Origin of the sequence: Streptomyces sp. P9-2, assembly GCF_051903975.1 — a bacterium.
GTDB lineage: Bacteria > Actinomycetota > Actinomycetes > Streptomycetales > Streptomycetaceae > Streptomyces > Streptomyces cellulosae.
In genome coordinates this window covers 2,717,351-2,832,693 of sequence record NZ_CP192633.1, presented here as the reverse complement: position 1 = coordinate 2,832,693, position 115,343 = coordinate 2,717,351, and the positions used below count along the sequence as shown (strand labels likewise).

Genomic DNA, 115,343 nt, shown 5'->3' with positions numbered 1-115,343 from the left:
CCGAGTGGCTGGAGCGCTACGGCACCGACGACACCGTGCTGGTGTTCCTCGGCGACCACCAGCCGATCGCCCGGGTCACCGGGCACACCAAGAACCGGGACGTGCCGGTGACGGTCGTCGCCAAGGACCCTGACGTGCTGAAGAAGATCGACAACTGGCGGTGGACGCCCGGCCTGAGGCCCGCCGACGACGCGCCCGTGTGGAAGATGGACACCTTCCGCGACCGCTTCCTGACCGCCTACGGGTCCGTGCCCCGGCCCACCGAGCGCTGATCAGCCGCCGGAGGTGTCCAGCTCGGCGTCCTCGCCGACGCCCGCGCAGTCGTAGGGATCCTTCAGCCAGCCGTCCGGCAGCACCACACGGTTGTTGCCGGACGTACGGCCGCGGGGGCCGTCGGCGCCGGACGGCCAGGGCTGGTCCAGGTCCAGCTCGTCCAGCCCGGTCCGCAGTTCCTCGAGCGTGGAGGTGACGGCGAGCCGCCGGCGCATCTCGGAGCCGACCGCGAAGCCCTTCAGGTACCAGGCGACGTGCTTGCGGAAGTCGATGACACCGCGCGACTCGTCGCCGATCCACTCACCGAGCAGCGTGGCGTGCCGCACCATCGCGTCGGCCACCTCGCGCAAGGTGGGCCGGACGTAGTCGTCGGGGCGGCCCTCGAAGGCGGCGACCAGGTCGGCGAAGAGCCACGGCCGGCCGAGGCAGCCGCGGCCCACGACCACGCCGTCGCAGCCGGTCTCGCGGACCATGCGCAGGGCGTCGCCGGCGGACCAGATGTCGCCGTTGCCGAGCACCGGGATCTCGGGGACATGTTCCTTGAGGCGGGCGATCGCCTCCCAGTCGGCGGTGCCTCCGTAGTGCTGGGCGGCGGTGCGGCCGTGCAGCGCGATCGCGGTGACGCCCTCCTCGACGGCGATGCGGCCGGCGTCGAGGTAGGTGATGTGGTCGTCGTCGATGCCCTTGCGCATCTTCATCGTGACCGGCAGGTCTCCGGCGCCGGCGACGGCCTCACGGAGGATGGCGCGCAGCAGGTTCCGCTTGAAGGGGAGCGCGGAGCCGCCGCCCTTGCGGGTCACCTTGGGCACCGGGCAGCCGAAGTTGAGGTCGATGTGGTCGGCGAGGTCCTCCTCCGCGATCATGCGGACGGCCTTGCCGACGGTCGCCGGGTCGACGCCGTAGAGCTGGATGGAGCGCGGCTGCTCGGAGGCGTCGAACCGGATGAGCTGCATGGTCTTCTCGTTGCGCTCGACCAGCGCCCGGGTGGTGATCATCTCGCTGACGAACAGGCCCTTGCCGCCGCTGAACTCCCGGCACAGGGTGCGGAAGGGCGCGTTGGTGATCCCGGCCATGGGGGCGAGCACGACGGGCGGTTGCACGGCGTGCGGGCCGATGGACAGGGTCGTGTTCACGGTCGGCGAAGCAGTGGGCATTCCCCCATTGTCCAGCATCCGGCGGGGCGCCGGCACAGTGACCGTGTAGCGGTCATTAGTTAGACGCACTATCGACATCGGCGTACGATGTCGCTCATGCCCGAGCTCAGCCATGGCCGCCGCATGCTGGTGCTCGCGATCTGCTGCATGAGTCTGCTGATCGTGAGCCTGGACAACACGGTCCTGAACGTCGCCCTGCCGTCCCTCCAGCGGGAGCTGGACGCGAGCACCTCGGGACTGCAGTGGACCATCGACGCCTACACCCTCGTGCTGGCCTCGCTGCTGATGCTGGCCGGCTCGACCGCCGACCGGATCGGCCGCCGGCGGGTCTTCATGTCCGGCCTGGTGATCTTCACCCTGGGCTCGCTGCTGTGCTCGCTCGCGCCCGACCTGAACTGGCTCGTCGTCTTCCGCATGGTGCAGGCGGTGGGCGGCTCCATGCTCAATCCGGTCGCCATGTCGATCATCACCAACACCTTCACCGACCCCCGCGAGCGGGCCCGCGCGATCGGGGTGTGGGGCGCGGTGGTCGGCCTGTCGATGGCGGCGGGGCCGCTGGTCGGCGGACTGCTGGTGGACTCGGTCGGCTGGCGCTCGATCTTCTGGATCAACCTGCCGGTGGGGGCCGCAGCGCTGCTGCTGACGTGGCGGTTCGTGCCGGAGTCGCGCGCGCCGCGGGCGCGCCGCCCGGACCCGGTGGGGCAGGTCCTGGTCATCGCGCTGTTCGGCTCGCTGACGTACGCGATCATCGAGGCCCCGCATGGCAGTTGGGGCTCGACGGCCCCGTTCGCGGCACTGGCCCTGACCGCCTTCCTGGCGCTCCTCCACTACGAACCGCGCCTCGCGGAACCGCTGATCGACCTGCGCTTCTTCCGGTCGGCGCCGTTCAGCGGGGCGACGGTGATCGCGGTGAGCGCCTTCGCGGCGCTGGGCGGGTTCCTGTTCCTGTCGACGCTGTACCTGCAGAACGTGCGGGGGCTGAGCGCGATGGAGGCGGGGCTGTGGATGCTGCCGATGGCGGTGCCTACGTTCCTGTGCGCGCCGCTGTCCGGGCGGCTGGTCGGGAGCCGGGGGCCGCGGCTGCCGCTGGTGATCGCGGGCGGTGCGATGACGGTGAGCGGGCTGCTGTTCGCACTTTTCGAGGCGGAGACGTCGAACGCGAGCCTGTTCGCGGGCTACGTCCTCTTCGGCCTCGGCATCGGCTTCGTCAACGCGCCGATCACCAACACGGCGGTCTCGGGCATGCCCCAGGACCAGGCCGGGGTCGCCTCGGCGGTCGCCTCCACCAGCCGCCAGCTGGGGCAGACGCTGGGGGTGGCGGTACTGGGCGCGGTGCTGGCGGCGGGGGTGGGGTCGTCGTCGTACGCCGAAAGGTTCGTGACCGCGTCGCGGCCGGGGTGGTGGATTCTGGCTGCGTGCGGGGCGGTGGTGCTGACGCTGGGCGTCGTCACGACGGGCCGGTGGGCGCGGGCCACGGCGGAGGGGGCTGCGAGGCGCCTTCAGGGTGAGGACCAGCGTCCTCGCCGCACGGAGGTGGGGGCATAGGGGCACCTCTGCAGCGCCGGGTGCGGGTCGTCCGTGGCTGGTCGCGCGGTTCCCCGCGCCCCTGAAGGGCGTTCCCGGCACCGCCCCTGAAAGGGCCCCGCCGCCGCGGGCAGTCGTCCCTCCCTCAGTGCCTTATGGGCCCGGGAGGTACCCCCAGGGCGGCACGGGTGCGCGCAGCGGCACCTCTGCAGCGCCGGGTGCGGGTCGTCGGTGGCTGAGCGCGCGGTTCCCGCGCCCCTGAGGGTGTTGCCCCCACGCCCGTTGGAGCGGCGCCGTAGGCGACACCCCGTGCGCGGGTTCTGCGTACCCCCACCTGTTGATGTTGCTTTTGCTGCACACTCCCTACGGCGACACCCACCCGCCCACCGCCGGAGGCACCATGCCCCAGATCGACTCGAGCAAGGTAAGCCGCTGGGACCTGCACGGACGTGAGCACACCGTGCACGTCCACCGCACCGGAGTGCAGCGGACGATCAGATGTGAGACCTGCGGCTGGCGCCGGTCCGCCCAGTTCCTGCCCTGGCTGAAGGCGCAGGAGCACCTGGAGCAGGCCCATCAGGCGACGGTGGACCCCACCGCGGCCTGACGGACGAACCCGGGTTCAGGCCCGCAGCCCCCGCAGCAGGAGCTCCACGACCGCCTCGAAATCCGCGTCCGCGCCAGGCTCGTCCCACTCCCCCGCATACGCGGGATCATGGAACCGCCCCGTCGCCTGGAACACCGCCCGCGCGCTGACCGCGGGGTCGTCGCCGCGGAAGACCCCGGCCGCCACCCCGTCGGACACGATCCGCGTCAACTGCCCCGTCAGCTCGTCGATGTGCTCCGCGACCGCCCCCACCTGCTCCCCCGCCAGCACGCTGTACGTGGCGAACAGCTCAGGATCGTCGCCCGCCTTCCGCCGCTTCGCGGTGAACAGCGCGGCCAGCCAGTCCCGCAGCCGCGTCCCGGGGTCGAGGGAGGCGTCGCCGGCTATCCCGTCCAGCGCCTCGGACGTCCGGTCCAGCCACCGCTTGGTGACGGCCTCACGCAGCGCCGCCTTGGTGCGGAAGTGCCGGTAGACGCTGCCGTGGCTGACGCCGAGGGCGCGGGCCACGTCCACCACGGTGGCCTTCGCCGGGCCGTGCCGGCGCAGCACCTCCTCGGTCGCCTCCAGGATGCGCTCGGCGGTCAGGGTCTCGGTCGCTGCCATGTCTAGACCGTACCCGGCGCCGGGATCACTCCCGGGTGCCGAGGTGGGCCATCATCGGCTCCGGGTAGCGGGCCCCGGCCGCGGCCCCGGGCGGCACCGCCCGCTCGATCGCCGCGAGGTCGGCCGCGTCGAGCGTGACGTCCAGCGCGCCCAGCGACTCCGTCAGCCGCTCCCGCGTACGGGCGCCGACCAGCGGCACGACGTCCTCGCCGCGCGAGAGCACCCAGGCGACGGCGATCTGCGCGACCGTGACGCCCTTGCGGGCGGCGATCTCGCGCAGCGCGTCGACGAGGCCGAGGTTGTGCCGGAGGTTGTCGCCCTGGAAGCGGGGCGAGTGGGCGCGGAAGTCGTGCGGCGACAGCTGCCGGTCGGCGGTGAAGTGCCCGGAGATCAGACCGCGCGCGAGCACCCCGTACGCCGTCACGGAGATGCCCAGTTCACGGGTGGTGGGCAGGATCTGGTCCTCGACGGCGCGGGAGATCAGCGAGTACTCGATCTGGAGGTCGGAGATCGGCGCGACGGCGGCGGCCCGCCGGATCGTGTCGGCGCCGACCTCGCTGAGGCCGATGTGCCGTACGTGGCCCTTCTCGACGAGCTCCGCGATGGCGCCGACGGTCTCCTCGATCGGCACGGCGGGGTCGGCGCGGGAGATCCGGTAGACGTCGATGTGGTCGACGCCCAGCCGCTGGAGGGAGTACGCGGCGAAGTTCCGTACGGCGGCCGGGCGGCCGTCGATCGGACCCCAGCCGCCGTCCGGGTCGCGCAGGGAGCCGAACTTGACGCTGGTGAGGGCCTGTTCGCGCAGCCCGGCGGGGGCGGTGCGCAGCGCCTCGCCGATCAGCAGCTCGTTGTGGCCCATGCCGTAGAAGTCGCCGGTGTCGAGGAGCGTGACGCCGGCGTCCAGGGCGGCGTGGATCGTGGCGATCGCCTCGGTCCGGTCCGCCGAGCCGTACAGCGCGGACATGCCCATGCAGCCGAGCCCCAGGGCGGACACCTGGGGACCGGTCTTTCCGAGAGGTCGTGTGTGCATCGTCATGCGTCCACCATGACATGACGAATGACAGATTTCAATATCTGTCATTCGTCATCCACGCGGGACGCCGCCCCGGAAACGCCGAACGCCGGGCCCCGGAAGTACCGGGACCCGGCGTTCATGCCGGTCGGACGGGAGACGTCAGCAGCCCACCAGGCGCGCCGCCAGGTAGCCCTCGATCTGGTCGAGGGAGACCCGCTCCTGCTTCATGGTGTCGCGCTCGCGCACCGTCACCGCGTTGTCGTCCAGGGTGTCGAAGTCGACGGTCACGCAGAACGGCGTTCCGATCTCGTCCTGGCGGCGGTAGCGGCGGCCGATGGCGCCGGCGTCGTCGAACTCGATGTTCCAGTTCTGCCGCAGCGCCTGGGCGAGGCCCTTGGCCTTCGGAGACAGCTCCGGGTTGCGGGACAGCGGCAGCACCGCGACCTTCACCGGCGCCAGGCGCGGGTCGAGCCGCAGCACGGTCCGCTTCTCCATCTTGCCCTTGGCGTTGGGCGCCTCGTCCTCGACGTACGCGTCGAGCAGGAAGGCGAGCATCGCCCGGCCGACACCGGCCGCCGGCTCGATGACGTACGGCGTCCAGCGCTCGCCGGCCTCCTGGTCGAAGTAGGAGAGGTCCTGGCCGGAGGCCTTGGAGTGCGCGGTGAGGTCGTAGTCGGTGCGGTTGGCGACGCCCTCGAGCTCGCCCCACTCGCTGCCGCCGAACTGGAAGCGGTACTCGATGTCAGCGGTGCGCTTGGAGTAGTGGGAGAGCTTCTCCTTCGGGTGCTCGTACCACCGCATGTTCTCCTCGCGCAGGCCGAGACCGGTGTACCAGTTCCAGCGCTGCTCCATCCAGTACTCCTGCCACTTCTCGTCCTCGCCCGGCTTGACGAAGAACTCCATCTCCATCTGCTCGAACTCGCGGGTCCGGAAGATGAAGTTGCCGGGCGTGATCTCGTTGCGGAAGGACTTGCCCATCTGGGCGATGCCGAACGGCGGCTTCCGGCGCGAAGTGGTCTGCACCTGGGCGAAGTTGGTGAAGATGCCCTGGGCGGTCTCGGGACGCAGGTAGGCGATGGAGCCGGAGTCCTGCGTCGGGCCGAGGTGGGTGGAGAGCAGACCCGAGAACTGCTTGGGCTCGGTGAAGGTGCCCTTGTTGCCGCAGTTGGGGCAGTTGAGGTCGGCGAGGCCGTTCTCCGGGGCGTGCCCCTTCTTCTCCTCGTACGCCTCCTCCAGGTGGTCCGCACGGAACCGCTTGTGACAGGAGGTGCACTCGGTGAGCGGGTCGGTGAAGGTCGCGACGTGACCGGAGGCGACCCACACCTCGGGGGCCAGGATGACGGACGAGTCGATGCCGACCACGTCCTCGCGCGACGTCACCATGTAGCGCCACCACTGGCGCTTCAAGTTCTCCTTGAGCTCGACACCCAGCGGCCCGTAGTCCCAGGCGGCACGCTGGCCGCCGTAGATCTCACTGCAGGGGAATACGAAGCCACGGCGCTTGCTCAGGCTGACGATGGTGTCGATCTTGTCGGCGGCCACGGTGCTCTCTTCATTACGACGACGGGCGACGAAGCGGAGATGCTTCCAGCGAATGCCTCAGGTTACCGGCGGGGACGGCCCCTCGACCAAATCGGTCCCCCCAAGCGGACCTCCGGAGCTCCGACGGGGGCCGCGACCTGGGTCACCAGGGGCTTTGTTGACAACGGTTTCCATCTTCGTTGAAAATGACTGTCATGAACGTACGACGACGTCACATATCCACGGTCGCGCTCGCCGCGGTCGCCGCCCTCGGGTTCGGCACCCTCACCGCCTGCTCGTCCGACAGCGCCGCCGCGGGCGACACCGGCACGTTCGACGTCGTCGCGTCGTTCTATCCGATGGCCTTCCTCGCCGAGCGGATCGGCGGCGAGCACGTCCACGTCACCAGTCTCACCCAGCCCGGCCAGGAACCGCACGACCTGGAGATCAGCGCCCGGCAGACAGCGCAGCTCGAGGAGTCCGACGCGGCCCTCTACCTCAAGGGTCTCCAGCCCTCCGTCGACGAGGCGATCGGCCAGTCCCCCATCGCCACGAAGATCGACGCGGCCGGGCTGACCTCGCTGGAGGAGCACGGCACCGAGGCCGGCCACGACGAGGAGCACGAGGACGAGCACGCCCACGAGGACGAGCACGGCGACGAGCACGCCCACGAGCACGAGGGCGGCGACCCCCACATCTGGCTCGACCCGGTGAAGTACGCCGAGGTCGCCGAGGGCGTCGGCAAGGCATTCCAGAAGGCCGACCCGGACCACGCCGCCGACTACCGCGCCAACACCGCGGCCCTGGTCAAGGACCTCAAGGCGCTCGACGCGAAGTTCCGTACCGGCCTCGCTGACCGCGAGACCGACGTCTTCGTCACCACCCACGCCGCCTTCGGCCACCTCGCCGAGCGCTACGGGCTGACCGAGGAGGCCATCAGCGGCCTCGACCCCGACACCGAGCCCAGCGGTGCGCGCGTGAAGGAACTCCAGAAGATCGCCAAGGAGGACGGCGTCACCACCGTCTTCTACGAGACCCTCGTCAGCGACAAGACCGCGAAGACCCTCGCCGGCGACACCGGGCTGAAGACCGACGTGCTCGACCCGGTCGAGGGCATCACCGAAAAGTCCCGCGGCGAGGACTACTTCCAGGTCATGGAGGCCAACCTCACGGCCCTGCGCACCGCGCTGGGCGCCCGGTGACCCCCGACGACGCGACACCGGAGGACGGCATGACCACCGAGCCCGTCATCACCCTGCGGGGGGTGCGCGCCGAGCTGGGCTCGCGCCCCGTGCTGCGCGGCATCGACCTGACCGTGCGCCGGGGCGAGGTCGTCGCCCTGCTCGGCGCCAACGGCTCCGGCAAGTCCACGGCCGTGCGCACCGTGATCGGCCAGGTGCCGGTCACCGCCGGGGAGATCGAGCTGTTCGGCGCCGAGCGGCGCCGGTTCCGCGACTGGGCGCGGGTGGGCTACGTCCCGCAGCGCACCACGGCCGCCGGCGGGGTGCCCGCCACGGTCACCGAGGTCGTCTCCTCCGGACGGCTCGCCCGCACCCGCTTCGGCCTGTTCCGCAAGGCCGACCGGGAGGCCGTACGCCGGTCCCTGGAGCTGGTCGGCATGGCGGACCGCGCCAAGGACTCCGTCGACGCCCTGTCCGGCGGCCAGCACCAGCGGGTCCTGATCGCCCGCGCGCTCGCCTCCGAACCGGACCTGCTGATCATGGACGAGCCGATGGCGGGCGTGGACCTGGCCAGCCAGGAGGTCCTCGCCGAGACCCTGCGCACGCAGGTCGGCCAGGGCGCCACGGTCCTCCTCGTCCTGCACGAGCTCGGGCCGCTGGAGCCCCTGATCGACCGGGCGGTCGTCCTCCGCGACGGCTGCGTGCTGCACGACGGCCCGCCGCCCAAGGCGGTCGGCCAGCACGCCCTGCCCGGCCACGACCACGTACACCCGCACGCACCGGCGGACGCCGGACCGATCCGCACGGGACTGCTGAGCTGATGGAGATCCTCGACTACGCCTTCATGCAGCGGGCGCTGCTCGCCGCCGTCCTGGTCGGCGTCACCGCCCCCGCGGTCGGCGTCTACCTGGTCCAGCGCCGCCAGGCGCTCATGGGCGACGGCATCGGCCACGTGGCGATGACCGGCGTGGGCCTCGGCTTCCTGCTGTCCTGGTCCCCGGTGTGGATGGCGGCCGTGGTATCCGTCCTCGGCGCCGTCCTCATGGAACTGGTCCGCTGGCACGCCAAGGCGCGCGGCGACATCGCCCTCGCGATGCTCTTCTACGGCGGCATGGCCGGCGGCGTCATGTTCATCAACCTCGCGCCCGGCGGCTCCACGTCGAACCTGTCGTCGTTCCTGTTCGGCTCGCTGTCCACGGTGTCGTCGTCCGACGTGACCGCGATCTGCGTGCTGGCCGCGTTCGTGGTGCTGGTCACCGTGGGTCTGCGGCGGCAGCTTTTCGCGGTCAGCCAGGACGAGGAGTTCGCGCGCGTCACGGGTCTGCCGGTGCGGTTCCTGAACCTGCTCACGGCGGTCACGGCCGCGGTCACGGTGTCCGTGGCGATGCGGGTGGTCGGACTGCTGCTGGTGAGCGCGCTGATGGTGGTGCCGGTCGCGGCGGCCCAGCAGCTCACCCGGAGCTTCGCCGCCACGTTCGCCGTCGCCGTCGCGATCGGCGTCAGCGTGGCCGTCGGCGGCACCGTCACCTCGTACTACCAGGACGTGCCGCCCGGCGCGACGATCGTGCTGCTGACCATCGGCGCCTTCATCCTGCTGACCGCGCTGGCCGCCCCGCTGGCCCGGCGCCGCGCCCGGGCGCTGGCCGCCGCACGGCCAGGGGCCGACCCCGCGGAGTGCTCGATTCCGGCCAGTCGCGCGGCGGACGGCAAGGTCGGCGCCTGACCGGCCGGTACCCGGACTGGCACAATGGCCCGGGCAGCAGCAGATGTGAGGAGGCATTCCGGTGACGACCGCAGGACCGCCCGTGAAGGGCCGCGCCACCCGGCAGCGTGCCGCGGTGGCGGCTTGCCTTCAGGAGGTCGACGAGTTCCGCAGCGCGCAGGAACTGCACGACATGCTCAAGCACAAGGGCGACTCGGTCGGGCTCACCACGGTCTACCGCACGCTGCAGTCCCTCGCCGACGCCGGCGAGGTCGACGTCCTGCGCACCGCCGACGGCGAGTCCGTCTACCGCCGCTGCTCCACCGGCGACCATCACCACCACCTGGTGTGCCGAAGCTGCGGCAAGGCCGTCGAGGTCGAGGGCCCTGCCGTGGAGAAGTGGGCGGAGGCCATCGCGGCCGAACACGGCTACGTGAACGTGGCCCACACGGTGGAGATCTTCGGCACGTGCGCGGACTGCGCGGGGTGCGCGGACGGGGCGTCCGGGACTTCCTGAGGCTCCACCGCCGGGTCGCGGCCGGGCCCCGGCCCAGGTGCCCGCGCCTCCGGCCGGTTACGGCCGGCCACCCGGCTACGGACGGGGCACACGGGGTGTGCGCGCCGCAGTGGGTACAGGCGCACCGGGCGCCGGAGCACGGCTGGAGCCCTCGCGGCGGGGGCACATCAGGTCACCGCCGAGAGCGGCCGGTTCGCGCAGGAACAGCACGTCGCTCGTCACCAGCGCGCAGAACACCTTGCCCAGGGTCAGGAAGCTCACCGCATCCACGGCGCCCGCGATCACCGTCAGGACGGTCATGGCGGCGGTGCGCCGCACCTCGGACGGGGCACGTCGTCGGACGTGGGGCCGGCATGGCCAGGGCGGCCGCGCGCGCCCGGCAGCGGCCGTGCGACACGCGGCCGGACACCATGCCCGGCGCAGGCCGGGTCAGGACTGGCGGCCCTCCATGGCCAGCAGCTCCTCGTTGGGGACGGCCCCGCCGAAGCGGCGGTCGCGGGAGGCGAACTCCAGGCACGCCCGCCACAGGTCGCGCCGGTCGAAGTCCGGCCACAGCACGTCCTGGAAGACCATCTCGGCGTAGGCGCTCTGCCACAGCAGATAGTTCGAGGTGCGCTGCTCGCCGCTGGGGCGCAGGAACAGGTCCACGTCCGGCATGTCCGGGTAGTACAGGTACTTCCGCAGCGTCTTCTCGTCGACCTTCGACGGGTCGAGGCGGCCCGCCTTCACGTCCTCGGCGAGCGCCTTCGCGGCGTCGGCGATCTCCGCGCGGCCGCCGTAGTTCATGCAGAAGTACAGGGTGAGCCGGTCGTTGTCCTTGGTCTGCTCCTGGGCGACCTGGAGCTCCTTGGCGACGGACTTCCACAGCTTGGGCATACGGCCCACCCAGCGGACCCGGATGCCCAGCTCGTCGAGCTGGTCGCGGGTCTTGCGGATGAAGTCCCGGTTGAAGTTCATCAGGAAGCGCACCTCGTCGGGCGACCGCTTCCAGTTCTCGGTGGAGAAGGCGTAGAGCGAGATGGCGCCCACGCCCATCTCGATGCCGCCCTGCAGCACGTCGAGCACCCGCTCGGCGCCGACCTTGTGCCCCTCGGTGCGGGGCAGGCCCCGCTCCTTCGCCCAGCGCCCGTTGCCGTCCATGACGATCGCCACATGGCTGGGGATCAGCTCCCCGGGAAGCTTCGGGGGCCGCGCGCCGGAGGGGTGCGGTTCCGGGGTCCTGTACTCCCGGCGCTGCCGCCCCAGGAATCCGCGTACGGCCATGTGTCTCTCGTCTCCTCGTGCTGGTCCTCGTGCTGAGGGGGGCTTACTGCTTCTCGACGTACCGGAGCGAGCGCAGCCCGCGCTCCAGATGCCAGTGGAGGTAGGCGGACACGAGCCCGCTCCCCTCCCGGACGTACCGTGCCTCGCACGCGTCCGCGGTGGCCCAGTCTCCCGTGAGCAGTGCGCCCAGGAGTTCGAGGGCCTGCGGCGAGGGTACGACGCTCCCGGGGACGCGGCAGTCGGCGCACACGGTTCCGCCCGACGCGACCGAGAAGAACCGGTTCGGTCCGGGCATGCCGCATTTCGCGCAGTCCGTGAAGCTGGGCGCGTAGCCGTTGACGGCGAGGGAGCGCAGCAGGAACGCGTCGAGCACCAGGTGCGGGGCGTGCTCGCCCCGGGCGAGGGTGCGCAGTCCGCCGACGAGCAGCAGGTACTGCTGGACGGCCGGCTCGCCCTCGTGGTCGGTGAACCGCTCGGCGGTCTCCAGCATGGCCGTGCCGGCGGTGTAGCGCGCGTAGTCGGTGACGATGCCGCCGCCGTACGGCGCGATCGTCTCGCTCTGCGTGCACAGCGGCAGACCGCGTCCGACGAGCTCGCTGCCCTTGGCGAAGAACTGCACGTCCACGTGCGAGAAGGGCTCCAGGCGCGCGCCGAACTTCGACTTGGTCCGGCGCACGCCCCTCGCCACGGCGCGCACCCGCCCGTGACCGCGGGTGAGCAGGGTGATGATCCGGTCCGCCTCACCCAGCTTCTGGGTGCGCAGCACGATGCCGTCGTCGCGGAACAGACTCATGGCAGCCATTGTCCCGCACGTTCACGGCACCTCGCCGCGACGCCTGGCGTTGGCGTACGCGGTGGCGGCGCGCAGCCGTTCCTCGGGTGTCGCGTGCCGCACGGCCCGGGGGTCGGCGTCCCACTCCCGTCCTCCGCCGTACGGCCGCAGCTGTACGTAGGGGCCCTCGTGCCCCATGACGATGCCGAGCCGCTCGGCGCGGGTGTCCACGACGTACGCACCGACGGGCGGTTTCACCGCACCACCGCCGCCCGGAACGCCTCCCGCATTTCTTTCACCACGTCCTCCGCTTCTCCGGCGCACCACGCCGGCTGTTGTGCCGAGACCGTGATTCCCGCCTCTGACAAATGTCACGCTTCGTGTCACACGCACGACGTCAGGTCTCTGGGCTTACGGAGTTTCCGCAGGTGCGGGGCGGGGTGGTGGACCGGTTTCGACCGCACGGGAATGCGGGAGGCAGGCGGAGGAACGTGCGGGCGGGGCGTTTTTCGCCGAAGAAAACACGGGAAGTGCCGACCCCGTTTCCCGCATTTCCGAATTCGCGTCGGGACGACGTCAGAACGAGACGGACGCGGGTGTCCGGGGCGCGGCGACAAGCCGCAGCCCGACGCCCACGAGCGTCCAGCCGAGACGGGTGCGCAGCCCGCGCGGAGGTGCCGCCGCGACGGCGAGACGGTACGCGTCGGCCTCGGCGCGGAGCTCCGCGGCACGGACGCGGTGCAGGTCCAGGAAGCTCGTCGGATGCATGGGTCTGCCTCTCATTCCGTACGGGTGGGGAAGAGATGGGTGTGCACGCGGACCTGCTCGGCGTCCGGGGTCCCATCGTCGGGGGCGCGGTCCCGGTAGCTGTCGACGAGGGCGTGCATCCTCTCGACGAGTTCCGCCGCCTGGTCGGGCGTGAGGCGCAGCGTCAGGTCGCTCATGTCGGAGGCCCGGCGCCACTCCTCGGGCCACTCGCCGGCCGTGCCGAGCCAGGTGGCGATCTCCCGGGTGTGGGCGTTCGCGACTTCGTGCAGGAACAGGTCGGCGGCCCCGCGGACCTCCGGGTCGCTGTCCCGGAGGAGGGTGTCGTCGAAGCGCACGCCCGCGTGGACCGCCTTCCACCACCGCTCGCGCCCCTTGCCGTGCTCCGGGGCGTCCTCGACGAACCCGTGGGCGGCGAGCTGCCGCAGGTGGTAGCTGGTGGCGCCGCTGGACTCGCCGAGCTTCTCGGCCAGTTGGGACGCGGTGGCGGGTCCGCCGCGCCGCAGGGCGGTCAGCAGCCGCATCCGCAGGGGGTGCGCCAGACCGCGCAGGGAGCGCGCGTCGAGATGGTGCAGCCGGGGCTGCTCGGACTCGTTCGGTTCCTGCGGCGTCTCGGGCTCGTCCATGCGCCCAGGATAGGCCTGCAAAGAACCTGTTGCAAGGATTTCTTTGCAAGCAGATCTTTGCAGCGGGTTCTTTGCAGTGTTTTCTTTGCATGTGGACGATATGCCGATGACGCCGATGGCGTGACGTTTCCGCAGCCGTGCAACCGGAGGGTGCCGCCCCGCTCTCCTCCCCTGCGGAACCGACACTCCTTCGGTGAGGAGAGCGACATGACCGCGACCGCCTTCGAGTACGGACCGAATCCTTACGCCGCCGGGCAGTCGGGCGCCGACTACCTGCTGGCCCCGCCGGACCCGGCCACCCGCGTCGGCGCCCTCATCGACCCGCGCGACCGGCGCCGGCTCGACCTGCACGCCGCCCTGACCGCCGCGGGCATCCCGCCGCGGCCCGAGGACCGCGAGGCCATCGAGCATCTCAGCGCGCTGTCCGCCGGGATCAACAGCACCATCCAGCGCTGGCTCCAGCACACCCTGTAGGAGGTCAGCCGGCGCCCGGCGCGACCAGGCCCGACTCGTAGGCCACGACGACCAGTTGGGCCCGGTCGCGGGCGCCGAGCTTGCCCATCGTGCGGCTCACATGCGTCTTCGCGGTGAGCGGGCTGAGCCCCAGCGTCCCGGCGATCTCCGTGTTGCTGAGGCCGCGCGCGACCAGCGTCAGCACCTCCCGCTCCCGGTCGGAGAGACAGTCGGGGCCGGCGGTGACGGGCGTGGCCGCGGGACTGCGCAGGAAGCGCGCGATCAGCCGGGCCGTGGGTCCGGGCGACAGCAGCGCGTCGCCGGCGGCCACCGTCCGGATGGCGTCGAGGAGTTCGGCGGGCCGGGTGTCCTTCACCAGGAACCCGGACGCCCCGGCGCGCAGCGCGTCCACGATGTTCTCGTCCGTGTCGTAGGTGGTGAGGACGAGCACCTTCACCCCGGCCAGGTCGTCGTCGGCGGCGATCAGACGGGTCGCCTCGATGCCGTCGAGGTCCGGCATGCGGATGTCCATGACGACGAGGTCGGCCCGCCGCGCACGGGCGAGTTCGACGGCCTGACGGCCGGTCGCGGCCTGCCCGACGACCTCCATGTCGGGCGCCGACTCCACGAGCATCGCGAACGCCTCCCGCACCAGCGTCTGGTCGTCGGCGAGCAGCACACGGACGGTCATCGCTCCCGTCCCTCCCGGGTCGCGCCGGTCAGCGGCAGGGCGGCGGTCACCTGGAAGCCCCCGCCCGCGCGGGGACCGGCCTCCAGCGTGCCGCCCACGCTGCGAACCCGCTCCCGCATGCCGACCAGCCCCAACCCGGGGGTGCCGCCGGGGTCGGGTCCGGTGCCGTCGTCCGTGACGCCGATGTGCAGCACCCCGTCCCGCTCGCTCACGTCGACCCGTACGCCGGGCTCAGGTCCCGCGTGCCGGACCGCGTTGGTCAGCGCCTCCTGCACCACCCGGTACGCGGCGGCCCCGACCGCGGGCGGCACCGGCTCCGCGACCCGCACACGGTGCTCCACGCGGGCGCCCGCCAGCCGCGCGGCCTCCACCAGGTCGGGCAGGCCGTCCAGCCCGGCGAGCGGACCCCGCGCGTCCTCGGGTTCGCCGTTGTCCCGCAACACCTCGAGCGTGGCGCGCAGTTCGCCGCGTGCTGTGCGGCAGGTGCCGGCGATGTCGTCGAGGGCCTTGGCCACGGCCGCCCGGTCCAGACGGTCGGGGTCGGCGGCCAGGACGTGCGCGGCGACGGACGTCTGCACCCCGATGAGGGTGATGCTGTGGGCGAGCAGGTCGTGCAGATCACGCGCCATGCGCAGCCGCTCCTCGGCGACCCGGCGGCGCGCCTCCTCCTCACGGGTGCGCTCCGCCCGTTCCGCGCGTTCCACGATCGCGGCGACGTACTGCCGGTAGTAGCGGACGTCGAGGCCCAGGAAGAGGACGGCGACGACCCAGCCGGTGATGCGCACGAGTTCCGTGAACCCGTCGGGGTTGGTGAGGGCGTTCACGGTGAGGGTGGTGCCGATGACGACCGTGCCGACGAGCAGCGTCCGGCGCGGGGTGCCGGTCGCGGCGACCGTGTAGAGGACCACCACGGTCGCGCCCACGGGCGCCAGGTGGTGGTTGTCCAGGGCGTGGTACGGCACGATCGGGGCCAGCACCGCCGACAGCACCGCCAGCGGCCGCCTCCGCCGCCACGCCAGCGGCACATGGGCGCCGAACAGCAGGGCCCAGCCGAGCGCGTCGGGCCGACGGCCGTCGTCGGTCAGCAGCGCCAGCGCGACACCCAGGACGGCGGTGCACACGGCGAGGATGGCGTCGTTGCGGAATGCGTGCGGGCGGGTCAGGGGGTCACGGCTGAGCGCGGTGATGATGCCGTCCCTGGTCCGGGAGTCCGCCGGGCGTGACGTCCTGGGGTCCGTGGATCTCGGCTCCGTACGCCCGGAGTCCGGGGGTCCGGAGCCTCGGTCACGGGAGTTCGCGGCCCGGGCGGGCTCGGCTGCCTGTGCTGTCGTCGGGTGCACGGGGTCCATCCTCGGGGAGGAGGACGCCCCTCCGGGAGGGAGGGGCGCCCTGTCACGGTCGTACGGGCGGATCACACCGGCTCCGGCTGCCGTTCCCGGTGTTCCGGTTCGGGCGTGCGGGACAGTGCGCCCGGCCACCACATGCGGCGGCCCAGCAGCACACTGGCCGTGGTGACCAGGTAGGTGCGGACCAGGAAGGTGTCGAGGAGGACGCCGACGGCGATGACGAGGCCGAGCTCGACCATCGCGACCAGGGGCAGCGTGGTGAGCACGGCGAACGTCGCGGCGAGCACGACGCCCGCGGAGGCGATGACGCCGCCCGTGGTGCGCAGCGCGGTGAGGGCGGCCGCCTCGGGTTCGGCTCCGTTCAGGGACTCCTCCCGCATGCGGTGCATCAGGAAGATGCCGTAGTCGACGCCGAGGGCCACCAGGAACACGAAGGACAGCAGCCCGATGCCGGGGCCGGTGCCGGCGAAGCCGAGCAGAGGCCCGAAGACCAGCCCGCCGATGCCGAGGGCCGCGCCCCAGACGGCGACCACCGCGCCGAGCAGCAGCAGCGGAGCCACGAGACTGCGCAGCAGCACGACCAGGATCAGGAACACGGCGGCCAGCACCAGCGGCACGATCACCGCGCGGTCCCGTGCCTCGCTGCGGGCGAGGTCGAGCTGTTCCGCGCTGGGGCCGCCGACATGGGCGCCGGTGCCGTCGAGCGTGTCGCGCAGGGCCTCGATGGTGCGGGTCTCCCCCGCCGACTCGGGCGGCGCGGTGGCGAACACGGTGATCTCGGCCCAGGTGTCGTCGGCCCGTCCCGGAGTCGCCTCGGCGACGCCCTCCGTCTCCCGAACCCGCTCGACGACCTCGCCGGCCTCCCCGGCGGGCGCGATCACGGTAATCGGCTGGGCGCCGCGCTCCGGGTACTCCTCCGCCAGCGTGCGCATCGCCGTGACGGACTCGGGCCGTTCGGTGAAGGCGTCCTCCTGGCGGAGGTCCCCGCCCAGGTTGAGCGTGCCCAGGGCGAGCGCGCCGAGGAGCACCGCGCCGCCGGTCAGAACGGCGGCGGGCCCGCGGGTGGCGGACGTCCCCATGGCGGCGAACAGCGACCGCCGTGCCTTCGGCTCGCTGCCGAAAGCGGGGATCAGCGGCCAGAAGACGCGCCGCCCGAGCAGCACCAGGACGGCGGGCAGCAGCGTCGTCATCGCGACCAGCGCGGCCAGCACCCCGACCATGCCGACGGGACCCATGCCGCTGCTGCTGTTCAGATCGGCGGCCAGCAGGCAGAGCAGTCCGGCGGCGACCGTGCCGGACGAGGCGAGCACGGCGGGCCCGCAGCCGCGCAGGGCGGCCCGCATGGCGTCGTACGGCCGCTCGTGGCGGCGCAGTTCCTCGCGATAGCGGGAGACCAGCAGCAGCGCGTAGTCGGTCCCGGCGCCGAGGACGAGGACGGTCATGATGCCGCCGCTCTGCCCGGTGATCGTGATGCCGAACAGCTCGTGCGCCCCGTACCCGGCGGCCATCGCCAGGACGGTCGCCGCTCCCGCCACGGCGAGCGGCACCAGCCACAGGAACGGGCTGCGGTAGATCAGCACCAGCAGCACGGTCACCACACCGAGCGTGGCGGTCAGCAGCGTGCCGTCGATGGTGTCGAACACCGCGTCCATGTCGGCGCCGACCGCCCCCGGCCCGCCGACCTCGGCGCTCAGCCCGCCCGTCCCCTCGACGGTCTCCCGCACCCCGTCGACGAACGCGAGCTGCGCCTCCTCGTCCTGCCCCGGCTCCGTGCTGGACACCGGGTACATCAGCGTGCTGCCGTCCGCCGAGGGAACGCCCCGCGGCGCCTCCGACAGCTCGTACGCCCGCTGCACCCCGGCGATCTGCGCGGCGGCCGCCTCCCGGTCGGCGGCGGTCAGCCCGCCGTCGCGGTGGTACACGACCACCAGGTCGGTGGACTCGCCGCCGGGCAGCTCGTCCTGGACGCGCGCCACCTGTGTCGAGTCGGCGCCGGCGGGCAGGTAGTCGACCGCCCGGTTCTGCTGCGCGCCTCCGAACTTCCCGGCGAGCGGCCCGAGCAGCACCAGCGCCGCCACCCACAGCCCCAGCACCGCCCAGGGCACGGCCCGCCGCCCCCGTGTGCCTGTCCTGACTGCTCCCATGAGCCTCGGCTCCCCTCCGGTCCGGTCCACTGGATCTGCTGTCCAGCCTTCCGGCGGCGGGGAGCCGGGACGTCCGGCCTGGGACCGAAACGGCGGGTACTGCGGCGGGCGGCCGGGGCGCGGCCGTTACTCCCCCGGGAGTAACGGCGGGGACCGACGGGAGGTCAGCCCCGGTCGACCATCCAGGTGCCGTCCTCCTCGTCGTCGACCCGGACCTCCAGCTCACGCAGGCTCATCCCGGCCTCCCACAGCTCACGGAACCGCTTCATCCGGTCGTGCACATGGTCCTGACGGGCGATCAGCCGGGTCCGGATGTTGACGTCGCGCAGGTCCTGGTCGATCTCGAAGGACACGGCCTCGTCGTAGACGATGAAGTCGTTGGTGGTGCCGCGCAGCAGATGCGGCGGCAGCTCCGGCAGGACGGCCACGCGCACCTCGATGTGCAGCACCTCCTGCTCCTCGCACAGCCGCAGCAGCCGGTCGTCCAGCTCCCGCGCGCTCTCCAGCAGGAACAGCCGGCGCACCGGGACGCCCTGCTCGATCGCCTCCGCCTGGGCGTGCAGATAGCGGCTGGCGGGCTCGCTGTTCCAGAACGTCCGGTCGACGGAAGTGCTGGTGGCGCAGATGGACTTCTCCGCGGCCCGGGTGAGGGTGAGCATCCAGTCGTGGTTCTCGCCCGGGCACTCCGCGGTGAGGGTGGTGAGGTCGCTGAGGTGCCCGATCACCCGCTGCATCTCCAGCCGGACGAAGGTGGAGAGGATCGGCAGGCCGGGCGAGAGGACCTCGGCGAAGTTGGCGGCCAGGTCGGACACGGACCCGATGCGCACCAGGGGCGGCGCCGGCGGTTCGGGCTCGGCCGGGCGGGGCGGCGGCACCAGGCGCGTCTCGACGAGCTGCTTCATGTCCTCGGTGTGCCGGGTCAGCCCGTGCCGGAGCTCGTCGTAGCGCCGCAGGCCGCCGCGCACGGTGGCGGCGGTCTCGGCCAGCAGGCTCTCCGCGCGCCGGGCCCGCTCCTCGGCCGCCCGGTCCGGGACCAGCACCAGGTGCTGGACGGCGACGGCGGCGACGGCGACCAGTGCGGCGGCGCCGAGCTGCCGCGCCGCGCCGTCCTCCGGGCTGAGCAGCGCGGCGAGGCCCCAGGTGAGCAGTCCGGCGACCAGGCCCACCAGCAGCCTGCGCCGCCACGGGACGGGGCCGGGACGCCCGGCCGGCCCGTCGGACCGGGCGGTGACCGGGGGGCCGGGTGCCTGGGGCGTCCGGTCCTCGGGGTGCTCTGGTGTGCCCACCGCGCCCGGCGGGCCGGCCGTGTCGTCGGGCTGGGGTGTCTGTGCCGTGCTCATCTCGCTTCTCCCCCCGTTGGGAAACACGTCGGTTCGGATGCGGAATGTGCGTGGGGGTCCGGACGAGGCCGCTCACGGCTGGTGGGCGTCTCGCGGGCAGGGGCTCGGGGCCGGGGCGCGTTCAGGGCGCGGGCTCCACCTCCCGGTGCACGGGCGGGATCGCGTGCAGGGTGAGCTGGTCGCGGACGCGCTGGACCAGGGCGAGCCACTGCCGGGTGAACCCGGGCCGCTCCTCCAGCGCCTCCCACAGCGGGGCCAGCCGCCCGGACACACGGGCCCGCGGCATCCACAGGTGCAGAAGATGGTCGACGGCAGGACGCAACGCCCCTACCACCGGCGGGAGTTCGCCGTCCCCGCTGGTACGGGGCCAGGATCCGGGCGCGGCGGGGCCGAGGCGGATGCCGTCGAGGACGCGGACCAGGGTGGTCAGCAGCCAGTCGTGCAGGGCCAGGTCGTCGCAGAGCCCGGCCAGGTCGGCCGCGGGAATGTCCTCCGGGACGCGCAGCCGTACGGTACGCAGCTCGTCCTCGGCGACGGTGAACCGCTCCAGGGCCGGCGCCTCGCCCGGCGGCGCGGTCAGCGCGACCCAGCGCAGCCGGGTCTGCCGGGACCTGAGCGGCGGCCGCTGGTCGAGCAGCGGATGCCGCAGCAGCCGGGTGAGCAGTCCCCCGGCGATGAGCCCCACGTCGAGGTCGCCGTGGCGCCCGCCGTCGAGCAGACCGGCGGCGACGGCGTCGTAGGGCAGCTTGCCCAGCGGCTCGACCACCGCGGGCCGCACCAGGTAGTCGCCCCAGGGGCGGCGGTGGTCGGGCCCGGAGGCGGGGAGGGTGAAGTACGCGGAGGTCTGCAGGACGCGTCCCTCGGTGAGCGCGGCGCGCGCGGCGACCGTGCCGACGGCGCGGATCCGGGCGCCGTTGGCGCTGGGCAGCGGGCAGTCGACGCCGGTGAGGGTGTCCGGGGAGCGCCCGTAGAGGTTGGGGCGCTCGGACACCAGGACCCGCTCGTCGGCGCGCAGCCGCAGCAGCTGGGCGGCGGCCCGGCTGTCGAGGGCCTGCCCCGCGGGCAGCAGGCAGGTGCGGACCTCGCCGCAGGCCAGCACGGTGCGCGGCGCGGCGGTGGCGGGCGGTGCACCGGGGGCCGGCATCTCAGGTCTCCTCGCAGAAGACGTAGGAGACGCGGTCGGCGACCGGGCCGGGGACGGGCACGCCCTCGCCCGCGGACCGCTCGGCGACCTGGCGCAGGGCGTCGCGGTCCACGTCGGTCTGGTCGAGGATCACCCGCACGGCGTGCTCGACGGGCAGGAAGCGACTGGGCAGCACCGAGCAGGTGCGGTAGGCGGCGAACGGGTCCGCCCACTCGCCGAGCCGTACCAGCGGCGGCAGGTCGTCCCACTCGTCGGGGAACGCGCCGGTGTGCGGCCGCGGTTCGAAGACGGCCTCGCCCTGGTGGCGCAGCAGTCCGAGGCGGGCGAGCTGCCACACGGCGGCCAGGAACGGGCAGGACCACAGACGCTCCCCGTCGGGCGTCTCGTTCCACAGTTCGACGTCGAGGAACACGGAGTGACGGCGGGCGGCGGTCTCGCGGGGCGGCTCCCAGGCGGCGGCCTTCCGCATGGCCTGCGGGGCACGGGCGGTGGGGCTTCGCACACCGTTGGCGAGCCAGCCGGTCTGGGCGGCGGGCGGGCGGTTGCCGTAGCTGCCGGGCGGCGGCTCTTCGACGATCCGCGCGGCCACGGCCTCCGCGACGGGCACCTTCCCGCTGACGGCGCACGCGGACTCGCGGGCCAGGTAGTCGACGGCGAGCCCGGCGCGCTCGGCCTCCTCCAGCAGCATGGGGACGACCTCGGCGGGGCTGGCGAACCGGGTGAAGTAGTCGTCGATCAGGAAGCAGGTGCTGATCCGGGCGCGCCGCCCGCCGGCCCGGTCGGCGGCGACGGCGCGGGCGGCCTCGGCCCAGGGACGGACCCGCGCGAAGTGCCGGCGCAGATGCTCGGGCCCCGCCTCGAAGTCCTCCATGTAGAGGTGCCCCAGCTCCAGGGAGAGGTGGGAGAGGGGGACCGCCTGGGTGCGGGGTTCGGCGGTGGTCTCACGGAACACCGCTTCGGTCATAACAGCCCCCAGTACGCGTCGTCGGTGAGCCGCCGGGCGATCTCCTCGAGCGCCTCCAGCGTCTCCTTGTTGGCGATCTGGGTGGCCAGGACGTCCTCCTCGGTGATCAGCTGCTCCCGCCACTGCAGGATCGGCTCCAGCGGCACGGTGCCGAGTACCACGCTGTCGCCGATGTGCTGGTCGGAGGCGAGCCGGCGCAGCGCCCGGTTGCAGGACTGCATCCAGGCGGCCTGGGCGGGCGAGCCCTGCGCCCACATGGCCGACTCCGGGTCGGGCACGGCGGCCCGCACGAAGCGGATGTTGTCCTGGAGGGTGTTCTCGTCGTGCCCGCGGTCGACGCCGCTGCGGAGGATGCCGTTCTCCTTGTGGACCAGGCCGGCGGCGGCGATGACGTGCTGCCGGGTCCAGCGGTGGAACACCAGCCAGCGGTAGGAGACATGGCGCATCTGCGGGTGCGCGGTGGCCGCGAGGACGAGGTCGACGGCGTAACTGCGGCCGGCGCTGAGGTCGACCATGACGAGGTCGAACTCGCTGTTGAGGCGCAGCAGCAGGTCGATGCAGCGTTCCAGCGCCTCCTCGCCGGTGGCGAACTCGCCGCCGCCCGCGTCGCCGGGGTAGAGGACGAGCCGCCCGGACTGGTTCTGCCGGGCACGCAGCACCGGGTGCTCGGTGTGCCGCCAGATGTCGATGCTGGCCGGTTCGGTGACCTCGCCCTCCAGGTAGGAGTGCAGGCCGCGCTCCTCGGTGCCGCGCAGGGCGCTGGGCACGTCGAAGACAGCGGCCGCGGTGGGCGAGCCGAAGTCGAAGTCGACGTAGGCGACGTGGTCGCCGGTGAGGGCGCGCTGGTAGGCCAGGTTGGCGCTGGTGACCGAGCGGCCCGTGCCTCCCTTGTCGGAGGCCGCGAAGACGAGCACGGCTCAGCCCTCCTGCGCGGCGGCGTCCCGGGCCTGGGCCAGGGTGTCGAGTTCCCGCAGGACGGGCAGGGCGAGCGCGAAGGCGGTGGCCGGCCGGTCGTCGACCAGACCGCGGGCGTGGTCCAGACGGTTCTCTATGCTCCGCATCGCCCGGGCGCGGCTGCCGTCGTCGCCGGTGGACGCCTCCAACTGCTCCCTGCCGAACAGGTGCGTGGCCTCGCTCAGCAGGTCCCGGGCCAGGTCGGCCAGGTCCGGACTGCGGATGGGCTCCTGCTCGTAGAGGTTGCGGGCGGCGACCAGACACTCGGTGACGCGCTCGGTGACGCTCCAGGAGAGGCGGCGGTTGACGCCCTTGGCGTCCGGGAAGACGGCGCGCACGTCGTCCCAGAGGCCGGCGCCGTGCCCGTCCTCGATCCTGCGGCTCCACAGGTGCTCGAAGGTCTGCTCGGCGAGGCGCAGCAGCCGGTCCTGCGCCTCGATGTTCCGGGACAGCTCGGCGAGCTGCACGGTCCGCTTGAGCAGCTGGGCGGAGAAGTCGGTCATCCGCCACTGGAGCCGTGACCCGGAGCGTTCGGACCCGGCGAGCGGCATCAGCACACCCGGGTCGTGCAGCCGGACGACCGGGTCGTTCCTGGTCATACGGCTGGTGACGCGGCCTCGGTCGGCGAGCCGCTCCATGATGGAGACGGTGCGGGTGAGGTCGTCGTCGGTGGCCCTGCGGCGCACCAGGTCGTGGACGAGGATGGCCGCGACGGTGAGGGAGAAGTACTCGGACTCCAGGCGCAGTCCGGTGGTCTGCCAGGGCAGGTCCTCCAGGGGCCAGCGCTCGGTGCCGAAGCGGGCGACGGCCGACCAGTACTGCTGGCTCAGCTCCCAGCGCAGCCGCAGCGCCTCGGCGAGTTTCTGCTGGTCGGCATCCAACAGTCCGAGGGTGAGGGTGCGCTCGGAGAAGAGGTCCTGGATGCCGTCGAGGGCGACGACGGTGAAGTACACGTAGGGCAGCCGGTCGGCGATGCCGTCGGGCTGGCCGGGCACCGGGGTGTCGAGGTCGGTGACCTTGGGGGCGTCCTTGACGACGCCCCAGGCCCAGCCGCACTCGAAGAGCTGGCTCTCGTCGCGGATGGACTCGTCGACCTCGATGCCGCGGCTGAGGCTCTCGATGATGGTGGCGCGCAGCGGCCGGAAGCGGCGGGCGAACTGCTGGAGGACGGCCCGGTCGGAATGCCGGTTCTGGCCGATGACCTGGATGAGCCGCCGGCCCTGCTCGGACTCGGCGTCGAAGACGTTGACCGCGAAGGAGCGCAGCAGGCTGACCATGGCGGCGGTGAGGCGGAGGTTGGTGGCCTCGCGGAGTTCGCCGAGCGCCCGGCGCACGTCGGGGCGGGTGGTGCTGTTCTCGTAGACCTTGAGGAAGCCGAGGGTCGCCAGGCAGAGCGTGACGGACATCGAGTAGGAGTCGACGACGCCTAACTTGCCCTGTTCATAGCTCAGTTCGAGGTCGGGGTCGACGGTCTTGAAGTACGGTCCGCCGGCGAAGGTGGGAGCGTCGTCGGGGCCGGTGTGGGTGCGCATGAACTGGGTCAGCGCGGTGATCAGGTTGGGCGGGATCTCCAGCCTGCTGCCGGCCCGCTCCAGCGCCTGGAGCACGTCCCGTTCGGTGGTGTCGGGCTGGTCCAGGCGGAACGCGGGGATCTCGGTGGCGGGGTACAGCAGGCAGAGCAGCCGCTCGGCGTCCGCGACACTGCTGAGCCCGTCGGTGTCCCCCCACACGAGCTTGCCGTCGTCGAACGAGTGGCGGGCCGCGGCCCGCCAGATGTCCAGCAGATGCTGGCGTGGCTTGATCTGCATCCCCCTACCCCTCGTACAGACCGTGTGCAGACATGGTCCCCGTTCCTACGTGTCCGCAATCGCCGAATTTCGCCGTCCGAGGGCGAGAATGATGCCCTCGTGCCCCTCGCGCACCATGTGGTGCAGATCGTGGATCTCCAGGTCGTCGGCCCAGTCGGCGAGGCTGTCGCGGACGCGCTCCTCGTTGACCCGGTAGGCCGGATAGTGATGGTCGCCCACCTGGTAGCCGACGGATTCCTTCATGAAGGCGGTGGCGAACGGCGCGCCCTCGTTCAGCGCACCCATGAAGCAGATGACGCCGCGGCGGAACTCGTCGGGGCACTCGGACATGGAGTCGGCGACGAAGAACATGGTGCCGATGTCCCAGCGGCGCTGGCCGTCGAGGTCGAGGAGGTTGGCGCGCTCGACGCGGACGATCTCGCCGAACCGGCCGCGCGGCTCGACGGCGGCGTAGCCGGGGTGCTCGCGCAGCTGGTCCCAGAAGGGGTCCCAGACGGTGTCGAACCCGGCGGGGGACGCCTGCTTCTCCAGGTACTCCACGTTGGGCTGCGCGTACTCAAGGAGCAGGACCTTCTCGCACCAGGGCAGCATGGACAGGGCCGGGTAGAGATTGGCCCCGGCGCCGACGTCGACACCGCGGCCCGTGCGCGGGACGCCGTCCGTGAAGCACTTGCCGAAGTAGTCGCGCATCAGCCGCACGATCAGCAGATCGACCTCGAGGGGGCTGCGGTAGTTCGCGTCGACGTACGCCTCAGGATCGAACTTCGACCACGGGGCGTCGGCGTTACGGTCCATCATCACCCTGCCGCGTTCCATTCAGTGTCGGACAAGACCGTGTGCCCTGTCTGCGCCGTTCCGCTGAACGTCGGCAGGTGAAGCAGCATCTCCGGTTCTCGCACGGTAGGCCGAAGTGGCACGCGGAGACAGCCAGGAACACGCCGTTCCTCGTCGACGGGCGCACGGAAGGCGCACGCCGGTTGTCCATGCACCCCTGAACTCGCCCTTGCACGCGGTGAGTTGACGGCTCACTCTATCCAGAGACGCCACCGGCCGCCACCGGAAGCAGCAATCCCTTCCGGGTGAACGCCGGTGTCTTGGCGTTGACCCATCCGCATGTCCCGACTGGGGGTGGCATGACCGCCGAACCGCTGGAGCGCACCCTGGACCGGCACGGTCGGCTCGCGGGACCCGAGGGGTTCCCGGAGCCGGGACGCCTGATACTGAGGGGAGCGCTCGAGTCCGATCTGCCCGAGCTGCGCCGGCTCGACGAGGAGGTGTTCCAGGAGGTCGCCTACCCCGCCTTCCTGCTCCGCCAGCTGTACGACGTCTACGCCCAGCACTTCCTGGTGCTGGACGACGGCGCGGGCGGGCTGCGCGGCTACGTCCTGGCCGCGACCACCGCGTTCAGCCGGGACAGCTGGATCCTCGGCCTGTGCGTGACCGAAGGGGACCGCCGGCACGGGCTGGGCCGGGAGCTGATGACGGAGATCCTCGCGCGGCTCCGGCAGGACGGCATCGAGACGGTGCGGCTGACGGTCGAGCCCGCCAACCGGGCCGCGATCCTGCTCTACCGCTCCCTGGGCTTCACTCCGGAGGAGCCGGACGGCGGCCTGCGCCGGGACTACTTCGGCCCTGGCGAGCACCGGCAGGTCCTGCGACTGGAGCTGTGTTAGACGGGCGGACGCGTCAGGACGGCGACCGCGCGACACGGACCGGGCCCGGACGGCGTCCGCCGGAGACCGGCCTGGTTCAGGACGGCGTCCGCGCCGCCGCCAGGAGGCGGCCGACGTCGTCGGAGCAGATGGTGAGGGCCGCGCCCACCGTGGCGAGGGCGTCCCGTTCCGCGGGGGTGTACGGGCCGTCGGCCAGGGCGATCCGGGCGCCCTGGAGCAGGATCGACTCGCGGCCGGGTCCGGCCAGGTGCGGGGCCAGCGGGTCCAGCGCCTCGTGCAGTTCGATGGACAGCCCCGCCACGCAGGGCTCGCCGGTGAACCGGCCGGTGTCCTCCTCCAGCGCCTCGACCAGCGCGGCCAGCTGCTCCTCCGTGCAGTCCTCGAAGCCGGCCGCGCGCACCCCGGCCGCGGCGGTCTCCAGGGCGGCGCGGGAGCAGGTGCCGCCCGCGGCGAGGACGGCGAGGGCGACGGTGTGGACGGCGTCCCGCAGCATCGCGGAGAAGCGGGTGGTGGTGGGGTGGTCCAGCACGTCGGTGCCGAAGTGGCCGCGGCAGGCGGCGCACTCCACGGTCGGCGCGCACACCCCGCGCGGCAGCACGGGCACGCCCAGCACGGTGAAACGGCGGCGTCCGGTGAGCCGCTGGTAGTTGCGGTCGCCGCCGCAGCTGGGGCAGAAGAACTCCCCGTCGCCGACGGCGGTCCACGCGGTGCGGGTGCCGACCAGGCGGCGCGCGCGCCCGGCGGCAGCGGTACGGCCGTCGGGTCCCCGTTCTGGCAGCACGTCGCACCTCCATCAACGCCACACAGCTCCGTCGCCGCGCTTGCGTGATGTTAGCCACATCCGGGAGGCGGAGTCAGTACCCGGGACGAGACCTTTCCGTGACCATCACAGGTGTTGGCCGGTAACCGACGCCGGGGCCCCGCCCGCCGTGACGGCGGACGGGGCCCCGGATTCGCTCGTGCAGGCTGCTCAGCGGGTTGCGCGGTTGACGGCGGAGACGACCGCCTTCAGCGAGGCGCGGGTGGTGTTCGCGTCGATCCCGATGCCCCACAGCACCTTGTCGCCGATGGCGCACTCGATGTACGAGGCGGCCTGCGCGGAGGCGCCCTCGCTCATGGTGTGCTCCTGGTAGTCCAGCAGGCGTACGTCGATGCCGATGCCCTGGAGGGCGTCGAAGAAGGCCGAGATCGGACCGTTGCCGGTGCCGACCAGGGTGGTCTCCCGGCCGTCGACCGTGGCCTGGACGGTGAGGGTGTCCACGCCGTCGTGGTCGGTGGTGCTCTGGCCGCCGGCGACCTGGATGCGGCCCCAGGGGTTGTCCGGGTTGGGCAGGTACTCGTCCTGGAAGACGGCCCAGATGTCGGCCGGGGTGATCTCGCCGCCCTCGGCGTCCGTCTTGGCCTGGATGATCTTCGAGAACTCGATCTGCATCCGGCGCGGCAGTTCCAGCTTGTGGTCGTTCTTCAGGACGTACGCCACACCGCCCTTGCCGGACTGCGAGTTGACCCGGATGACCGCCTCGTAGGAGCGGCCGACGTCCTTGGGGTCGATCGGCAGGTACGGCACGGCCCACTCGAGGTCGTCGACGGTGACGCCCTTGGCCTCGGCCTCGGCCTCCATGGCGTCGAAGCCCTTCTTGATGGCGTCCTGGTGGGAGCCGGAGAAGGACGTGTAGACCAGGTCGCCCACGTACGGGTGGCGCGGGTGGACCTCCATCTGGTTGCAGTACTCCCACGTACGGCGGATCTCGTCGATGTCGGAGAAGTCGATCTGCGGGTCGACGCCCTGCGAGAACAGGTTCATCCCCAGGGTGACCAGGTCGACGTTGCCGGTGCGCTCGCCCTGGCCGAACAGGCAGCCCTCGACGCGGTCGGCGCCGGCCATGACCGCCAGCTCCGCCGCCGCGACGGCCGTGCCGCGGTCGTTGTGCGGGTGGACGGACAGGCAGACGTACTCGCGCCGGGAGAGGTTGCGGTGCATCCACTCGAAGCGGTCGGCGTGCGTGGACGGCGTGGAACGCTCCACGGTGGCGGGCAGGTTGAGGATGATCTCGCGGCCGGGACCGGGCTGGTAGACGTCCATCACCGCCTCGCAGACCTCCAGCGCGAAGTCCAGCTCGGTGTCGGTGAAGATCTCCGGGCTGTACTGGTAGCCGAACTCGGTCTCCGGGCCCAGCAGCTTCTCCGCGTACTCCATCACCAGGCGGGTGCCGTCGACGGCGATCTGCTTGATGTCGTCCTTGGAACCGCGGAAGACCACGCGGCGGAAGACGGGCGCGGTGGCGTTGTACAGGTGGACGGTGGCCCGCTTGGCGCCCTTCAGGGACTCCACGGTGCGCTCGATCAGGTCCTCGCGGGCCTGGGTCAGCACGGAGATGGTGACGTCGTCGGGGATGGCGTCCGGGTCCTCGATGATGGAGCGGACGAAGTCGTAGTCGGTCTGCCCGGAGGCGGGGAAGCCGACCTCGATCTCCTTGTAGCCCATCCGTACCAGCAGGTCGAACATGGCGCGCTTGCGCACGGGCGACATGGGGTCGATCAGGGCCTGGTTGCCGTCGCGCAGATCGGTGGAGAGCCAGCGGGGCGCGGTGGTGATCCGCTTGTCGGGCCAGGTGCGGTCGGGGATGTCGACCTGCTCGTACCGGCCGTACTTGTGGATCGGCATGCTGCTGGGCTGCTGGCGGTTCGCCATGATGCGGGGGCTCCTCGGTGGTCCGCGGGGTGTCCTGGGGGACGGCCGACGGCGCAGCGCCAAACTCCGCGGGGAGGGGGTCGGCCTCTAGCGCAGACCCTCACCGCGGCAGCTAAGGAGAAGCAGCCCGAAGTGCATGATGCTCCGCAGCTTATCCGAGTCGCCCACCGTGCGGGGTTGCGTATCAGTATGCGGGATCGGTGGGACGAACGGGACAAAGAGTGCCGTATACCACTTCCATAGCGGGCGGCGGGCGGTTATCGCGGGGGAATTCATCCGTCATGGTCGCGGGTAGTGACAGCTCGGTGACTGAGTGCGATGGTTCCGGCATGACGACGAACGGGGGCCACCGGCCCGTCTTCTGCACCATCGTCCCGCCGCACGTCCTCGACCGGCTCTCCCAGGCCGAGGACCCCCTGGTCCACGGGCCCGCGCGCCGCACCCTGCGCCGCGACGCCTACGAGCGCACCCAGCGCCGGCTGACCACGGTGGTCGGCGCGCCCGCCGTGACCACACGCGCCGCCCCGGCCGAGCCCGGCACGCCGCAGCGCACCGTGTACGACGCGGGGCACGGCACGGACCTGCCCGGCGAGAAGGCACGCGGCGAGGGCGAGGAGCCCGGCCAGGACGCCACCGTCAACCGCGCGTACGCGGGACTCGGCGCCACCTTCGAACTGTTCCTGAAGGAGTTCGGCCGGGACTCGATCGACGGCAGCGGACTGCCGCTGGACGCCACCGTCCACTACGACCGGGACTACAACAACGCGTTCTGGAACGGCGAGCAGATGGTGTTCGGCGACGGGGACGGCGAGATCTTCCTCGACTTCACCATCGCCGTCGACGTCATCGGCCACGAACTCGCCCACGGCGTCACGCAGTACACCGCGAACCTCGACTACTTCGGCCAGTCGGGTGCGCTCAACGAGTCGGTGTCGGACGTCTTCGGCGCGCTCATCAAGCAGTACACGCTGGGCCAGACCGCCGAGGAGGCCGACTGGCTGATCGGCGCGGGCCTGCTCGCCCCGCGCGTCACGGGCGTGGCCCTGCGCTCGATGAAGGAGCCGGGCACGGCGTACGACGACGACGTGCTCGGCAAGGACCCGCAGCCGGCGACGATGGACGACTACGTGCGCACCGGCCGGGACAACGGCGGCGTGCACATCAACTCCGGCATCCCCAACCACGCGTTCTACCTGGCGGCGACCACCCTCGGCGGACACGCCTGGGAGCGCGCCGGGCAGATCTGGTACGACGTGCTGACGGGCGGGGAGCTGGACCAGGACGCGCAGTTCACGGACTTCGCGACGCTCACGGTGAAGGCGGCGCGCGCCCGGTACGGGGAGGGCGCGGAGCTGAACGCGGTCACCAAGGCGTGGGAGCGGGTGGGGGTGCGCACGCCGTAGTTCCGTACTAGACACGGACCATGCGTATTCAGGTGCGGCGCACGGGCGGCTTCGCGGGGATCGAGCGGCAGGCCGAGGTGGACACCTCGGGCCGGGCCGACGCGTCCGAGTGGCACGCCCTGGCCGAGCGGGCCCTGGCGGCCGGGCGGACCACTCCCCCGGCCGGGGTCCCGGACGGCTTCAGCTACACGATCACGGTGGACGGCAGGACGGTGCACTGCGCGGACCCGGGGCTTACGGAGGAGCAGCGGGCGCTGATCAGGAGGGTGTTGAAGGAGGGAGCGTGAAGGTCACTTCACGGTGATGTACCGCGCAACGACACGGACGGCCTCGGCGCACGCGGGCTCACAGGAGACGACCACTTCATCGCCGACCTGTGGAATCAGCTTGCTCCCCTCTGTTCCGGCACTGGACGAAACCGGTGCGCGATACGGCTCACGGCGGGCTGATCCGGGCATCGCCGCAGGAAGTCGACCAACTACCGAAGCGCCCCCCCCGAACTCCCGGACACTCGTACGGCAGTCCTCGAACTGCCCATATGTGTCCGCTATGACGCTCACCTACATCCACTCCGTCCTCAAGTCCGCCCTGGAGCACGCCGTCCGAGAGGAAGAGATCCCGCGCAACGTCCGCACCGGCACCCCACGCCCCCGACGCTTCGAACCTCTCACCGCCGACGAAGCCCGGCAGTTCCTCGCCGCCGCCCAGGACCACCGGCTGCACGCGCTGTTCGAACTCGCCCTCCACACCGGACTCCGCAAGGGCGAACTCCTCGGCCTGCGCTGGGAAGACCTCGACCTCGACGCGAGCACCGCCGCAACCCGCCGAACCTTGCAGCGCACCAGCGCCGGTGGGCTCACCACGCTGCCCACCAAGTCACGGGCCTCCGAGCGCCGTATCGCTCTCCCCACCCGTTGCCTCCACTCGCTGAAGCACCACCACGAGCAGCAGCAGCGCGAACACGAGGCCACAGGCACCACCTGGCAGCACCACGGGCACGTGTTCACTACGGTGCAGGGCAGATCAATCGACCCGACCAACCTGACCCGCAGCTTCGCCGCGCTCCTCCGCACGGCCGGCCTCCGCCGCATCCGCTTCCACGACCTCAGGCCCTCGACCGCAACCCTGCTCCTGGAACAGGGCGTCGAACTCGTCGTGATCAAGGAACTCCTCGGCCACACCCACATCGGCGTCACCGCCACCGTCTACGCCCACGTCAGGCTCCGCTCCCAGCGCGACGCTATCGACACCCTCAGCACGGCACTCGACGGCCCAACGATCGTCGATACGACCAACGGTAACGGCGACGAAGCTCCACCCTGTGCCGCTGTCGTCCGCTGACGTTGCCGTCAACTACTGCCGTCACAGCAAACAGAAGCCCCTGCCAGGTTTCACCTGCCAGGGGCTTCTGTTTGCTGGAGAAACATGCCCTGATGACGTCAGCTCGCGGCATCTGAGCAAGGCCAGGACTGCACCAAGCTCGCAGCCGCACTACCGGGCACGGTGGGACACAGCTATCGGAGGCTGTCCCAGTCGATTTCCGGATCCTCGACGACCTCGACCACGGACGGCCGGTCGAGGCGCTGCCCGTTCATGTGACCGGCAACCCAGCTGATGCACTCAGGTCGATTCCCCGAACGCAGTCGACAGAATTCCTCCACCGCAGCCCGAATTCGGGAGGCCGGCAGAGTACTGGCCGGGTCATGGAAGAGCGGATACCCAGGATCCGACACAACGCGTGGATCGAAATCAAGAGGTTCGGGATTGTCGGAAATCCAAACAGAATCATAAACCCCTCCCTCTTTAGGGAATTTCTCGTCAACGAACCAGACTAGAGCCCCATATCCATGGTCTCGATTGATCGCCACGCGCAGATTGCTCGCCGCCACCGGGTCGGTTTCGCTATGCCGTCGATCAGCAATGCAGAACCAGGCATCTTCGCCGGGATAGTAGGAGCCCTCGGCTTCCTTTTCCGCCTGCAAGCCCCCCATGACTTCGGCGACAAGCCGTGACGTCTCGACCGGACTCTCGGCGTAGCGCCACTCACCCTTGAAAAATACGCTCAGAAACACGGCCCCTCACTTTCCTGATCATCCCCGCGCCCGGCCATGGAGCGTGACGCTCTGCATGCTGCCCGCTGCGCCTCTGAACCAGACCGTCATGCTCGAACCTTGGGGCAGGATCGCCGGAACCGCTGACGAGCACGAGAACCTTCCCGTGCACGGTCCGCCAGAGTGGTTGATTACGACATTTAGACCGTGTCCTACGTGGTGAGGCGGACGAGCCGCTTGTAGCAGCACAGGGTGGCGGCGAGTCCGAGAAAGGCCAGGTAGTTGCGGGGATCTCGCTCGTAGCGAGGACTCAGGCGGCGGTAGCCGGACAGCCAGGACATCGTCCGCTCGATGACCCAGCGGCGACGCCCTAATCGTTCGCTGGACTCGATGCCCTTGCGGGCGATGCGCACGCCGATCCGCTTGCCCCGGAGCCATCTGCGCAGGTCGGCCCGGTCGTAGGCTTTGTCCGCATGCAGGCGCTGGGGCTTGAAGTACCGGCCGCGGTAGGGGTCGTGTCTCGTTTGGTGACCCTCCACCATCGGCTTCAGACCTTCGCTGTCGTGGATGTTGCCGGCCGAGACGCCGACGAGGAGGGGCAGTCCGTTCGTGTCCGACAGGATGTGCATCTTGGAACCCGGCTTGCCCCGATCCACGGGGCTCGGACCTGTGTGTTCGCCCCCTTTTTCGCCCTCACGTGGGCGGTGTCGAGCACGACGCGGGTGACGTCGAGGAGGCCGGCGTCGTCGAGCCGATGCAGCACGGCCTCGTGCAACCGCCCCCAGACACCGGCTCTCGACCAGATCAGGAACCGCCGATGGGCGGTCGACTTCGAGACGCCGAAGCAGGGCGGCAACGCACGCCAGGCGCAGCCGGACACCAGGACGTAGATGATCGCGGCGAACAGCGTCTCATCAGGCGTGTCCTGTGTTCCGCCGCCCTGCGGCCGCACCTTCGACGGCGGGATCAGCGGCTTCGCGATCTCCCACAACCCGTCCGGAACAATCCAACTCCACGTACCCCGCCCCATGAACGAAACAACGACGCCTCACCACGTAGGACACGGTCTTAGTGACGTTACGCCAGCCTGTCGCATACGCCAAGCAAGCTTGGTCTCCACGTGAGTGATTGACGCATGAGGCCCACTCGCCGGATTCGCTATGTCCGGTGAATCCATGAGGAACTGGTTGATGTCGTCCGAAGAGGAAGAGTGCCCGCTCTTGAACGGAGCCCCCACCCTGGACGCGCCCGAGTCGCCGATATTCACGACCTGCCCGACCGTGGGGTCACCACTCGCGCGCGCCGGAAGCCCGTCAGCAACACCGCCGACATTGCAGTTGTGGACGAGGACCGGCGTGGGTCCCGCCTGCACGTAGTACGTGTGGGTGTCGCCGACGGTGAGGTTGTGGACGGTGGTGCCCGGTGTCGTCCAGCGTTCGATCGCGGTGATCTGGACGTGCGTGCCGGCGCTCGTTTGGAGCCACTGGCCGGGCTGGAGGTCGGTGGCGTCGAGCCATTGGCCGAGTTCGGGGACCCAGAAGGGGTGGCCGTCGGTCGCGGTGACCTCGGCCGTCTTCTCGCCCTTGTCGCCGTCGGTGTCGATGACGACCTTGACCAGGTGCTTGAGGCCCTTGCCCTTGATCTCGGCGGTGACCGTCTCGATGCGGGTTTCACCGGTCTCGGGGTCGGTGGCGACGACCTTGTCGCCGACTTCGACCTCCTCGATCGGTTTGGACGACCCGTCCGCCATGAGGACCTTGGTGCCGGGGACGAAGCTGTTGGCGACGTCGCAGGATTCTCCGCCACCTCCGTCGGCCTTGCCCGAGTCGCCGCTTTCGCTGCTGCCGCCCTTGCTGCGGGAGGAGCCGCCCGAGTCGCCGCCCGGCTTGGAACCGCCGCTCTTCGAGCCGCCTCCGGAGCCCTTGCTCACCGAGGACGCCTTCGGGGCCGCCTTGGCCTGGGCCTGTTTCTGGACGGGGTTACCGGTCTTCTTGGTCTGCGCGACCGCCTTGTCGGAGGTTCGTTTCGCCTGCTCCGCCGCCTTCTTCTTGGCGCGTTGCGCGGCCTCCTTCTTGGCCTTCTCGATCGCGGCCTTCTTGGCCTTCAGCGCCGCCGTCTCGGCCGCCTTCGCGGCCCTGAGTACCGCCTCGGCCGCCTTCTTCGCCTTACGGAAGGCCTGGATCGCGTCGATCGTGCGGTCGATGGCCTTCAAAACGCCGGGGATCTTGCCCGCCTTGAACCACGGGATCGCACCCAGGACCATCCCGGCGCACGACCACATGTCACCGCCGAAGCAGGCCATCGCGTCGTTGATGCCGATGAAGTCCTTCAGCGTGGACCACGCCGCGCCGAGAATCACCGAGGACAGCGACTTGCCCATGGTGGCCTGCGCCTGCGCGACCTGCGCCGCGGACAGACCCGCGCCCGCCAGGGCCGCCGCCCGCTCCGAGGCGGTCAGACTGATGGCCAGACCCGTCGGGTCGGACATCGTCACCGGGTTGTTGTGCGCATAGGCGTACCCGTTGGACTGCAGCAGGTCGTTCAGATCCAGCACCGGGTCGGCCGACAGGAAACGCCCCACCACCGGGTCGTACAGACGCGCCCCCAGCGGCTGATAACCGGAGGAGTCGTCACGCGTGGCACCCAGGAACCCGGTATGGGCCTGCAGGTTGGCACCGGTCTCACCCGCACCCCGCTGGTTGCCGACGCCCGGTGATGTCGGGTCGGCGGCAAGGGCGTTGACGCCTAGGGGAGTCGGTGCGGATGATCCGGGCCATGGCGACGACGAACCCGATCCCCCGTTTCCCGGCCGGTTTCCTGTGGGGTGTGTCGACCTCGGCGCACCAGATCGAGGGGGCCGTCGACGCGCGCGAACCGTCGGTGTGGGATGTGTTCACGGCCCAGCCGGGGAAGGTGCGGGACGGTTCGACGGCGGCGGTGGCCTGCGACCACGTCCACCGCCACCGCGAGGACGTGGCGCTGCTCGCGGGCCTCGGCGTGGACGCGTACCGCTTCTCGGTGTCCTGGCCGCGGGTGCGGGCCGAGGGCGGCCTCGACTTCTACGACCGGCTGGTCGACGACCTGCTGGCGGCGGGGGTGCGGCCGGTGCCGACGCTGTTCCACTGGGACCTGCCGGCGGACCTGGACTGGCTGGAGCGGGACACGGCGGAGCGGTTCGCGGAGCATGTGGCGCGGGTCGCCGCGCGCCTCGGGGACCGGGTGACGAAGTGGATCACGCTGAACGAGCCCGCCGAACACACGCTGCTGGGTCATGCGCTGGGCGTGCACGCGCCGGGCCGGAGGCTGCTGTTCGACGCGCTGCCGGTGGCTCACCACCAGTTGCTGGCGCACGGTCTGGCGGTGCGGGCGCTGCGCGCGTCCGGGGCGTCCGACATCGGCATCGCGAACTCCCACGGCCCGACGTGGCCGGCCTCGGACGACGAGGCGGACGTGGCGGCGGCGGACTTCTACGACACGCTGCTCAACCGGCTGTTCGCCGACCCGCTGCTGCTCGGCCGCTACCCGGAGGGCATCGGGGAGCTGATGCCGGGAGACGTCGAGGCGGACCTGAAGATCATCGCGGAGCCGCTCGACTGGTACGGGATCAACTACTACGCGCCGACGCGGGTGGGTGCGCTGCAGGGCGCGGAGATCGAGTTCGGCGGGGTCCGGATACCTGCCGAACTGCCCTTCTCCGTACGGGAGATCGAGGGATACCCGGTGACGGACTTCGGCTGGCCGGTGGTCCCGGAGGCGCTGACCGAGCTGCTCACGCTGTTCCATGGTCGGTACGGCGACCGCCTCCCCCCGGTCGTCGTCACGGAGAACGGCTGCGCGTACGAGGGCCTGGACGACTCCGACCGCATCACCTACCTGGACGGTCACGTCCGCGCGCTGTACCGGGCGGTGGAGGCGGGGGTGGACGTCCGCGGCTACTTCGTGTGGTCGCTGCTGGACAACTTCGAGTGGGCGGAGGGGTACGGCCGCCGCTTCGGTCTGGTCCACGTGGACTTCGACACGCAGCGGCGGACGCCGAAGGCGTCGTACGACTGGTACCGCGCGCTGCTGCGGCAGCAGCACGGGTGCCGGCGGGGCGCCTAGAAGCCGAGGCGGCGCAGCTGCTTGGGATCCCGCTGCCAGTCCTTGGCGACCTTCACATGGAGGTCGAGGAAGACGGGGGTCCCGAGGAGCGCCTCGATCTGCTTACGCGACTTGATGCCGACGTCCTTCAGACGCTTGCCCTTGGGGCCGATGACGATGCCCTTCTGGCTGGAGCGCTCGATGTAGAGGTTGGCGTGGATGTCGAGCAGCGGCTTGTCGGCGGGGCGGTTCTCGCGAGGCAGCATCTCCTCGACGACCACGGCGATGGAGTGCGGCAGCTCGTCGCGCACGCCCTCCAGGGCGGCCTCGCGGATCAGCTCGGCGACCATGACCTGCTCGGGTTCGTCGGTGAGATCGCCCTCGGGGTAGAGCGCGGGGCCCTCCGGCATGAGCGGGATCAGCAGGTCGGCGAGCAGGTCGACCTGCTGCCCGGCCGTCGCCGACACGGGGACGATCTCCTGCCAGGAGATGCCCAGCTCCTTGCCGAGCTGGTCGACGGCGATGAGCTGCTCGGCGAGGGCCTTGCTGTCGACGAGGTCGGTCTTGGTGACGACGGCGATCTTGGGGGTCTTCTTGATCCCGGCGAGCTCCTTGGCGATGAAGCGGTCGCCGGGGCCGATCTTCTGGTCGGCGGGCAGACAGAACCCGATCACGTCGACCTCGGCCCAGGTGGTCCGCACGACGTCGTTCAGCCGTTCCCCCAGCAGGGTCCGCGGCTTGTGCAGCCCAGGGGTGTCGACCAGCACGAGCTGCGCGTCCGGCCGGTGCACGATGCCGCGCACGGTGTGCCGAGTGGTCTGCGGCCGGTTCGAGGTGATCGCCACCTTCTGCCCGACCAGAGCGTTCGTGAGGGTGGACTTGCCCGCGTTGGGCCGGCCCACGAAGCAGGCGAAACCGGCCCGGTGAACGGCGTCGGCCGGCTGCTCGGATGACTGGGTACGAACACTCATGCCGCCCATTCTCCCTGATCGCCGGCGCGGCTCGGACCAAGGCGGGCCCGGGTCGCCCACGAGGGGAGACCCGGGCCCGCCGGGAACGTCGCCGCAGCCGTCAGCCGAAGGCCTTGATCTGGTTCCAGTCCACGTTCAGGACCACCTTCACCGGGGAGCCGGTGTTGGTCCGGGTCGGGTTGTAGATACGGGTCGCGCCGTCGGTCCGCAGGCGCGCCCAGATGTCCGGGATGCCATCACCGCTGACGTCGGGGATGCCGAGGGCGGTCGGGACATTGGTGTCGGTCCAGCTGGTGCCGTAGGCCACGTCGCCGTTGAGCGCGTTGGCGGCCAGTTTCAGCGAGTCGAGGTCGACGCTGCCGCTGATGGGGCCGGGTCGCCCGTGCCGGACGTACATGTTGCCGTTGTCCAGATTGCGCCACAGCAGGTCGGGCGTCTTGTCGCCGTTGATGTCGGCGACGTTGACGATCTCGCGCCGGGCCCAGGCGTCGGAATTCATCAGCGTGGCCTCCCGGAAGGTGCCTCCGGTGTATCCGGACAGCGTCCAGAACTCCGCGCCGGCCCGCAGCACCAGATCGGGGTGGCCGTCGCCGGTGATGTCGCCGACCGCCTTGATCTGCGTCCAGGTCGAGGGGGCGGGGGCGTTCGAGGGCAGCCGGATCGCGATCCGCTCGCCGACGTGGAAGCTGCCGTAGCCGTCACCGGGGTACAGCCACGCCCTGCCGTCCGGGGTGACCGCGAAGAGGTCGGTGGTGCCGTCGCCCGGGAAGGCGTCGGCGAAGTGGGTGATCAGTGCCGCCTTGCCGGTGGACGGGTCGAACCAGTGGTTCGCGGGGTGCAGCTTCGTCTGCCCGGTCCGGCTGTCCTTGGTGTACGCGGCGCCGAGGCAGCCGTACAGCTCGCCGCCCTCGCTGCCGACGCAGTTCATCAGCTTGCCGGCCGCGTCCACGATGAGCAGGTCGGGGATGCCGTCACCCGTGGTGTCCCAGGGCTTGTCGGCCTCGTCCCTGGGCGGGACGTAGAAGGCGTAGTCGGTGCGTACGCTCTGGTTGCCCGTGGCGTCGTAGGCGTGGACCAGCAGCCAGTTGGGTCCCGCGTGGGCGGGTGCCAGGGTGATGGTCGCCCGGCCGCTGGACGCCGGCGCCTCGAACCACTGCAGGCCCTCGATGGTGTAGCGGAACCTCGTCGCGCCCGACGAGGCGAGGGTCACTTTCCCGCTGGTGCCGAAGGGGGCCTTCGCCCAGGTCAGGCCGTCGGACGTGGCCTGGGGGAAGTCCTCGCTCTCGATCTCGGGCTGCGGCGGGGCGGTGGCGTCGATGGTGATCCGGCAGGGTTCACTGCCCGGCGGGTAATAGGAGGACGCCGCGTTCTCGGTGTCCACGGCGCGTACGTCCCATGAGTAGGTCGCCTTGTCCTCCAGGGGGAAGGTGACGGGCATCTGCACCGTGGCGGTGCCGCTGGAGTTCGGCTTGGCGATCTTGGCGGCCGGGACCGTCCCGCCCACCTTCCAGAAGCGGAACTGCAGCTCACGCAGGTTGCCGTCGGCGTCCTTCGCGTTCGCCGACAGGGTGATGTTCGTCTTGCCGATGGTCACGCCCGCGCCGGGGCCGGGCTTGCAGGCGCCGCCGGGTGTGGACTTGCCGCCGGTCGGCTCGTTCGGCTTGCGGTTGTGGGTCACGCTCAGCGTGGCGGAGTTCGCCCTGAACTTACGCCAGGTGTGGGTGTCGGTCTCGGTGGTGGCGCGCATGCCGAAGGTGATGGTGGACCAGCCGGCGTTCGCTCCCTTCTGGGCGGCCGCCGTCACGTCGAAGCGCTCGTAATCGTCGGGGCAGGAACTGGAGTAGCCGTGTGCGAAGGACAGTTCATCGACCTTGCTGCTCCAGGCCGGCTGCTTGTTCCACGTCGTGCCCGAGGAGATCGCCCCGGTCAGCCAGAACTGGAACTGCCGTTTGGTGCAGGACCAGGAGTGGTTGTTGAGCACCTTGAACTTCGCGTCGGAGACCGTCGTGCCCTTCAGACTGCTGTCGAACTCCATGCGCCAGAAGGAGCGGGCGGTGCCGTTCGTGTCGTCCTCGTGGCCGACACGGGCGTCGGAGGTGCCGGAGCTGAAGTTGGTGCCGTTCCAGAAGCTGCTGTTCGGGTACGGCTTGTACGCCACCGTCCAGGCCTTCCACCGCGGGTTGATGGTGGGGTCGACGAACACCGGGAAGCGGGTGTCCGCGCCGGACAGCAGCCCGGTCCTCCCCAGCCCCAGGTCGATGCGGGCCTCGCCGGTGCCGTCGCCCAGGAGCCGCATCGGCATCCGGTCCTGGCGCGCGCCCGGCTCGATGCCGCTGAGGCCGGACAGTTTCAACACGTCGGCCGACGTGGCGACAGAGGTGCGCGGCGCCTCGCCGGGCTCGGCCTCGGGGTCGCGGCCGGATGAGTCCCAGCCGAACGGCGTGGGTACGGCGCCCACCTCGCGGCCCGCCCCGTCGAGGATCGAGACGTGGCTGGAGCCGTCGCTGTAGTGGAACGTGGCAGTCTCCGACCGCAGTCCGTACGACACCTTGGCCAGCGCCTCGTTCTGTGCGGCCTCGCGCGTCTTGACGATCAGCAGTTGGGCGAAGCCGCCCTCCTCGCGCGCGACCAGCAGCAGGTCGACGCCCGGGAGCACCTCCGGGTACAGCGCCCGGGGCCCGTCGAGCACCGGCTCGGGCAGAACGCCCGGCCAGGTGTAGGAGACGGTGTGCCCGTCGAGGACCGTCTCGGCCAGGACCGTTTCCCCGGCTCCGGTCCCGTCGGCCATCGGCAGGCGGGTGTAGGAGCGGTCAGCGCGGTCCTTCCCGCCCGGTATGCCGCTGAAGAAGCGCACCGGCACCGGGGGGTTGACCGGGCGGACGCCCAGGCCGCCGCCGGTGCGCCGGAGCCGGTTGTTGACCGGCGCCCACTGTCCCTCGGCGTTCTTCGCCCGCTTGGGGAACGCGGTCATGTCGGTGCGCAGCTTGCCGTCCGGCAGCGCCCAGGTCTGCGAGGTGGCGGTGGTCGCCGTGTCGACGAGGACGGGTTTGCGGCTGCTGCGCGCCTCGGCGGAAGCGGCGGTCTCGTCGCGGGGGCCGGTGGCGGCCGGCTTCGCGTCCGTCGTGCCCTCCGCGCGGGGCGCCGACGTGTCGTCGGGGAGCCACCACGGCAGGAGGGCGGCGGTCAGGGCGGCCAGGACGAGGCCGAGGGTGAGGCTCAGCCGGGTGCGCGTGCGCACGAACGGGCTGAGGAGGCGAGGCGGCGCGGACACGGCGGCGGTCACTCCCGTGTGGACCAGGCGGACAGGGCAGCACGGACAGCCCCGGGACGCTGGTCACGGGGCACGGGCGCGCAAACGATCACACGATGCGCACAGTACGTCCACCCGTGAAGAAGTTATGACTTTGTGATGACCTTTCTGTGTCTGCACGGGATCGGCTGACGCCAGGTCAGAAGTGCGGCATTTGATCACCGCTTGTGCGTCGATGCGTGTGGGTCCCTGGAGATTCGCCCGGAGCTCGCAGTTAGGCAGGGTCTGACACCTGTTCAACCGTGATGCAGCTCACAACAATTGACGCAGCACGACGAGGTCGCTGTTGATGCGTGAGGGGCCCATGACGGAGGGTGCGGACACATTCGTATCGCCTGGGTGGGAGTCGACGCGCATGCGTGCTCAAGGTCCCCTGTCCTGGCCGTGGCACAGACGCCCGGCCTCGACGGAGTCACAGCGACGGCGTCGCCGGCAAGGCCGTGCGGCGACCGTCCTCTTGTTGTCCTCGGCGCTGATGGTCACCAGCCTCAGCGCGGAGGCATGGGCCGTCCCCGGCCCGGGCATGGACCGCGGATCGGTCGACCTCCCGGAGCTGCCGGAGATCACGCCGGTAGACGGTGACGAAGAGGCCGAGAAGAACCTCACCACCGCTCCCGAGGTCCCCGTCGACCCGTACGAGCCGACCGCGGTCACCCCTTGGCAGGAGGACACCGGCACGGCGACCCTGACCGGTGACGCCGAGCCGGGCAGCACCGTCCCTGTCACCAACGGCCTGCCCGTGGCGCTCGGAGTGCCCGAGGGCACCGACCCCGCCGCGATCGCCGGTGAGTGGACGGTCGACCTGGCGGGACCGTCCGTGTCCCAGGAAGCCGGCGTCGCGGGCCTCATCATGGAGGTCACCCCGCCGGCCACGGCCGACCCGGAGGCGCAGGTCGCGATCGCGGTCGACACCACCTCCTTCGCGGACCTCTACGGCCCCCAGGCGGCCGACCGCTTCGGCCTCGTGCTCCTGCCCGACTGCGTCCTCACCCCGGACGAGGGCGAGTGCGCGGACGACAGCGGGACGCAGACCATGTCGGCGCAGGCCGACGCGGCGGGCCCCGAGCAGCTGCGCAGCACGGTGGAGAAGGTTCCGGCGAAGGAGGCGCCCACCGACGCCGAGGCGCCCAAGAACGCCACCACCCACACGATCGTGACCGGCTCCGTCCCGGTCGCCGAACTGCTCGACGGCACGGCCGGCAGTCCCACGACCGCGTCCGGCGCCTCGGCCCGTACCGCCTCCGCCCGCACCGACGTCGTGCAGGCGGCCGACTCCGTCGGCTCCCGGGTCATCGGCGCCATGGACACCGGCGCATCGGCCGCCGGTGACTTCACGGCGACCCCGCTGCTGTCCGCGGGTTCCTGGTCGGCGGGCGCCTCCTCGGGCGCCTTCACCTACGCGTACCAGGTACCCGTCCCGGAGACCGCGGGCGGCCCTATGCCGCGGATCGCCCTCAGTTACTCCTCGCAGACCGTCGACGGACGCACCTCCGCCACCAACAACCAGGCGTCCTGGATCGGCGACGGCTGGGACTACAACCCGGGCTCCATCACCCGCACCTACGCCAACTGCCGCCAGGACTCCAAGAAGGCCGGGTCGAACAACGCCACCCATCGCACGGCGGACTTGTGCTGGGGTTCCGAGAACGCCACTCTCTCGCTCGGCGGCATGACCACCGAGTTGGTATGGGACAAGGACCAGGGCACATGGTTCACCGCCAACGGTGACGGCTCCAAGATCGAGCGCATCGAGGACCCCGCCACCCAGAACCGTGCCAGGAACGGCGAGTACTGGGTCGTCACCACCCGCGACGGCACCCGCTACCACTTCGGGCTGAACAAGCTGCCGGGTCACACGCAGGACAAGCCGGTCACCGACTCGGTGCTGACCGTCCCGGTGTACGGCAACCACCCGGGTGAGGACTGCTACAAAGCTGGTGACTGGGCCGGTTCCGGGTGCACGCAGGCGTGGCGCTGGAACCTCGACTACGTCGAGGACGTCCACGGCAACGCCATGTCCCTGTGGTGGAAGAGCGACCAGAACTACTACGCCCGCAACTTCAACTTCAAGGCCCCCGTCGTCTACGACCGCGACGGGTACTTGACCCGCATCGACTACGGCCAGCGCAAGGACAACATCTTCTCCGCGCCCGCCCCGGCGCGCGTCACCTTCAAGGTCGAGGACCGCTGCTTCGCCGAGGGCTCGCTGACCTGCTCCGAGGAGAACTTCACCGACAAGGACCCCAGCAAGTACCGCATCTGGTACGACACCCCGGCCGACCTGCGGTGCGAGGCCGGAAAGAAGTGCTGGAACGCCGGACCCACGTTCTGGTCCCGCAAGCTCCTCACCGAGATCCAGACCTCCGCCCAGCGGCGCACCGACACCGACGCCCGCCAGGTCGTGGACCGGTACACGCTGAAGCAGAGCTTCCCTGTCCTGCGCACCGGCCCCAACACCGCCCTGTGGCTGGAGTCGATCCAGCGCACCGGGTACGCCCGCAACGGCTCCACCGATGAGAGCGTCACCCTGAACGCGGTGCGGTTCGAGCCGAACATGGACGACATGCCCAACCGGGTCATGCGTCCCGACGACCCGCGTCCCGGCTTCTCCCGCCTGCGCGTCGCGCGCGTCATCAACGAGTACGGCGGCGAGACCGTCGTCACCTACAAGGCCCCCACCGGAGACTGCGCCACCGGCACCGGACTACCCGGCAAGAAGGACACCGCCGCGCTGAAGGCCAACACGCGGCTGTGCTATCCGCAGTTCTGGCACCCCGACCCCGAGGTCGAGGACATCGACTGGTTCCACAAGTACGTCGTGGAGTCCATCGAGGAACTGCCCAACGTCGACGGCGCCTTCTCCACCCGTACCGCCTACACGTACAGGAACGCCGGATGGAAGCTCGCCGAGGCGGAGTTCACCAAGAAGTCCACCCGCACCTGGTCACAATTCGCGGGCTTCGAGCAGACCACGGTCATCACCGGCACGGACGAGCCGGCCGTCGGCAGTACGCACTCCAAGGCCGTCACCCGCTACTTCCGGGGCATGGGCGACGACGTGCCGGTGAAGGACATCACCGGCACGGAGATCGCCAAGGACCGTGAGCCCTTCGCCGGCCGCATCGCCGAGGAACTGACGTACACGAGCGCCGCGGACGCCGACACCGACTGGCTGTCCCGCAGCGTCACCGTGCCCGCCGCCACCGAGCTCGGCCGCCGCGACCGCGGCGACGGGCTGAGCCCCCTGATCGCCTGGCGGGTCACCGAGCCCGAGGAGATCGCGTACACCAAGTCCTCCGGCACCGGCGACGACACCCGCACACAGCGCGTCGTCCGGACGAGGACCACGTTCGAGGCGACCCACGGTCTGCCCACCCTCGTGGAGTCGCTGGGCGACACCGGCCGGTCGGGCGACGAGTCCTGCACCAAGCTGGATTACCTGCACCATCCCGGCAAGAACCTCATCGGCCTGACCAAGCAGGCCTTGGTCTCGCCCACCACCTGCGCGGACGCCGACTTCGGCGACCTGTCCACGCTGAGCGGCGGCACCCGCACCGCGTACGACCACACGTCCTACGGGGCCGCGCTCGGCGACTCGACCCGCGGTCTGGCCACCAAGACCTGGTCGCTCAACGGCGACGGCACCGGCTTCCAGGTCGACGGCGGTTCGAAGTTCGACGCGATCGGCCGCGTGGTGGAGCAGAGCGACGCCGACGGCAACTCGGGCACCATCGAGTACTTCCCGGTCACCGGCCAGGTGTTCCGGGTCACGGAGACCAACGCCAAGGGTCACAAGCAGACACAGGAACTGGAGCCCGGCCGCGCGACGGCTCTGAAGACGACGGACGCCAACGGCCATGTCAGCCAGGCGGAGTACGACCCGTTGGGCCGGCTCGTCAAGGCGTGGGGCCCCGGTCGCACGCCGTCCCCCTCCGCCGTCCCGGACTTCCGGGCCGTTTACACGATCCCGAAGTACGACCCCGATGACACCGACCGCAAACCCCCGTACGTCACCACCTACACCCGCTCCAAGGACGACCGCGTCGAGACGTCCGTGGTCCTCTACGACGGGCTCGGCCGTGAGCGGCAGACGCAGGAGGAGGCCGACGGCGGCGGACACCTGATCACCGACACGCTTTACAACAGCTCGGGCGAGGTCTGGCAGACCAACAACGCCTATCTCACCCACGAGGCCAAGACCGGCGAACTGTTCACCCCGCTCGCCGACACGACGGTCCCGAACATCACCCGGTACAGCTACGACGGCCTCGGCCGCGTGGTGCAGGAGATGCCGTATCTGAAGGTCGAGGACCCGGAGACCCGCGAGTCCAGCTCCGAGCCGGTCCCCGCACGCGCCGTCCGCTACGAGTACGGCACCGACTGGTCGAAGGTGATCCAGCCCTCCGGTGCCTCCTCGTACCGCGTCTACACCGACGCGCTCGGCCGCACCTCCCGCGTCGACACCTTCAACTCCGAGGCGCCCGGCGGCTTCACGTCGATGCGCTACACCTACGACGGACACGGCCAGCTGGTGAAGGCGGTCAACTCCGCCGACACCGCCCACCCGTGGACGTGGACGTACGACCACCGCGGCCGGCAGGTGACCGCCACCGACCCGGACGCGGGCACCACGCGGACCACGTACGACCACCACGACCGGGTCCTTACCACCAGGAACGCCCGCGGTATCACCCTGTGGAACGGCTACGACGTGCTGTCCCGGCCGGTCGAGCAGCGCCTCGACGGTCCTGAGGGCAAACTGCTGGCCACCTTCGGCTACGACACGTCTCCGGGCGGCACGGGCATGCCCGCCACCGCCACCCGCTACACGGACGGCGCCGCCTACACGCAGACCGTCGACGGCTATACGAGGGATTACCAGCCGACGTCCACCACGCTGGCCCTCCCGCAGTCGCTGGCCGACACGTGGGGTTTCAAGGCCTCCTACAAGTACGCCTACACGTACGACGACACCGGCGCCCTCAAGGAGGCATCGCTCCCGGCGGTCGGCCGGTTCGACGCCGAGAAGCTCGTCGTCCGCTACAACCAGGACGGCAAGCCCCTGTCGGTCTCCGGAAAGGACTGGTACGGCGCCGATACGGTCTACGACGCCTACGGCCAGGTGCTGCGCTCCGCGCTGGGCGCCCACCCGTACCGGGTCTGGACGACGGCCTCGTTCGACGAGGGCAGCGGCGAGCTGAAGAGCCACGCCGTCTACCGCGAGCAGGCCGGTGACAAGACGCTCGTCGGCGGCCACCTCGTGTCCGAGCGGTCGTACACCTACGACCCGGCCGGCAACGTCACCTCCATCCGCGAGCACTCGGACGGCATCGCCGAGCGGCAGTGCTTCACCTACGATCCGCTGGGCCAGCTCAAGACGGCCTGGACCGCCAAGGAGCAGACCTCCTGCGCGGGCCCGGAGAACGGTGACGGCACGCTGAACGTGGCGGCCGGCAAGGACAACTCCGGCTACTGGCAGGAGTACGAGTACGACCTGCTCGGCAACCGCACCAAGCTGACCGAGAAGGACCTGGCCGGCACCACCGCCAAGGACGCCACGACCACGTACTCCTACGGCAGGGCCGACGACACCCAGCCGCACACGCTGACCAAGGTGTCGAAGACCTACACCACCCCTCAGGGGGCCCAGGTCAAGGCCGAGGCCGAGCGGCTCTACGAGCTGACCGGCGAGACGAAGTCCGTCACCTCCGTCGAGAACGGCGACAAGCAGGAGCTGACCTGGACCTACGACGGCAAGATCGACCGCATCAAGGGCCAGGGCGCGGGCGGCAAGACCCCGTACGTCGGACTGGCCGACAAGTGCCTGGACCTGAAGAGCGGCCACGCCGTCGCGGGCCAGCCGATCCAGCTGTACAGCTGCAACACCTCCGTGGCGCAGAGCTGGCGGTTCGCCGTCGCTCCGGGAGCGGCGCAGACCGACCCCGACCGGGGCACGCTGACCGTCTACGACGACTGGTGCGTGCAGCCCGCGTCGAACAGCGCCGGCGCGGCGGTCCAGCTGCAGAAGTGCGACGGCTCGTCGGCGCAGGAGCTGAAGCGGAACGCCTCCGCCCAGCTCATTCACGCCGCCTCCGGCCTGTGCCTGGCGGTTCAGGGCGGCAACTCCGCAAGCGCCACCCCGGTGGTCCTCACCACCTGTGACGCGAGCAAGCCCGAGCAGCAGTGGTCGCCGCAGAACGACACCCGCTACATCTACGGTCCTGACGGCGCGCAGCTGCTGACCATCAAGGGCAAGCAGGCCACGCTGCACCTGGGCGAGGCCGAGGTCACCGTCCAGCGCGGCGGCGTCCTGGTCAACACCCAGCGGACCTACTCCGCACCGGGCGGCGCGGTCATGCGGTACGCCTACGGCAACGGCTCCGACCAGCTGGTCGCTCTGGCCGGTGATCATCAGGGCAGCACGTATGCGGAGGTCGTGCTCGGCGGCAGCATGTCGGTGCGTATCCGCAAGCAGGACCCGTTCGGGAACCAGCGCGGTACCGACACGGTCGGCGCCAACATGCAGGCTCACACCGGGTTCCTGGGTGCCACGCGGGACGATTCCTCCGGCTACCAGCCGCTGGGGGCGCGTCTGTACGACCCGGTGGTCGGGCGTTTCCTGTCGGCCGACCCGGTGCTCGACCTGAACGACCTGCTGCAGTCCAACGGCTACGCCTACGCACACAACAACCCGGTGACGATGTCCGACCCGACGGGTCTGGCCATCAGCCTGACCGCCTCGGAGCGGGCCGCTGCCCTGGCGGGTGCGGGCCTGTCCGCGGCGCAGGTCGCGCAGGCGCAGGCCACCATGGGCAGATCGCTGTCCTCGGTCATCCTGGGCGCGGCGTGGAGCACGCTGAAGGACTTCATCGGCATCAACGACGCGATGGCCTGCTTCGGCGGTGACATGTGGTCGTGCGCCGGCATGGTTCTGGGTGCGATCCCGTGGTTCAAGGCGGGCAAGATCCCCGGCGTTTTGAAGGCCATCGACCGCACGATCGACGCGATCCAGGCCTTCCGTAAGGCGAAGAAGGCGGCCGAGGCGGTACTCAGGGCCGCGAAGGCGGCCGAGGCGGCGGCGCTGAAGGCCAAGAAGGCCGCGATCGAGAAGGCGAAGAAGGAGGCTGCGCAACGCGCCAAGAAGAAGGCGGCGGAGCAGGCGAAACGAACCTCCGACAAGGCGGTCGCGCAGACCAAGAAGACCGGTAACCCCGTCCAGAAACAGGCCCAGGCCAAGGCGGCCCCGAAGGCGTCCTCGGTGAGCAAGGGCTCCGGAGGCGGCTCGAAGAGCGGCGGTTCCAAGCCGGGCGGCGACTCGGGCGGCTCCTCCCGCAGCAAGGGCGGCAGCAGCGAAAGCGGCGACTCCGGCAAGGCCGACGGAGGTGGCGGAGAATCCTGCGACGTCGCCAACAGCTTCGTCCCCGGCACCAAGGTCCTGATGGCCGACGGGTCGTCCAAACCGATCGAGGAGGTCGAAGTCGGCGACAAGGTCGTCGCCACCGACCCCGAGACCGGAGAGACCCGCATCGAGACGGTCACCGCCGAGATCAAGGGCAAGGGCCTCAAGCACCTGGTCAAGGTCGTCATCGACACCGACGGCGACAAGGGCGAGAAGACGGCCGAGGTCACCGCGACCGACGGCCACCCCTTCTGGGTCCCCGAACTCGGCCAATGGCTCGACGCCACCGACCTCCAGCCCGGCCAGTGGCTCCAAACCAGCGCCGGCACGCACGTCCAGATCACCGCGATCGAACGCTGGACGACAACAGGCACCACCGTCCACAACCTCACCGTCGGCGACACCCACACGTACTACGTGCAGGCGGGACCCACGCCGGTCCTGGTGCACAATACGGGCTGCCCGACGTCTTATGCATTGTCACTGAAGACTGGGGGTCCGAAGGGTAGCGGCGCGAACCAGGCCTACCAGATTAGGCAGGTTGGCTCGACTGAATACCATGCCACGGGTGGCGGAACGCAAGTTTGGGCTGACGGTCTCGATATAAACACTTCCGAACTTTTGGATGCCAAGTACGTCGGCAAACCGGGGCGGAGCCCTTATGTGCCGGGCGGGAAGGTCCCAGAATTTATCCAAGCGCAGGTCGACGAAAAGATGAGCGATGAATTCGCACGGTATGCGGCGGTGATCAATGATCCTCGTAATCCATTGAAGGGATTGCGCGTCATCACCAACGAGCCGGGGGCTGTGCCATACTTCAGAGGCCTGATGCAACAGCATGGAATACCAGGCTCTGTCGTCTTGAGTCCATAGGAAGGAGCAGGTCAGTGACGTACCTAGCCGTCTTCGAGGATAAGAGCCGTGGGGTTCGTCGCGCAGATCTGATCGCGGCATTGGAACGCGACTGGCCGACCGCTGTGATCCTTGAGCGCCAAGGATCACAGAAGTCTAGGGACGTGGTTTGGTCCTACACGAACGATAGCCAGGAGCTTGAAGGCTACTCCCATGTGGACGGAACTTGCATTTACCTCGATTCCCCCCTTGCTTTGGCCGCTAGATTTGCACTCTGGTACCGAGGCTTGGTGCCCGCCGAAATTGACCTGGTGTTCTGTGATGACGGATACAGTTTCGACGGGAGCATTGAGGCGGGCATGAGCGTTGATGACGTGATCGCCATCGCCGCTGATTCCTGATATCCCCCCTTGCGTCGTTGTGAGAACGCAGGTTCGCTCTTCTGTCCAGAACTCAGAGGCCCCACCGGATCGCTTTCCGGTGGGGCCTTTGTGATGTCTGGACGGCAGTAACTGACGGCAACGTCATCGGACAGGTGATGCTCAGGGCGGCAATCCGTCACCGTCGTCGGGCCGGGCGACGGCCTAGACCGGGTTGCGTCGATCGGTGCTGAGAGGATCGCTGGCGTCGTGGTAAGGGCGACGCCGTACACGACACGGCGGTTGGTAACGCCGATGTGGAGATCTCCGCAGCGCTCTTTGATGACAACAAGTTGGAGGTCTCGTTCGAGAAGGAGAGTGGTGGCCGAATGTCTTAGGCCATGGAAGGAGACGCGGTGGAGCCTGGTGCCTCGACCACGGTAGGCAGTTCGGCCGGACGCAGCGCAGTGCCGGGGCGGGGACCGCCTCCGAAGTCGGGAAGCTGTGTTGGTGCCCCGTCAAGGTGTGCGGTGATGCGACGGTGGGTCAGGAGGGCGGGGTGACGTGGGCCAACCCCAGGAGCGGGAGCGGAACGTCGGTGGCCAGGCAAGCCCGGCCGTAGTTCCCAGTCAGTAGTGGCCCAACCAGCAAGACACCCGGCATCAGAAAGCGGCCTCTGGCCCATCCTCGGTTGCTCCTACACTTCACCCCGCCACCGCTCCGTCCTCGACAATTGGCGACTTCCTTCGATGATGCAGGCCAGGCGCCTGTACGGCGCCCGGCCCTGGTCGGCCAACTGGAAATCAGTCGAACACGAACGGCCCCGGTGCCTGCGGCCCCGTTGCCGTGCAGGTGATCGTGATGAAGCCGAAGGCCGTCACCTTGAGGGTGCCGCCGTAGGCCTCCAGGCTGTCGCCGGAGGCGACCGTGCCGGAGAGGGGGCCCACCTCGAGGGCGTCGCCCGTGGACATCGCCGGGTTCTTGGTGCCCTTGAAGGTGACCGTGCCGCCGTCCTCCTTCACCATCGTCAGCTCCGAGACCAGGGAGTCCTGGCCGAGGGAGACCGGCGCGGTGACCGACGAGGTGTGCAGCGTGATCGTCGCGGACGTGCCGCTCTGGGTGGCGGTGAGGGTGGCGTCACCGCCGCCGTAGCTGCCGCAGTCGGCGTTGACGGTCGCCGTTCCGGGGTCGACGGCGGCGGCGGTGGGGGCGAACGCCAGGCCGCAGACGGCCAGTGCGCCCGCGGCCAGGGACAGACCTGTTCCGAATCGCTTGCCTCTCATGGGATTCCGGCTCCCTTTCGTGTGGGGGGCAATTGGGGGTCCGGACCCGCTGCGTGTCCATTGATGCGCGGGAGGCGCCGCACGACAAGGTGGAGATCTGGCCTAATTACCGGAGGTAACAGCGGTGGGGTGCGAGCGGGCTCCTCAGCCCGCCGTGACCGTCTCCCGCACCGTGCCGTCCGGCCCGGCCACCAGCACCGGCGTCTCCGCCCCGCCCAGGTCCCGCACGGCCGCGCGGTCCTCGTCGGAGGCCGACTCCGCCTCCGTCACGACCGCCGCCGCCTCCAGCGACGTCGCGCCGGACGCCACCGCCATCGCCACCGCCGTGCGCAGCGCGCTGAGCTTCAGCGAGTCCAGGGCGACGGTGCCGGCGGCGTACGTCCGGCCGGTCTCGTCGCGTACGGCCGCGCCCTCGGGCACGCCGTTGCGGGCCCGGACGGAGCGGGCCAGGGTGACGATCTTGCGGTCCTCGGGATCGAGGTCGGGAGTCTCGGTCATGATCCGAGCATAAGGGGGCGCTACGGGCGGTCGAGGCGCAGGCGGGCAGCTCGCGGGAGGCCTGCCACGACCAGGTCGTAGGAGTCCTCCACCAGCTCCCTGACCAGGCGGTCCGGGAGAGCGCCGGCGGGTCCGCCGGACACCGTCACCGTGTTCCAGTGGCGTTTGTTCATGTGCCAGCCCGGGACGACGAGGTCCGGGTGTGCGGCGCGCAGGCGGATCGCGTCGTCCGGGTCGCACTTGAGGTTGGCCTTGAGCGGGCGCGCGCCCAGGTCCGTCAGGGCGAACATCGCCCCAGCGCCTTGAAGACCGAGGTCTTCAACTTGCACCTAGACTCACATATGTGGCGAGAAGCCGAGCGAGCCTGTACGTACGCCTGTCTCGTCAGGCGACTGACAGCAACCTGTCCCTTGACGGCATGCGCGATGACCTCCGGGACCTCTGCCAGCGGGAGGCACTGACAGAGGTTGCCCTACACGTAGACGATGGTTTGTCCGGTGGGTACCGGGACCGCCCCGCCTTCGCCGAGTGGCTGGCCGATGCCCGCAGCGGACGGGCCGATGTGCTGCTGACATGGGCTGTGGACCGGCTCACCCGTGAAGGGCTGAACGTAGCTGCGCAACTGCTGGACGTAGTCGAGGGCAAGGACCCCGAAACCGGCCGACAGATCTCCCGCCCGGTCCGCTTGCTGGACATCAAGGGCCTGGACTCCGAGCACGGGGAGACGTTCCGGCTTCGCTTCGTGCTGCAAGCTGAGATTGCCCGCGCGGAGCGGGAGCGCATGCGGGAGCGCGCTAAGACAGCACACCGCCGACTGTCACAGGCTGGCCGGTACCGGGGCGGGGCTGCGCCTTACGGCTATCGCGCCGTGGATGCGCCGGACGGCAAGGGGAAGACACTGGAGATCGACCAGCGCGAGGCGGAAGCCATCCGTGAGTGCGTTGACCGGGTACTGAACGGCAACACCCTGAACCGTGTTGCCCGTTGGCTGAACGATCAGGGCTACAAGCCTCGCCGTGCGGCCCAATGGTCCCGTGCGGCTCTCGTCAGCGTGCTGGTGGGTGATGCCATCCTCGGACGCGTCTCGCGCGGCGGGAAGCCCGTACGCGACAGTGAAGGGGAGATCCTCGCGCCGTTCCCTGCCATCGTCACAGAGGCGGAATCAACGGCACTGCGAGCGGCATGCAACCCAGGCGGGGAGCGCAAGACGCCTATGGGTCGCCAGCCGTCGCGCCTACTGTCTGGCCTGCTCACGTGCTGGTCATGCGGAACGAAGCTCACCGTTTGGCGTCGCACCGGCAAGGCCGCCGCCTATCGCTGCGCTTCACGGTCTCAAGGGCTGCCGTGCGCCGGGAGCGCCACTGTCGGTGCCGAGACGATCGAGGAGCACGTAACGGCCCTGTACTTGGGGGAAGTTGGAGACATGCCGCTGCTGCATGAGCGGGTGATCGTGGAAGGCGTCGACGAGTTGACGGCCGTGGACGCTGACATTGCCGACATCATGGCTCAGGTAGCCACGCAGGCGACGGCTTCACTGTTCGAGCGGCTGACTGCACTACAGGCCCGACGGGCAGCATTGGAAAGCAAGCCGCCGACACAGCGCGTAGAGATCGTGGACACCGGCCAGACAATCGCTGAGTGGTGGGAGGGCGCACACCTTGACGACCGGCGGGACACGCTGGCCGGACACTTCGAACAGCTGACCTTGGAACCAGGCAAGCGTGGTCAGCGGACCTTCGACCCCGGCCGGTTGGCCGTGACGCTGACTCGCAAGCTGCCGGACCGTGCGGAGGTAGCCGAGATGGGCGCACGCGCCGGACAACACAAGGGCCGGCGGCTGGAGTACGACATGTAAGCGCCCCTGAGCAGCGCGCAGACACAACAGGGTCCGTCCTTACATCACGTCGGGGCGGGCCTTTCGCATGTCCGCCGACCGATGCCACCCCAGAGGCCTCAGAAGGGCCCTGAGTGCCCCTGTTGCGGCGTCGGCGTCCCTGGCCGGCCCCCCTCGCATCCGGCGAGCGCGGGAACGACCCGCAGAGCGGCGTACAGCGATCCGGGCCGATGGCACGTCGAGTGCTATTGCGACGTGTCCGGGTTGAAGGGGAACTCCTCCACCGCCGCGTTGAAGGACAGGCAGAGGGCGCGCAGCCGCTGCGGGGTCACTCCTGCGACTCCTCCTCGCCGGCCGGCGGCTTCGCCGGGCCCACCGGTTCCACCAGCACCGTCACGATCTTGTTCCGGCGTCCGGCCGCCGCCTCCGCCGTCAGGCGCAGCTCGCGGCCGTCCGGCAGTTCGACGACCGAGGACGCGCCCGCGATCGGCACCCGGCCCAGCCGCTTGGCGAGCAGTCCGCCGACGGTCTCCACGTCCTCGTCGTCGAACTCCTCGATCCCGTACAGCTCGCCGAGGTCCGTGATGTCGAGGCGCGCGGTGACCCGGTGGCGGCCCTCGCCGAGGTCCTCGACCGGGGGCAGTTCGCGGTCGTACTCGTCGGTGATCTCGCCGACGATCTCCTCGAGGATGTCCTCGATGGTGACGATGCCCGCGGTGCCGCCGTACTCGTCGACGGCGACGGCGACGTGGTTGCGCTCCTTCTGCATCTCGCGCAGCAGGTCGCCGGCGTTCTTGGTGTCGGGCACGAAGAACACGGGCCGCATCGCCGTGGACACCAGGTCGTTCTCCGCGTCGCGGCTGATGTGCGTCTTGCGGGCCAGGTCCTTGAGGTAGACGATCCCGACGATGTCGTCCTCGCTCTCGCCGGTCACCGGGATGCGGGAGAACCCGGAGCGCAGGGCGAGGGTCAGGGCCTGCCGGATGGTCTTGTACCGCTCGATGACCACCAGGTCGGTGCGCGGCACCATGACCTCCCGCACCAGGGTGTCGCCCAGCTCGAAGACGGAGTGCACCATGCGGCGCTCCTCGTCCTCGATCAGCGACTCCGCCTCCGCCAGGTCCACCAGCGCACGCAGTTCCGCCTCGGAGGCGAACGGGCCGTGCCGGAAGCCCTTGCCGGGGGTGAGGGCATTGCCGATGAGGATCAGCAGCGAGGGGATGGGGCCCATGACCCGCGCCAGCGGCACCAGCACGTACGCGGCGATCGTGGCCGTGTTCAGCGGGTGCTGGCGGCCGATGGTGCGCGGGGAGACGCCGACGGCGACGTACGACACGAGGACCATGATGGCGATGGCGATCAGCAGCGCCTCGGCCGTGCCGTCGAACTCGCGCAGGCTGCCGTAGGTGATCAGCGAGGCGGCGGACATCTCGCAGATGATGCGGACCAGCAGCGCCACGTTGAGGTAGCGGGTGGGGTCGGCGGCGATCCGGGCGAGCTTGGCGCTGCCCCGGCGGCCCGACCGTACGGCCTCCTCGGCGCGGAAGCTGGAGACGCGCGCGATGCCGGCCTCGGCGCAGGCGGCGAGCCAGGCCACGACGACGAGCGCGAGCGCCCCCAGGACGAGGGCGGCGCTCATGACACGGTCGGGGCCGGGGACGGGCCGGTGAGGCCCCTCTCCGCGCGCCAGCCGTCCACGATGGCGGCCTGGAGACCGAACATCTCGGCCTTCTCGTCCGGCTCCTCGTGGTCGTAGCCGAGCAGGTGCAGCACACCGTGGACGGTGAGCAGCTGCAGCTCCTCGTCCATGGTGTGCTTCGTGGGCGCCTCGGCGCCCTGCCTGGCGGCGACCTCGGGGCAGAGCACGATGTCGCCGAGGAGCCCCTGCGGGGGCTCGTCGTCGTCCTTGGACGGGGGCCGCAGCTCGTCCATGGGGAAGGACATGACGTCCGTGGGCCCGGGCAGGTCCATCCACTGGATGTGCAGCTGCTCCATGGCGCCCGCGTCCACCACGATCACCGAGAGCTCGGAGAGCGGGTGGATGCGCATCCGGGCCAGTGCGTAGCGGGCGATGTCGAGGATCGCCTGCTCGTCGACCTCGGTGCCGGACTCGTTGTTGACGTCGATCGACATCTGGTGCTCGGTCTACTTCCCCTTGTGGCCGGACCGGTTCCGGCCACCCTTGTGGGTGCCGTTCTCGGTGCCGTGCCGGCTGTCGTACTTCTCGTACGCGTCGACGATACGGCCCACCAGCTTGTGCCGGACGACGTCGTGGGACGACAGCCGGGAGAAGTGGACGTCGTCCACGCCCTCCAGGATGTCCTGGACCTGGCGCAGGCCGGACTTGGTGCCGTCGGGCAGGTCCACCTGCGTCACGTCACCCGTGATCACGATCTTCGAGTCGAAGCCGAGGCGGGTGAGGAACATCTTCATCTGTTCGGGGCTCGTGTTCTGGGCCTCGTCCAGGATGATGAAGGCGTCGTTGAGCGTGCGGCCGCGCATGTAAGCCAGCGGCGCGACCTCGATGGTGCCCGCGGCCATGAGCCGGGGGATCGAGTCGGGGTCGAGCATGTCGTGCAGCGCGTCGTACAGCGGGCGCAGGTACGGGTCGATCTTCTCGTAGAGCGTGCCCGGCAGGAAGCCGAGCCGCTCACCCGCCTCGACCGCCGGCCGGGTCAGGATGATGCGGTTGACCTGCTTGGACTGCAGGGCCTGCACCGCCTTCGCCATGGCCAGGTACGTCTTGCCGGTGCCGGCGGGGCCGATGCCGAAGACGATGGTGTGCTTGTCGATCGCGTCCACGTAGCGCTTCTGGTTGAGCGTCTTGGGGCGGATCGTGCGGCCGCGCGAGGACAGGATGTTCTGCGTGAGCACCTGGGCCGGGGTCTCCTGGCCGTCGCTCTCCCCGCTTTCGCTCGCCTTGAGCATGGCGATCGAGCGTTCCACTGCGTCCTCCGTCATCGGCTGCCCGGTGCGGAGCACCAGCATCATCTCGTCGAACACGCGCGAGATCAGGGCCACGTCCGTGGCGTCGCCGACCGCGCTGATCTCGTTGCCCCGGACGTGGATGTCGGCCCCCGGGAAGGCCTTCTCGATCACACGCAGGAGGGCGTCGCCGGAACCCAGCACGGTCACCATGGGGTGCTGGGCGGGGACGGTGAACTGCACTCTCGCCTGCCCCTGCGCGGGGGTGTGAGCTGTGGGTGTCTGAGTCATGGGCCGGCTCTGAGGCCTGCGGTTCCTCCTCGTCACGGCCGCGCAGCTGAGGGCGGCCTCGCGACTCCCAGGGTACGACGGCGGGGTGACAAGCCCGTAGGCCTTTTATCCGATCGGCGCGACCCCCGTGTCGAGCGGCACGTTCCTCACGCTCCTCTTCCGTGCCGGCTCACGCCGACCTGCGGAACCCGATCGTCGGGACGGCCCGCCGCAGCGGCCAGGGGCGCACCGCCTCCTCCGGGACGAGCCCGGCGAGGAAGCCGTACCGGCGCAGCGCGGAGGGCTCCTGGCCCTCGACGGACTGCACCCGGCGCCACCATCCGGCGATCTCCGCCCAGCCCGGCGCGGACAGCGAGCCGCCGAACTCCTGGACGGACAGCGCGGCCGTGAGCCCGGCGAAGGCGAGCCGGTCGGCCAGCGGCCAGCCGGCGAGGGAGCCGGTGACGAAGCCGGCGACGAACACGTCCCCCGCGCCGGTCGGGTCGAGCGCCTCCACCTCGATCGCCGGGACGGACGCGGTCTCCCCCGTCCGCCGGTCCACCGCGTACGCGCCGTCCGCGCCCAGCGTGACGACGACGACCGGGACGTGCTCGGCGAGGGCGTGGGCGGCGGCGCGCGGGGTGTCCGTGCCGGTGTAGCGCATCGCCTCCGCCGCGTTCGGCAGGAACGCCTCGCAGTACCGCAGGTCGTGCAGGCCGGCGAGGTCCCACGCCCCGGTGTCGTCCCAGCCGACGTCGCCGAAGATCCGGGTGCCCTTGCGGGCGGCCTGGGCGATCCAGGGGGCGCTGCGGCCGGGGGTGAGGGAGGCGACGGCGGCCCGGGCGCGGGGCGGGCAGTCGGGGGCGGGCTCCTCGGGGGGCGGCTCGTGGCCGTGGGAGACCATCGTGCGCTCGCCCTCGTACGCCATGGAGACGGTGACCGGGGAGTGCCAGCCGGGGACCGTGCGGGACGGGGAGAGGTCGATGCCCTCGCCCTGCTCCAGCGCGTCCCAGCAGTACTCGCCGTAGTGGTCGTCGCCGAAGGCCGCCGCGAGGGACGTGCGCAGGCCGAGGCGGGCCAGGGCGGTGGCCATGTTGGCCACGCCGCCCGGGCTCGACCCCATGCCGCGCGCCCAGGTCTCGGTGCCGCGCACGGGGGCGCAGTCGAGCCCGGTGAAGACGATGTCGAGGAAGACGGTGCCGGTCAGGTAGACGTCCCAGGCCGGGTCGTCCGGGCCGCGCAGGGCGGCCAGCGGGTCGATCTGGGCCGGGCAGGGCGGTCCCGCGACGGGTTCCCTCCCGGCTCTTCTGCCGGTCCTCTTCCCGGTGGACGCCATCACTGCGCTCCCTGACATGGTGCGGTTCCAGCCAGTGTGCACCACACCACCGACAGGGAGGCGGCCGTCACGCCGGGCCACTGCCCGGAGCGGTCACCAGCGGGGCACCGTGGGCTGCGCCCAGTCCGGGTCGGCGACCCGCATGGCGGCCGCGTCGTCGCGCTCGCGCAGCGCGCCGTCGTCGTCCAGCCACCTCCGGTGCAGGAACGCCAGCCGGTCGCGGTCGAGTTCCACGCCCAGTCCCGGCGCGTCGGACACACGGACCGTGCCGTCGACGAACGCCGGCCGTTCGGTGAGCACGTCCTCCGACTGCCAGGGGTAGTGGGAGTCGCAGGCGTGGTGCAGGTTGGGCACGGTGGACGCGACGTGCGTCATCGCGGCGAGGCTGATGCCGAGGTGGGTGTTGGAGTGCATGGAGACGCCGACGCCGAAGGTGCGGCAGATCGCCGCGAGGTGCTGGGTGTTGCGCAGCCCGCCCCAGTAGTGGTGGTCGGAGAGCACCACCTGCACGGCGTCCCGGGTGAACGCCTCCTTGATCTCGGCGAACGTCGTCACGCACATGTTCGTCGCGAGCGGCACGTGGGTGCCGGCCGCCACCTCCGCCATGGCCGACGTACCGAGGGCCGGGTCCTCCAGGTACTCCAGGACGTCCCCGAGCTCCTGCGCGACCTTCAGCGAGGTCTCCACGGACCAGGCGCCGTTGGGGTCGAGGCGCAGCGGGTGGCCGGGGAAGGCGGCGGCGAGGGCGCGGACGGCGGCGATCTCCTCCTCGGGCGGGAAGACGCCGCCCTTGAGCTTGAACGACGTGAAGCCGTACCGCTCCGTGAAACGGCGGGCCTGCTCCACCACCCCCGCCGGGTCGACGGCCGCGCCCCAGTCGTCCTTCTCCGCAGTGACGCCCTCGGGGTGCTCGGCCCACTTGTAGAACAGGTACGCGCTGTACTCGACGGCGTCGCGCACCTTGCCTCCGAGCAGGGCGTGCACGGGCAGGCCGAGGCTGTGGCCGAGCGCGTCGAGGCAGGCGACCTCCAGGGCGGAGAGCACGGACAGCCGCAGCTTGTCGGCGGTCTGCACGCCCCGCAGTCCGCCGACGTCGACCTGTCCGGAGACGCGGGCGGCGTCGACGGCGACCTCGTCGGCCTCGGCGAACAGCCGGTTCAGGTCGTCCACGCGGTGTCCGACGAGCCGGTCGGCGAGCGGGCGGGCCAGCTCCAGGTACTTGGTGTCGCCGTACGTCTCGCCGAGCCCGGTGATCCCGTCAGCGGTCACCACCTCCACGATCAGCCGGGGAGTGTACGGCTGGTGCACGCCCTGGGTGTTGAGCAGGGGCGGGTCGGCGACCAGGACCGGGGTGAGGCGGACCTCGGTGACGGTCAGGTCGCGGGAGGCGGATGCGGTCACAGGGCGGCTCCTACGAGGTCGAGTCCGGCGTCGAGCAGGGTCCTGAGGTCGGCGAGATCACGGGCGGACGGGTCGGTGAGCGGGGCGCGCACGGGCCCGACGGGACGGCCGCGCAGCCGGGCTGCCGCCTTCACCAGCGACACCGCGTATCCCGGGGCGCGGTCGCGCAGTTCGACGAACGGCACGTAGAAACCGCGCAGCAGCCGGTCGAGGGTGTCCGCGTCGCCGTCGCGGAGGGCGGTGAAGAAGGCGCCGGCGATCTCGGGCGCGAAGGCGTGCACGGCGGAGGAGTAGGCGGGGACGCCGACGGTGGCGTAGGCGCGGGCCTGGATCTCGGCGGTGGCGGCGCCGTTGAAGAACAGGAAGTCGTCGGGGGCGGCGAGGGTGAGGCGCTGCAGGCGGTCGAGGTCGCTGTGGCCGTCCTTGAGTCCGATGACGTTCGGCAGGGCGGCGATGCGGCGCAGCGAGTCGGCGGTGTAGGCGACCTGGCCACGCTGGTACGTGACGAGCGGCAGCGGGGTGCGGACGGCGAGCGCCTCGAGCTGGGCGACGAGGCCGTCCTGCGGGGCGGTGACCAGGTAGTGCGGCAGGACGAGGAGGGCGTCGGCGCCGGCGTCCTGCGCGATGCGCGCGAACCGGGCGGCCTGGGCCCAGCCGTAGCCGACGCCGGCGACGACGGGGACCCGTCCGGCGCTCTCCTCGACGGTGATCGCGACGACCTGGCGGTACTCGTCCTCGTCCAAGGAGAAGAACTCGCCGGTGCCGCAGGCGGGGAAGACGGCGCCGGGTCCGGCGGCGATCCGTTCCGCCACGTAGGCGCGGTGGCCGTCGGGGTCGAGAGCGCCGTCGTCGTGGAACGACGTGAGCGGGAAGGAGAGGACGCCGTGCGCCATGCCGTCCTTGAGGCGTCTCGCCACGGCGGCGCTGCCGTCTCCTTCGGTGCCGGGACTCACCCTCGCCCATCTCCCTATGTAGACGGCATCCACGTATGAGAACGAAGGCTAAAGGGGTGAGCGAGGGGCGTCAATGGGTTCGACGGGCGGCCGCGCGCCGAGGTCCGGGCAGGCAAAAGCGCGCTGCTACCCACCCTCCAAAACCCCCAAACGCAACAGTGATCTAGATCACAGCATCCTCGCTCCCGTTGCCCTGCCCCCGCTTGATACAAATTGCCCGCGCGTTCTCGTCCGTCGACGGTCGTCGCCCCCACCACCTCTTTTTCGCACCGTCCCTTTCGCACGCCCTGGGAACGCCCGTGTACGCCCCTCGCACCACCCCCTGGCCCCTCGTCGCCCTTTTCACGGCCGGGTACCTCGCCCCGTATCTGCTCCCGACCACCGTCGGGCGGCTGGAACGCGGCCTGGATCTGACGCCCACCCAGGCGGGGGGCGTCGGCAGTCTGCTGCTGCTCAGCTCGGCCACGGCCGGGTTCCTGCTGGCCTCCCGCGTGGAGCGGACCGGCGCGCGGACCCTGGCCCGGCTGGGCCTGCTCCTGGCCGCCGTCGGCTACGGCGGGGCCGCCCTCACCACCTCCGTCCCGGCCGTCGTCGCGGGCGCCGTCGTCGGCGGGTTCGGGTCGGGCACGGCCACCACGGTCGCGGCGACCCGGATCGCCGCGGAGAAGGACCCCCACCGGGCGTCCACGCTCGGTCTGCTGAGCGTGTCCGCGCTGGCCGGCGCGGTCTATCTGACGGTGCCGCGCCTGCCCGGGCACGGGCTCACTCTCGCCGCCATCGCCCTCACCGCGCTGGCGGTGTGGCCGCTGACTGCGGGGCTGCCGGGAGGTACGGCGGGACGTCCGGACACGGCCGGGGCCGCGGATGCCGAGGGTCCCGGCGCCGGGCGGCTGCCGTACCGGCGTTCGGGCATGGTGCTGGCCGGGGCGATGCTGCTGTGGTCGCTGGCGCAGAACGCGCTGTGGGGAGTCAGCGGGCGCATCGGCGTCGGGCAGGCGCATCTGTCCGAACCGACCGTCGGTGTCGTCTTCGCGGTCGCGCTGGGCGCGGGGCTGCTGGGCGTGCTGGGCGCGGGGGCGCTGGGGTCGCGGCTGGGGCGGGCGCTGCCCATCGGCGGCGGGACGGTGCTCATCGCGTGCTGCATCGCGCTGAGCGCTTCCGCGACCGGGCTGGGGAGTTTCGCCTTCGGGGAGATCGCCTGGAACACGTTCTATCCCGTTGTCCTGTCGTACCTGATCGGGCTGGCCGCCTCGCTGGATGCGCGGGGGCGGTGGGCCGTGCTGGTGGGGTCGGCGTCGTCGCTGGGGACTGCGGCGGGGCCGCTGACCGGGAGCGTGCTGTCGGCGCAGGCGGGGTTTCCGGTGATGGGGGCGGTGCTGGCGGCGGGGTTGCTGCTGGTCGCGGTGCCGATGACCGGGGTGGCGCTGCACGCGGGCGGGCGGGCGTTGCTGCCGGGGGCCGTGCGGAGGCGGGGCGGACATCCGGCGGCTGTCGTCGCGGCGACGACGGGAACTCCGTCCGGGGTGGTGCCGGAGGTGGGGGCGCCGGAGCAGCCGGTCGTGGAGATCACGCTGGACGCGGCCGCTGTGCCGGCGAGGGGGGCGTACGACACGGCGGCGGCTACGAGGGCGCCGGGGGGCATCTGAGGTACGTGAGGTCAGCCGCGGTCGGCTGGAGGGTGCCGCTGCGCCCACCCGTACCGCCCCAGCGGCACGAATGCCCGCAGCCGCGACGCCCCTCGGGGGCGCGGGGAACTGCGCGACCGGCCACCGACCACAGGCACCCGGCATCACAAGGTGTCGCAGCCCCCGCGAGGGACACAGCCGGCGGCGGAGGCGCCCCGCAGGGGCGCGGGGAACTGCGCGACCAGCCACCGACCACCCGCACCCGGCATCGAAGGTGTCGCAGCCCCCCTCGAAAAATACGACCGGCGGCAAAGGCGCCCCTCGGAGGCGCGGGGAACTGCGGGACCGGCCACCGCCTGCCGGCGGCTATGCGCGCCGCTTCGGGAGCGGGACCCGGTCCAGGTCCCTCGCCACCGTCAGATCCCCCTCGTACCCCGCCGCCCGCGCCTCGCGTTCGAACGCCGACGGGTCCGAATACCGCTGACTGAAGTGGGTCAGCACCAAGTGACGGACCCCCGCCTCGCGGGCGACCCCCGCCGCCTGGCCCGCCGTCAGGTGGCCGAACTCCACCGCCAGAGCCTCGTCCTCCTCGAGGAACGTCGACTCGATCACCAGCATGTCGGCACCCTCGGCCAGTTCATACACGCCCGCACACAGCCGCGTGTCCATCACGAACGCGAACCGCTGTCCGCGCCGGACCTCGCTGACGTCCTCCAGGGCGACCCCGTTGAACGAACCCTCGCGCTGGAGGCGGCCGACGTCCGGCCCGGAGATGCCGTGCGCGGCGAGACGGTCGGGCAGCATGCGGCGGCCGTCGGGTTCGACCAGCCGGTAGCCGTACGCCTCCACCGGGTGGGAGAGCCGGCGCGCCTCCAGCGTGTAGCCGGGGGTGCGGACGAGCGGGCCGTCGGTGTGGACGGGGGCCTCGAGGAGGGCGACGGTCTCGCGGTAGGCGGTCGCGTACCGGAGCCGGTCGAAGAACCGCTGCCCGGAGCGCGGGTAGTGCGCGCTGACCGGGTGCGGCACCTTGTCGAGGTTGATCCGCTGGATCACCCCGGCGAGCCCCAGCGAGTGGTCGCCGTGGAAGTGGGTGACGCAGATCCGGTCGATGTCGTGCGCGGCGACCCCGGCGCGCAGCATCTGCCGCTGGGTGCCCTCGCCGGGGTCGAAGAGGAAGCCTTCGCCGTCCCAGCGCAGCAGGTAGCCGTTGTGGTTGCGGTGCCGGGTGGGGACCTGGCTGGCGGTGCCGAGCACCACCAGTTCACGGACGGACAACGCGGCCTAGCCGGGGGGCCACTCGAGACCGCGTCCGCCCAGGACGTGGGCGTGCGCGTGCCACACGGTCTGGCCGGCGCCGCTGCCCGTGTTGAACACGATGCGGTAGCTCTCCAGCTTCTCCTGGTCCGCGACGCCCTGCGTCTCGCGCAGCACGTCCGCGGCGAGCTCGGGCGCCGCGGCGGCGAGCGCCGCGGCGTCCCTGTGATGCGCCTTCGGGATCACCAGGACATGGGTGGGCGCCTGGGGGTTGATGTCACGGAACGCGACGGTCGTGTCCGTCTCCCGCACGATCGTCGCCGGGATGGTGCCCGCGACGATCTTGCAGAACAGACAGTCGTCCTGGGGTTCCCCTGCCATACGCCCTCCTCGACCCGGTGATCTTCACTACCCAGGCATGCTACCGATCCCGCCGCGGGCCGTCGTCCCGCCCGCGCGCGGTCACGACAGCCGCGGCGGCGTCTTCGCCGGGGTCGACTCCAGCGCCTCCAGCGCCAGCCGTACCGCCTCGTCGAGCTGGACGTCCCGCCCGGCGGCGTGGTCCTGCGGGCGCTGGACGACCTCGACGTCCGGGTCGACGCCGTGGTTCTCGACGTCCCAGCCGTACCCCTCCAGCCAGAAGGCGTACTTGGGCTGGGTGACGAGCGTGCCGTCGACCAGCCGGTAGCGGCTGTCGATGCCGATGACGCCGCCCCAGGTGCGGGTGCCGACGACGGGGCCGATGCCGAGCGCCTTGATCGCCGCGTTGACGATGTCGCCGTCGGAGCCGGAGAACTCGTTGGCGACGGCGACGACGGGTCCCCGGGGCGCGTCGCGCGGGTAGCTCTCGGCGCGCATGCCGCGCGGCAGGTCCCAGCCGACGATCCGCCGGGCCAGCTTCTCCACCACGAGCTGCGAGGTGTGGCCGCCGCGGTTCTCCCGCACGTCCACGACCAGACCTTCGCGCAGCACCTCCACGCGCAGGTCGCGGTGGATCTGCGCCCAGCCGGGCGCCTGCATGTCGGGGACGTGGATGTAACCGAGCCGGCCGCCGGACTTCTCCAGCACGTACGCCCGCCGGTCGGCGACCCACGCGTGGTAGCGCAGGGGTTCCTCGTCGGCGAGCGGTACGACGACGGCGTGCCGCGGCTCGCCCCCGCCGGCCGGTGACACGGTCAGCTCGACGGGCTTGCCCGCCGTCCCCACCAGCAGCGGCGCCGGGCCGGTGACCGGGTCGACGGGCTGTCCGGCGACGGCGACGATCGCGTCACCGGGGCGGATCGCGACGCCGGGCGCGGCGAGCGGGGAGCGTGCCTCCGGGTCGGAGGTCTCGGCGGGCAGGATGCGGTCCACGCGCCAGCTGCCGTCCTCGTGCCGGGAGATGTCCGCGCCGAGGAGTCCCTGTCGGGGGCCGCCGCCGTAGCCGCCGCGGGGGGTGACGTAGGCGTGCGAGGTGCCGAGTTCGCCGTGCACCTCCCACAGCAGGTCCACCAGGTCGTCGTGGGTGGCGAGCCGGTCCAGGACGGGCCGGTAGCGGTCCAGCACCCCGTCCCAGTCGACGCCGCTCATGTCGGGACGCCAGAAGTTGTCCCGCATGATGCGGCCGTTCTCGTCGAACATCTGCCGCCACTCGGCGGACGGGTCGACGAACTGCCGCACCCGCGCCAGGTCGACGGTGATGTTGCTGTCGCTGTCGTCGTCGGAGGAGGCGCGCCGGTCGCTGGGCACGACCTTGAGCCGCCCGTCGGTCCACAGCAGGACCCGCTTGCCGTCGCCGCTGACCTCGAAGTGGTCGGCGTCCACGGCGAGGTGCTCGATGCGCTGCTGGGCGAGGTCGTAGCGCTCCAGGTCGGTCTTGGGATCCGGGTCGTCGGGCGTGGCCCGGGACGCGCCGAGCACGCCGCGCACCGGGTGGCGCAGCCACAGCACGCCGTCCTTGGCGGCGCGCAGGTTGCTGTAGCGGGCGGCCTCGACCGGGAACGGCACGATGCGGTCGGCGAGCCCGTCGAGGTCGATACGGGTGGTGGGGGTGCCCTCGCTGTCGGGGGTCTCGTCCCGGTCGGGGGTCTCGAAGGGCCGCCCGTGCCGCTGCGGCCCGAACGGCGACGGCGTGGCCGCCGCCAGCGTGATCAGGTAGGGCCGTACGCCCTCGACGAAGGCCAGGTCGAAGACGTGCTCGTCGTAGACCGGGTCGAAGGAGCGGGTGGACAGGAACGCGAGGTGCTTGCCGTCGAGGGTGAAGGCGGGCGCGTAGTCCTGGAAGCGCAGCGGGGTCGCCTCGGTGACCGACAGGTCGGTGGTGTGGGCGAGCTTGATCTGGCTGAGCGGGCGCGGGCCGGGGTGGGACCAGGCGAGCCAGCCGGAGTCGGGCGAGAAGACCAGCCCGGAGACGTCGCCGTCCTCGCTGCGGTCGACCTCGCGGACCTCGCCGGTCTCCCGCTCGACGAGCAGGAGGCGGCCGTCGTGCGAGGCGATCGCGGCGCGGCTGCCGTCGGGGGCCATCGCCAGCTCCACGACCCTGCCGAGCTGTCCGGCGGCCAGGCGGCGCGGGGTGGCGCCGGGGGCCGGTCCGGTGGCGGGGGCGAACTCCAGGGCGTCGTCGCCCTCGGCGTCCGTCACCCACACCACCCATTCCTCGCCGTCCGCGCGGAAGGTGCGCGGGCGCCGGGCGCGGACGCCCGGGGTGGCGGCGAGGGCGCGGGCGGGGCCGGAGCGGTGGGTGACCCAGTGGACGGTGCCGCGCACGCACACGGCGCTGCCGCGCGCGGTGTGGTCGGGGGACGCGGAGCCGAACCATCGGGCCGCGTTCACCGGGAACGGCTGCAGGTCGACGCGCTGGCCGCCGAGCCGTACGTCGAGCCGGCGCGGCTCGGCCGTGTCGAGGTCGTCGAGGATCCACAGCTCGCCCGCGCTGGACCAGACGACGCGGGTGCCGTCGGTGGCCGCGTGGCGGGCGTAGAAGCCTCCCCCACTTTCGGCTTCGCTCGAGCGGGAGGCGCCCCCGAGCGGTGTGTGCCGCCGCAGGTCGGAGCCGTCGGCGAGGGACGAGTACAGCGCGCCCGTGCCCTCGTGGTCGGAGAGGAACGCGATCCTCCCCCACTCTCGGCTGCGCTCGAGCGGGGGGACCCCCATCCCCACCCACAGCGGGTACTCGATGTTCCCGTCGAGGTCCTCGTGCAGCCGGACGAACTCGCCGTCGCCCTCCCGGTCGATCCACAGCTTGCCCGCGGTGCCGCCCCGGTACCGCTTCCAGGCGGCGGCCTCGCGGCCCATCGTCGCGGACAGCAGCACCGTGTGCGGCCCCGCGGCGACGTCGCCGACCGGCCCGTACGGCAGGGTCTCGGCGGGTCCGCCGTCGAGCGGCACGGCGCGCGCCCAGGTGCGGCGCAGACTGGCCTGGCCGTGCGTGGTCAGCGCGAGGACCCTGCCGTCCGCGGTCCAGCCGCGGACCTGGGTCCTCATGCTGCCCCAGTGGGTGAGCCGGCGGGCGGGTCCGCCGTCGACGGGGGCGACGTGCACCTCGGGGACGCCGTCGCGGGTGGAGGTCCAGGCGACGGTGGCGCCGTCCGGGGAGATCCGTGGGTGGTTCACCGGCACGTTGTCCGCGCTGACCCGCCAGGCGCGGCCGCCGTCGAGCGGGGCGAGCCACACGTCGTCCTCGGCGGTGAAGGCGACCAACTCGCCGTGCAGGTGCGGGAAACGGAGGTATGCGCTGGATGCGACCGATGCAGGCTGTGTCACCCGATCACCCTATGGGCGCGCGTGCGGTCCGGCCAGGGGTTCCGATCACTTGCCCTCGACGGGGCGACAGTTCGGGTACTGGTCGCACCACACGGTCGTGGTGACGGTCACCGTGACGGTGGGCCGCGGTCCCTGCTGCGTCGGTTCGCCCACGCGGGGCGGGCTCTTGGAGTCGCAGTCGCCCAGTCCCTCGACGCGGAACACCTGCCGGCCGTCCACCTTCGCGGTGATGTCCCCGCGGATGCAGGCGTTGTTGACGGCGTGGGTGACCCGTCCGGTGACGGTGATCTCCTTGCCGCCCTCGGTCTCGCCCTCGCAGTCGACGGAGGCGGCGGTCGCCTCCGACGCCGGCGACGCCGACCGGTCCCGGTCCCCGAAGGACGCGGTGCAGGTGAGCCAGCGGACCTTGTCCTTCTGCCGGTTGAGTTCCTTGGTCACGGTCCCGTCGGTGGTGATCGCCACGGCGGCGGAACTGAGGCTGCCGCCCTCGCAGGCGGTCGCGCCGGCGGCCGCGGCCACGGCGAACACGACGACGGCGGTGTGCCGCCGCCAACGCCGCCCTTTCGGGACCCACTTCGTCGCCCCCATGCACGGCAGCGTGCCATCGCCGCCGGCGCGGCGGTAGGGCGCATTGGGCCACGTGTGGCGACCGCCCTGGGGGCCGCGCCCCCGGACCCTCGGCGGGAGACCAGGAAATTCAGCCCCTCCGGCGTTCGAGGAGCGAGGTCCGGGGCGGAGCCCCGGGGCGTCAGGACCAGCGCCCGGTCCGCCCCAGCAGCAGCGCGGCAGCGGCCGTACCCGCCGTGGACGTCCGCAGCACGCTCCTCCCGAGGCGGTACGCCCGGGCCCCCACGCTCTCGAAGAGCTCCAACTCCTCGGGGGACACCCCGCCTTCGGGCCCGACGACCAGCACGATGTCCCCGGACTCCGGCAACGGAGCCGAAGCCAACGGCTCCGTCCCACTCTCGTGCAGCACCGCCGCGAACTCCGCTTCGGCGAGAACCGAAGCAACCCCCTTGCTCGTCGCCGCGTCCGCCACCTCCGGGAACCGCACCCGGCGCGACTGCTTGCCCGCCTCCCGGGCGGTGGCCCGCCACTTGGCGAGGGACTTCACGCCCCGCTCGCCCTTCCACTGCGTGATGCACCGCGACGCCGCCCACGGCACGATCGCGTCGACGCCGACCTCGGTCATGGTCTCCACGGCCAGCTCGCCCCGGTCGCCCTTGGGCAGCGCCTGCACGACGGTCAGCCGGGGCGTCTCCGCCGGCTCCTCGACGACCTCCCCGAGCCGGACGATCAGCCGGTCCTTGCCCTCGGCGCCCTCCACCTCGCCGGGGGCCCAGCGGCCCGCTCCGTCGGTGAGGACGACCTCCTCGCCGGCCCGCAGCCGCTTCACGGCGACGGCGTGCCGGCCCTCGGGACCGCCAAGGACGTAACGGCCGGTACCGCCGGTGTCGAAGTCGTCGACGACGAACACGGGCGCGGTCATCGGGCACCTCCCGCCGACAACGCTGTCCGGGCGGAGGCCAGTTCGGCGACCAGAACCTCCACCAGCTGCCCCGCGGGCAGCTCACGGGCCATCCGATGGCCCTGCCCCGCCCACAGCGCGAGCCCCTGCGCGTCCCCCGCCTTCGCGGCGGCCTTCCGCAGCGGCGCGGTGAGGTGGTGGACCTGCGGGTAGGCGGCGGGCGCGTACGGGCCGTGCTCGCGGACGAAGCGGTTGACCAGGGCGCGCGCCGGGCGGCCGCTGAAGGCGCGGGTGAGCTCGGTGCGGGCGAAGAGGGGATTGGTGAGGGCCTGCTTGTGCAGGGCGTGCGCGCCGGACTCATGGGCGGCGACGAAGGCCGTGCCCAGCTGGGCCGCCCTCGCGCCGGCCGCGCACACGGCGGCGATCTGGCCGCCGCGCATGATGCCGCCGGCGGCGACGATCGGGATGCCCACGGACTCGCGGACCTGGGCGACGAGGGACAGCAGTCCGATGCCGCTGCCGTCGGTCTCGAGGAGGTCCCGGTGGGTGCCCTGGTGGCCGCCGGCCTCGACGCCCTGGGCGATCACCACGTCGGCGCCGGCCCGTTCCACGGCGCGGGCCTCCTCGGCGGTCGTCGCGGTGACGAAGGTGAGGCTGCCGACGCGGTGCAGCGAGTCGATCACCTCGCGGGCCGGGACGCCGAAGTGGAACGACACGACCGGCACGGGGTTGTCGAGCAGCACGGCGAGCTTGGCGTCGTAGCCGTCGTCGCGGCCGCTCTCGGGGTCGCCCAGCTCGGTCTCGTACCAGGAGGCCTCGCCGGCCAGCTGGTGGGCGTAGACGTCGACGGCGGCGGGGTCGGCCGTCTCCGGCTGGGGCAGGAAGAGGTTGACGCCGAAGGGGCGGGAGGTGAGTCCCCGCAGCTGCTTGATCTCCTGGTACATCCCGTCCGCCGTCTTGTACCCGGCGGCCAGGAAACCGAGCCCGCCCGCGTCGGACACGGCGGCGGCGAGCTGCGGCACCGACACGCCGCCCGCCATGGGCGCCTGCACGATCGGGTGCGGGAAGAGATCGGTCAGTACGGAGGACATGACCGCATGTTGTCACGTCCCCCGACCAACTCCGAATCGACCCTTCCCCTTGGCATAAGCCACTTTTCGCCGGGCCGCCGACCACGCCGGCGGCCCTCGGCGAGGGGCGGGGTCAGCGCCCCTCGAACGGCCGCTCAGCGCCCGTTGAACGCGTCCTTGAGCCGCGAGAACAGGCCCTGCTGACCGGGCTGGAACTGCCCCGTCGGCCGTTCCTCGCCGCGCAGCTTCGCCAGCTCGCGGAGCAGCCGCTCCTGCTCCGGGTCCAGCTTGGTCGGGGTCTGCACCTCGACGTGGACGATGAGGTCGCCCCGGCCGCCGCCGCGCAGATGCGTGACGCCCCGGCCGTGCAGCGGGATCGACTGGCCGGACTGGGTGCCGGGCCGGATGTCGACCTCCTCCATGCCGTCCAGCGTCTCCAGCGGCACCTTGGTGCCGAGCGCCGCCGCGGTCATCGGGATGGTGACCGTGCAGTGCAGGTCGTCCCCGCGCCGCTGGAACGTCGGGTGGGGCAGCTCGTGGATCTCCACGTACAGGTCGCCGGCGGGGCCGCCGCCGGGGCCGACCTCGCCCTCGCCGGCCAGCTGGATCCGCGTGCCGTTGTCGACGCCGGCCGGGATCTTGACCGTGAGCGTGCGGCGGGAGCGGACCCGGCCGTCGCCCGCGCACTCCGGGCAGGGCGTGGGCACCACCGTGCCGAAGCCCTGGCACTGGGGGCAGGGCCGCGAGGTCATGACCTGTCCCAGGAAGGACCGGGTGACCTGCGAGACCTCACCGCGGCCGCGGCACATGTCACACGTCTGGGCGGACGTGCCAGGGGCCGCGCCCTCGCCGTTGCAGGTGTTGCAGACGACGGCCGTGTCGACCTGGATGTCCTTGGTCGTGCCGAAGGCGGCCTCGTCCAGCTCCACCTCGATCCGGATCATGGCGTCCTGGCCGCGGCGTGTGCGCGAGCGCGGTCCGCGCTGCGACGCCGTGCCGAAGAACGCGTCCATGATGTCGGAGAAGTTGCCGAAGCCCCCGGCCCCGAAGCCGCCCGCGCCGCCGGCGCCGCCGGACTGCGAGAGCGGGTCGCCGCCGAGGTCGTAGACCTGCTTCTTCTGCGGGTCCGACAGCACCTCGTAGGCGGCGTTGATCTCCTTGAACCGCTCCTGGGTCTTCGGATCCGGATTGACGTCCGGATGCAGCTCGCGGGCGAGCCGCCGGAAGGCCTTCTTGATCTCTTCCTGCGACGCGTCGCGGCGTACGCCGAGTACGGCGTAGTAGTCCGTGGCCACCTATGACTCCGCCAGGATCTGTCCGACGTACCGTGCCACTGCGCGTACCGCTCCCATCGTTCCGGGGTAGTCCATGCGGGTCGGTCCGACCACGCCGAGCTTGGCGACAGCCTCGCCGCCCGAACCGTAGCCGACCGACACGACGGACGTGGAGTTGAGTCCTTCGTGGGCGTTCTCGTGACCGATCCGTACGGTCACACCCGGATCCTTCGCCTCGCCGAGCAGCTTGAGGAGCACGACCTGCTCCTCGAGCGCCTCCAGGACGGGCCGGATCGTGAGGGGGAAGTCGTGCCCGAAGCGGGTGAGGTTGGCGGTACCGCCGATCATCAGCCGCTCCTCGTTCTCCTCGACGAGCGTCTCCAGGAGAGTGGAGAGCACCGTGGAGACCGTACCGCGGTCGTCGGCCTCGAACGCCTCCGGGAGGTCCTCCACCAGACTCGGCACATCGGCGAACCGGCGGCCCGCGACCCGGCTGTTGAGCCGCGCCCGCAGGTCGGCCAGGGACGCCTCGCCGAACGGCGCGGGGCAGTCGACCATGCGCTGCTCGACCCGGCCGGTGTCGGTGATCAGCACCAGCATCAGCCGCGCCGGGGCGAGGGACAGCAACTCCACGTGCCGCACCGTCGAACGGGTCAGCGAGGGGTACTGCACCACGGCGACCTGCCGGGTGAGCTGCGCGAGCAGCCGCACCGTGCGGGCCACCACGTCGTCGAGGTCGACGGCGCCCTCGAGGAAGTTCTGGATGGCCCGCCGCTCGGGCGGGCTCATCGGCTTGACGCCGGCCAGCTTGTCGACGAACAGCCGGTAGCCCTTGTCGGTGGGGATGCGCCCGGCGCTGGTGTGGGGCTGGGCGATGAAGCCCTCCTCCTCCAGGGCCGCCATGTCGTTGCGCACGGTGGCCGGGGAGACGCCGAGCTTGTGCCGCTCGGTGAGGGCCTTCGACCCGACGGGCTCCTCGGTGCCCACGTAGTCCTGGACGATCGCGCGCAACACCTGGAGCCTGCGTTCACTGAGCATCGCGCACACCTCCAGCTGGCTTCCGCCCGGTAACGACCCTGGCACTCTTCGCACGCGAGTGCCAGACTTCCCCGGCCCAGTGTACGGCCGGGGGGTACGACGTCGGCAAGGCCGGTCCGCGCCGTGGTGCCGGGGGACGTCGTCCCCGCTAGCGTCCCGGTCATGACCGTGACTTGGGAAGAGTCGGGATGGGAGCAACTGGCGCCGGGGGTCGGTCGGCGCCGGCTGCCGGGGTGGGACTGCACCGCGGGGCTCGTGGCGGGCGCGGACGCCGTCCTGGCCGTCGACGCGGGCTCCTCCCTCGCCGAGGGCGCGCGGTTGCGGAGCGAGGCGCGGGAGCTGACCGGCCGCCGTGTGACGCATCTCGCGCTCACCCATCCCCACTTCGACCATGTCCTCGGAGCGCCCGCGTTCGCGGACGCGGAGGTGTACGGGGCGGTCGGCCTGGACGTGGCGCTCGCCGAGCGGGGGCGGGACGAGCTGCGGGCGGACGCGGTGCGCTGGGGTCTCGACCCGGCGGAGGCCGACGCGGCGGTGGCGGCGCTGGTCCCGCCCCGGCACGCGGTGTCCGGCGAGTGGACGCTGGACCTGGGCGGCGGCCGCCAGGCGCTGCTGGCGAACGTGGGTCCCGGGCACACGGCGTACGACCTGGTGGTGCTGGTGGCCGGGGACCCGGAGGTGGTGTTCTGCGGCGACCTGGTCGAGGAGTCGGACGAGCCGCAGGCGGGCCCGGACGCCGTCCCGTCCCGCTGGCCGGACGCCCTGGACCGGCTGCTGCGGCTGGGCGGCGAGGACGCGGTGTACGTCCCCGGCCATGGCGCGGTGGTCGACGCGGCGTTCGTACGGGCCCAACGGGACGCGCTGGCGGCCCGGTTCGGCGTGTCGGAGTGATCATCGGGCCGGTGTCGCTCGTATCGTCGGCAGAATGCGCCAGTACTCCGCCGATCTGACCCCTCCGTGGAAGAAGCCGCAGTCCGTCCCCGAGGTGCCGGCCGAGCCGGGCCTCGTGGTGGAGGAGCCCGGCACCGGGTTCTGCGGCGCCGTGATCCGCTGCGAGGCGGGCACGGTGACCCTGGAGGACCGCTTCGGCAAGCACCGGGTGTTCCCGCTGGAGCCGCGGGGGTTCCTGCTGGAGGGCCGCGTGGTGACGCTGGTCCGCCCCTCCTCCGGCCCCGCCCGCCCCACCCGCACGGCGTCAGGCTCGGTCGCCGTCCCCGGCGCACGGGCGCGGGTCGCCCGCGCCGGGCGCATCTACGTCGAGGGCCGGCACGACGCCGAGCTGGTCGAGAAGGTGTGGGGCGACGACCTGCGGATCGAGGGGGTGGTCGTCGAGTACCTGGAGGGCGTGGACGACCTCCCGTCGATCGTGGAGTCCTTCGCCCCCGGGCCCGACGCGCGGCTGGGGGTGCTGGTGGACCACCTGGTGCCGGGCTCGAAGGAGTGGCGGATCGCCCAGGCGGTGACGAGCGAGCACGCGCTGGTGGTGGGGCATCCGTACATCGACATCTGGGAGGCCGTGAAGCCGGCGTCGGTGGGGATCGAGGCGTGGCCTCGTGTGCCGCGGGGGGTGGACTGGAAGACGGGGGTGTGCGGGGCGCTGGGGTGGCGGGTCGCGCACACGGGGGAAGCATGGCGCCGCATCCTGGACTCCGTCCACTCCTACAAGGACCTGGAGCCGCAGCTCCTCGGCCGGGTGGAGGAACTGATCGACTTCGTCACGGCGCCGGCGTGACACCCGGGTTTTTCGCCCCCGCCGCCCCTTCCCGTCCCGTCCCGTCCCTGGGGGCTGCGCCCCCAGACCCCTTGTCGGCCCTGGCGGGCCTCGTCCTCAAACGCCGGACGGGCTGAAATCAGCCCCTCCGGCGTTTGAGGGGCGGGGTCCGGGGCGGAGCCCCGGGGTCGGGTATGGGAAGGGGCAGGGGGGCGAACAACCCTCTGGTCAGTCGACCAGGTCCCGCACCACCGCGTCCGCCAGCAGCCGCCCCCGCAGGGTGAGGGCCGCGTGGCCCTCGGCGAACGGCTCGGGGCGGAGCAGGCCGTCCGACAGCGCGCGCCGGGCCGCAGCCAGCCCCTCCTCCCGGAGCAGATCCAACGGCACCCCCTCCCGAAGCCGAAGCTCCAGCAGAATCCGCTCCACCCGCCGGTCCTCGGAGGACAACACCTCACGCCCCGCCCCCGGCGACCGCCCCTCCCCCAGCGCCGACGCATACGCCCCCGGGTGCTTGACGTTCCACCACCGCACGCCACCGACGTGCGAGTGGGCTCCGGGCCCGGCCCCCCACCAGTCCGCGCCCCGCCAGTACAGCTCGTTGTGCAAGCAACGCCCCGCCTCCGACGTCGCCCAGTTCGACACCTCGTACCAGGAGAACCCCGCCCCCGCCAGCATCTCCTCCGCGATCAGGTACCGGTCCGCGTGGACGTCGTCGTCCGTCATCGGCACCTCTCCCCGCCGGATCCGCCGCGCCAGCTGCGTGCCCTCCTCGACGATCAGCGCGTACGCGCTGACATGGTCGGGGCCCGCCCCGATCGCCGCGTCCAGCGAGGCACGCCAGTCGTCGTCCGACTCCCCCGGCGTGCCGTAGATCAGATCCAGGTTGACGTGGTCGAACCCGGCCGCCCGCGCCTCGGCGACGCAGGCCTCCGGCCGGCCGGGGGTGTGGGTGCGGTCGAGGATCTTCAGCACGTGCTGCCGGGCACTCTGCATGCCGAAGGAGATCCGGTTGAAGCCGCCGGCCCGCAGTTCGGCGAGGTAGGCGGGGTCGACGGACTCGGGGTTGGCCTCCGTCGTGACCTCGGCGTCCGGCGCGAGACCGAACTCCTCTCGGATCGCGCCCAGCATCCGCACCAGGTCGCCCGCGGCGAGCAGCGTGGGCGTGCCGCCGCCGACGAACACCGTGCGCACCGGCCGCGGGTCGTCGCCGAGCACCTTGCGGGCGAGCCGGATCTCGTCGACGAGGGTCTCGGCGTAGTTGTCGCGGGAGGCGAGCACGCCGCCGGTGCCGCGCAGCTCGGTGGCGGTGTAGGTGTTGAAGTCGCAGTAGCCGCAGCGGGTCGCGCAGTAGGGGACGTGCAGGTAGAACCCGAGGGGGCGGTCGGCCGCCCCGGCGAGCGCGGACGCGGGCAGCGCGCCGTCGGCGGGGACGGGCTCGCCGTCGGGGAGTGCGGAAGGCATGTGCTCCATTGTCCCGCACCCTGGACCTTCCCTTTCCCGGCCCTCACTCGGCCTGGAGCACCAGCAGGGCCATGTCGTCCGCCGGGGGCCGCGCCCCGAACTGGTGCACGAGCCGGGTGATCCGGTCCGCTATCGCCCCGGCCTCCATCCCGGCGCAGCCCGCCAGCGCGCGGGCCAGTCCGTCGCCGTCGTCGAACTGCCGTGACCCGGAGCGCCGCTCGGTGACTCCGTCGGTGACGCAGAGCAGGGTGTCGCCGGAGTACATCTCGAAGGTCTCGCTGGTGTACCCGGCGTCCTCGACGACCCCGAGCAGCGTCTGCGGCTGGGCGACGGCTCGTACGGCGCCCTCCGGGTCGAGGAGGAGGGGCAGGGGGTGGCCGGCGGAGGCGATGGTGCAGCGGACGCCGCCCTCGAAGGGCACCAGTTCGCCGTAGAGGAGGGACAGGAATCGGGTCTGGGGGCCGTCGCCGGGGGCGGTGGGGCGTGCCCCGGCCGCCACCAGCGCGCGAGCCGCCGCGTCGGCGGCCTCGGTGGCGTCGTCGAGGAGGAGCTGGTTGAGCCGGTCGAGGACGTCGGCGACGCGGTAGCCCTCGCGGGCGAGCAGCCGCAGCCAGGGGCGGACCAGGCCGATGACGACGGCCGCCTCGGGGCCCTTGCCCTGGACGTCGCCGACGGCGAAGCACCAGCGTCCGTGACCGGCCGGGAAGAGGTCGTAGAAGTCGCCGCTGGGGCCGCCCTTGTCGCACGGTTCGTGGACGAGGGCGCTGCGCACGCCGGGGATCTCGGCGACGGCGCCGGGCAGCAGGCCGCGCTGGAGCACGGCGCTGATGGTGGCCTGGCGGGCGTACTGCCGGGCCGCCCCGATGGCGAGCGCGACCCGGCGTCCCAGGTCCTCCACGAGCCCGGTGATCTCGTCGGGGAAACGGTCGATGCCGCCCCGCCCGATCACCAGCGTGCCGAGCGGGCGCCCCCCGGCGACGAGCCGGTACGCGAGCGCGGCTCCGGGCGGATCGAGGGCGGGCCCCTCGGCGTCACCGGGCGGAGGCCCGCCGGCCTCACGGGACGCCACTCCGTCGACGCCCCCGGACACGGCGGACACCGGACTGCCGGCCTTCCGAGCCACGGCGGACGCCGGTCCCTCAGAGCCGACGCACTCCGAACCGCCGACCTCCCCAGCCACGGCGGACGTGGGCCCGTCCGCGCCCCCGGACGCGGCGGACGCCGGCCCTCCGGCGGCCCGGGAGGCGACGCGCTCCCGCCCGTCGGCTCGCTCCGCCGCCGGGCCGCCCGCGCGTCCGGACCGGTCCGGCGTGCCCGGTTCCGCGCCCTCCACAACGGTGGCCCCCGGCCACGGATACCGCACCGGCCCCGTGCCCAGCGGGTCGTCCGACTGGGGCGGCGGTGTGCGTTCGAGGGCCCGGCTCAGCTCCTCCACCAGGTGCTCGCCGGCGTGCCAGACGCGGGCGAGGCGGCCTCCCGCTCCGGGGCGGCCGCCGTGCGCGGTGGCCTCGTCCTCCAGCCAGACCGCGCACCAGTCGGCGAGCCGGGGCACGATCAGCTGGCCGGTGAGGGAGGCGACCAGGTCCTCGTCCAGCTGTCCGGCGAGCAGGTCGGACGCCTCGGCGAGGAAGGACAGCGCGCCCCGGCCGAGCCAGGCACCGTCGCGGCCGGGGCGGCGGGCCAGCCAGTCGTCGCCGTAGGATGCGGCCCGCCAGGCGTCCCGGGGGCCTTCGCGCGGGCCGTCTCGGGGTCCGGTGTGCCCGCGCGGGGCGAGGGGGTCGGGCGGGTCGCCGGAGAGGGCGGCGGCGGCGCGCAGGTCCCGCGCCGGGGCGCGCTCCCCGGCGTACGCGGCGGGCGGGCCGGCGGGCGCCTCCTCGCGCGTGGGCAGCCGCGCCCACACGGTCTTGCTGCCGGCGCGGTAGGTGACGCCCCAGGACTCGGCGAGCGCGGCGACCAGGCGCAGGCCGCGCCCGTACTCGGGGATGTCGTGCGCCGGCGCCTCCACGGCGTCGTCGCGGGGCGTGCGGGAGGGGTGCCGGTCGGCGACCTCGACGACGAGCGCGCCGGTGTCCTCCTCCAGCCTGCAGGTCAGGTGGACGTCGGTGCCGGCGTGCACGACCGCGTTGGTGACCAGCTCGCTGGCGACCAGGGCGGCGTCGTCGCCGACGCGGCCGGTGAGGAGGTCGGCGCCGTCCGCCGAGGCCTGCGCCCATTCCGTGAGCGCCTTGCGCAGCAGCGCGCGTGCGGAGCCCGGCGCGAGGGGACTTCCGGACAGCGTCGCCTCCACCCGTGTGCTCCCCCGCACGTCGGAGGCGCACGAGGTGGTCTCCCGTTGGGTCGGAATGGCCCGCATGGGCAGCTCCCCGGGCAGTTCGTACGAAGAGAACTCGATCGCTTGCCGACAGGGTGACAGAACGGACCCGCCCATAAGCGTGGAGTCACGAAAGTGGACCGCTTGCCGGGGGAACAGTGCTACCCGTTCGGTCAGCAACGGCACCGCGACCGCTCGTTTCCGGTCATCGCGGAACGAGGGCTGTCGGGCCCGCGCCGGCCGGCGCGGGCCCGCACAACAGGAGCCCCGACGGGAGCCCCGAAGGAGCCTCAGGAGAAGTCGAGGACCAGGCGCCCGCGCAGCCCGCCCGCCTCCAGCAGGCGGTGCGCCTCGGCCGCGTCGGACGCGGGCAGCACCTTGGCGACGCGCAGGGACAGCACGCCCTGCTCGGCCTGGAGCCGCAGGGTGTCCAGCAGGGCGGTGTCGGTGCGGACGCTCGCCACGATCACCGGGATCACCGTGACGCCGCGTTCCGCGGGGCCCTGCCAGCCGCGCAGCGCGACGAGGGCACCGCCGTCCGCGACCGCGGGGACGGCCTCCTCGCGCTGGTCGGAGCCGTCCACCAGGCCGGGCACACCGTCGGGCGCCAGTTTCCGGATGCGGGCGGCGACGTCCGTGCCGCGGTCGACGACATGGTCGGCGCCGAAGCCCCGCACCAGGTCGCGGTCGTGCGGGGCGGCGTCGGCGACGACGGTCAGACCGTCGGCCTTGGCGAGTTCGACCGCGTAGCCGCCGACGGCGCCCGTCGCGCCGGTCACGGCGACGGTGGCGCCCTCGGGCAGCGCGAGGGTGTCGAGGGCCAGCCGGGCGGTGGCGGCGTTCATCAGGAGGGTGGACGCCTCGGCGTGGTCCGTTCCGGCGGGTGCGGGGACCACCGACTCCGCGGGCACGACGACGTGTTCGGCGTAGGCGCCGCCCCGCGGGCGGGTGAACATCACGATGGCGACGACCCGTTGCCCCACGGAGAGCCGGCCGTCGACGCCGGGGCCGATCTGGTCGATCACGCCGGCCGCGTCCATACCGGGCACGAACGGGGGCGGCACATCCGTCATCCGGGGGGCGTGGCCGCCGGTGCGCAGCATGACGTCGGTGGGGTTCACGGCGGCCGCGTGCACCCGGATGCGGACCTCACCGGGTCCCGCCTCGGGGGTGGGGAGCTCCATCTCCCGCAGGACCTCGGGACCGCCGTACGTGGTTAATGCGATTGCCTTCATGGCGAGAGGCAACCGCGCCGGCCCGCGATCGATTCCCGGAACCGGCGGCACAAAAAGCGGAAGGTCGGCTTCGGCCGGGAGGGCGTGCGCCCTCCCGGCCAACGGTCCGTCACTTCTCGATCGTGCCCTCGTACATCTCCTCGATGAGGTGCTTGTACTCGCGCTCCACCACCGGGCGCTTGAGCTTCAGGCTCGGGGTGATCTCGCCGTGCTCCACGTCGAGGTCGCGCGGCAGCAGGCGGAACTTCTTGATGGTCTGCCAGCGCTGCAGGCCCTCGTTGAGCTGCTTGACGTAGCCGTCGACCATCTCGACGGTGGCGGGCGCCGCGACGATCTCCGCGTACGGCTTGCCCCCCAGACCGTTCTCGGCCGCCCAGGCAGTGAGGGCGGCCTCGTCGAGCGCGATGAGGGCGGTGCAGTAGTTCCGGTCGGCGCCGTGCACCAGGATGTTGGAGACGTACGGGCAGACCGCCTTGAACTGGCCCTCGACCTCGGCCGGCGCGATGTACTTGCCGCCGGAGGTCTTGATCAGGTCCTTCTTGCGGTCGGTGATGCGCAGATAGCCGTCGGCGGACAGCTCGCCGATGTCGCCGGTGTGGAACCAGCCGTCCTCCTCCAGAACCTCTGCGGTCTTGTCGGGGAGGTTGTGGTAGCCCTGCATGATGCCGGGGCCGCGCAGCAGGATCTCGCCGTCGTCGGCGATGCGGACCTCGGTGCCGGGCAGCGGCTTGCCGACGGTGCCGGTGCGGTAGGCCTCGCCGGGGTTCACGAAGGAGGCCGCGGAGGACTCGGTGAGGCCGTAGCCCTCCAGGATGTGAATGCCGGCGCCGGAGAAGAAGTAGCCGATCTCCGGGGCGAGGGCGGCCGAGCCGGAGACGCAGGCGCGCAGCCGGCCGCCGAACGCCTCGCGGATCTTGGCGTAGACGAGCTTGTCGGCGAGGGCGTGCTTGGCGCGCAGTCCGGCCGGGGCGGTCGCGGCGCCGGTGCGGCGGAAGTTGTCCTGCGTGACCTTGGCGTACTCACGGGCGACGCCCGCGGCCCACTGGAAGATCTTGTACTTGGCGCCCCCGCCGGCCTTCGCCTTGGCGGCGACGCCGTTGTAGACCTTCTCGAAGATGCGGGGAACGGCGGCCATGTAGGTCGGCTGGACCACCGGCAGATTCTCGATGATCTTGTCGACGCGGCCGTCGACCGCGGTGACATGACCGACCTCGATCTGGCCGGAGGTGAGCACCTTGCCGAAGACGTGCGCCAGCGGCAGCCACAGGTACTGCACGTCGTCACTGGTGACCAGGCCGGTCGCGGCGATCGCCTTGGCCATGTACGCCCAGTTGTCGTGCGGCAGGCGCACGCCCTTGGGGCGGCCGGTGGTGCCGGAGGTGTAGATGAGGGTGGCGAGCTGGTCCTTGGTGAGGGCCGCGACCCGCTCCTTGATCAGCTCCGGCTCCTTCTGGAGGCGGGCGGCGCCGCGCTTCTCCAGTTCGGCCAGGGTGATGACGAAGTCGTCGGTGTCGACGCCCTCGGGGTCGATCGCCACCACGTGGGTCAGCTCGGGCAGCTCGCCGCGCTTCTCGACGGCCTTGGCGACCTGCTCGGCGTTCTCCGCGATCAGCACCCGGCTCTGCGAGTCGGAGAGGATGTACGCGGACTCCTCGGCGTTGGTCTGCGGGTAGATCGTGGTGGTGGCGGCGCCGGCGCAGAGGATGCCGAGGTCGGTGAGGATCCACTCGACGCGGGTGGCGGACGCGAGGGCGACCCGCTGCTCCGGCTGCACGCCGAGTTCGATCAGGCCGGCCGCGATCGCGTGGACGCGTTCGGCGGCCTCGGCCCAGGTCAGCGACTTCCAGTCGTCCGGGCCCTCCCCTGAGGCCGGTGGGACCGGGTAGCGGTAGGCCTCGGCGTCCGGTGTGGCCGCCACACGCTCCAGGAAGAGGGTCGCCACGCTCGGCGGACGGTTCTCGATCAGTGTCTGTGTGTCGCTCACGACATCCTCCGGGGCCCGCGACGGTGCGGCTGGCTCAGTGCGGCTGGGGTTTCCTCGCAGCGTTGTTTAACTCGCGAGTAACTATCGAGCACGGACAGAGTAAAGGTCGACCGGCCACTGCGTAAGGGGCCACGGCCTGTAACTTCACACAGACAGTCACGCGAGGAACGTACGGGGCCCGCCGCACGGACGTGCGACGGGCCCCGATTCGCCCGGTTTGCGGAGTGACCCCCGGTAACCCGCGGCTACTTCTTGGCCTTGCCGGATCCCGCGTTCTCGTCGCTGGAGAGGACGGCGATGAAGGCCTCCTGGGGAACCTCCACGGAACCCACCATCTTCATCCGCTTCTTGCCTTCCTTCTGCTTCTCCAGCAGCTTCCGCTTACGGGAGATGTCACCGCCGTAGCACTTGGCGAGGACGTCCTTGCGGATGGCGCGGATGGTCTCGCGGGCGATCACCCGGGAGCCGATGGCCGCCTGCACGGGCACCTCGAACGCCTGCCGCGGGATCAGCTCCTTCAGCTTGGCGACGAGCCGCACGCCGTACGCGTACGCCTGGTCCTTGTGGGTGATCGCGGAGAACGCGTCCACCTTGTCGCCGTGCAGCAGGATGTCCACCTTGACCAGGCTGGACGTCTGCTCGCCCGTGGGCTCGTAGTCGAGGGAGGCGTAGCCGCGGGTCTTGGACTTCAGCTGGTCGAAGAAGTCGAAGACGATCTCCGCGAGCGGCAGGGTGTAGCGGATCTCCACCCGGTCCTCGGAGAGGTAGTCCATGCCGAGCAGGACGCCGCGCCGGCTCTGGCACAGCTCCATGATCGAGCCGATGAACTCGCTGGGCGCGAGGATCGTGGCCCGCACGACGGGCTCGTAGACCTCGCTGATCTTGCCCTCGGGGAACTCGCTCGGGTTGGTGACGGTGTGCTCGGTCCCGTCCTCCATGACCACGCGGTAGACCACGTTGGGGGCGGTGGCGATCAGGTCGAGGCCGAACTCGCGCTCCAGCCGCTCGCGGATCACGTCCAGGTGCAGCAGGCCGAGGAAGCCGACGCGGAAGCCGAAGCCGAGCGCGGCGGAGGTCTCCGGCTCGTACACCAGGGCGGCGTCGTTGAGCTGGAGCTTGTCGAGGGCCTCGCGCAGCTCCGGGTAGTCCGAGCCGTCCAGCGGGTACAGCCCGGAGAACACCATCGGCTTGGGGTCCTTGTAGCCGCCGAGGGCCTCCGTGGCGCCCTTGGACTGGCTGGTGACGGTGTCACCGACCTTCGACTGGCGGACGTCCTTCACACCCGTGATCAGGTAGCCCACCTCGCCGACGCCGAGGCCGTCCGCGGCCAGCATCTCCGGCGAGTTGGTGCCGATCTCCAGCAGCTCGTGGGTGGCGCCGGTGGACATCATCTTGATGCGCTCGCGCTTGTTGAGCTGGCCGTCGATGACACGGACGTAGGTGACGACACCGCGGTAGGAGTCGTAGACCGAGTCGAAGATCATCGCGCGGGCGGGGGCGTCCGCGACGCCGACCGGGGCCGGGATGTCGGCGACCACGCGGTCCAGCAGCGCCTCGACGCCGAGGCCGGTCTTCGCGGACACCTTCAGCACGTCGTCCGGGTCGCAGCCGACCAGGTTCGCCAGCTCCTCGGCGAACTTCTCCGGCTGCGCGGCCGGCAGGTCGATCTTGTTCAGCACCGGGATGATCGTGAGGTCGTTCTCCATCGCCAGGTACAGGTTGGCGAGGGTCTGCGCCTCGATGCCCTGGGCGGCGTCGACCAGGAGGATGGTCCCCTCGCACGCGGCGAGCGACCGGGAGACCTCGTACGTGAAGTCGACGTGCCCCGGGGTGTCGATCATGTTGAGGATGTGCGTCTTGCTCTTGTCGTGGGTCGGGGCCCACGGCAGACGCACCGCCTGGGACTTGATCGTGATGCCGCGCTCGCGCTCGATGTCCATGCGGTCGAGGTACTGAGCGCGCATCTGCCGCTGCTCGACCACACCGGTCAGCTGGAGCATCCGGTCGGCGAGCGTGGACTTGCCGTGGTCGATGTGCGCGATGATGCAGAAATTGCGGATCAGCGCCGGGTCGGTACGGCTCGGCTCGGGCACATGGCTAGGGATCGCGGGCACGCAGGGTCCTGATTCTTGAGGCGTCCGCATACGTGTGCTTGTCCGTCTGCGGTCTCGGGTCGGATCGATACGTAGCTTCCATGGTCCCACGGGTGGCGACCTGGGACGGGTTTGGGCCACGGAATGGCCCGCTGGTAGTGTGGGGGGCTGTGTCTCATGCCCTCTCAGCGCGAGGCACACCCCAAGAAATCACCCGGTGCGAAGCCGTGCGTCAGCGTACGGCCCGTGCCAGAACCTGTAGAGGCTCATTCGTGGCGAACATCAAGTCCCAGATCAAGCGGAACAAGACCAACGAGAAGGCCCGGCTGCGCAACAAGGCCGTCAAGTCCTCTCTGAAGACCGCGATCCGCAAGGCCCGCGAGGCCGCCGCCGCGGGTGACGCCGAGAAGGCCACCGAGTACCAGCGCGCCGCTGCGCGCCAGCTCGACAAGGCCGTCTCGAAGGGCGTCATCCACAAGAACCAGGCCGCCAACAAGAAGTCGGCGCTGGCTCGCAAGGTCGCGTCCGTCAAGGGCTGAACCACCCTGATCTGACCGTCGGCGGGACCCGGGCGGGCCCTCTCTCATCCGCCCCCGGCCGACACCCCCGAGCCCGTACGCGGCCTGCGTTCGCCACGCGGGTACGGGCTCGACAGCTTCATCCGGAGGCCCCGTCCCCCGCCCTTCCCCAGGGCGGGAGGCGGGGCCTTCGGCATGTACGTCTACGAGGGCTACGCCCGGCCGCGGGAGCGGGCCGCGCGGGCGATGGTGACGACCGCCTTCTCCAGGGCGTACTCCGGGTCGTCCCCGCCGCCCTTCACGCCCGCGTCGGCCTCGGCGACCGCGCGCAGCGCCACGGCGACGCCGTCCGGGGTCCAGCCGCGCATCTGCTGGCGCACGCGGTCGATCTTCCAGGGGGGCATGCCCAGCTCACGCGCCAGGTCGGCGGGGCGGCCGCCGCGCGCCGAGGACAGCTTGCCGATGGCGCGGACGCCCTGCGCGAGCGCGCTGGTGATCAGCACGGGGGCCACGCCCGTCGACAGCGACCAGCGCAGCGCCTCCAGGGCCTCCGCCGTGCGTCCCTCGACGGCCCGGTCGGCGACCGTGAAGCTCGACGCCTCGGCCCGCCCGGTGTAGTAGCGGCCGACGACGGCCTCGTCGATGGTGCCCTCGACGTCCGCGACGAGCTGCGTGACCGCGGAGGCCAGCTCGCGCAGGTCGCTGCCGATGGCGTCGACGAGCGCCTGGCACGCCTCGGGCGTCGCCGAACGCCCCGCCGTCCGGAACTCGTTGCGCACGAACGCCAGCCGGTCCGCCGGCTTGGTCATCTTCGGGCAGGCCACCTCGCGCGCGCCCGCCTTGCGCGCCGCGTCCAGCAGCCCCTTGCCCTTGGCGCCGCCCGCGTGCAGCAGCACGAGGGTGATCTCCTCGGCGGGCGAGGACAGGTACGTCTTGACGTCCTTGACGGTGTCGGCCGACAGGTCCTGCGCGTTGCGCACGACGACGACCTTGCGCTCGGCGAACAGCGAGGGGCTGACCAGCTCGGCGAGGGTGCCCGGCTGGAGCTGGTCCGGGGTCAGGTCGCGTACGTCCGTGTCGGCGTCGGAGGCCTTCGCGGCCGCCACCACCTCCCGCACGGCGCGGTCGAGCAGCAGCTCCTCCTGGCCCACGGCGAGCGTCACGGGGGCGAGAGGGTCGTCGGATGCGTTCTTCCTGGCCATCGCCGACAAGCATCCCACGGGCCACCGACAACCCGGCCCGGCCGCTCGTGCGGAGGCCGTTACGGCTCCTCGCGCCAGCCGTCCCACCCGGCGAGGAACTCGTTCAGCTCGCCGGGGTCCAGCCGGCCCGCCTCGTCCCGCAGCAGCACGAGCCACTGCGCGTCCTCCGCGTCGTCCTCCCCCGCGAGGGCGTCCCGCACGAGCCGCGGCTCCTCGTCCACGCCGAAGCGCTCCTCCAGCGCCTCGGCCACCTCCTCGGCCGCGTCCCGGTCGGGCAGCACCAGCACATGTCGCACATCACTCACACGGCTCATTGTCCGGTACGGGGTCAGCCGTCCGTCCCGCCGCCCCGCACCGCCGGCGCCGCGTCGAGCGTGATCCCGAACTCGTCCCGGTAGATCCCCAGCACCTCCGCGTCCGACCCTGCCTCCCGCTCCTGCCGTGTGCCGTCGGGAGCCGTGAGGGTCAGCCGCCGGCCGCTGAGCGTGATCCGCCCGCCGTCCTCGGTGACCCGCGAGCACACCAGCGACCGGGTGAAGTGGGAGTGCGGCGAGGTGCGGTGCCACCAGGCTCCCGCCGTGAAGTCGGCGAGCGCCCTGGGCCGTGTCTCCAGCCGGTACACCGGCCGCCCGTCGCGCAGCACGTCCAGGTCCGCCGCGTCCGCCGCCCCGTGACCGCCGCGCACCCCGGCCGCGTCCGGCTCGGCCTCCGCGATCCGGAAGACGCCCGCCGAGTCACGCTGCTCCCCTCGCTCCCCGAAGGCGAGCGGCAGATGGAAGTGCGAGCCGAAGCCGACGTCCGCCAGCCAGTCGCCGCCGTGCTCCGTCCGCACCCGCAGCGCGAGATGGTCGTACGGGATGCCCAGGCGTCCGCCCTCCCCGTACACCCGTGCGGCGAGCAAGGTGACGTCGTAGCCGAGGGCGGTCAGCAACGCACCGAAGGCGCCGTTGAGTTCGTAGCAGAACCCGCCGCGCCCGGCCTCCACCACCTTGTCCAGCAGCCGCTTCTCGTCCAGCACGATCTCCTCGCCGAGATGCACGGACAGGTTCTCGAACGGCACGGTCCGCAGATGGCGCAGATGCAGCTCCCGCAGCGCGTCCGGCGTGGGCCGGGCGGGCCGCTCCACCCCCAGGCGGCGCAGATAGGCGTCGGTCGTCGCGGCGTCGGTCGTCGCGGCGTCGGTCGTCGCGGCGTCGGTCGTCGCGGCGTCGGTCGTCGCGGCGTCGGTCGTCGCGGCGTCGGTCCCGTCGGTCATGGTCTCAGTGTCGCGCCACCTCCAGCTCCCCGTCCCCGCCCGTCCCGGAAACGACCGCCAGCGCCCCGTCCCGGTCGGTCCGCAGCACCGCCGCTCCGCCGGCCCGCAGCGCGTCCACCGTCCCCGGGGCCGGGTGGCCGTAGGAGTTGTCCTCGCCGGTGCTGATCAGCGCCAGGCGCGGCGCGGCGAGGCGCACCAGACCCGGGTCCTGGTACGCCGAGCCGTGGTGGGCGACCTTGAGGACGTCGACGCCGGCCAGCTGCCGCGCCTCGGGTGAGCGGGCCAGGGCGCGCTGGGCCGGGGGCTCCAGGTCGCCGAGGAGGAGCAGGCGCAGACCGCCGGTGCGGACCAGCATGGCCACGCTGGCGTCGTTCGCCCCCTCCACCGCCGGGTGGCCTCCGGGCGGCGGCCACACGACCTCCCAGGACAGGTCACCCGCCCGGCGCCGCTCCCCCGCGACGACACGTGTGACCGGGACGCCCGCCGCGGCCGCCGCTCTTCGGACGGCCGCCGCCTGGTCGGCCGGCTCCTCCAGGCCCGTGGTCCCGATGCCGCCCACCTCGCGCCCGCGCAGCACCCCGCTCAGCCCGGCCACATGGTCGGCGTGGAAGTGGGTGAGGACGACGAGCGGGATCCGGGTGACGCCGAGGGAGCGCAGGCAGCGGTCGACCGGCTCCGGGTCGGGTCCGGCGTCCACGACCACCCCGGCGCCCTCCCCCGCCGCCAGCACCAGCGCGTCTCCCTGCCCCACGTCGCACATCACCATCCGCCAGTCGGGAGGCGGCCAGCCCGTGATCGTGCGCACCAGCGGCCGGGGCTGCACCACCACCAGCGCCAGCAGCAACGCGCAGGCGGCGCACCACCAGGGGTGCCGCAGCAGCCGGCGCCCCACGAGCAGCACGGCGAGCGTGACCGCGCCGAGGGCCGCCGCGCCCGTCCAGCTCCCCGGCCAGTCCACCCCGGCGCCCGGCATCGCCGCACCGGTCCGGGCGACCCGCGCGATCCACCCGGCGGGCCAACCCGCGCACCACGCCACCGCCTCGGCCAACGGCATCGCGATCGGCGCGGTGGCCAGGGCGAGGAAGCCGAGCACGGTCGCGGGGGCGAGCGCGGCCTCGGCGAGCAGGTTGCAGGGGATCGCCACCAGGCTCACCCGGGCCGACAGCACGGCGACCACCGGGGCGCACAGCGCCTGCGCGGCACCGGCGGCGGCGAGCGCCTCCGCGATCCGGGGCGGCATCCCGTGCCGGCGCAGCGCCTCGCTCCAGCGCGGGGCGAGGGTGAGCAGCGCGCCGGTCGCCAGCACGGAGAGGAGAAAGCCGTAACTGCGGGCCAGCCATGGGTCGTAAAGCACCAGGAGCAGGACTGCCGTGGCCAGGGCCGGGACGAGGGATCTGCGGCGGCCGGTGGCGAGCGCGAGCAGCGCCACGGAACCGCAGGCGGCGGCACGCAGCACGCTCGGGTCGGGCCGGCACACGACGACGAACGCCAGGGAGAGCACCCCGCCCAGCACCGCCGTGGTCCGCAGCGAGATGCCGAGGCGGGGCGCGAGCCCGCGCCGCTCGGCCCGTTGCGCCATCCCCGGCGGACCGAGGAGCAGGGCGAGCAGGATGGTGAAGTTCGCCCCGGAGACGGCGAGGGTGTGGGTGAGGTCGGTCTCCCGGAACGCCTGGTCCAGCTCCGGCGTCACCCGCGAGGTGTCCCCGACCACCAGCCCCGGGAGCAGCGCACGCGCGTCCTCCGGCAGATCCTCGGTCGCCTCGCGCAGTCCGTCGCGCAGCCGTCCCGCGAGCCGCTGCGGGGCTGAGGGTCCGGCTACGGTCTCTGGACCGTCGCGGCCGTCCACCCGCAGCACCGCCGCGAACCGGTCGCCGCCCTCCCGCGCCGGCGCGAGCCCCGCCTCGACCCTGAGCCGGGTGGAGGGGAGCAGGGTCAGCCAGGGCGAGCCCTGGTGGTCAGCCGCGGTGGCTGTGGTGGTCCGTTCCTCGTCGCCCGGGTCGACGATCAGCAGGACCGGGGCCCGCGTGGCACGGGTCGTCGTTCCGGCCCTCTCCACGCGCCGCACCTCGGCCTCGACCAGCACCGAAACCGGAGCCATCCGGTTGCCGCTGACCCGGGGCCGGGTGAGCCGTGGGTCGGCGGTGACCTCCACCTCCGCGACCACTCGCGCGTACTCCTGGGCCAGCTCGGGCACGGGACCGCGTCGGACGTCCGCGCCGTGCAGGCCTGCCGAACCGGCGGCCGCCGCGACACACAGCAGGGTGGCCGCGACGGCGTGCGCGGTCACGGGCACCCGCACCGTGAGGCGTCGGCGCGCCAGGAACAGCGCGACGGCGACCAGGACCGAGACGGCCACGGTGGTCACGGCCCAGCCCGGAGGGGCGTGGAGCATCACCGCCGCCGTGGCCCATGCGGCGAGGGCGGGCGGGACCAGCCGGAGGTCGGTCGGTCCCTCATGCCGGGGACGGGAGGCGCCCGGCTGGTCAGCCGAGGCTTCGGGGTCGATGCGGGTGAGGGTGCTCATGGCCGGACGAGGTCCCGTAGGTCGGCGAAGCGGCGGTCGCCGATGCCGTTGACCTCCCGCAGCTCGTCCACCGAACGGAAACCGCCGTTGCGGGTGCGGTAGTCGACGATGTGCTGGGCCAGGACCGGGCCGACACCGGGGAGGGTGTCGAGCTGGTCGATGGTGGCGGTGTTCAGGGAGACGGGGGCCGTGGGACCGGACGCCGTTCCCGTGCCTGCCGGGGCTGCCGGAGCCGCCGCTGCGGCCGAAGCCGGGCCGCCCACCACCAACTGCTCGCCGTCCACGAGGAACCGGGCGCGGTTGAGGCCGCCCGTCTTCGTGCCGGGCCGCACCCCGCCCGCCGCCTTCAGCGCGTCCTCGACCCGTGAGCCCGCGGGCAGCCGGTGGACGCCCGGGTCCCGCACCTTGCCGCTGACGTCGACCACGATCTCGGGAGCCGCCGAGCCGCCTGCCTGCCCGAAGGTTCCCGGAGCGCCCGGGGGATCTCCTCCGGGGTCCACGCCCTTCCCTTGCGCCGCGGGTGCCGCCCGCACCACCTCCGGCGCCCGCACCGGCTGGGTGCGCCCGGTCCAGAAGTGCTGCACGGCGAACACCAGGGCGAGCGCAAGGAGCGCGGACAGCGCCACGACACTGCGCCGCTCCAGCCCGCACCGGGCCTGCACCCACAGCGGCAGCCGCTCCCGCAGCGCGGGGCCGAGAAGCCGCCCGGACGGAGACGCCGGGGGCGGTTCGGGCACTGCTTCGGGCGTCTCTCGGTCCTCCGGGTCCGGCAAGCCGCGCTCACTGCGGCCAGGGCGCCCGGCGGGCAGCCGCACAGGGTAGGTCGCCGGCTCCTCACCCTCCGGCCCGAACCCGAGGAACCGCCCCGGACGGGCAGCCGCATCCGCGCGGTCCGGCAGCCGCCTCAACTCCAGCGTCCGGTCCGCCGCCGAGTCCCGTCGCCGCCCAGCAGCCACCCGGGGCCTCGTCAGCAGGGCGTGCCCCGCGACCCCCTGACGGTCCACCACCACGACCCGGCAACGCCGCCGTGAAGACGGCACCCCACCCTTCACACCCGCTAACGCGCGACCCGCTCCCAACTCCGGCCGCGCCCAGCTGGGTGCCCTCCGCACCGCCCGCTCCCCGCGCACCACGGGCTCCCCGGACTCCCCGGACTCCCCGGACTCCCCGGACTCCCCGGACTCCCCGCCGAACAGCGTCTCGGCCCGCCGCCGAATCTCCTCCCCCGGATCCTGACGGTCCCCGTCCCGCCCCCACGCACGCGCCCTGCTCGGGCGCCCCCTGCGGTGACGGTGACGGGCGTGGGACATGCGGCCGTCGGACAGGGGCCCACGCCCCGGACCACTCGTCGGAACAGCGGTACGTGTCTGTGATCGAAGTGCCATGCGACGAGGGTCGGGCACAACCGCACCCTCGCGATGATCATGGTCAAAACCCGTGGACGAGCACCCAGTTGTGGAAAACTCCGTCACCCGATCGAGGGGCCCTGCCCCACCCGAGCCCCGGCCCGCCCCTCACCGGGCCGAAACCACGACCCCCAACAACCCCGGCCCCGTATGCGCCCCGATCACCGCGCCCACCTCGCTGACATGCAGCTCGGACAGTCCCGGCAGCCGGGTGCGAAGCCGGTCGGCCAGCGCCGAGGCGCGTTCCGGGGCGGCGAGATGGTGGACGGCGACGTCCACCTCCGCGCCTCCCGCGCGGTCCGCCGCGATCTCCTCCAGGCGGGCGATCGCCTTGGACGCCGTCCGCACCTTCTCCAGCGGTTCGATACGCCCGCCGGCCAGTTGCAGCAGCGGCTTCACGGCGAGGGCGGAACCCAGCAGGGCCTGCGCCGCGCCGATCCGGCCGCCCCGGCGCAGATAGTCGAGCGTGTCCACGTAGAAGTAGGCCGAGGTGCCCGCCGCCCGCTTCTCCGCCGCGGTGACCGCCTCGTCCACCGTGCCGCCCGCCTCCGCCGTCTCCGCGGCCGCCAGCGCGCAGAAGCCGAGCGCCATCGCGATCATGCCGGTGTCGACCACGCGGACCGGCACCGGCGCCTCGCGGGCCGCGAGGACCGCCGCGTCGTAGGTGCCGGACAGCTCCGCGGAGAGATGGAGGGAGACGATGCCGGTCGCGCCGGACTCGGCGACCCTGCGGTAGGTCTCCGCGAACAGCTCCGGGCTGGGGCGGGACGTCGTGACCGGTCGCCGCTTCTGCAAAGCCTGGGCGAGGGAGCGGGTGGAGATCTCGGTGCCCTCCTCGAGGGCGCGGTCCCCCAGCACCACGGTCAGGGGTACCGCCGTGATGCCGTGCCGCTCCATCGTCCGGGCCGGAAGGTAGGCCGTTGAATCGGTGACGATCGCGACATGGCGGGACATGAGCTGGAGGTTACCTGCCATGGCGGCCGTGCGGCAGCCCGGGCCCGTGGGGGCGTCGTCCGCCGCGGGACGATCAGTACCGCTCAGGCGGTGGTCACGTGGTGGATTCGGGGCGCGGCTTCTTCTGCCAGGGGTAGGTGGGGCGCGGGGCGGCCGGGGCGATGGCGGGCCGCTCCTGGTCGTCGCCCTGCCGCGGCTCCGCCTCCTGCCGGGCGGTGTCCGGCCAGGTCTGGCCGGATCCGGCGGCGTCGGCGGCCGGGGCCTCCGGCCAGCGCGGGGGTGCGGGCGTGGACGGCTGGTCCGTGGTGGTCCAGTGCCGCAGGGCGCCGGCCTCCATGTCGATCTGCGCGCTCAGCGAGTCGAGGTCGTCGTCCGCGAAGCGGCGGGCGCGGTCGCGGGTGGCCCAGCGCAGGGAGTCGGCGGAGCTGGTGATGCGCTCGGTGCGCTCGCGCAGGTCGGGCAGGCGCGCGGACAGCGTGGCGCGGTCCGGCTCGCCCTCCAGACGGCGCAGTTCGGCGTCCAGCTCATGGCCGTGCGCACTGAGACGCTGGAAGAGGGACAGTGACTCCTTCACCGAGCCGTCCTCGGCGGCGACCGCCTCCAGGGCGTCCTGCGTGGCGCGCATCGAGGTGCGCAGCTTCAGCCGGAGCTGGGCGATCTCACCGGCCGGGCCGGTCTGCGCGAACGCCTTGGCGCGCAGGGTGTGGTCCTCGACCGTGCGGCGGGCCTGGTGGATGTGGCGGTCCGCGCTGCGCTTGGCGGCGCCGACGACCTTCACCGTGGCGTACACGCCCAGGGCCACGAAGAGCACGAAAAGCAGCGCGATCACTGCGAACACCGCTTCCACGAGGCTCCTCCTCAGGGCACGTCCGGCCTGTCCCGGCACATGTCGTGCCGCTCTTCCACGGTAAACGCAACGGGCAGGCCCGGAGTTCCGGCGGAACCCCGAACCTGCCCGCAGACGACCCGGCCGCTACCCGTAAGGGTCAGGCCGGGCCATGACCGGACCGGTGACGGCCGGACCGGCAAGCGTCAGGCCGGAACGATGTTCACCAGCTTCGGCGCCCGCACGATCACCTTCCGGATGCCGGCGCCGTCCAGCGCCGCGACCACCCGCTCGTCGGCCAGCGCGGTCTTCTCCAGCTCGTCCTCGGAGATGCCCGGGGACACCTCCAGCCGCGCCTTCACCTTGCCCTTGATCTGGACCACGCAGGTGACGGTCTCGTCCACCACGTACGCCGGGTCGGCGACCGGGAAGTCCTGGTGCACCACGGAGTCGGTGTGGCCCAGCTTGCGCCACAGCTCCTCGGCGATGTGCGGGGCCAGCGGCGCGACCAGCAGCACCAGCGGCTCCGCGACCGACCGGGGCAGCGGGCCGCCCCGCTTGGTCAGGTGGTTGTTCAGCTCGGTGACCTTGGCGATGGCGGTGTTGAAGCGCATGCCCTCCAGGTCGCCGCGCACGCCGTCGATCGCCTTGTGCAGGGCGCGCAGGGTGTCCTCGTCGACGTCGTCGGTGTCGACGACGGTCACCTCGCCGGTCGCCTCGTCGACGATGTTGCGCCACAGCCGCTGCAGCAGGCGGAACTGGCCGACGACCGCGCGGGTGTCCCACGGGCGGGAGACGTCCAGCGGGCCCATGGCCATCTCGTACAGGCGCAGCGTGTCGGCGCCGTACTCGGCGCAGATCTCGTCCGGGGTGACCGCGTTCTTCAGGGACTTGCCCATCTTGCCCAGCAGGCGGGTGACGCGCTCGCCCTGGTACCAGTAGCCGCCGTCGCGCTCCTCCACCTCGGCGGCCGGCACGGCGATGCCGCGGCTGTCGCGGTAGACGTAGGCCTGGATCATGCCCTGGTTGAACAGCTTGTGGAACGGCTCCGCGGAGGAGATGTGCCCCAGGTCGTACAGGACCTTGGACCAGAAGCGGGCGTACAGCAGGTGCAGCACGGCGTGCTCGGCGCCGCCGACGTACAGGTCGACGCCGCCGTGCGGCATGCCCTCGCGCGGGCCCATCCAGTACCGCTCGATCTCCGGGTCGACCAGCTTCTCGGAGTTGTGCGGGTCCAGGTAGCGCAGCTCGTACCAGCAGGAACCGGCCCAGTTGGGCATGGTGTTGGTCTCGCGGCGGTACTTCTTCGGGCCGTCTCCCAGGTCCAGGGTGACGTTGACCCAGTCCTCGTTGCGGGACAGGGGCGTCTCGGGCTGGGTGTCGGCGTCGTCCGGGTCGAAGGTGCGCGGGCTGTAGTCGTCGACCTCGGGCAGCTCCAGCGGCAGCATCGACTCGGGCAGCGCGTGGGCGACGCCGTCCTCGTCGTAGACGATCGGGAAGGGCTCGCCCCAGTAGCGCTGGCGGCTGAACAGCCAGTCGCGCAGGCGGAAGTTGACGGTGCCCTCGCCGTGGCCCTCGCGCTCCAGCCACTCGGTGATGCGGGCCTTGGCCTCGGTGACGTTCAGGCCGTCCAGGGAGACGTGCTCGCCGGAGGAGTTGACGATCTTCGCGTCGTGGGAGACGAAGGCGTCGTCCCACGTGGCGGGGTCGGTGCCGCGGCCGTCGGTCGGCTCGACCACGCACACGATCGGCAGTTCGAAGGCGCGGGCGAACGCGAAGTCGCGGGTGTCGTGGCCGGGGACGGCCATGATCGCGCCGGTGCCGTAGCCCATCAGGACGTAGTCGGCGATGAAGACGGGCACCTTCTGCCCGTTGACCGGGTTGGTCGCGTAGGCGCCGGTGAAGACGCCGGTCTTGTCCTTGGCCTCGGCCTGCCGCTCGACGTCGGACTTCGAGGCTGCCTGGGCGCGGTAGGCGGCGACGGCCTCGGCGGGCGTGGCGTGGCCGCCGGTCCACACCTCGTGGGTGCCCTCGGGCCAGGCGTCCGGGGTGAACTTCTCGACCAGCGGGTGCTCGGGCGCCAGCACCATGTAGGTGGCGCCGAACAGGGTGTCGGGGCGGGTCGTGAAGACGGTGATCTTCTCGCCGTCGATGGGGAAGTCGACGCGGGCGCCCTCGGAGCGGCCGATCCAGTTGCGCTGCTGCAGCTTGATCGCCTCGGGCCAGTCCAGGGCGTCCAGGTCGTCCAGCAGCCGGTCGGCGTAGGCCGTGATGCGCATGTTCCACTGGCGCAGCTTGGCCTTGAAGACGGGGAAGTTGCCGCGCTCGGAGCGGCCGTCGGCGGTGACCTCCTCGTTGGCCAGCACGGTGCCCAGACCGGGGCACCAGTTGACGGGCGCGTCGGAGGCGTAGGCCAGGCGGTACTCGCTCAGCAGGTCGGCGCGCTCGACGGAGCTCAGCTCGCTCCAGGAGCGGCCGCCGGGGACGGGGCGCTCACCGGACTCGAACTGCGCGACCAGCTCGGAGATCGGGCGGGCCTTCTGCGCGTCCTGGTCGTACCAGGAGTTGAAGATCTGCAGGAAGATCCACTGGGTCCACTTGTAGTAGTCCGGGTCGATCGTGGCGAACGACCGGCGCTTGTCGTGGCCCAGGCCCAGCCGGCGCAGCTGGACCTGCATGTTCTTGATGTTGGCCTCGGTGGACACGCGGGGGTGCGTGCCGGTCTGCACCGCGTACTGCTCGGCGGGCAGGCCGAAGGCGTCGAAGCCCAGGGTGTGCAGGACGTTGTGCCCGGTCATGCGCTGGAAGCGGGCGTAGACGTCGGTGGCGATGTAGCCCAGGGGGTGTCCGACGTGCAGGCCCGCGCCCGAGGGGTACGGGAACATGTCCATGATGAACTTCTTCGGCCGCGCGACCACCTCGGGGTCGCCCGCCAGGTCGCCCTTGGGGTTGGGCGCCGCGTACGTGCCCTCGGCGTCCCAGAAGTCCTGCCAGCGTGCCTCGATCTCGGCGGCCAGGGCGGCCGTGTAGCGGTGCGGCGCGGCCTCCGCGGCTGCGGGGTTCGTCTCGCTCATGATCCTCAAAGCTCCATCGATCGTCTCTGCCTGCTGCTGCGACTTCCTGGAAATGAAAAAACCCCTCGCACAGGAGGGGACGCCGCGCCGATTCCGACCTGCCGGAACATCGGCGGTCGGGACTGATCAGCGCGGCTCGCTAAGCAGAAGGCGTACGGCACGCATGGGGTCAGGGTACCGCAGGGACGGATCTCGCCGCGACGCCCTTCCACAACGCACTGAACAAAGGTCAAAAGTTACTTCGCGTAACAACCCCTAAGGGACAACACAACGGCCTCATTGTCTTTTGATAACAGCGCAATAACTCAAACCTGGTACTGACGGGTACGACGAGGCTTAGAGTTCGGCAGCGGGACCGCTTTACCGAACCGTTCGGAGTTGCCCCCATGAACCCTCGTCCACTCGGCAGCCCACCCCCCTCCCGGGGCAGGTCGGCTGCGACTCCGTCGTACCCGCTGTGCGTCCGGACGTCCGGAGGTGCGTCGTGAGGCCGGACGACAGCACGGCGGACGACTGGTTCGTCGACTTCCTCAACTTCGGCGTCGGCGTCCTGTCGCTCGTCTGTCTCAGCTGCTCCGTGATCTGGGGACTCGTGGCGCAGGACCGGATCCTGCTCGGCCCGCGGCAGCGGATCCTCGCGCAGGCGGTGCACCGCACCACGGCGGTCGCGTCCGTCGTCTTCCTGCTGATCCACATCGTGGTCAAGCTGGCGCTGGACCACACCTCGTGGATCGCGGCCGTGATCCCCTTCGGGCTCGTCCTCACCGACGACGAGGCCGTCATGGGCCGGAGCTTCCTGATCGGCCTCGGCACCCTGGCCGGCATGCTGATGATCTTCGTGGCGATCACCGGCATCCTGCGCAACCGCTTCGCCTCCCCGGCGGAGGTCGCCGCCCGCTGGCGCGCGGTGCACATGCTGGCCTATCCGGCCTGGTGCGCGGCGCTGGTGCACGGGCTCTACGCGGGTCGAGCGGCCAAGCCGATCTTCATGATCCTGTACGGCCTGTCGCTGTTCGGCGTGTTCGCGGCCCTGGTGCTGCGGGCCTCCCCGCGCCCGGTCAAGCGCAAGGTCGCCGACAAGATCACCTCGATGCTGGGCCTGGACCAGCAGCCCGGCGCCCGGCTGGACGAGGCCAGAGCGCGCAACGCCGAGTCCGCCCTGCCCGGTTACGGCGGCGCCCGCGACGAGCGGCGGCCGCGCGCCGAGCGCCCGTCGTACGAGGCGCCCGAGTCCGCGCCGGCCCCGGAACCGGCGAACGGCTTCGCGGCCGCCTACCGCGCGGTGTCCCCCCGGCAGTCCGCCGCGCAGAACCCGCTCACGGACGCCACCGCCCGCATGGAGATGCCGGACCTCCAGGCCACGGAGGCGATACCCCGGGTGGACTCGCCCTCCAGCACCTCGGGCAGCTGGCCGATCCCGTCCCCGCCGCCGGTCGGCGAGGCCCCTCCGTCGGCCTACGACCCGCTCAACGACACCGGATACAACATCCCGACCTACAACAATTCGGTCGCCTCCGGCTACGGGTCGAGTGATGTGTACGACACCGCTGAGACAAACGGCCTCTACGGCACGTACAACCCGGGTGACACGTACAACAGCGGTCCCGCCAATGCACCAACCCCCGGTGTGCCCTCGTCGACCTACGACTTCGACGCACCGGGGTCGGGCGAACCTTGGAACACGCCTTCCGGAGGCTTCAATTGAACGAGGCCCTGCCCGACGTTCCCGAAGTCCGCGTCGTCGGACTTCCCCAGCTCACGTCGGGCTTCGACCTTGTCGACCGGCTCGATCTGCAGATGCACCTCAAGGTGCACGGCCCGCTCGAGCCCCTGGGCGGTGAGCAGCTCGCGCAGCTCGCCGAACGCATCAACCTCAGGGGCCGCGGCGGCGCGGGCTTCCCCTTCCACAAGAAGCTGCGCTCGGTCGCCGAATCGGCGATCAAGCGCGGCGTCCGGCCGGTCGTCGTCGTCAACGGCAGCGAGGACGAACCGGCCTGCCGCAAGGACACGGTGCTCATCAACCGGGCGCCGCACCTCATCCTGGACGGCGCGCTGCTGTGCGCCGAGGCCATGGGTGCCCGCACGCTCGTGGTGGGGGTCACCCGTGAGTCCACCCAGCGCTCGATGGAACAGGCGCTCGCCGAGCGCGGCCTGAGCAACGGCCGCCGCTCGGCGCTGCGCGCCCGGGTGCAGCGCAACCCGGTGCGCATGGTGACGGGGGCCGCCGCCTCCCTGATCCGCTCCATCGACGGCGGCCCGGCCATCCCGCCGGGACGCAAGACCAGCGCCTCCAAGAGCGGTGTGGGCGGCGCGCCCACGCTGCTGTCCAACGCCGAGACGTTCGCCCAGCTCGCCATCGCCGCCCGTATCGGCCCGGAGCGCTACGGCAACACCGGCCTGTACGACGAGCCGGGCACCGTGATGCTCACGGTGTCCGGTGCGGTGGCCCGCCCGATGGTGGTCGAGGTGCCCACCGGCGTGCCGCTGCGCTACGTGCTCCAGCTGGCCGGCGCCCCGCCGGTCCCGCAGGGCGTGCTGACGGGCGGCTATCACGGCAAGTGGATCGACGCGGCGACCGTGAACGAGGCGATCGTCTCCCGCAACTCGCTGGACGCGGTCGGCGGTTCGCTGGGCGCGGGCGCGATCCTGCCGATCAGTCAGGACACCTGTCCGCTGGGCGAGTCGCTGATGGTGGCCAAGTGGCTGGCGCAGGAGAGCGCCAACCAGTGCGGCCCCTGCTACCTGGGGCTCCCGGCCGCCGCGCGCGGCCTGGAGGACATCCTGAACGGCGGCGGGGCGGCCGCGCTGGAGGCGGTCCGGCAGGTCGCGACGAACGTGAAGCGGCGGGGGGCCTGTTCGCACCCGGACGGCTCGGCGATGTTCCTGGAGTCGACTCTGAAGGCGTTCACCGAGGACATCGCGCTGCACGCCCTCGGCAACGGCTGCGGGCGGCCCGTGGCCGGCGTGCTGCCGCTGTTCGAGGGCGGCGCGACGCCGACGGGCATCCCGGGCGGCGAGGACGAGGAGAAGAACGGCCCGAGCCGGCAGAAGATCTTCGTCGACTGGACGCTGTGCCGGGGCCACGGGCTCTGCGCGGACATCCTCCCCGAGGTGTTCCAGCTCGGCGCGGACGGCTTCCCGACGGTGGCTCAGGCGCAGGTGCCGCGGTACGCGGAGGCGAAGGCGCTGCGCGCGGTGCGCCGCTGCCCGGCGCTGGCCCTGCGCATCGAGGACTCGGCCCCGCAGGCGAAGGCGCCGTCCCGGAACCTCCCGGTGCTCTCCCAGGGCCGCGGGAGGCGCGCTCTGGGGCGCTGACGCGCCGGACAGGGGGGCAACACGCAGCCGGCCCTCTCCGGCGGTCCGAGGCCGCCGGAGAGGGCCGTTCGCGTACGGGGTGACCCGCGACACACACCCCTCGGCACACAACGACCGAGGGCGGACCATCCGTTCGGATGATCCGCCCTCGACTTCTGTGGAGCTAAGGAGAATTGAACTCCTGACCTCCTGCATGCCATGCAGGCGCTCTACCAACTGAGCTATAGCCCCTTGCGGTGTTCCCCCGGGTTTCCCCGGCGGCGACGCCAACTTTACACGGTCACCCTGGCCCAACACCAAATCGGTTTCGCTTCGCCCGCTTCCGCCCGGAAGGACCGCCCCCGGAGGGGCGCTCCCCCACGCTCAGGCGCTCACGCCGTCACGAACGAGTAGAAGCGTTTGAGGGTGCAGTGCTCCTCGAGGAGCCGGCCGTAGATCGGCTCCCCCTCGAGTTCCCGGTACGTCTCGATGGGGTCGCCTTTTATGATCAGCGCCCGCGCGCACTCCTCGCACCAGTACTGGTAGTCGGGGTTGATCGGCTCCATGTCGCGGACGATGGGCGTGCCGCTGCCGCACCAGTCGCACTTCCGCCTGTGTGCACCCATCGGTCAGCTCCAGCTGTGGCCGCAGGCCGTACACACGTAGGAGATCCCGCCGTTGTCGCCCAGCACCTGGGCGACGTGTGCGGAACCGCAGGAAGGGCAGCTGAGACGCGTAGAGGTCCGTCGGGTCGACACCGCTCCGAGGAGGTGGTCGACCCCCTCGAGGATGCTCGCAGGCATCACAACTCCCTCCCGTCGGGCCGCGCCCCCTTCCGGTCGTTTGATTCTGCCACGACCGGGCCAATACGGTCAGCGACGCCGTGGTACCGGTAGGGACACGGCTGTACGCCTCGTAGAGGTATACGTCGGAGGACGCCGCCACGCTCACCCGCGGACGACAAAAGATCCCGCCTCCGCTGAGGGAGACGGGATCTTCACCATGTGGAGCTAAGGAGAATTGAACTCCTGACCTCCTGCATGCCATGCAGGCGCTCTACCAACTGAGCTATAGCCCCTGGCCGCCACATGAAGTGACTTCCTGGTTTCGCCCCGCTCGGCGGGGCGAACAAGAAGAACTTTAGCCTGCGACCTGCCAGAAAGTGAAATCCGGGTCCGGGACGGCGCGGGGCGGGTCGTACGGCCGCCGCCGGAGGCCCCGGCGGCGGGCACGGCCGTCGTCAGTCGTCGTCGCCGAGCACCGGCTCGGGCAGGGTGCCGGCGTTGTGCTCCATCAGCCGCCAGCCCTTGGCGCCCTCGCCGAGGACGGACCAGCAGCAGTTGCTGAGGCCGCCCAGGCTCTCCCAGCTGCGCGGGTCGAGGCCGAGCAGCCGGCCGATGGTGGTGCGGATGGTCCCGCCGTGGCTGACCACCACGAGCGTGCCGTCCTCCGGGAGCTTCTCGGCGTGCCGCAGCACCACGGGGGCGGCGCGGTCGGCGACCTCGGTCTCCAGCTCGCCGCCGCCGCGGCGGACCGGCTCACCGCGCTTCCACGCGGCGTACTCCTCGCCGTAGCGGGCGATGATCTCGTCGTGCGTCAGGCCCTGCCAGACGCCCGCGTAGGTCTCCCGCAGCGCCTCGTCGTGGACGACGTGCAGGCCGGTGAGCGCGGCCAGCTCGGCGGCGGTCGCGGCGGCCCGCTTGAGGTCGGAGGCGACGATCGCGTCGGGCTTCAGGCCCGCCAGCAGACGGGCGGACCGGCGGGCCTGGGCCACGCCGGTCTCGGTCAGCTCGACGTCCGTGGAGCCCTGGAAGCGGCGCTCCACGTTCCAGGAGGTCTGGCCGTGCCGCCACAGGATGACGCGGCGGCCCCGGCGCGCGGAGCCGCCCACCTCACCGGTGGCGCTCACCGCCACTCACCTCCCGGGCCGGTCGCCTCCTCGGCCTCCTGGAGCTTGGCGTGCTCGGCGGCCTTGCCGCGGGTGGCCTTGGCGTCCTCGGGGAGGTCCAGCTCGGGGCAGTCCTTCCAGAGCCGCTCCAGGGCGTAGAAGACCCGCTCCTCGCTGTGCTGGACGTGGACGACGATGTCGACGTAGTCGAGCAGCACCCAGCGGGCCTCGCGGTCGCCCTCGCGGCGGACCGGCTTGGCGCCGAGCTCCTTGCTGAGCCGCTCCTCGATCTCGTCGACGATCGACTTGACCTGGCGGTCGTTCGGCGCGGAGGCCAGCAGGAATGCGTCGGTGATGGACAGCACGTCACTGACGTCGTAGGCGACGATGTCGTGCGCGAGCTTGTCGGCGGCCGCCTGGGCGGCGGTGGTGACGAGCTCGATGGAACGGTCGGTTGCGGTCACTGCGTGGCTTTCGGTCGACGGTCGGTTGACCTCCAGGGTCTCACGGACCGCCGGGCGCACCCCACGTCATTACGCGGGGTGCGCCTCCCGTCGCCTCCGGTCGCCGCCTGCTACTCCGTGCCAGGGTCGTAGTCCTGGCCGAGGACGACCGCCACGCGCGCGTTGCCGGAGATCTTGCCCTTGGTGACGGCGTCGGCGGGCAGGCCCAGGGTCTTGGCGACCTCGGTGGCGTTCTCCTTCTCCGCCGGGTCGGCGTAGACGACCTCGGAGGTGGCCTCGGCGGAGCCGGCGGTGCCGCCCTCCAGGAAGGTGAAGCCGCCGTTGAGGAGCACCACGCGCGCCTGCTCGGCGTTGTCCTTGTCGCCGGTGGCGTTGCGCACGGAGACGGTGACCGCGGCGTCCCGGTCGGGGCTCTTGGCGGTGCCGCCGAGGACGTCCTTGACGACGCTCTCGCTCGCCTCGTCGGTGAGCGTGCCGTCCTCCTCGACGGGCAGCAGCGCGGTGCGGTGGTCGCCGCCCTTGGCGAGGTCGGAGAGCCCGGCGAGGAAGGCGCCGAGGTCCGCGTCGGTCAGCGGCGGCTCGATGATCTGGCCCAGGGTCTGCACGGTGGTCGTGGCGGCGTCCGGGTCGGAGGTCATCTTGCGCAGCACCCCGTGCAGCACCTGCCCGAACCGCTCCAGCTGGGCGTCCTGGGCCTCGCCGGGGCCGCGGTGGGTGGCGTAGGCGACGGCCATCTTGCCGCTGAGGGTCTGGCCCTTGCCCTTCCTGACCAGCGGCGCCTGGCCCTTCTTCTTGGCGTCCGGGTCGGGCACGTCGGTGTCGGTGTCGACCTCGATGTTGCCGACCAGGTCGACGAGGGTGAGCAGGAAGGGGGTGTCCAGACGCCAGGTGCCCTCGATGTCGGTGCCGAGGACGGTGTCGAGGGCGGACCTGGTGCCCTCGGAGCCGTCGTCCTCGACGGACTTGGCGAGCGTGGTGGTGGTGCCGTCCTCGGCGGTGAGGGCGAGGGAGTTGGGCAGCAGCACGGTGGTGCCCTGCTTGGTGGTGGCGTTGTCGACGAGCAGGGCGGTGGAGGTGCCGCCGTTCTCGGTGTCGTGCAGATGGACGACGAGCACGTCCCGCTTCTGCGCGCCCGCGGCCGTGGTGGTGCCGGTGCCCTTGTCGGAGGAGGAGAGGCCGGGGAGCTTCCCGGCGTACCAGAGGTAGCCGACGCCGCCGGCGACGACCAGCGCGAACACCACGGTCAGCGCGATGATCCGGCTGCGGGCGCGGCGGCGGGCCTCCTCGCGGCGCTCGGTGCGGTTCTCGGTGAACTTGAGCCAGTCGATGACGTCCTCGGAGTCGCCGTCGGGCTCCTCGACGAAGGCGAACTGCTCGGTGCGGTACTCGGGGGCGGAGCCGTCCTCGTCCCTCCCGTCGTCGTCGGCCGGGCGGGCCTGCTGCGGGATGTGCGCGGTCCGCTCGGGGGCGGGGGGCTGCTCCGGTATGTACGCGGTCTGCTCGGTGACCCGGGGCTGCTGTCCGGTGGCGTCGGGGTGCGCGCCCTGCCCGTAGGGGTCGTAGGCGGGCTGCTGATGGCCGCCCGTCGCGTAGGGGTCGTAGCCGTAGCCGCCGCCGTTCCCGTACGGGTCGTAGGCGGGCTGCTGGTGGGCGCCCGTCGCGTACGGGTCGTAGCCGTAACCCTGCTGGTTCTGCTGGTTCTGGCCGCCCTGCTGCTGGCCGTAGGGGTCGTACTGCTGCTGCGTCTGCTGGTCGGCCGCCTGCCGGTAGACCGGCCGGCCGTACTCGTCGTAGCCGACGAGCTCGTACGGGCCCCCGTCCCCGTACCCCGCGTCGTATCCGTCGTTCACCGGTGCCCCTCTCGGCTCACTCGCCGCGATACAGCTGGCGCTTGGCGATGTAGCGCACGACGCCGTCCGGCACCAGGTACCAGACGGGGTCGCCCTTGGCGACTCTCGCACGGCAGTCCGTGGAGGAGATGGCGAGGGCCGGGACCTCCACGAGCGAGACTCCGCCCTCGGGCAGGCCGGCGTCGGTCAGATGGTGGCCGGGCCGGGTCACGCCGATGAAGTGTGCCAGGGAGAACAGTTCCTCGCTGTCGCGCCAGGTCAGGATCTGGGCGAGGGCGTCGGCGCCGGTGATGAAGAACAGGTCCGTGTCCGGGTTGAGCGCGTCGAGGTCGCGCAGGGTGTCCACGGTGTAGGTGGGTCCTCCGCGGTCGATGTCGATGCGGCTGACCGAGAACTGCGGGTTCTCGGCGGTGGCGATGACCGTCATCAGGTAGCGGTCCTCGGCCGGCGAGACCGCGCGGTGGCTCTTCTGCCACGGCTGCCCGGTGGGGACGAAGACCACCTCGTCGAGGTGGAACTGCGCGGCCACCTCGCTGGCCGCCACCAGGTGCCCGTGGTGGATCGGGTCGAAAGTGCCGCCCATGACGCCCAGACGGCGCTTGCCCCGCGCGACCGGGCCGGTGCCGGGGCCGGTAGGCATGTCCTGCTCTCCCATGCGTGCAGACCCTACCGGCCCCGCCTGTGGACCCCGCCCGCCAGTGCCCTCGGGGCGGGGGGCCGGCGGCTCAGCGGTCGCGGTTGAAGCGGGTGGTGATCCACAGCAGGAGCAGCAGCACGAACAGGGCGCCGCCGCCGGTGAGGTAGGGGCTGAGGCTCTCGTGGTTGCCGCCGTGCTCTCCGCCCTCGGCGGCGAGGGTGACCATCTGGGCAGCGGTGCTGGGGAAGCTCATCTTCGGCAGGACCTATCGCGTGTGGGCGGGATAAAGACGTGCGCTCATCGTATGCGGGCGGCTTCGCGGCGATCACGCCGACTCCGCCGTTGCGGGCGCGCGGCGTCCCGGCGGGGGCCGTGCCGGCGCCGGTGCGGCGGCGGAAGGCAACCGTTGCCGGTTCCCGGTCGTCCTTCCGCGTGGGGCCGCACGGAGCGGCCTTCCCCTCTGCCCGCGTACGGGAATCCCGCCTAGGCTGGGTCCCGCCGCGGGGGGAGCGTACGGGCCGCACCGGCGGCCGCGCAGGTCCATCAGACGCACATGGGGGATACATGTCCGACGGCCACCGGCACAACGGGCACGAGAGGGTGCCCGGCAGGCAGCGCAGGCGTTTCCCCGGAATCTCCTCGCGTGCGTACGAACACCCCGCCGACCGGTCCGCGCTGGTGGCGCTGCGGAAGCTGAGCGGGTTCGACACGGTCTTCAAGGCGCTGAGCGGGCTGCTGCCCGAGCGGAGTCTGCGGCTGCTGTTCCTGTCCGACTCGGTGCGGGTCTCGGACCGGCAGTTCGCGCACCTCAACGACATGCTGCGGGACGCCTGCTACATCCTGGACCTGGAGAAGGTCCCGCCGATGTACGTCAACCAGGACCCGGTCCCCAACGCGATGTGCATCGGTCTCGACGAGCCGATCATCGTGGTGACCACGGGTCTGGTGGAGCTGCTCGACGAGGAGGAGATGCGGGCGGTCGTCGGGCACGAGGTCGGGCACGCGCTGTCCGGTCACTCGGTGTACCGGACGGTCCTGCTGTTCCTGACGTCGCTGGCGGTCCGGGTCGCCTGGATCCCGCTGGGGAACGTGGCGATCATGGCGATCGTGACCGCGCTGCGGGAGTGGTTCCGCAAGTCGGAGCTGTCCGCGGACCGGGCGGGGCTGCTGGTGGGGCAGGACGTCCAGGCGTCGATGCGCGGCCTGATGAAGATCGCGGGCGGCAACCATCTGCACGAGATGAACGTGGACGCGTTCCTGGAGCAGGCCGAGGAGTACGAGTCGGGCGGGGACCTGCGCGACTCCGTGCTGAAGATCCTCAACGTGCTGCCGCGCTCGCACCCGTTCACCACGGTGCGGGCGGCCGAGCTGAAGAAGTGGGCGGCCTCCCGCGACCACCAGCGGATCATGGACGGCCACTACCCGCGCCGTGAGGACGACAAGGACGCGTCGGTCCGGGACTCCTGGCGGGAGTCGGCGAGCACCTACGCGGAGGAGGTGCGGACCTCCAAGGACCCGCTGATGAAGCTGGTCAGCGACATCGCGGGCGGCGCCGGCGACCTGGGCGACCGGGTCCGCCGCGGCTTCGGCGGCTTCACGGCCTCCAGGCCGGGCCCGTCCCGCCCGGACGCCGGCGACGACACGGACACCGGCACGGACGGGACCCCGCCGCGCGACCAGGCGTGAGACGCCTCGGCCGGGCGTGGGACGCCTCGGCCGGGCGTGGGACGGGGCGACGCGCCGTCCGGGCGCGCAGGCCCGCCGGCCTCGCAGTGCCGGGCGCCCGGCACTGCGAGCACAGCCGGTGTGCCGTCTCCTGCCGGCGCACCGCGAAGCGGACGCGGCGCCCGACCGGTCGCTCCGGCCGGATCGCCCGCCGGCCACGCGGCGCCGCGCCGGGCGCTCCGGCCCGCCACCGTTGGCACAAAGACGCGTCCCGGCCGCTGCCTGGCGGGGGTCGCATGAACCGGCGGCCTGCCGAGCCTCACAGCCGGGGCTGGGCCGCCTCCGCCAGGGTGCCGCACAGGGCCGGGGTGGTGGTGTCGGGGGCGTAGGGGTCGGTGCCGGGCGGGGGCCTGTGCGGGGCGCGCTGGCCGGCGAGCAGGGGGTGCAGGCGCGGGGCCGGGTCCAGGGCGCAGGACTGGGGGCCCGCCTGGACGTGGGAGACGACCAGCTCCGCCTGGTGCAGCCGCAGGTCCTCGCGGTCGAAGCGGAACCGCAGCTCGCGGCGGACGGTGAACAGCGACGCCTCCGCGTCCCGGCCCGCGCCGGCCGGGCGGAGCGCGTAGACGACGGTGTGGTCGGTGGTGACCTCCAGCGTGCCGGAGTCGGCCTCGGCGGTCTGGAGGGTGCCCCGGACCCGGATGTGCGGGTCGGCGAGCCGTACATGGGCGGGGTCGAAGCGGACGAGCCAGCCGGTGACCGCGTGCCGTCCGTCGGCGGCGGGCCGGTCGATGCTCTCGTCGAACTGTTCCTGCTGGCCGGAGTCGAGCAGCACCCGCACGGCGCGGGTCTCGCCGCCGGTGACCACGGCCGGGTCCAGGGCGGACCGTACGACGTAGTCCCGGGCGGTGAGCAGGGCGGACACCACCTGGTCGTCGGAGAAGTTCGCGGTGCGACGAGTGGGCGGGAGGGGGACGCCCTCGGCGCCGGTGCGGAACTGCGCGGCGGGGCTGTGCGCGTACAGCCGCTCCACGTCGTGGGCGCCGGGCACCGTGCCCTGGGGGGCGAGGGGCACCACGGTCATCCGTAAGGGCTCCGCGGGCCGCTCGGCGGCGGGGGTGCGGTAGGGGTGGCGCACGCCCATGTAGACGGCGGTGCCGAAGGCGACGGCGATCAGCAGGACCAGGACGAGGGCCTGCCGGGGGAGGCCGCTGCGGCGGGCCGGCGGGAGGCGGCGCACGGCGGGCGTGTGGTCGGCGATGCGCTCCTGCGCGGAGAACTCCTGGAGCCGGGCAGCGCGGACGAAGGTCTCGTCGAAGACGACGGACCGGTACTCGTCGTCGCCGCCTCGGGGGGTTCCCTCGGGTGTCCCCTCGGGCGGGTCCGAAGGCTCTCCCATACCTTCAGGGTGGGTCCGGCGGGGTGCCGGTAAACGCGCACCGGGGACCCAAGTTGTGACAGGTTCTCACCAAGCCGGGCGGCGGCCTCAGGGGCCGCCGGTGGGGATCACGGGGACGGCCGGCCGGGAGTAGTCGGCCGAGGCGGAGGGCGAGGCGGTGGCGCCCTGGCCGACGCCGGTGGTGGCGGGCGGCGGGGCGGGCTCCTGGCGCTGCGCGGAACCGCCCCGGTAGACCGCCGAGAAGGCGAGCGCGACCATGCCGATGCCCATCACCAGGGCGAGCATCCAGGCGACCGGCCGGTGCCAGCGCACCTGTCTGCCGTACGGGGAGCCGTACTGGGCGTCGAGGTCGTCGGCGTCCTCGTCGTCGGGGTCGTCACCCCCGGCGCGGTAGCCGTAACCTTCGTCGGGCCGCCGGGAGCGGGCGCGGTGGGCCTCGGCCTCGGAGGCCTCGGCTCTGGCCTGCGCGGCGGCCAGGAGCCGCTCGACGGCGGTCGGCTCGTGCACCGCGGCCGCCTGCACGAAGGCCTCGTCGAAGACCACGGAGGCGAACTCTTCGTCCGACACCCCGCGGTCGTGGTCGTCGTCGGGCTTCCCGCCGTCAGGGAACGGCGTGCCCCCCACGTCCTCCGGCACGCGTCCAGGGTAGACCTGGGGGGTCAATTTGGGCAGACGGTACGGAAATTCGTCCGCCCACCGGACGCCGCCGCTCAGCGCCGGGTGTGGCCGTCGCCGGTGACGATGTACTTCGTGCTGGTCAGCTCGGGCAGGCCCATCGGGCCGCGGGCGTGCAGCTTCTGCGTGGAGATGCCGATCTCGGCGCCGAAGCCGAACTGGCCGCCGTCGGTGAACCGGGTGGAGGCGTTCACCGCGACCGTGGTGGAGTCCACCAGTTGGGTGAAGCGGCGGGCGGCCTGCTGCGAGGTGGTGACGATGGCCTCGGTGTGGCCGGAGGTCCACAGCCGGATGTGCTCGACCGCCCGGTCCAGGGAGTCGACCACGGCGGCGGCGATGTCGTAGGACAGGTACTCGGTCTCCCAGTCCTCCGTGGTGGCCTCCACGACGGTGGCCCGGGAGTCCTTGGCGTACGCCATCACGCGCTCGTCGGCGTGCACGGTGACCCCGGCGTCGGCGAGGGCGTCCAGCGCGCGGGGCAGGAACTCGGCGGCGATGTCCTGGTGCACCAGCAGCGTCTCGGCGGCGTTGCACACGCCGACGCGCTGCGCCTTGGAGTTGACCAGGATGTCGACGGCCATGTCGAGGTCGGCCTGGGCGTCGACGTAGACGTGGCAGTTGCCGGTGCCGGTCTCGATGACGGGCACGGTGGACTCCTGCACGACCGTGTTGATCAGCGAGGCGCCGCCGCGCGGGATCAGCACGTCGACCAGGCCGCGGGCGCGCATCAGCTCGCGCACGCTGTCGCGGCTCTCACCGGGCACCATCTGGACGGCGTCGGCGGGCAGGCCCGCGCCGTGCACGGCGTCGCGCAGCACGCGGACCAGCGCGGTGTTGGAGCGGTAGGCGGAGGAGGAGCCGCGGAGCAGGACCGCGTTGCCGGACTTCAGGCAGAGGGCGGCGGCGTCGACGGTCACGTTGGGCCGGCCCTCGTAGATGATCCCGACGACGCCGAGAGGGACGCGGACCTGGCGCAGGTCGATGCCGTTGGGCAGGGTCTGGCCGCGGACGACCTCGCCGACCGGATCGGGCAGCGCGGCCACGTCGCGCACGTCGGCGGCGATGGCGCGGACCCGCTCCGGGGTGAGCGTGAGCCGGTCGATCATGCCCTCGCTGGTGCCGGCCTCGCGCGCCTTGGCCACGTCCTGGGCGTTGGCCTCGACGATCTCGCTCGTGCGGACCTCCAGCGCGTCCGCGATGGCGAGCAGCGCGTCGTCCTTGGCGGCGCGCGGAAGCGGCGCGAGGGTGGCGGCGGCGCCCTTGGCGCGGTAGGCGGCCTGGCTGACCGGGGACATCGAGTCGAACGGCGAGAGCGTGGTCATGGGGGGAAGCGTAGTGCGCCCGCCGCGCGGCGGAGGCGTTCGTCCCACACCCCGAGACAGTGATATTCACGGTCAAAAGGGGTGTGCCGGACGGAGCTCCGGGGGTCACCGGAAAGGGTGCACCCCGACCGGTGTGGCCGGCACCGGTCCGTGTCCGGCGGCGACGCGGCTGCGGTAGGTGGCGCGGTCGATGACCTCGAGGCCCACGATCTCCCACGGCGGCAGTCCCGCGGACCTGCGGTGCTCGCCCCACAGGCGCAGCGCCACCGCGGCGGCGTCGTGCAGGTCGCGGGCCTCCTCCCAGTAGCGGATCTCCGCGTGGTCGTCGGCGTAGCGGCTGGTCAGCAGGAACGGATGGTCGTGGGCGAGCTGTTCCAGCGCACGGCGGACCTCCGCGACCGGCGCGGGCTCGCCGGACACGCTGAGGGTGACGTGCCACAGGCGGGGCAGGTCGCGCGCCTCGCCGCCACGGTGCCGGTCCCCGGCCGCGACGCTGGTCAGGGCGCGCTCCTCGCCCGCCGCACGGGAGCCGCGGCCACCGTGGGACACCGTCGTCCCGGGGCGCACTCGTCTCACGACGGCCTCCTTCACACACGGACCGCCCGGGCCCCGGGCGGAATTTGTCCCTGCGACAAAGTTGAGCAGGCCGTCGCGGATCTCGGGGCGATTTCGCGGAACGTCCACCACCGAGGGCCGACGTTTCAGGGCATTACGGATGCAGGACCACGAGATCGTCCCTGTGTACGACCTCGCGTTCGTACCCGGGGCCGAGCTCCCGCGCGAGTTCGCGGGTGGAGCGGCCCACCAGGAGGGGGATCTCCTTGGCGTCGAAGTTGACGAGCCCGCGGGCCACCGCGCGTCCCTCACGGTTCCGCAGCTCGACCGGGTCGCCCGCGCTGAAGTCGCCCTCGACGCCCGCGATGCCGGCCGGGAGGAGCGACTTGCGGCCCTCCACGACCGCGCGGACCGCGCCGTCGTCCAGGGTGAGCGAGCCCTGCGGGGTGGAGGCGTGCTGGAGCCACAGCAGCCGGTCGGCGGAACGGCGCCCCGTGGGGTGGAAGTAGGTGCCGGTGTCGCCGCCGCCGAGCGCGTCGGCCGCGTGGACCGCGCTGGTCAGCACCACCTGGATGCCCGCGGCGGCGGCGATGCGGGCGGCCTCGACCTTGGTGACCATGCCGCCGGTGCCGACGCCCGCCTTGCCGGCGCTGCCGATCTCCACGTGCGCGAGGTCCTCGGGGCCTTTGACCTCGGCTATCCGTGAGGTGCCGGGGCGGGACGGGTCGCCGTCGTAGACGCCGTCCACGTCGGACAGCAGCACCAGCAGGTCGGCGCGGACCAGGTGGGCGACGAGCGCGGCGAGGCGGTCGTTGTCGCCGAAGCGGATCTCGTCCGTGGCGACCGTGTCGTTCTCGTTGACGACCGGGAGGGCGCCCATCGCGAGCAGCTTGTCCAGGGTGCGGGAGGCGTTGCGGTGGTGGGCGCGGCGGCTCATGTCGTCGCTGGTCAGCAGCACCTGGCCGACGCGGACGCCGTAGCGGGCGAAGGAGGCGGTGTAGCGGGCGACGAGCAGGCCCTGGCCGACGCTGGCCGCGGCCTGCTGGCGGGCCAGGTCGCGGGGGCGGCGGCGCAGCCCGAGCGGGGCGAGTCCGGCGGCGATGGCGCCGGAGGAGACGAGGACGATCTCCCTTTCCCCGCCGCTCCTGGTCTTGACCAGGACGTCGACGAGCGCGTCCACGCGGTCGGCGTCGAGTCCGCCCGCGGCGGTGGTCAGCGACGAGGAGCCGACCTTGACGACGATCCTGCGCGCCTCGCCCACGGTCTGCCGTGCCCCTGCCACCTTGCCGTCGCTCCCTCACGTCGATCGTCCGCCCGGCAGGCAATCTACGCGAAGCGCACGGAAGGACGCTCGGCGGTCCAGCCTCCGGACACCGCGCCGGACACCTCCCGCCGTGCGCACGGGACGCCGTACTCCGTCCGTGCGACCCGGGGTGTGGACACCTGTGCGAGACCGTCTGGCCTGCGGCGGCGCGACACGCGCGTGTCGTCTTCCGGCCGGCGGCCGTTAACCCCAGCGCACGTCCCTCACGACCCTGGAGTGACCGCAGTGCCCCTACCCACGTCCCGTCGGCGGTTCAGGGCGGGTATCCGCCGGCCCCGCCTCCCGCTGCTCCGCGCGCCCGGCTGCCCCGCGCTCGCCACGCTCCTCACGGCGTCCGTCCTGGCCGGCGCCTACGTGGCGCAGGCCGTGGCGGCGCTCGCCCCGCACGTGCCGCTGCTGCTGGCCGCCACCGCCCTCTCGCTGGCCGTGGAGGGCGTGCTGTACCGCTGGCAGCGGGGCGTGCCGGCGCTGTTCGCCAAGGCGCACGCGGACGTCACCGTGCGCCATGTGCTGCGCGACCTGCTGCTGGTGGTGGGCCTGCTGCGGCTCGGCGAGCAGCACCGCGAGACGCAGTACGCGCCGCTGCTCGCCGGTCTGCTGCTGTGCTACGCCCTGCACTGCGCGATCCAGGCGGTGTCCGTGCTGGTGCGCCGCACCCGCACCCTGCCGGTGGTGACCCGCAACATCGACGCCTCCGTACTGCGCCTGTCCCCCGCCCCGCCCGCGCTGCTGCGCCGCCCCGGGCACCGGCTGCTGGTGTTCGGGCTGCCCGCGACGGCCGGTCTCACGGCGACGGCGGTGACGGACGACGCGCGGTGCGCCGCGGCCGGGATCGGGCTGTCGCTGGTGCTCGCACTGGGCGGTCTCGCCGTGCTGTCGCTGCGGCTGCTGCCGGGGCGGCGTCCGGCCGGGGAGCAGGAGGTGCTCGCCTGGTTCGACGCCTGGCTGGCGGACTACCGGCCCACGGTGGGACTGTACTTCTCCGGCGGGCCGTCCTCCGTCTACCAGGCGGGGATGTGGCTGGAGCCGCTGGCCCGGCTGGAGGGCCGGCCGCTGATCGTGCTGCGCGAGCGGCACATGGTGTCGCGCATCCCGGCGACCGACATCCCGATCGTGTGCCTGCCGAAGGTGCCGACGCTGATGCGGCTGGAGCACTCCACGCTCCAGGTGCTCATCCACCCGTCCAACTCCGGCAAGACCTCGCAGGTGCTGCGCATCCCCACGATCAAGCACGCCTTCGTCAACCACGGGGAGAGCGACAAGCTGTCCTCCTGCAACCCGTACGCGAAGGCGTACGACGAGGTGTGGGTCGCGGGCCCGGCGGCGCGCGAGCGGTACGCGCTGGCCGAGGTCGGGGTCGAGGACAAGGACGTGGTGGAGACCGGCCGCCCGCAGCTGGACGCGGTCCTGCCGTACGCGGGGTCGCCGACGGGCGCGTACCTCACCGTGCTGTACGCGCCGACCTGGGAGGGCTGGGACGGCAACCCGGGCAACACCTCGGTGATCGAGGCCGGCGAGAACCTGGTGCGGGCGCTGCTCGCGGACCCGGGGGTACGGCTGCTGTACAAGCCGCATCCGCTGACCGGTTCGGTGGACCCGCGCGCGGGCGCCGCCGACCGCCGCATCCGGGAGCTGGTCCGCGCGGCCAGCCGGGCCCGCTCCGGTCCGCGCCCCGCACCGTCGAAGGAGCTGGCCGCCCGCACGGCCGAGCTGGACCGGCTGACCGCCGCGGAGTTCCGTGAGGGCGCCGACCAGGCGGAGCGGATGCTCGTCCAGTCCGCTCCCCCGCCGGGCCGCGCGGAAGCGGTCGCGCGGGCGACGCTGGCCTGGGAGAAGGCGTACTGGGCGTCGCTGCCGGAGTGGGAGCACCAGGTCGTGGTGGACGCCCGCCCCTCGCTGTACTCCTGCTTCGACGTGTCCGACCTGCTGGTCAGCGACGTGTCCAGCGTGATCAGCGACTTCCTGGCGAGCGGCAAGCCGTACGCGGTGACGAACACCGGCGGTCTCACCGAGGAGACGTTCCGCGCCCGCTTCCCGACGGTGGCGGCGGCGACCGTCCTCACCCCGGACGCGACGGGCGTCCCTGCCCTGCTGGAGACGGTCCGGCACCCGGAGAAGGACGGCCTGGCCGAGGCGCGCGCGGAACTGCGCCTGCGCCTGCTGGGCCCGTCCGAGCCCTCGTCCCAGGAACGCTTCGCCGAGGCCGTACGCGTCCTCAGCGCGAAGGCCGCGGCACACAGGGCCCGGATGACCGGCCGGACGGCTCCGGGAGTCCCGGGCCCCCGCCAGGCCCTGCCGACGCCCGCACGGATCACGCTCCCCGCGCCGGAACGGCCGGGGCAGCTCGCCTGACGAACGCAACGGCGGGCCGCCCCGCGTGTGGACGCGCGGCGGCCCGCCGGGGGTTCTACGGGCGGTGCCGTCAGGTGCGCTCGAAGGAGCTCGGGTACGGGAAGTACCACTCCAGGAAGTCGTGGACGTAGGAGCGCACGTAGTCGCGGCGCTCGGGGGCGGTGTCCACGTCGTTGAGGCAGAAGAAGTCGTAGCCGCGGCGCGCCTTGAGGGACTCGACGCGCTCCTCCAGGTGGGGCTTGCCGACGTCGACGTAGCGGTACCTGAACTTCGCCGGGACGGCGCGGCCGGTGAGCAGCGCCAGGTGGTGGTGGAAGGAGGTGGCCGGCGCCACGTCCTCGATCGACCGGAACCGGGACCGCATGGTCCGCTCGATCGCCTCCGGGAAGTCCCGTTCCAGGTCGTTCAGCACGTCCCGGCGCTGCGGGTGCGGGGTGTGCAGGAACTTGTGGGTGATGGACACCCCGTAGGTCTTCTCCAGCAGCCGGCGCACGTTCCGCCCGGCCGAGTTGGGGGCGGAGGCCTGGGGGTGGGGGGCACCGACGCCGATCTGGTACGTCGAGAAGGGCAGCCGGGCCACGCCGTTCGCGTGGAAGAAGTGCTGCGGGGTGACGCTGCGGCCGACGAACACGTCGTCGTTGAAGTACAGGTAGTGGTCCGACAGGCCCGGGATGTGGTGCAGACGCGTCTCGATGGCGTGCGAGTTGAAGACCGGCAGGACGCCCTCGGGGAAGATGTCCTTGTGGTCGACCACGGTCACGCCCGGCGCGTCAGGGTCGAGCCACTGGGGCGTCTGGCCGTCGGTGACGATGTACACGTGGCGGACGAAGCCGGCGTACGTCTGGAGGGACCGCAGCGAGTACTTCAGCTCGTCGTGGCTGGTGTAGCGGGACTCGCCGACCTCGCGGGCGGCGATGCCGGCGTCGCCGTCGCCCCGGTACTTCAGGCGCTTGGCGCGCAGTTCGGGGTCCTGGCCGTCGACCCAGGTGTAGACCACGTCGATGGGGAACGTCACGTCCTCCACCGTGGTCACGGTGAACGGCGCGAAGGTGGGGTGGTCCCGCCCGGCGACCGTGACCTTGGCGGGCGTCTGCTCCGCGGTCGGCACCACGTCGGCGATGCGGTTGCGGCGCGGCGCCACGAGGGAGTCGGCCAGCACGTCGGCGGACGCCTGCGGCGAGACCCGCGCCAGCTCCGCCTTCGCCTGCGGGCCCGCGAGCACCTCGGCGCCGTCCTGCCAGAACTCCACGTCGCAGCCCAGCTGCGGACCGCCGAGGACCTGTCCCGCCGGGCCCAGACGCACCACGCCGAAGCGCATCACCGGGGCCTTGGACAGCGACTTGGGCCAGGACTCGTCCGCGAAGAGCGAGAAGTCCGACACACCGCCGGAGCGGGGACGCGCCGCGAACACGACCGTCCCCGCGTACAGCTCGCGCATGGACCGCAGGAACGCCTCACGGTCGGCCTCGCGCACACCCAGCACCCACGCGGTCCGGGACACGCCCGGCACCACGAAGTACGGGACGCCCGCGCGCTCCAGCGCGTCGGCGACCAGCGCCAGGTTGTCCGCGGCGGCCCCGGCCGTCGTGAAGCCGTCGGCCACCCGGCCCCACAGCGACTGGCCGTCGAACGTGGCCTGGCGCACTCCGGCCTCGGACCTCAGCAGACCCTGCCGCCGGCGGGCGAGGCGTGCCGCGGAGGCCCGGTCGCGCACCGTGCGGCCGACGCCGAGTCCTCGGCGTGCCAGCCGGCGGATCCGCCGCGAGGCCCGGGACATCAACGCTTCCCGGAGGAGGTGCTTTCAGGTGCCTTCTCGAAGGAGCTCGGGAAGGGGAAGTACTCCTCCAGGAAGGAGAACATGCGGGCGGTGACCTCTTCGCGCTGCTCCGGCGGCACGTCGACGTCGTTGAGGCAGAAGAAGTCGTAGTTGCGCTTGGCCCGGATGCCCTCGAGACGCCGGTCCGCGTCGTCCCGGCTGATGTTGACGTACCGGAAGCGGAACTTGCCGGGGACGCCCTTGCCGGTGATGTACGCGTGGTTGTAGTGCATCGACGCGGTCATCGCGATGTCGTCGGGCGACCGGAAGCGCGAGCGCATGGTCTGGCCGACCTCCTCGGGGAACATCTCCTCGAGCTCCTGCAGCACCGACCGCACCTGCGGCAGCGGGGTGTGCATGAAGTTGTGCGTGATGAAGCGGTCGTGGGCCTTCATCAGCAGCTGGCGCACGTTCTTGCCGGCCGAGTTGGTCGCGGTCTCGCCGCCGTGCGGCTGGCCGACGCCCACCTTGAGCGGCGAGAACGGGATGCGGGCGATGCCGTTCGCGTAGAAGAAGTGCTGCGGGGTGACGCTGCGGCCGACGAACACGTCGTCGTTGAAGTACAGGTAGTGGTCCGACAGGCCCGGGATGTGGTGCAGACGCGTCTCGATGGCGTGCGAGTTGAAGACCGGCAGGACGCCCTCGGGGAAGATGTCCTTGTGGTCCACGACCGTGATGCCGGGCGCGTCCGCGTCCAGCCACTCCGGCTTCTGGCCGTCGGTGACGATGTAGATGTGCCGCACGAAGTCGGCGTACATCTCCAGCGACCGCAGCGAGTACTTCAGCTCGTCGTGGCTGGTGTAGCGGGACTCGTTGGTCTCCTTGTCGAGGATCGCCGGGACGCCCTCGCTCTTGTACTTCTGCCGCTTGGCGCGCAGCTCGGGGTCCTCGCCGTCGACCCAGGTGTAGACCACGTCGATGGGGAACGTCACGTCCTCCACCGTGGTCACGGTGAACGGCGCGAACGTCGGGTAGTCGCGGCCCTGCACCGTGATCTTCGCGGACTTCTGCTCGCTCGTCGGCATGACGTCCGATATCCGGTTGCGCCGGGGGGCGACCAGGGAGTCGGCCAGCACGTCCGCGGACGCCTGCGGCGACACGCGCGCCAGTTCCGCCTCCGCCTCGGGACCCGCGAGCACCTCGGCGCCGTCCTGCCAGAACTCCACGTCGCAGCCGAGCAGCGGACCGCCCAGCACCTGACCGGCCGGGCCCAGGCGCACCACGCCGAAGCGCATCACCGGGGCCGAGGAGAGCGACTTGGGCCACACCTCGTCGGCGTACAGCGAGAAGTCGGACACACCGCCGGGACGGGGGCGCGCCGCGAACACGACGGTGCCCGCGTACAGATCGCGCATCGACTTCAGGAACGCCTCGCGGTCGGCCTCGCGCACACCGAGCGCCCAGGCCGTGCGCGACACGCCCGGCACCACGAAGTAGGGGATCTCCGCACGCTCCAGCGCGTCGGCGACCAGGGCCAGGTTGTCCGCGGCGGCGCCGGCCGCCGTGAACCCGTCGACCACCCGGCCCCACAGGGGCTCGCCGTCGAAGGAGACCTGACGCACACCCGCGTCGGAGCGGAGCAGGCCCTGCCGCTGCCGCGTGACCCGCAACAACCACGCCCGGCGCTTCTGCGCCTGCATCGCGCTCTTGGTGCGCGACTTCAGACTGCTTCCGATGCGGGTACGCACACTCACTTCAATCCCAAACCTTTCGGCGAGTCCCGACGTGGCCTACATGATGGGGGTATCAAGGCGACCAGCGGCAACGAGCGCTGTACCCCCATACGGCGCCACACGCGGAGCGCTCGAGGCTCCTCCAGGGTCAAGCCGCAGGGGGGAAGTTTACAGCAACGGTGTCACATTCCTGTTCGATGACATGGGCCGCCACGACGGGCGGAGTTCACACCTTCGTCGCTTGCGTTTGCGACCGTCAATTCCGGCACTTACATCTCCCGTAAGGGTATTCTTCGGACTTATCCGTCCCTCTGAAGATTCCGACCGTTCCCGGCCGCCGGCGATCATATTCGTGACGTAGCACACACTCGCGTTTGAGCGCAGAGTGTTCGGGCGAGCATGCAGACTTACGGTCATGCGTGTACCTTCACTCCCCGAAGTCCGCCGCCTCACGGAGAAAGAGCGAGACGCCTGGTGGACCGTTCTCCTGGTCGATCCCGTCGCCACCCCTCTTGTCCGCTGGACCGCCATGTGGACACGGGTGACCCCGAACCAGATCACCTGGGCCGCCCTGGTGCTCGGAATCGGGGCAGCGGCCTGCTTCGCACAGGGTGACTGGCAGTGGCTGGTGGCCGGAGCCGTCGTCTATCACGTCAGCTTCATCCTGGACTGCATGGACGGGAAGCTCGCCCGTCTGACGGGGAAGGGCTCGGCGTTCGGCGCCTGGCTGGACTACATCTTCGACCGCGTC

General features: G+C 71.8%; 92 protein-coding genes, 2 tRNA genes and 3 pseudogenes (2 of these 97 running past the window's edge). 25 read left to right on the top strand and 72 right to left on the bottom strand.

Annotation, left to right across the window (positions count from 1 at the left end; all coding sequences use genetic code 11):
• Positions 1-272 carry the end of a CDP-alcohol phosphatidyltransferase gene (locus ACQY0Z_RS13040; RefSeq protein WP_254586213.1) on the top strand. It extends 1,420 nt beyond the left edge of the window, so 272 of the gene's 1,692 nt are visible here — the last part of the coding sequence; the start codon falls outside the window, past its left edge; it ends in the stop codon at positions 270-272.
• Here ACQY0Z_RS13040 and dusB read toward each other — a convergent pair whose 3' ends face one another.
• The gene (gene dusB / locus ACQY0Z_RS13035) at positions 273-1,427 is read right to left on the bottom strand and encodes a tRNA dihydrouridine synthase DusB (protein ID WP_189901751.1); all 1,155 of its coding nucleotides are present in this window, start codon (positions 1,425-1,427) and stop codon (positions 273-275) included.
• Between the two features lie 96 nt (positions 1,428-1,523).
• Between dusB and ACQY0Z_RS13030 the strand changes: the two genes are divergently transcribed.
• Both ACQY0Z_RS13030 and ACQY0Z_RS13025 read left to right on the top strand, forming a co-directional pair.
• A complete protein-coding gene (locus ACQY0Z_RS13030; RefSeq protein WP_347226060.1) occupies positions 1,524-2,972 on the top strand; it encodes an MFS transporter in 1,449 nt (482 codons plus the stop codon).
• Positions 2,973-3,351: 379 nt separating this feature from the next.
• Complete coding sequence (locus ACQY0Z_RS13025; RefSeq protein WP_189901755.1) at positions 3,352-3,558, top strand: hypothetical protein; 207 nt, start codon at positions 3,352-3,354, stop codon at positions 3,556-3,558.
• 15 nt (positions 3,559-3,573) lie between these two features.
• Here ACQY0Z_RS13025 and ACQY0Z_RS13020 read toward each other — a convergent pair whose 3' ends face one another.
• The 3 genes from ACQY0Z_RS13020 to ACQY0Z_RS13010 form a co-directional block, all read right to left on the bottom strand.
• Positions 3,574-4,161 carry a TetR family transcriptional regulator gene (locus ACQY0Z_RS13020; protein WP_189901757.1) on the bottom strand — a complete coding sequence of 196 codons (588 nt, stop codon included), beginning with the start codon at positions 4,159-4,161 and terminating at the stop codon, positions 3,574-3,576.
• A 25-nt stretch (positions 4,162-4,186) separates the two neighbouring features.
• A complete protein-coding gene (locus tag ACQY0Z_RS13015) occupies positions 4,187-5,197 on the bottom strand; it encodes an aldo/keto reductase (protein ID WP_189901759.1) in 1,011 nt (336 codons plus the stop codon).
• A 138-nt stretch (positions 5,198-5,335) separates the two neighbouring features.
• Positions 5,336-6,718, bottom strand: coding sequence for a glycine--tRNA ligase (locus ACQY0Z_RS13010; RefSeq protein WP_189901761.1), 1,383 nt, complete (start codon positions 6,716-6,718; stop codon positions 5,336-5,338).
• A 194-nt stretch (positions 6,719-6,912) separates the two neighbouring features.
• Here ACQY0Z_RS13010 and ACQY0Z_RS13005 point away from each other — a divergent pair, with 194 nt between their 5' ends.
• The 4 genes from ACQY0Z_RS13005 (at position 6,913) to ACQY0Z_RS12990 (ending at position 10,097) form a co-directional block, all read left to right on the top strand.
• Positions 6,913-7,899 (top strand): metal ABC transporter substrate-binding protein, encoded by a 987-nt coding sequence (locus ACQY0Z_RS13005; protein ID WP_189901763.1) that lies wholly within the window; start codon positions 6,913-6,915, stop codon positions 7,897-7,899.
• 29 nt (positions 7,900-7,928) lie between these two features.
• On the top strand, positions 7,929-8,699 hold the full coding sequence (locus ACQY0Z_RS13000) for a metal ABC transporter ATP-binding protein (RefSeq protein WP_381729968.1): 771 nt from the start codon (positions 7,929-7,931) through the stop codon (positions 8,697-8,699).
• Positions 8,699-9,601 (top strand): metal ABC transporter permease, encoded by a 903-nt coding sequence (locus ACQY0Z_RS12995; RefSeq protein WP_189901767.1) that lies wholly within the window; start codon positions 8,699-8,701, stop codon positions 9,599-9,601. Before ACQY0Z_RS13000 ends, ACQY0Z_RS12995 begins: the two co-directional genes overlap by 1 nt.
• Positions 9,602-9,662: 61 nt before the next feature.
• Positions 9,663-10,097, top strand: a complete 435-nt coding sequence (locus tag ACQY0Z_RS12990) for a Fur family transcriptional regulator (protein WP_189901769.1) — start codon at positions 9,663-9,665, stop codon at positions 10,095-10,097.
• A 75-nt stretch (positions 10,098-10,172) separates the two neighbouring features.
• Here the strand turns inward: ACQY0Z_RS12990 and ACQY0Z_RS12985 are convergent, their stop codons facing one another.
• The 6 genes from ACQY0Z_RS12985 to ACQY0Z_RS12960 form a co-directional block, all read right to left on the bottom strand.
• The gene (locus tag ACQY0Z_RS12985) at positions 10,173-10,397 is read right to left on the bottom strand and encodes a DUF1275 family protein (protein ID WP_439812293.1); all 225 of its coding nucleotides are present in this window, start codon (positions 10,395-10,397) and stop codon (positions 10,173-10,175) included.
• 129 nt (positions 10,398-10,526) lie between these two features.
• Complete coding sequence (locus tag ACQY0Z_RS12980) at positions 10,527-11,360, bottom strand: isoprenyl transferase (RefSeq protein WP_189901773.1); 834 nt, start codon at positions 11,358-11,360, stop codon at positions 10,527-10,529.
• A 43-nt stretch (positions 11,361-11,403) separates the two neighbouring features.
• Positions 11,404-12,153: a DNA repair protein RecO gene (recO, locus tag ACQY0Z_RS12975; protein WP_019523177.1), complete on the bottom strand. Its 750-nt coding sequence runs from the start codon at positions 12,151-12,153 to the stop codon at positions 11,404-11,406.
• 21 nt (positions 12,154-12,174) lie between these two features.
• Positions 12,175-12,390 (bottom strand): hypothetical protein, encoded by a 216-nt coding sequence (locus ACQY0Z_RS12970; RefSeq protein ID WP_189901774.1) that lies wholly within the window; start codon positions 12,388-12,390, stop codon positions 12,175-12,177.
• A 318-nt stretch (positions 12,391-12,708) separates the two neighbouring features.
• Positions 12,709-12,900 (bottom strand): hypothetical protein, encoded by a 192-nt coding sequence (locus tag ACQY0Z_RS12965; RefSeq protein WP_254586218.1) that lies wholly within the window; start codon positions 12,898-12,900, stop codon positions 12,709-12,711.
• Between the two features lie 11 nt (positions 12,901-12,911).
• A complete protein-coding gene (locus ACQY0Z_RS12960; protein ID WP_347226062.1) occupies positions 12,912-13,523 on the bottom strand; it encodes an ArsR/SmtB family transcription factor in 612 nt (203 codons plus the stop codon).
• Between the two features lie 207 nt (positions 13,524-13,730).
• Here ACQY0Z_RS12960 and ACQY0Z_RS12955 point away from each other — a divergent pair, with 207 nt between their 5' ends.
• A complete protein-coding gene (locus ACQY0Z_RS12955) occupies positions 13,731-13,997 on the top strand; it encodes a hypothetical protein (RefSeq protein WP_189901779.1) in 267 nt (88 codons plus the stop codon).
• Between the two features lie 4 nt (positions 13,998-14,001).
• On the opposite strand, the gene ACQY0Z_RS12950 is transcribed toward ACQY0Z_RS12955, so the two are convergent.
• The 9 genes from ACQY0Z_RS12950 to ACQY0Z_RS12910 form a co-directional block, all read right to left on the bottom strand.
• Positions 14,002-14,667, bottom strand: coding sequence for a response regulator (locus ACQY0Z_RS12950; RefSeq protein WP_439812292.1), 666 nt, complete (start codon positions 14,665-14,667; stop codon positions 14,002-14,004).
• Positions 14,664-16,016: a sensor histidine kinase gene (locus ACQY0Z_RS12945; RefSeq protein WP_439812291.1), complete on the bottom strand. Its 1,353-nt coding sequence runs from the start codon at positions 16,014-16,016 to the stop codon at positions 14,664-14,666. Before ACQY0Z_RS12945 ends, ACQY0Z_RS12950 begins: the two co-directional genes overlap by 4 nt.
• 62 nt (positions 16,017-16,078) lie before the next feature.
• Positions 16,079-18,157 carry an MMPL family transporter gene (locus tag ACQY0Z_RS12940; RefSeq protein WP_439812290.1) on the bottom strand — a complete coding sequence of 693 codons (2,079 nt, stop codon included), beginning with the start codon at positions 18,155-18,157 and terminating at the stop codon, positions 16,079-16,081.
• A gap of 164 nt (positions 18,158-18,321) precedes the next feature.
• Positions 18,322-19,497, bottom strand: coding sequence for a hypothetical protein (locus tag ACQY0Z_RS12935; protein WP_189901786.1), 1,176 nt, complete (start codon positions 19,495-19,497; stop codon positions 18,322-18,324).
• Between the two features lie 121 nt (positions 19,498-19,618).
• On the bottom strand, positions 19,619-20,641 hold the full coding sequence (locus tag ACQY0Z_RS12930) for an SCO2521 family protein (RefSeq protein WP_189901788.1): 1,023 nt from the start codon (positions 20,639-20,641) through the stop codon (positions 19,619-19,621).
• A 1-nt stretch (position 20,642) separates the two neighbouring features.
• Complete coding sequence (locus ACQY0Z_RS12925; protein WP_381727533.1) at positions 20,643-21,605, bottom strand: SCO2522 family protein; 963 nt, start codon at positions 21,603-21,605, stop codon at positions 20,643-20,645.
• Complete coding sequence (locus tag ACQY0Z_RS12920; protein ID WP_439812289.1) at positions 21,602-22,519, bottom strand: SCO2523 family variant P-loop protein; 918 nt, start codon at positions 22,517-22,519, stop codon at positions 21,602-21,604. The genes ACQY0Z_RS12925 and ACQY0Z_RS12920 overlap by 4 nt, the downstream gene beginning before the upstream one ends.
• Positions 22,520-22,522: 3 nt before the next feature.
• A complete protein-coding gene (locus tag ACQY0Z_RS12915; protein ID WP_189901791.1) occupies positions 22,523-24,367 on the bottom strand; it encodes an SCO2524 family protein in 1,845 nt (614 codons plus the stop codon).
• Positions 24,368-24,412: 45 nt separating this feature from the next.
• Positions 24,413-25,165, bottom strand: a complete 753-nt coding sequence (locus tag ACQY0Z_RS12910; RefSeq protein ID WP_189901793.1) for an SCO2525 family SAM-dependent methyltransferase — start codon at positions 25,163-25,165, stop codon at positions 24,413-24,415.
• A 335-nt stretch (positions 25,166-25,500) separates the two neighbouring features.
• Between ACQY0Z_RS12910 and ACQY0Z_RS12905 the strand changes: the two genes are divergently transcribed.
• A complete protein-coding gene (locus tag ACQY0Z_RS12905) occupies positions 25,501-26,040 on the top strand; it encodes a GNAT family N-acetyltransferase (protein ID WP_189901795.1) in 540 nt (179 codons plus the stop codon).
• A gap of 76 nt (positions 26,041-26,116) precedes the next feature.
• Here ACQY0Z_RS12905 and ACQY0Z_RS12900 read toward each other — a convergent pair whose 3' ends face one another.
• Together ACQY0Z_RS12900 and leuA are read right to left on the bottom strand one after the other, a co-directional pair.
• Positions 26,117-26,821, bottom strand: coding sequence for a TerB family tellurite resistance protein (locus ACQY0Z_RS12900; RefSeq protein WP_189901797.1), 705 nt, complete (start codon positions 26,819-26,821; stop codon positions 26,117-26,119).
• A gap of 189 nt (positions 26,822-27,010) precedes the next feature.
• Entirely contained in the window at positions 27,011-28,732 is a 1,722-nt protein-coding gene (leuA, locus tag ACQY0Z_RS12895; RefSeq protein WP_189901799.1) for a 2-isopropylmalate synthase, read from the bottom strand.
• Between the two features lie 329 nt (positions 28,733-29,061).
• Between leuA and ACQY0Z_RS12890 the strand changes: the two genes are divergently transcribed.
• The 3 genes and pseudogenes from ACQY0Z_RS12890 to ACQY0Z_RS12880 form a co-directional block, all read left to right on the top strand.
• Positions 29,062-30,135: a M4 family metallopeptidase gene (locus ACQY0Z_RS12890; RefSeq protein WP_189901801.1), complete on the top strand. Its 1,074-nt coding sequence runs from the start codon at positions 29,062-29,064 to the stop codon at positions 30,133-30,135.
• Between the two features lie 20 nt (positions 30,136-30,155).
• Positions 30,156-30,422 carry a protealysin inhibitor emfourin gene (locus ACQY0Z_RS12885; protein ID WP_189901803.1) on the top strand — a complete coding sequence of 89 codons (267 nt, stop codon included), beginning with the start codon at positions 30,156-30,158 and terminating at the stop codon, positions 30,420-30,422.
• A gap of 253 nt (positions 30,423-30,675) precedes the next feature.
• Positions 30,676-31,476: pseudogene (locus ACQY0Z_RS12880) on the top strand (tyrosine-type recombinase/integrase); the annotation flags it as partial.
• A 173-nt stretch (positions 31,477-31,649) separates the two neighbouring features.
• Here ACQY0Z_RS12880 and ACQY0Z_RS12875 read toward each other — a convergent pair.
• The 4 genes and pseudogenes from ACQY0Z_RS12875 to ACQY0Z_RS12860 all read right to left on the bottom strand — a co-directional run.
• Positions 31,650-32,207 carry an Imm1 family immunity protein gene (locus ACQY0Z_RS12875; RefSeq protein WP_381728955.1) on the bottom strand — a complete coding sequence of 186 codons (558 nt, stop codon included), beginning with the start codon at positions 32,205-32,207 and terminating at the stop codon, positions 31,650-31,652.
• 18 nt (positions 32,208-32,225) lie between these two features.
• Positions 32,226-32,435, bottom strand: coding sequence for a DddA-like double-stranded DNA deaminase toxin (locus ACQY0Z_RS12870; protein ID WP_369281103.1), 210 nt, complete (start codon positions 32,433-32,435; stop codon positions 32,226-32,228).
• Positions 32,399-33,216 (bottom strand): IS5 family transposase gene (locus ACQY0Z_RS12865; RefSeq protein ID WP_086020240.1). Its coding sequence is split into 2 segments (ribosomal slippage): positions 32,399-32,874 and positions 32,874-33,216, totalling 819 coding nucleotides; the frame shifts between segments, so codons are not numbered across the junction. Before ACQY0Z_RS12865 ends, ACQY0Z_RS12870 begins: the two co-directional genes overlap by 37 nt.
• A gap of 18 nt (positions 33,217-33,234) precedes the next feature.
• Positions 33,235-34,890, bottom strand: a pseudogene (locus tag ACQY0Z_RS12860) (polymorphic toxin-type HINT domain-containing protein); the annotation flags it as partial.
• A gap of 71 nt (positions 34,891-34,961) precedes the next feature.
• Between ACQY0Z_RS12860 and ACQY0Z_RS12855 the strand changes: the two are divergent.
• Positions 34,962-36,287, top strand: a complete 1,326-nt coding sequence (locus ACQY0Z_RS12855) for a GH1 family beta-glucosidase (RefSeq protein ID WP_439812288.1) — start codon at positions 34,962-34,964, stop codon at positions 36,285-36,287.
• On the opposite strand, the gene era is transcribed toward ACQY0Z_RS12855, so the two are convergent.
• Both era and ACQY0Z_RS12845 read right to left on the bottom strand, forming a co-directional pair.
• A complete protein-coding gene (gene era / locus ACQY0Z_RS12850; protein ID WP_019523160.1) occupies positions 36,284-37,237 on the bottom strand; it encodes a GTPase Era in 954 nt (317 codons plus the stop codon). The genes ACQY0Z_RS12855 and era overlap by 4 nt on opposite strands.
• A gap of 100 nt (positions 37,238-37,337) precedes the next feature.
• The gene (locus ACQY0Z_RS12845) at positions 37,338-40,508 is read right to left on the bottom strand and encodes an FG-GAP-like repeat-containing protein (protein ID WP_439812287.1); all 3,171 of its coding nucleotides are present in this window, start codon (positions 40,506-40,508) and stop codon (positions 37,338-37,340) included.
• A 514-nt stretch (positions 40,509-41,022) separates the two neighbouring features.
• On the opposite strand from ACQY0Z_RS12845, the gene ACQY0Z_RS12840 reads away from it, so the two are divergent.
• Both ACQY0Z_RS12840 and ACQY0Z_RS12835 read left to right on the top strand, forming a co-directional pair.
• The gene (locus tag ACQY0Z_RS12840) at positions 41,023-48,819 is read left to right on the top strand and encodes a ricin-type beta-trefoil lectin domain protein (RefSeq protein ID WP_439813361.1); all 7,797 of its coding nucleotides are present in this window, start codon (positions 41,023-41,025) and stop codon (positions 48,817-48,819) included.
• Between the two features lie 14 nt (positions 48,820-48,833).
• Complete coding sequence (locus tag ACQY0Z_RS12835) at positions 48,834-49,199, top strand: hypothetical protein (protein WP_122217226.1); 366 nt, start codon at positions 48,834-48,836, stop codon at positions 49,197-49,199.
• A gap of 761 nt (positions 49,200-49,960) precedes the next feature.
• Here ACQY0Z_RS12835 and ACQY0Z_RS12830 read toward each other — a convergent pair.
• From ACQY0Z_RS12830 to ACQY0Z_RS12820, 3 genes and pseudogenes are all read right to left on the bottom strand, one after another.
• Complete coding sequence (locus ACQY0Z_RS12830) at positions 49,961-50,440, bottom strand: hypothetical protein (RefSeq protein ID WP_161107792.1); 480 nt, start codon at positions 50,438-50,440, stop codon at positions 49,961-49,963.
• Between the two features lie 144 nt (positions 50,441-50,584).
• Positions 50,585-50,938, bottom strand: a complete 354-nt coding sequence (locus ACQY0Z_RS12825) for a cytidine deaminase (RefSeq protein WP_128126506.1) — start codon at positions 50,936-50,938, stop codon at positions 50,585-50,587.
• A 20-nt stretch (positions 50,939-50,958) separates the two neighbouring features.
• Positions 50,959-51,251: pseudogene (locus tag ACQY0Z_RS12820) on the bottom strand (MmcQ/YjbR family DNA-binding protein); the annotation flags it as partial.
• A gap of 30 nt (positions 51,252-51,281) precedes the next feature.
• Here ACQY0Z_RS12820 and ACQY0Z_RS12815 point away from each other — a divergent pair.
• Positions 51,282-52,793, top strand: coding sequence for a recombinase family protein (locus ACQY0Z_RS12815; RefSeq protein ID WP_439812286.1), 1,512 nt, complete (start codon positions 51,282-51,284; stop codon positions 52,791-52,793).
• Positions 52,794-53,100: 307 nt separating this feature from the next.
• Here the strand turns inward: ACQY0Z_RS12815 and ACQY0Z_RS12810 are convergent, their stop codons facing one another.
• The 6 genes from ACQY0Z_RS12810 to ACQY0Z_RS12785 form a co-directional block, all read right to left on the bottom strand.
• The gene (locus tag ACQY0Z_RS12810) at positions 53,101-54,411 is read right to left on the bottom strand and encodes a hemolysin family protein (RefSeq protein ID WP_189901813.1); all 1,311 of its coding nucleotides are present in this window, start codon (positions 54,409-54,411) and stop codon (positions 53,101-53,103) included.
• The gene (ybeY, locus tag ACQY0Z_RS12805) at positions 54,408-54,905 is read right to left on the bottom strand and encodes an rRNA maturation RNase YbeY (protein ID WP_189901815.1); all 498 of its coding nucleotides are present in this window, start codon (positions 54,903-54,905) and stop codon (positions 54,408-54,410) included. Before ybeY ends, ACQY0Z_RS12810 begins: the two co-directional genes overlap by 4 nt.
• A gap of 12 nt (positions 54,906-54,917) precedes the next feature.
• Positions 54,918-55,988: a PhoH family protein gene (locus ACQY0Z_RS12800; RefSeq protein ID WP_189901817.1), complete on the bottom strand. Its 1,071-nt coding sequence runs from the start codon at positions 55,986-55,988 to the stop codon at positions 54,918-54,920.
• A gap of 169 nt (positions 55,989-56,157) precedes the next feature.
• Positions 56,158-57,303 (bottom strand): carbohydrate kinase family protein, encoded by a 1,146-nt coding sequence (locus ACQY0Z_RS12795; RefSeq protein WP_381728011.1) that lies wholly within the window; start codon positions 57,301-57,303, stop codon positions 56,158-56,160.
• Between the two features lie 93 nt (positions 57,304-57,396).
• Positions 57,397-58,704: a glucarate dehydratase family protein gene (locus ACQY0Z_RS12790; protein WP_439812285.1), complete on the bottom strand. Its 1,308-nt coding sequence runs from the start codon at positions 58,702-58,704 to the stop codon at positions 57,397-57,399.
• On the bottom strand, positions 58,701-59,597 hold the full coding sequence (locus ACQY0Z_RS12785) for a 5-dehydro-4-deoxyglucarate dehydratase (protein WP_439813360.1): 897 nt from the start codon (positions 59,595-59,597) through the stop codon (positions 58,701-58,703). The genes ACQY0Z_RS12790 and ACQY0Z_RS12785 overlap by 4 nt, the downstream gene beginning before the upstream one ends.
• Positions 59,598-59,956: 359 nt before the next feature.
• Here ACQY0Z_RS12785 and ACQY0Z_RS12780 point away from each other — a divergent pair, with 359 nt between their 5' ends.
• Complete coding sequence (locus ACQY0Z_RS12780; RefSeq protein WP_439812284.1) at positions 59,957-61,303, top strand: MFS transporter; 1,347 nt, start codon at positions 59,957-59,959, stop codon at positions 61,301-61,303.
• 345 nt (positions 61,304-61,648) lie between these two features.
• Here ACQY0Z_RS12780 and ACQY0Z_RS12775 read toward each other — a convergent pair whose 3' ends face one another.
• From ACQY0Z_RS12775 to hrcA, 8 genes are all read right to left on the bottom strand, one after another.
• Entirely contained in the window at positions 61,649-62,557 is a 909-nt protein-coding gene (locus tag ACQY0Z_RS12775; RefSeq protein ID WP_347226175.1) for a ribonuclease Z, read from the bottom strand.
• Positions 62,558-62,563: 6 nt separating this feature from the next.
• Positions 62,564-62,917 carry a histidine triad nucleotide-binding protein gene (locus ACQY0Z_RS12770; RefSeq protein WP_254588194.1) on the bottom strand — a complete coding sequence of 118 codons (354 nt, stop codon included), beginning with the start codon at positions 62,915-62,917 and terminating at the stop codon, positions 62,564-62,566.
• Positions 62,918-62,998: 81 nt separating this feature from the next.
• Positions 62,999-66,214 carry a S41 family peptidase gene (locus ACQY0Z_RS12765; protein WP_439813359.1) on the bottom strand — a complete coding sequence of 1,072 codons (3,216 nt, stop codon included), beginning with the start codon at positions 66,212-66,214 and terminating at the stop codon, positions 62,999-63,001.
• Positions 66,215-66,322: 108 nt separating this feature from the next.
• On the bottom strand, positions 66,323-66,865 hold the full coding sequence (locus ACQY0Z_RS12760; RefSeq protein WP_439812283.1) for a hypothetical protein: 543 nt from the start codon (positions 66,863-66,865) through the stop codon (positions 66,323-66,325).
• A 160-nt stretch (positions 66,866-67,025) separates the two neighbouring features.
• Positions 67,026-67,766, bottom strand: a complete 741-nt coding sequence (locus ACQY0Z_RS12755) for a 16S rRNA (uracil(1498)-N(3))-methyltransferase (RefSeq protein ID WP_439812282.1) — start codon at positions 67,764-67,766, stop codon at positions 67,026-67,028.
• Positions 67,763-68,836, bottom strand: coding sequence for a nitronate monooxygenase (locus ACQY0Z_RS12750; protein WP_439812281.1), 1,074 nt, complete (start codon positions 68,834-68,836; stop codon positions 67,763-67,765). Before ACQY0Z_RS12750 ends, ACQY0Z_RS12755 begins: the two co-directional genes overlap by 4 nt.
• Before the next feature lie 134 nt (positions 68,837-68,970).
• Complete coding sequence (dnaJ, locus tag ACQY0Z_RS12745) at positions 68,971-70,110, bottom strand: molecular chaperone DnaJ (RefSeq protein WP_019523140.1); 1,140 nt, start codon at positions 70,108-70,110, stop codon at positions 68,971-68,973.
• Positions 70,111-71,127, bottom strand: coding sequence for a heat-inducible transcriptional repressor HrcA (hrcA, locus tag ACQY0Z_RS12740; RefSeq protein WP_254588199.1), 1,017 nt, complete (start codon positions 71,125-71,127; stop codon positions 70,111-70,113). It abuts the gene before it with no gap.
• A 162-nt stretch (positions 71,128-71,289) separates the two neighbouring features.
• On the opposite strand from hrcA, the gene ACQY0Z_RS12735 reads away from it, so the two are divergent.
• The gene (locus tag ACQY0Z_RS12735) at positions 71,290-72,018 is read left to right on the top strand and encodes an MBL fold metallo-hydrolase (RefSeq protein ID WP_439812280.1); all 729 of its coding nucleotides are present in this window, start codon (positions 71,290-71,292) and stop codon (positions 72,016-72,018) included.
• Between the two features lie 34 nt (positions 72,019-72,052).
• Positions 72,053-72,859: a DUF3097 domain-containing protein gene (locus tag ACQY0Z_RS12730; RefSeq protein WP_381729984.1), complete on the top strand. Its 807-nt coding sequence runs from the start codon at positions 72,053-72,055 to the stop codon at positions 72,857-72,859.
• Between the two features lie 207 nt (positions 72,860-73,066).
• On the opposite strand, the gene hemW is transcribed toward ACQY0Z_RS12730, so the two are convergent.
• The 5 genes from hemW to lepA form a co-directional block, all read right to left on the bottom strand.
• Positions 73,067-74,299 carry a radical SAM family heme chaperone HemW gene (hemW, locus tag ACQY0Z_RS12725; protein WP_381728989.1) on the bottom strand — a complete coding sequence of 411 codons (1,233 nt, stop codon included), beginning with the start codon at positions 74,297-74,299 and terminating at the stop codon, positions 73,067-73,069.
• 43 nt (positions 74,300-74,342) lie between these two features.
• Positions 74,343-76,652, bottom strand: coding sequence for a SpoIIE family protein phosphatase (locus ACQY0Z_RS12720; protein ID WP_439812279.1), 2,310 nt, complete (start codon positions 76,650-76,652; stop codon positions 74,343-74,345).
• Between the two features lie 248 nt (positions 76,653-76,900).
• Positions 76,901-77,845, bottom strand: coding sequence for an NADP-dependent oxidoreductase (locus ACQY0Z_RS12715; protein WP_381728987.1), 945 nt, complete (start codon positions 77,843-77,845; stop codon positions 76,901-76,903).
• Positions 77,846-77,954: 109 nt separating this feature from the next.
• A complete protein-coding gene (locus tag ACQY0Z_RS12710; protein ID WP_439812278.1) occupies positions 77,955-79,829 on the bottom strand; it encodes an AMP-dependent synthetase/ligase in 1,875 nt (624 codons plus the stop codon).
• Positions 79,830-80,074: 245 nt separating this feature from the next.
• Entirely contained in the window at positions 80,075-81,943 is a 1,869-nt protein-coding gene (gene lepA / locus ACQY0Z_RS12705; protein ID WP_189901846.1) for a translation elongation factor 4, read from the bottom strand.
• A 251-nt stretch (positions 81,944-82,194) separates the two neighbouring features.
• On the opposite strand from lepA, the gene rpsT reads away from it, so the two are divergent.
• A complete protein-coding gene (gene rpsT, locus ACQY0Z_RS12700; RefSeq protein ID WP_019523131.1) occupies positions 82,195-82,461 on the top strand; it encodes a 30S ribosomal protein S20 in 267 nt (88 codons plus the stop codon).
• Between the two features lie 191 nt (positions 82,462-82,652).
• Here the strand turns inward: rpsT and holA are convergent, their stop codons facing one another.
• The 8 genes from holA to leuS all read right to left on the bottom strand — a co-directional run bounded on the left by holA (position 82,653) and on the right by leuS (position 93,681).
• Positions 82,653-83,642, bottom strand: coding sequence for a DNA polymerase III subunit delta (gene holA / locus ACQY0Z_RS12695; RefSeq protein ID WP_189901847.1), 990 nt, complete (start codon positions 83,640-83,642; stop codon positions 82,653-82,655).
• Positions 83,643-83,701: 59 nt separating this feature from the next.
• The gene (locus ACQY0Z_RS12690; RefSeq protein WP_189901848.1) at positions 83,702-83,947 is read right to left on the bottom strand and encodes a hypothetical protein; all 246 of its coding nucleotides are present in this window, start codon (positions 83,945-83,947) and stop codon (positions 83,702-83,704) included.
• A gap of 23 nt (positions 83,948-83,970) precedes the next feature.
• Entirely contained in the window at positions 83,971-84,897 is a 927-nt protein-coding gene (locus ACQY0Z_RS12685; RefSeq protein WP_439812277.1) for an arylamine N-acetyltransferase family protein, read from the bottom strand.
• Between the two features lie 4 nt (positions 84,898-84,901).
• A complete protein-coding gene (locus tag ACQY0Z_RS12680) occupies positions 84,902-87,421 on the bottom strand; it encodes a ComEC/Rec2 family competence protein (protein WP_439812276.1) in 2,520 nt (839 codons plus the stop codon).
• Positions 87,418-88,158, bottom strand: coding sequence for a helix-hairpin-helix domain-containing protein (locus ACQY0Z_RS12675; protein WP_254587952.1), 741 nt, complete (start codon positions 88,156-88,158; stop codon positions 87,418-87,420). The genes ACQY0Z_RS12680 and ACQY0Z_RS12675 overlap by 4 nt, the downstream gene beginning before the upstream one ends.
• Positions 88,159-88,935: 777 nt before the next feature.
• Positions 88,936-89,781: a DegV family protein gene (locus ACQY0Z_RS12670; protein WP_189906514.1), complete on the bottom strand. Its 846-nt coding sequence runs from the start codon at positions 89,779-89,781 to the stop codon at positions 88,936-88,938.
• 94 nt (positions 89,782-89,875) lie between these two features.
• Positions 89,876-90,628 carry a hypothetical protein gene (locus tag ACQY0Z_RS12665; protein WP_189906512.1) on the bottom strand — a complete coding sequence of 251 codons (753 nt, stop codon included), beginning with the start codon at positions 90,626-90,628 and terminating at the stop codon, positions 89,876-89,878.
• Positions 90,629-90,813: 185 nt separating this feature from the next.
• Positions 90,814-93,681 (bottom strand): leucine--tRNA ligase, encoded by a 2,868-nt coding sequence (gene leuS, locus ACQY0Z_RS12660; RefSeq protein ID WP_439812275.1) that lies wholly within the window; start codon positions 93,679-93,681, stop codon positions 90,814-90,816.
• A gap of 484 nt (positions 93,682-94,165) precedes the next feature.
• Here leuS and ACQY0Z_RS12655 point away from each other — a divergent pair, with 484 nt between their 5' ends.
• Positions 94,166-95,386, top strand: a complete 1,221-nt coding sequence (locus ACQY0Z_RS12655; RefSeq protein WP_189906508.1) for a ferric reductase-like transmembrane domain-containing protein — start codon at positions 94,166-94,168, stop codon at positions 95,384-95,386.
• Entirely contained in the window at positions 95,383-96,996 is a 1,614-nt protein-coding gene (locus ACQY0Z_RS12650; RefSeq protein ID WP_439812274.1) for a ferredoxin, read from the top strand. The genes ACQY0Z_RS12655 and ACQY0Z_RS12650 overlap by 4 nt, the downstream gene beginning before the upstream one ends.
• 158 nt (positions 96,997-97,154) lie before the next feature.
• Here the strand turns inward: ACQY0Z_RS12650 and ACQY0Z_RS12645 are convergent.
• The 8 genes from ACQY0Z_RS12645 to ACQY0Z_RS12610 all read right to left on the bottom strand — a co-directional run bounded on the left by ACQY0Z_RS12645 (position 97,155) and on the right by ACQY0Z_RS12610 (position 102,067).
• Positions 97,155-97,227: transfer RNA gene (locus ACQY0Z_RS12645), tRNA-Ala, on the bottom strand.
• Between the two features lie 140 nt (positions 97,228-97,367).
• Positions 97,368-97,601, bottom strand: a complete 234-nt coding sequence (locus ACQY0Z_RS12640) for a hypothetical protein (RefSeq protein ID WP_006136074.1) — start codon at positions 97,599-97,601, stop codon at positions 97,368-97,370.
• Positions 97,602-97,980: 379 nt separating this feature from the next.
• A tRNA-Ala gene (locus ACQY0Z_RS12635) sits at positions 97,981-98,053 on the bottom strand.
• 162 nt (positions 98,054-98,215) lie between these two features.
• Complete coding sequence (locus ACQY0Z_RS12630) at positions 98,216-98,890, bottom strand: histidine phosphatase family protein (RefSeq protein WP_254586881.1); 675 nt, start codon at positions 98,888-98,890, stop codon at positions 98,216-98,218.
• Entirely contained in the window at positions 98,881-99,327 is a 447-nt protein-coding gene (rsfS, locus tag ACQY0Z_RS12625; protein WP_189906503.1) for a ribosome silencing factor, read from the bottom strand. The genes ACQY0Z_RS12630 and rsfS overlap by 10 nt, the downstream gene beginning before the upstream one ends.
• A gap of 110 nt (positions 99,328-99,437) precedes the next feature.
• Complete coding sequence (locus tag ACQY0Z_RS12620) at positions 99,438-101,177, bottom strand: LytR C-terminal domain-containing protein (RefSeq protein WP_439812273.1); 1,740 nt, start codon at positions 101,175-101,177, stop codon at positions 99,438-99,440.
• Between the two features lie 16 nt (positions 101,178-101,193).
• Complete coding sequence (gene nadD / locus ACQY0Z_RS12615) at positions 101,194-101,832, bottom strand: nicotinate-nucleotide adenylyltransferase (protein WP_019523116.1); 639 nt, start codon at positions 101,830-101,832, stop codon at positions 101,194-101,196.
• A 70-nt stretch (positions 101,833-101,902) separates the two neighbouring features.
• Positions 101,903-102,067 carry a hypothetical protein gene (locus ACQY0Z_RS12610; protein WP_006136080.1) on the bottom strand — a complete coding sequence of 55 codons (165 nt, stop codon included), beginning with the start codon at positions 102,065-102,067 and terminating at the stop codon, positions 101,903-101,905.
• Positions 102,068-102,378: 311 nt separating this feature from the next.
• On the opposite strand from ACQY0Z_RS12610, the gene ACQY0Z_RS12605 reads away from it, so the two are divergent.
• On the top strand, positions 102,379-103,500 hold the full coding sequence (locus ACQY0Z_RS12605) for a M48 family metallopeptidase (protein ID WP_189906498.1): 1,122 nt from the start codon (positions 102,379-102,381) through the stop codon (positions 103,498-103,500).
• Between the two features lie 298 nt (positions 103,501-103,798).
• On the opposite strand, the gene ACQY0Z_RS12600 is transcribed toward ACQY0Z_RS12605, so the two are convergent.
• The 5 genes from ACQY0Z_RS12600 to proB form a co-directional block, all read right to left on the bottom strand.
• Positions 103,799-104,875, bottom strand: coding sequence for an SCO2583 family membrane protein (locus ACQY0Z_RS12600; RefSeq protein ID WP_439812272.1), 1,077 nt, complete (start codon positions 104,873-104,875; stop codon positions 103,799-103,801).
• A gap of 87 nt (positions 104,876-104,962) precedes the next feature.
• On the bottom strand, positions 104,963-105,511 hold the full coding sequence (locus tag ACQY0Z_RS12595; RefSeq protein ID WP_439812271.1) for an SCO2584 family spore wall biosynthesis protein: 549 nt from the start codon (positions 105,509-105,511) through the stop codon (positions 104,963-104,965).
• Between the two features lie 74 nt (positions 105,512-105,585).
• Positions 105,586-106,872 carry a glutamate-5-semialdehyde dehydrogenase gene (locus ACQY0Z_RS12590; RefSeq protein ID WP_161232238.1) on the bottom strand — a complete coding sequence of 429 codons (1,287 nt, stop codon included), beginning with the start codon at positions 106,870-106,872 and terminating at the stop codon, positions 105,586-105,588.
• A 105-nt stretch (positions 106,873-106,977) separates the two neighbouring features.
• On the bottom strand, positions 106,978-107,448 hold the full coding sequence (locus ACQY0Z_RS12585) for a hypothetical protein (RefSeq protein ID WP_189906492.1): 471 nt from the start codon (positions 107,446-107,448) through the stop codon (positions 106,978-106,980).
• Between the two features lie 133 nt (positions 107,449-107,581).
• Positions 107,582-108,709, bottom strand: a complete 1,128-nt coding sequence (gene proB / locus ACQY0Z_RS12580; protein ID WP_254586884.1) for a glutamate 5-kinase — start codon at positions 108,707-108,709, stop codon at positions 107,582-107,584.
• Positions 108,710-108,976: 267 nt separating this feature from the next.
• Between proB and ACQY0Z_RS12575 the strand changes: the two genes are divergently transcribed.
• The gene (locus tag ACQY0Z_RS12575; RefSeq protein ID WP_439812270.1) at positions 108,977-111,103 is read left to right on the top strand and encodes a hypothetical protein; all 2,127 of its coding nucleotides are present in this window, start codon (positions 108,977-108,979) and stop codon (positions 111,101-111,103) included.
• Positions 111,104-111,173: 70 nt separating this feature from the next.
• Here ACQY0Z_RS12575 and ACQY0Z_RS12570 read toward each other — a convergent pair whose 3' ends face one another.
• Together ACQY0Z_RS12570 and ACQY0Z_RS12565 are read right to left on the bottom strand one after the other, a co-directional pair.
• Positions 111,174-112,880, bottom strand: a complete 1,707-nt coding sequence (locus ACQY0Z_RS12570; RefSeq protein WP_189906488.1) for a stealth family protein — start codon at positions 112,878-112,880, stop codon at positions 111,174-111,176.
• A complete protein-coding gene (locus ACQY0Z_RS12565; protein ID WP_275981100.1) occupies positions 112,880-114,559 on the bottom strand; it encodes a stealth family protein in 1,680 nt (559 codons plus the stop codon). Before ACQY0Z_RS12565 ends, ACQY0Z_RS12570 begins: the two co-directional genes overlap by 1 nt.
• A gap of 448 nt (positions 114,560-115,007) precedes the next feature.
• Between ACQY0Z_RS12565 and ACQY0Z_RS12560 the strand changes: the two genes are divergently transcribed.
• Positions 115,008-115,343 carry the start of a CDP-alcohol phosphatidyltransferase family protein gene (locus ACQY0Z_RS12560; protein WP_254586885.1) on the top strand. It continues 651 nt past the right edge of the window, so only the first 336 of its 987 coding nucleotides appear in the window; its start codon is at positions 115,008-115,010; its stop codon lies off the right edge, out of view.

Excerpts from the sequence above, each read along its gene's own strand:
- ACQY0Z_RS13005 (WP_189901763.1), top strand. The coding sequence starts at position 6,913 with ATGAACGTACGACGACGTCACATATCCACGGTCGCGCTCGCCGCGGTC.
- leuS (WP_439812275.1), bottom strand. The coding sequence starts at position 93,681 with ATGAGCGAGACGAACCCCGCAGCCGCGGAGGCCGCGCCGCACCGCTAC.
- ACQY0Z_RS12600 (WP_439812272.1), bottom strand. The coding sequence starts at position 104,875 with ATGGGAGAGCCTTCGGACCCGCCCGAGGGGACACCCGAGGGAACCCCC.
- ACQY0Z_RS12800 (WP_189901817.1), bottom strand. The coding sequence starts at position 55,988 with ATGACTCAGACACCCACAGCTCACACCCCCGCGCAGGGGCAGGCGAGA.
- hemW (WP_381728989.1), bottom strand. The coding sequence starts at position 74,299 with ATGCCTTCCGCACTCCCCGACGGCGAGCCCGTCCCCGCCGACGGCGCG.
- ACQY0Z_RS12915 (WP_189901791.1), bottom strand. The coding sequence starts at position 24,367 with ATGCAGATCAAGCCACGCCAGCATCTGCTGGACATCTGGCGGGCCGCG.
- ACQY0Z_RS12840 (WP_439813361.1), top strand. The coding sequence starts at position 41,023 with ATGGTCACCAGCCTCAGCGCGGAGGCATGGGCCGTCCCCGGCCCGGGC.
- ACQY0Z_RS12855 (WP_439812288.1), top strand. The coding sequence starts at position 34,962 with ATGGCGACGACGAACCCGATCCCCCGTTTCCCGGCCGGTTTCCTGTGG.
- ACQY0Z_RS13000 (WP_381729968.1), top strand. The coding sequence starts at position 7,929 with ATGACCACCGAGCCCGTCATCACCCTGCGGGGGGTGCGCGCCGAGCTG.
- ACQY0Z_RS12935 (WP_189901786.1), bottom strand. The coding sequence starts at position 19,497 with ATGAGCACGGCACAGACACCCCAGCCCGACGACACGGCCGGCCCGCCG.
- ACQY0Z_RS12640 (WP_006136074.1), bottom strand. The coding sequence starts at position 97,601 with ATGGGTGCACACAGGCGGAAGTGCGACTGGTGCGGCAGCGGCACGCCC.
- ACQY0Z_RS12680 (WP_439812276.1), bottom strand. The coding sequence starts at position 87,421 with ATGAGCACCCTCACCCGCATCGACCCCGAAGCCTCGGCTGACCAGCCG.
- ACQY0Z_RS12610 (WP_006136080.1), bottom strand. The coding sequence starts at position 102,067 with ATGAGCTTCCCCAGCACCGCTGCCCAGATGGTCACCCTCGCCGCCGAG.
- ACQY0Z_RS12955 (WP_189901779.1), top strand. The coding sequence starts at position 13,731 with ATGACCGCGACCGCCTTCGAGTACGGACCGAATCCTTACGCCGCCGGG.
- ACQY0Z_RS12785 (WP_439813360.1), bottom strand. The coding sequence starts at position 59,597 with ATGGCGCACGGCGTCCTCTCCTTCCCGCTCACGTCGTTCCACGACGAC.
- ACQY0Z_RS12810 (WP_189901813.1), bottom strand. The coding sequence starts at position 54,411 with ATGAGCGCCGCCCTCGTCCTGGGGGCGCTCGCGCTCGTCGTCGTGGCC.
- ACQY0Z_RS12720 (WP_439812279.1), bottom strand. The coding sequence starts at position 76,652 with ATGCGGGCCATTCCGACCCAACGGGAGACCACCTCGTGCGCCTCCGAC.
- ACQY0Z_RS12995 (WP_189901767.1), top strand. The coding sequence starts at position 8,699 with ATGGAGATCCTCGACTACGCCTTCATGCAGCGGGCGCTGCTCGCCGCC.
- ACQY0Z_RS12730 (WP_381729984.1), top strand. The coding sequence starts at position 72,053 with ATGCGCCAGTACTCCGCCGATCTGACCCCTCCGTGGAAGAAGCCGCAG.
- dusB (WP_189901751.1), bottom strand. The coding sequence starts at position 1,427 with ATGCCCACTGCTTCGCCGACCGTGAACACGACCCTGTCCATCGGCCCG.
- ACQY0Z_RS12795 (WP_381728011.1), bottom strand. The coding sequence starts at position 57,303 with ATGGCGTCCACCGGGAAGAGGACCGGCAGAAGAGCCGGGAGGGAACCC.
- ACQY0Z_RS12590 (WP_161232238.1), bottom strand. The coding sequence starts at position 106,872 with ATGACCACGCTCTCGCCGTTCGACTCGATGTCCCCGGTCAGCCAGGCC.
- holA (WP_189901847.1), bottom strand. The coding sequence starts at position 83,642 with ATGGCCAGGAAGAACGCATCCGACGACCCTCTCGCCCCCGTGACGCTC.
- ACQY0Z_RS12735 (WP_439812280.1), top strand. The coding sequence starts at position 71,290 with ATGACCGTGACTTGGGAAGAGTCGGGATGGGAGCAACTGGCGCCGGGG.
- ACQY0Z_RS13015 (WP_189901759.1), bottom strand. The coding sequence starts at position 5,197 with ATGACGATGCACACACGACCTCTCGGAAAGACCGGTCCCCAGGTGTCC.
- ACQY0Z_RS12930 (WP_189901788.1), bottom strand. The coding sequence starts at position 20,641 with ATGCCGGCCCCCGGTGCACCGCCCGCCACCGCCGCGCCGCGCACCGTG.
- ACQY0Z_RS12755 (WP_439812282.1), bottom strand. The coding sequence starts at position 67,766 with ATGACCGCGCCCGTGTTCGTCGTCGACGACTTCGACACCGGCGGTACC.
- ACQY0Z_RS12890 (WP_189901801.1), top strand. The coding sequence starts at position 29,062 with ATGACGACGAACGGGGGCCACCGGCCCGTCTTCTGCACCATCGTCCCG.
- ACQY0Z_RS12830 (WP_161107792.1), bottom strand. The coding sequence starts at position 50,440 with ATGAGAGGCAAGCGATTCGGAACAGGTCTGTCCCTGGCCGCGGGCGCA.
- ACQY0Z_RS12605 (WP_189906498.1), top strand. The coding sequence starts at position 102,379 with ATGTCCGACGGCCACCGGCACAACGGGCACGAGAGGGTGCCCGGCAGG.
- ACQY0Z_RS12960 (WP_347226062.1), bottom strand. The coding sequence starts at position 13,523 with ATGGACGAGCCCGAGACGCCGCAGGAACCGAACGAGTCCGAGCAGCCC.
- ACQY0Z_RS13020 (WP_189901757.1), bottom strand. The coding sequence starts at position 4,161 with ATGGCAGCGACCGAGACCCTGACCGCCGAGCGCATCCTGGAGGCGACC.
- ACQY0Z_RS12965 (WP_254586218.1), bottom strand. The coding sequence starts at position 12,900 with ATGCATCCGACGAGCTTCCTGGACCTGCACCGCGTCCGTGCCGCGGAG.
- era (WP_019523160.1), bottom strand. The coding sequence starts at position 37,237 with ATGAGTGTTCGTACCCAGTCATCCGAGCAGCCGGCCGACGCCGTTCAC.
- leuA (WP_189901799.1), bottom strand. The coding sequence starts at position 28,732 with ATGGCGAACCGCCAGCAGCCCAGCAGCATGCCGATCCACAAGTACGGC.
- ACQY0Z_RS12760 (WP_439812283.1), bottom strand. The coding sequence starts at position 66,865 with ATGGGGGCGACGAAGTGGGTCCCGAAAGGGCGGCGTTGGCGGCGGCAC.
- ACQY0Z_RS12945 (WP_439812291.1), bottom strand. The coding sequence starts at position 16,016 with ATGGACCCCGTGCACCCGACGACAGCACAGGCAGCCGAGCCCGCCCGG.
- nadD (WP_019523116.1), bottom strand. The coding sequence starts at position 101,832 with ATGGGAGAGCAGGACATGCCTACCGGCCCCGGCACCGGCCCGGTCGCG.
- ACQY0Z_RS12685 (WP_439812277.1), bottom strand. The coding sequence starts at position 84,897 with ATGACCGACGGGACCGACGCCGCGACGACCGACGCCGCGACGACCGAC.
- ACQY0Z_RS12940 (WP_439812290.1), bottom strand. The coding sequence starts at position 18,157 with ATGGGAGCAGTCAGGACAGGCACACGGGGGCGGCGGGCCGTGCCCTGG.
- ACQY0Z_RS13030 (WP_347226060.1), top strand. The coding sequence starts at position 1,524 with ATGCCCGAGCTCAGCCATGGCCGCCGCATGCTGGTGCTCGCGATCTGC.
- ACQY0Z_RS12985 (WP_439812293.1), bottom strand. The coding sequence starts at position 10,397 with ATGACCGTCCTGACGGTGATCGCGGGCGCCGTGGATGCGGTGAGCTTC.
- ACQY0Z_RS12750 (WP_439812281.1), bottom strand. The coding sequence starts at position 68,836 with ATGTCCTCCGTACTGACCGATCTCTTCCCGCACCCGATCGTGCAGGCG.
- ACQY0Z_RS12950 (WP_439812292.1), bottom strand. The coding sequence starts at position 14,667 with ATGACCGTCCGTGTGCTGCTCGCCGACGACCAGACGCTGGTGCGGGAG.
- recO (WP_019523177.1), bottom strand. The coding sequence starts at position 12,153 with ATGAGTCTGTTCCGCGACGACGGCATCGTGCTGCGCACCCAGAAGCTG.
- ACQY0Z_RS12570 (WP_189906488.1), bottom strand. The coding sequence starts at position 112,880 with ATGTCCCGGGCCTCGCGGCGGATCCGCCGGCTGGCACGCCGAGGACTC.
- hrcA (WP_254588199.1), bottom strand. The coding sequence starts at position 71,127 with ATGCTCAGTGAACGCAGGCTCCAGGTGTTGCGCGCGATCGTCCAGGAC.
- ACQY0Z_RS12905 (WP_189901795.1), top strand. The coding sequence starts at position 25,501 with ATGACCGCCGAACCGCTGGAGCGCACCCTGGACCGGCACGGTCGGCTC.
- ACQY0Z_RS12770 (WP_254588194.1), bottom strand. The coding sequence starts at position 62,917 with ATGGCAGGGGAACCCCAGGACGACTGTCTGTTCTGCAAGATCGTCGCG.
- ACQY0Z_RS12925 (WP_381727533.1), bottom strand. The coding sequence starts at position 21,605 with ATGACCGAAGCGGTGTTCCGTGAGACCACCGCCGAACCCCGCACCCAG.
- ACQY0Z_RS12715 (WP_381728987.1), bottom strand. The coding sequence starts at position 77,845 with ATGAAGGCAATCGCATTAACCACGTACGGCGGTCCCGAGGTCCTGCGG.
- ACQY0Z_RS12825 (WP_128126506.1), bottom strand. The coding sequence starts at position 50,938 with ATGACCGAGACTCCCGACCTCGATCCCGAGGACCGCAAGATCGTCACC.
- ACQY0Z_RS13025 (WP_189901755.1), top strand. The coding sequence starts at position 3,352 with ATGCCCCAGATCGACTCGAGCAAGGTAAGCCGCTGGGACCTGCACGGA.
- ACQY0Z_RS12980 (WP_189901773.1), bottom strand. The coding sequence starts at position 11,360 with ATGGCCGTACGCGGATTCCTGGGGCGGCAGCGCCGGGAGTACAGGACC.
- ACQY0Z_RS12565 (WP_275981100.1), bottom strand. The coding sequence starts at position 114,559 with ATGCAGGCGCAGAAGCGCCGGGCGTGGTTGTTGCGGGTCACGCGGCAG.
- ybeY (WP_189901815.1), bottom strand. The coding sequence starts at position 54,905 with ATGTCGATCGACGTCAACAACGAGTCCGGCACCGAGGTCGACGAGCAG.
- ACQY0Z_RS12670 (WP_189906514.1), bottom strand. The coding sequence starts at position 89,781 with ATGTCCCGCCATGTCGCGATCGTCACCGATTCAACGGCCTACCTTCCG.
- ACQY0Z_RS12885 (WP_189901803.1), top strand. The coding sequence starts at position 30,156 with ATGCGTATTCAGGTGCGGCGCACGGGCGGCTTCGCGGGGATCGAGCGG.
- ACQY0Z_RS12910 (WP_189901793.1), bottom strand. The coding sequence starts at position 25,165 with ATGATGGACCGTAACGCCGACGCCCCGTGGTCGAAGTTCGATCCTGAG.